We start from the raw sequence: 115,343 nt of genomic DNA, 5'->3' as shown, positions 1-115,343 counted from the left end.
GTAAACGCCGATTCATACAAATTCTTGAGGGAGACAAGAGTGTCGTCGAGGATTTGGTGGCTGAACTGCGCAAGGATCAACGACACGGCGATTTCAGGGTATTGGCCAGTCAGGAGAATGATCACCGCGAGTTCGCCAGCTGGAACATGAAACTGTACAACCCGGATTTGTGTGACGAGGTATCACGACAGGCCCTGGAGTCCTGGTTCGATAAGGCAGAACATGGGGAGGCTGTCGACTGCGATGACATCGGCCTTTTTCTTCACCATGCAACCCGCTCAGCCTCTGGCAGCGCAGCACGCCGATAAGCGTATGGGCATGGCGCAGGCCATGCCCTGCCTCGGCCAGCGTACTGACTACCGACGTTTCTTGAGGCTGCCCCCCCTGCCCACCACAGCGGCCAGATTACCCCCTTTTTCCACGCCAATCGTCTCTCCGGTTGATCCCGAACGTCAAGAATTCCGTCCGTTATGATCAATGCGGGCAAAGGAGTGATGTTGTTACTGTTGATCCAATTCAAACTGACAGGATAACCCCATGATTCAGTGGTCAGAACAACAACAGATGATTCAGCGGATGGTCCGCGATTTCGTGGAAAAAGAGGTGGTACCACAGCTGGACGATATCGAATACAACGGCGTACCGCCCTATGACATCTTGCGCAAATTGATCAAGACGTTTGGCATGGACGTCATGGCCGCACAAAACTTCGAGAAGCAACTGGCCCGGGAAAAAGCAATCGCCGCTGGCGAGAAAGTGGAGGAAAAGAAAAAGGATGGCCCCTCGGCCATGGCCGGTGAGGAAGCCGCCATGCGCATGATCCCGATCATCGAGATCTGCCGCCATGCCCAGGGACTGGTAACCGCCATGGGCGTTTCCATGGGTCTGGCCGGCGGCGCCATCATGAGCAAGGGTACCATCGAGCAGAAAGAGCGCTGGGCGCTGCCGCTGCTGACCCTGGAAAAAGTGGGTGCATGGGCCATTTCCGAACCCAATGCCGGTTCCGACGCTTTCGGCCAGATGAAGACCGTGGCACGACGCGATGGTAACGGCGGGTACGTCATCAACGGCAGCAAGACCTGGATTACCAATGGCCCCTTCGCCGACACCATCATTCTGATCTGCAAACTGGATGAAGAAGGCGTTGCTCCAGAACAACGCAAGATCATCTCCTTCATTCTCGACAGCGGCATGGAAGGGCTGGAGCAGTCCAAGCCGTTCAAGAAAATGGGCATCGGCTCTTCACCCACTGGCGAGTTGTTCCTCAGCGATGTCAAAGTGGGAGCCGACCGCCTGCTTGGCGGCAGCGAAGACAGCTATGGCCGCAGTGGAGCCAAGGGCACCTTCATGCAGGAGCGGGCTGGCGTCGCAGCCATGGCGCTGGGCATGGTGGAACGTGCCATGGAGTTGTCCGTGCAGTATGCCAACGACCGTAGCCAGTTTGGACGCCCCATCGGTCAGAACCAGCTAATCCAGCTCAAGCTGGCCAAGATGGAAGTGGCCCGCAGCAATCTCCAAAATATGGTATTCCGCTACATCGAGATGACCGCCGAGGGCAAGCCGATGACCCTGGCAGAGGCCTCCGCAATGAAGCTTTATGCCGCCCAGGCCGCCATGGAAGTGGCCACCGAAGCGGTACAGATCCATGGCGGCTATGGCTATATGCGTGAATCCCGCGTGGAACAGCTCATGCGCGACGCCAAGATTTTGCAGATTTATGCCGGCACAGATGAAATGCAAATTATTGCTATTGCTCGAGACCTGTTGTCGCGGGTCTGACTCCACTCTCCACTCGAGGCAGAATTCACGCTCGCCACCGCACATTGACCAAGGCGCTGACGCCTTTGGTCAATGTGGTCTTATCTAGACCAAGGCATAACGATTAGACTCACCGCTTATTCGTAGTCAGGGCTATCGCTTAGCCCGGGTGGATGAGATGTTAGTACGCTATAGGGCTGATCTTGCCGCTGTTGCCCTGGTGTTGGCGGTGTTTTCCATTCAACTTGCGCTGTTTTTTTTCAGTTCAGGAATAACCACATGGATAGCCATGCTGGCCTTGCTGCCAGTACAAGTATCCTGTGGCGCCATCTGCCACAATCATCACCATGTGAACACCTTCCGAAAGCGGCCTCTGAACCGACTGTTCGAGTGCATCCTGTATTTGCAGACCGGCACCAGTCCACTGAGCTGGACCCTGCATCACAATATCGGGCACCACAAACTCTATCTGGACCCGGCAAAGGATCCATCCCCATGGCAACTGCCTGACGGCTCGCTGATGCCCCGCTGGCGGTATGTGCTGGTCAATACCTTGATGATTTACCCGGAAATTCACCGGATCGGGCAACAGCATCCCAGGCTCTACCGTCGCTTCCTGCGCCTATTAGTGATCGCTAACATACCCCTTGTCGCCTTGCTGGCATACGATCCGCGCAACGCGCTGATTCTGTTTGTGCTCCCCATGGTGGCCATGCTGTTCATGCTGCTGGACAACACCTATGGCCAACATGCCGATACCGGGTTCGAAGATCATTTCCATGCCTCAAGAAATGTAGAACTGAAACGCTACAACCTGCCTTCCTGGAATCTGGGCTACCATACCGCTCACCATATGCTGCCAGGCTTGCACTGGAGCAAGTTGCCAGCACTGCACGATCAGATTCGTCATCGCATCCCGGAACACCTGATCGCCGACCACATTTTCCTGCAATGGGAGCCAGGCCGGCAGCAGCAGGAGGCATCATCATGATCCGCCTGATCATCTGCACCCTGCTCATGGCATCAGCCACCATGGCCCGGGCTGGAGACTGCTACTATTACTGGACTCATCAATGTGTGGAGGTGATTGACGCCAGCCAGCGGCAACTGCAGCAAAACATATTGATCTCCCCTTCCATCAATTATCTGCAAAGTGACGGGCAGAGCTGCGAAGCTGCCGCCGAAGCCCGACAGCAACCACTGATGGAACGAGTGCTGTCCGCGTTTAACGAACGGGCCCAGAAGATCCGAGCCTGTGACGCCCCTCTGGCCTCTGTGACACTGCGAGTGTTTGACTCGCCCCGGAAAGCCACCTGGTACTTCGATCGCACGATCCGCCCATCCGAGAACAAGAATGTGGTGACAGTGGACAATCTGCCGCCACTTTAAGTCATCGCGGCCAGCAGCCCGACTGGCGGCAATATGCACCGGTTATGCTATGATCGTTTGGCATCTTTTCACCCGGCCAACCGGTGGCCTCTGTGCCAGCCTTGACCCAGGTGCCTTGCAGCTTTTTCCAAATTCGGGGCGAATAATGAAAATAACCAAAACTGCCGCGTTGCTCTTCATGGCATCAACCCTTTCTCTGCTGGCTGGATGCCAGGGATTACAGGGAGAGCGTGAAGGGGACTACTACTTTTCACCTGCCGGCGCCTACATTCTCGATCTAAGCATCAACACCTTTCGTGGCGAGGTGGTTCTGGACGAGCGCTGTGACCGCAATGGAGGCTCCACCACCTTCTGGGATGGTAGCGGCCGCCTGTTTCGTGCCGACTACCTGAATGTGCAGACGCATCCCATGATTGAAGCGCCGCGGTTTGCTTCCGATCTGACCCTGCTCAACCTCACCCTGAACAGCTATCTGCGCGAAGTGGTCGCCAAGGCACCGATGATTACCAGCGCCGAAGCCTCCTACCGGGAATTTCTTGAAGACTCCGACCCCAAGGCCCTGTTTGCCATCATTGGTATTAACGTGGATGCGGCCCAGGTGAAGGACATGGAAGCAGAAAGCGGTACTTACTATTACGGCTTCCTGCTGTTCAAGCGCGGTGACTTGATCTACGTATTGCAGCACCGCCAGCCGGTGCTGATGCCGGAGAAGATGAAGGCGGTTCTGCTGAATCTGGCTGAAGGCATGGAAATTCCGGGTCGGGTACGTGACGACACAGACCTGGAAAAGCTGCGCCGCATTCTCAAGAAAATGGCGCCCGGTGGCACCGATGGAGATCCGGTTCGTCTTTGCGAACCTGAGACACCGTAAATTGCCAACCCCAAATGGATCCCTGACAATGGAGACATATTCCCATTGTCAGCGCGAGACGGGTAATCACCATGAGTACGCTCAATAACCAAGCCTGCGAGGCTTGCCGGGCGGATGCACCGGAAGTCACTGAACAGGAAAAGGAATCTCTCTTTCCCCAGATACCCAAGTGGATCCAGGTGGAAGAGGACGGCGTGGAGAAGCTGCAACGCCATTATAGCTTTCGCAATTTTGAACAGGCACTGGCCTTCACCAACCAGGTGGGCCAGCTGGCTGAGCGCGAGGGCCATCACCCGGCCATTCTGACCGAATACGGCAAGGTCACTGTTACCTGGTGGACCCACAAAATCGGCGGTCTGCACCGCAACGACTTCATTTGCGCAGCCAAGACGGACCTCCTGCTCGACCAGTAACCTTCGTGCGGCCCCGACTGACCGTTTACGCCAGCCAACTGAACTAAACGGCTTCACGGGGTGCCAAGGGCCTTTGTTAGCATTCTCCCAACTTAAGGAGAACTCTCATGGCCCTGACCGAAGAACAAAAGAACCTCATCAAGCTTGCCAGTGACAAGACGTTCCCGTTCGTGGAGCGTTGTGAAGTGCAGACTCTGGACGTGGATCGGGGTTACTGCAAAATGCTGATGCCATTCAAACCCAACATCAATCATGTAGGCATCATGTACGCTGGCGCGCTATACACCATTGCCGAACTCCCCGGCGGCACCATCTACCTGGCGTCCTTTGATACCAGGAAGTTCTATCCCATCGTCAAGGACATGTCGATTCGCTTCCGTCGTCCTGCCACCACCGACGTAACCGTTGAGGTAACCCTGAGCGAAGAAGAAATCCAGCGCATCGAGAGCACCACGGAAGAAGTGGGCAAGTGCGATTTCGAATGGGATGTGGAGCTGAAAGACGCCAACGGCGAGGTGGTTGCCATCTCCCACAACGTTTATCAGATGCGCAAAATCGGCGCGTAAAGTGTCGCATCACGCTTCACGCAACAATGCGGATGATAGCGTGAGCCACTCAAACGAAAGAGGCCGCGCCCAAACCAGGGGCGCGGCCTCTTTTTTCGCTTTTCGCAACTCGCAACTCGAAGCTAATTACTCCACCTGCTCACAGAAGTTATTCGGCCCCATATTCACCGTGGTGGTGCACTGCCACTCCACACCACGCACCCCCACATCGGTGGGCCAGGTGCTCAGTGAATGGCCGGCAAGCCGCCCGGCAAGCTCGAACTTCAACAATCCATCCTTAAGCAGGTAGGCCCGCTTGATACGCTTGCTCACCAGCTGCTCCGGCGCCACACCGATACTGGCCAAATCTTCCGGCCAGCCGCCCGTCATAGCGTAGTATTCGACAATCTGCACGCGCAGGGCTGCCACGGTGCTGAAGACCTGAGACAGCTCTGCGCGGTCACGACTGCTACTGAAAAGCTCCCAGGTTTTTTCATCTACTCCGGGAGGAGGAGGATTATCACTATTGGCAGCAGGCGCAGGAGTTGCCATGGGCAGGGGAACGCGCACAGCAAGGGCATCAATATCGGCCTCATAACGGGCCCTTACCGAACAGCGCGAGCCAGTCCAGCGGCGCCCTTTCACCTCCGGCTTCTCCGAAAAAAGCTGACTCAAATAGGCGTCATCGAGCAGGCTTTCCTCAAGCCCCTGATCCCGATAGGCCAACCTGCGCTGTTCATAGGCATCCGTGGCGGCAATCACGCTGAGTAGACTCCCGTGCAGTTCCTCGGTCATCCGGGCCAATGCCCGGTCACAGACCTGCTGCTCGGTTTCCCCCTCCTCGGCACGCTCCACCTTGGCCAGCGCCAGCGACATCGCCATCGCTGGCGCCGTTAGCACCAACAACAAGCTAACGATTAATCCCCGCATATCCACCCCCCCCCTCTGATTACGCGCTCTGCATTCCCTGCTGCGCGCTCTTATATTTATTCATTCCAGGCGTAACGCGTAGCGCGTCCCGCCAGCTTCAGCGTTGACTGAATTCGTGTACCGCCTCAATGAAGACCCGGGCGTGTTCCGGGTCGACCTGCGGCGTGATGCCATGCCCCAGATTAAAGATATGACCAGGGTAATCACCAAAATCTTCCAGGATGCGCTTCACTTCAGCCCGAATCGCATCCGGAGCAGCGTACAGCACCGCCGGATCCATATTGCCCTGCAACGCCACCTTGTTCCCCACCCGGCGACGGGCATCACCGATATTGATGGTCCAGTCCAGACCCAGAGCATCGCAGCCGGTGTCTGCCATGGACTCCAGCCACAGCCCGCCATTCTTGGTGAACAGGATCACCGGCACCTTGCGACCGTCATGGTCACGAATCAGGCCATCTACGATCTGCTTCATGTATTTCAGCGAGAACTGCTGATAGGCCTCAGCAGACAGGGCGCCGCCCCAGGTATCAAAGATCTGTACCGCCTGGGCACCATGGCGAATCTGGGCGTTGAGGTAACTGGTTACAGACTGCGCCAGCTTGTCGAGCAGCGCATGGGCCAGTTCCGGCTGGCTGTAGACCATGGCCTTGAGATGGCGAAAGTCCTTGCTGGAGCCGCCTTCCACCATGTAAGTGGCCAGGGTCCACGGACTACCAGAGAAACCAATCAGCGGCACACGACCATTAAGCGCCCCACGAATGGTGCTGACCGCCTTCATCACATAGCCCAGATCTGACTCTGCATCCGGAATCGGCAGAGCGGCAACGTCGGCTTCCGTGCGCACCACCTTCTTGAACTTGGGCCCCTCGCCAGTCTCAAAGTACAGCCCCAGCCCCATGGCATCCGGAATGGTGAGAATGTCAGAGAACAGGATGGCAGCATCCAGCGGATAACGCTCAAGCGGTTGCAGGGTCACCTCACAGGCCAGATCCGCATTCATGCAAAGGTCCATGAACGAACCAGCCTTCTCGCGGCTGGCGCGGTATTCCGGCAGGTAACGACCCGCCTGACGCATCATCCAGATTGGCGTGCGTTCGACAGATTCCCGGTTAAGGGCTCGGAGAAACAGGTCGTTCTGGAGAGGGGCAAAAGTCATTAATAAGTCCTAAAGTCCTGGCTGGACGCCTGAGGCCTGACGCCTGACGCTCAACCCGCTTCTGATAGCATTGCGGCTCCGCAAAGAATCTCTGCGGAGCCGCAACATTTCTGGCACTACTGTTTTAAAGCGTCTGGCGTCAGGCGTCCAGCGTCCAGCGCTTATACATCCAGGTAATCCAGAATACCCTTGGCAGCTTCACGGCCTTCCCAGATGGCGGTTACCACCAGGTCGGAGCCACGAACCATGTCACCACCGGCAAAGATTTTCTCGTTGCTGGTCTGGAACGGGAATTCCTGCTTCTCGGCAGCGGTTACGCGGCCGGAGTCGTCAGTGTTCACGTTCTTGTCAGCAAACCAGTCTGCCGGGCTGGGACGGAAACCGAAGGCAATGATTACCGCATCCGCTGGCAGAATTTCTTCGCTTCCCGGGATCGGCTCGGGACGACGACGACCATTGTTGTCGGCCTCGCCCAGCTTGGTTTCCACCACCTTCACGCCAACCACCTTGCCATTCTCGCCAACCACTTCGATGGGCTGACGATTGAAGAGGAACTGCACGCCCTCTTCTTTGGCATTGGCCACTTCCTTGCGGGAGCCTGGCATGTTTTCTTCATCACGACGGTAGGCACAGGTTACCGCCTCGGCACCCTGACGGATGGAGGTACGGTTACAATCCATGGCGGTATCACCACCACCCAGCACCACCACACGCTTGCCGGCCATGCCGATGAAGTCGGCTTCGTCTTTCTCAAAGCCGAGGTTACGGTTGGCGTTGGAGATCAGGAACGGCAGCGCCTCGAACACACCGTCCAGGTCTTCACCGGGGAAACCACCCTTCATGTAAGTGTAGGTCCCCATGCCCATGAACACGGCATCGTAGTCAGCCAGCAGTTCGTCGATGGTCACATCAGTGCCCACATCCACGCCCAGGCGGAATTCCACACCCATGCCTTCAAAGACTTCACGGCGCTTGGCCATGACCGGTTTTTCCAGCTTGAATTCCGGAATGCCGAAGGTCAGTAGACCACCAATCTCTTCGTACCGATCGAAGACCACCGGCTTGACGCCATTACGCACCAGTACATCGGCACAACCCAGACCTGCAGGACCGGCACCAATGACCGCCACTTTCTTGTCGGTCCATACCACCTTGGACATATCCGGACGCCAGCCCATGGCCAGCGCGGTGTCGGTGATGTACTTCTCGGTGGCACCAATGGTGACTGCACCAAAGCCGTCGTTCAGGGTACAGGCCCCTTCACAAAGACGGTCTTGCGGACACACACGACCACAGACTTCCGGCAGGGAGTTGGTCTGGTGACTCAGCTCCACAGCTTCCATCAGGTTCCCTTCACTGATCAGTTTCAGCCAGTTGGGGATGTAGTTGTGTACCGGGCACTTCCATTCGCAGTACGGGTTACCACAGTGCAGACAACGATGCGCCTGATTCTCCACTTCCCGAGTTTCGAACGGGTAGTAGATTTCCTCGTACTTGTGCTTGCGGTCTTCAATATCCTTTTTCTTCGGGTCGTGCCGGGGCACGTCGAGAAACTGGAAATTATTGTTCAAACGCTCAGCCATGTTCTCTCCAACCTCTGTTATGCCGGATTGGCACGCGTGGAGTTCAGCAGGCTGTCCAGGCTCGCGGCCTTGGGCTTCACCAGCCAGAACTTGCGGCTCATGGCATCAAAGTTATCCAGAATATACTGGCCCCACTCGCTGCCGGTCTCTTCAACGTATTCGCTGATCACGCCGCGCAGGTGGCTGCGGTGAGACTCGGTGGCTTCAGAGCTGATGCGATGCAGTTCGATCAGTTCCGGGTTGATGCGGTCGAAGAAGTCGTTATCTTCGTCCAGTACAAAGGCAAAACCACCGGTCATGCCCGCACCGAAGTTGTGGCCGGTGCGGCCCAGTACGGTGATGCAACCACCCGTCATGTATTCGCAGCAGTGGTCGCCTGCGCCTTCCACAACGGAGTGGGCGCCGGAGTTACGCACCCCGAAACGCTCACCGGCGGTACCCGCGGCAAACAGCTTGCCGCCAGTGGCACCGTAAAGACAGGTGTTACCAATAATGGCGGTTTCCTGACTCTTGAACGGGCTGCCCACGGGCGGACGAATGACCAGCTTGCCGCCAGCCATGCCCTTGCCCACGTAGTCGTTGGCATCGCCTTCGATATACATGTGCAGGCCGCCGGCATTGAACACGCCGAAGCTCTGGCCAGCAGTACCGGTAAAGCGCACCTTGATGGGAGCACTTTCCATGTCCAGGTTGCCGTATTTCTTGGCGATCTCACCGGAAATACGAGCCCCCACGGAGCGATCACAGTTGGTGATCTCGTAGTGGAAGGAGCCACCGGACTTGCTGTCGATGGCGACCTGCATGTCTTCGACCATCTTCTGGCTGAGCAGTGCCTTGTCGAACGGCTCGTTGCGGCTCACCTGACAGTGAGTCGGCTTGTCGGCCGGCACCAGGTCGTTGCGCAGGATCGGTGTCAGATCCAGCTTGGCCTGACGCGCGGTTTCACCTTCCAGCACTTTCAGCAGGTCGGTACGTCCGATCAGCTCGGGAATGCTCTTCACCCCCAGCACGGCCAACAGCTCACGCACTTCCTGAGCCACGAAAGTGAAGTAGTTGATCAGCAGCTCGGGAGCACCGATGTAGTGTTCCTTGCGCAGGTCATCACGCTGGGTGGCAACACCGGTGGCGCAATTGTTCAGGTGACAGATACGCAGGTACTTACAGCCCAGCACGATCATCGGCACGGTACCGAATCCGAAGGACTCGGCGCCCAGGATAGCCGCCTTGATCACGTCCAGCCCCGTCTTCAGACCACCATCGGTCTGCAGACGGATCTTGTCACGCAGATCGTTACCGCGCAGGGCCTGATGCGCTTCCGCCAGACCCAGTTCCCACGGTGAACCCGCGTAACGGATGGACGTCAGCGGACTGGCCGCGGTACCACCGTCGTATCCGGAAATAGTGATCAGATCGGCATAGGCCTTGGCCACACCAGAGGCAACGGTACCCACACCCGGCTCGGAGACCAGCTTAACGGATACCTGGGCATCCGGGTTGACCTGCTTGAGGTCAAAGATCAGCTGAGCCAGATCCTCAATGGAATAGATGTCGTGGTGCGGCGGCGGTGAAATCAGGGTCACGCCAGGCACAGAGTGACGCAAACGGGCGATCAAGGTATTCACCTTGCCCCCCGGCAGCTGACCACCCTCACCGGGCTTGGCACCCTGGGCCACCTTGATCTGCAGCACTTCAGCATTCACCAGGTAGTGAGGTGTCACACCGAAACGGCCTGAGGCGATCTGCTTGATCTTGGACACGCGCTCGGTACCGTAACGGGCAGGATCTTCACCACCCTCACCGGAGTTGGAGCGACCACCCAGGCGGTTCATGGCCGTGGCAATGGCTTCGTGGGCCTCAGGGCTCAAGGCACCGAGAGACATACCGGCAGAGTCAAAGCGCAGCAGGATATCCTGCAGCGGTTCCACCTCGTCCACACTGATCGCGTCCACGTCATCACGCAGGGCGAACAGGTCACGCAGGGTGGCCACAGGACGATTGTTGACCAGCTCGGCATACTCACGGTAGGCGTCGTAGTCATTGTCCTGGGTGGCACGGTGCAGGGCATGGATCACGTCTGGATTGAAGGCGTGATATTCCTTGCCGTGGATGAACTTGAGGATACCGCCAGCGTCGATAGGCTTGCGCTGCTTCCAGGCATCCTTGGCCAGGCTCAGCTGGTCCGCTTCGAAATCTTCAAAGCCGGCCCCCTGAATACGACTGGCCACACCACGGAAACACAGATCCACGACTTCGCTGTTGATACCTACCGCTTCGAACAACTGGGCGCCCCGATAGGAGGTAATGGTGGAGATCCCCATTTTGGAGAGGATCTTCATCAGGCCCTTGTTGATGCCCTTGCGGAAGTTCTTCTGCAGCTCAACGGCATCACCCAGCAGCTCGCCAGAACGAACCATGTCGGCGATCACGTCATAGGCCAGGTACGGATAAACCGCGGTGGCACCGAAACCAAACAGCACAGCAAAGTGATGGGAATCACGAGCCGTGGCCGTTTCAACAATAATGTTGGCATCGGAACGCAGACCGGTTGAGGTCAAAGAGTGATGCACCGCACCGGTAGCCATCAGAGCCGGTACCGTCAGGGTATCCTGGCTGATGCCATGGTCCGTCAGCACCAGAATCACCTTGCCATCGCGCACCGCCTGCTCGGCTTCGGCGCAGATGTTCAGCACCGCCTGCTTGAGGCCCACCTGTGGATCGTAGTGCAGGCTGATCTTGGCCACATCGTAGCCAGGACGATCGATGTTCAACAGGTTGGTGAACTTGGAGTGCGACAATACCGGTGTGGACAGGATCGCGCGATCAGCATGATCGGCGGTTTCCTCGAACACATTGCGCTCGGCACCCACACAGGTTTCCAGGCTCATGACGATCGCTTCACGCAGCGGATCGATGGGCGGGTTGGTCACCTGGGCAAATTGCTGACGGAAGTAGTCAGACAGCTGGCGCTCACGGCGGGACAGTACCGCCATGGGGGTATCGTCGCCCATGGAGCCGGTGGCTTCCTGGCCGGACTCGGCCAGCGGGCGCAGCACCTGATCACGCTCTTCAAAGCTGATCTGGAAGAATTTCTGGTAGCTGAGCAGATCCTGCGGGTCCACCTCGTCGGTACGGCCCACTTCGTGGTCGTAGTCCGCCTCGATACGCAGGGCATTGCTCTTCAGCCAGTCACGATAGGGGTGACGCACTTTCAGACGGTTATCGATGTCCCTGGTGTGCAGCACTTCACCGGTTTCGGTATCCACGGCCAGAATCTGACCCGGTCCGACACGGCCCTTCGCCACCACGTCTTCCGGCTTGTAGCCGTAGACACCAATTTCTGACGCCAGAGTGATGAAACCGTTCTTGGTCACGACCCAGCGCGCCGGGCGCAAACCGTTACGGTCAAGCATACAAACAGCGTAGCGCCCGTCGGTCAGCACCAGGCCAGCCGGACCATCCCACGGCTCCATGTGCATGGAGTTATATTCGTAGAAGGCACGCAGATCGGCATCCATGGTGTCCACGTTCTGCCAGGCAGGCGGGATCATCATGCGCACCGCACGGAACAGATCCATGCCCCCGGACAGCAGCACTTCCAGCATATTGTCCATGCTGGAAGAATCAGAGCCGGTACGGTTTACCAGCGGGCTCAGCTCTTCCAGGCCAGGCAACAACTCATTCTGGAACTTGTTTTCACGTGCCAGCGCCCAGTTACGGTTACCTTGAACAGTGTTGATTTCACCATTGTGTGCCAGGTAACGGAACGGCTGAGCCAGCGGCCACTGCGGCAGGGTGTTGGTGGAGAAGCGCTGATGGAACACCACAATGGCGGTTTCCATGGCGCTGTCACCCAGGTCCGGGAAGAAGGTCGGCAAGTCCACCGGCATCATCAACCCTTTATAGGAGATGACCGAGGCAGACAGGGAGCAGACATAAAAGTAGCCATCGCTTTCGACAGCCTTCTCGGCATGCCGGCGGGCAAAGAACAGGCGACGGTTCAGTTCCTGCTCGGAGTTACCGTCCGCAGCCACCAGCACTTGCCAGAAACCTGGCAGAGAGGCACGCGCCAGCTCACCGAGACACGCGTCGTCAGTGGGCACTTCACGCCAGCCCAGTACCTGCACGTCCTGCGCTTCCAGGGCGGCATTGATGGCGGCTTTCTGCTTGTCGGCTTCAGCGCTGTCAGGGTGAGTGAACACCATGCCTACGCCGTAGTTATCCGGCAGACTGATGGACTGCTCTTTCGCAACCTTGCGGAAGAAAGAGTCGGGTTTCTTGAGCAACAGACCGCAGCCATCACCGGTTTTTCCGTCGGCATTAATGCCGCCCCGGTGGGTCATACATGTCAGTGCTTCAATGGCGGTTTGCAAAAGCTCGTGGCTGGCGTTGCCCTCCATATGGGCAATCAGACCAAAACCACAGTTGTCCCGGAATTCTCCGGGCTCAGTGAGCCCCCGCACCAGCGTTGAGTTCTGCTGCATCAAAACCTTTTCCTCTTGAAATTCAGAGACTTACAGAAGGCAAATGGCGTCAGGCCAGTGGTGACGGCAAAAAAGGGATATGCATTCTACACATTGCGGGGTTGGGCGACAAATTGAACACGTGCCCAACCCGCATTTTTTGTTATCAAGACGTCGCGAAACTTCTAAAGTTCGCCGCGAATGTCGGCCATCTTGCGGGGAAATGGGCCAGCTTCCCTCAACTTTGCCGGTAACGAAGACTTTGCATCCAGCGCGGCCTGACGGCTGGAATAATCCCCCGCCAGCACCAGCCAGACCGTCTTTCCGTTGCGCTGCGCCTCATAATAGGCCCCTTTGCGATCGATCTGGTCCAGCACCCGGCGAGCCCCCTCCTGCTGACTTGTCGCAGTGATCTGCAGGAACCAGTCAGCATCATCCTGAGTCGCCAGCCATCCAGCATGACGATAACCTTCGGCATCCACAAGCGGCTTCGGCTGTGGTGAAGACTCAGCGACAGCAGGCTCAGGCGCCTCTGCAGGCTTAGGGTCCCCAGGGGCTTGCGATAACGTCATGACCGTATCCTTTTGTGGCGGATCCGACTGCATCACGGGATCGGAGACAGGCTCGAGTATCACCTCTCCGTCCTCACGCACCTTCAGATCTTCCAACCGCGCCACCGGCTCCATGGTCGGCGTCATCGGCTGCACCTCATCACTGCCGGTCGCATCGATTGGCAACTCATTGGCAGCAGGCTCTGCTGGCACCGGCAAGGCGATGACCCGGGTAGACGGGTCTTCCTGTGAATTAGAAGAAAGCCCGAACCATAGCAACGCCACGACCACCAACAAACCTGCCACCGCAGTTATATGCCGCCAGGGTGGCTCAGCACGATCGTCAGACGACTCCTCGCCCTCGTCCTCCCAACCTGAATCATCCTCCAGGTCCGCCTCGGATTCCTCATCCTGATGACGGGCACCAAAACTCAGTGACGCTTCATCCTCATCCGTCGATATCGAGGAAGCCAATGGACTTTCCGGCGCCAGCGACGCCAGTACCTGCCCCAGATTCCCTTCGCAGCGGTCGCAAAGAGAGGCCGATTCTCCGTCATCCAGCTCCAGCCCCAGTACAAACCAGGCACAATCCTGAATATCTTCTGCAGTCAGCGCGGGCAAGCTCAAGCGGTCATCAACAACAAAACCCGCCGCCTTGACCTGCTCCAGACAAGCTGACTGGCCACCGAAGAAGTACCCAAGCCTTCCACCCAGCTTCTGCTTGAGAGAAGCCATGGTCGCCAGCGCGTCTTCAGACAACGCCTCGCTGTTGTCGACCACCACCACAATGCGTCCATCCACGAGTGTCCGGCGCAGCGTTTCCGGCAGCTCCGGGCGCTCGATATTAAAATGGCGCAACAGTGCTTCCACCACCACATTACCATCGTGAGGGTCGTGGCCATCAATCCGCACCACCTCCAGATCGTCCAGCAGCGCCATCACCGCCTGTCCTAGCAGCGTCGAAACACCACTACCGGAATCGCCATCCACCACGACGACCGAGCCCAGCCCGGCATGAGCCGTTAGCGCCTCAAGGTAGTCGCCACGTGAGGCACCACTGAAAAAACGATCTTCATCAAACTCCACAAAACGTCTCCAGTGTCCTGTCCAGCGCACCCTTGTCGTAGTCCGCCGTCACCACAGCCTCTCCCAATGCCTTGAGCAGCACCAGCCTCAGCTGTCCGTTGTGCACCTTCTTGTCCATGGCCATCAGATCCAGAAACTGCGCCGGCGTCATGCTTGCGGGAACCGTAACCGGCAGATTCCAGGTTGCCAGCAGCGCCGTCAGATCCGCCTCCAGACCCGGCTCCACCCAGCCCAGCTCACATGACATACGCACCGCCATAATCATGCCCATGGCCACCGCTTCACCGTGCAGCCAATCGGTATAGCCGGTCGCCGTTTCAATGGCATGACCAAAAGTATGGCCCAAATTCAGCAGGGCACGATTGCCCTGCTCGGTTTCGTCATCGGCAACCACCTGCGCCTTGTTTTCACAGCTGCGAAAGATTGCCTCTGCAATCGCATCTGCTTCTCTGGACAACAACTTGTCGTTATTGGTTTCCAGCCAGCGGTAAAAAGGCAAATCACGAATCAGACCGTACTTCACCACTTCGGCATAACCTGCCGCCAGCTCTCGGGCAGGCAGCGTCTCAAGCACCTCGGTATCAATCAGCACCAGTCGAGGCTGATAGAACGCACCAATCATGTTTTTGCCACGAGGATGGTTAACCGCTGTTTTCCCTCCTACGGAGGAGTCCACCTGCGCCAGCAGAGTGGTCGGCACCTGGATAAAATCCACGCCACGCTGATAACAGGCCGCAGCAAATCCGACCATATCGCCAATCACGCCACCACCCAGCGCCACCAGCGTGGTGGTGCGGGAGTGGCGCTTGCTCATCAGCGCATCAAAAATAATTTCCAGGGTATCCAGTGTCTTGAACTTTTCCCCGTCAGGAAGAATCAGGGTGTCGCACTGTAGATGGCCAAACTGACTGACCAGCCTGTCCAGATAGAGGGGAGCGATGGTTTCGTTGGTGATAATCATCACCTGGTTGCCGCGGACCTGCTCCGCCAGCGGGAAGCTGTCGAGCAACCCTTCACCGATGTGAATAGGGTAACTGCGCTCGGCCAGAGCCACCTGAAGTGTGCGCATCATCTCTCCGCATTTGAATGGTTGCCAAAGCCTGGCAGGCGGGTCGCACCTGCGAGTTTGCGGACATTATCCTTGTCGGTGAGAAGCCAAACAAGCCAGCACGTCATCAGCCACCTTCTTGAGGTTGCCGGAGGCGGTAGACACCACGTGATGAGCCACCTCCCGATAGAGAGGGTCCCGCTCGGCAAACAAGGCCTCCAGCCGCGCCTGGGGATCTGCGGTCTGCAGCAGAGGACGGTTGCGGTCATTTCGGGTCCGGGACAGCTGCACTTCTACCGGTGTCCACAGATAGACCACGCAACCCCGCTCATGCAGCAAGCGACGATTTTCCGGTGTGACCACCACGCCGCCGCCGGTAGCAAGGACGATGCCATCCAGCGCAGACAGCTCTTCAATCACCTCATGCTCGCGACGACGGAAGCCGGCCTCTCCCTCCATATCAAATATCCAGGGGATATCCGCACCGGTTTTTTCTTCGATGACCCGGTCTGAGTCGTAGAAAGGGTAATCCAGAATCTGGGAAAGGTGTCGGCCCAGGGTGCTTTTACCTGCACCCATCGGGCCGACCAATATCAAGGAAGGGTTACTTGCTTCTATCACCGATTCGCCAACGCATCCTTCATCAAGCGCGGCGTGATAAAGATAAGCAGTTCCTGCTTGTTGTCACGCTTGACAGTCTTCTTGAACAGGTTTCCGATCCACGGCAGATCACCCAGGAAAGGTGTCTTGGTTACCGAGTTGATCTTTGACTGCTGGAAGATACCACCAAGCACGACAGTTTCGCCATCATTAACCAATACAGAGGTTTCCACCCTGTTTGTATCAATGGCCGCAGTTGCACCACTGAAAGAGTCATTATTCACTTTCAGGCTCATAATAATATTGCCATCGGGCGTGATATGAGGCGTTACCTCAAGGCGCAGCTCAGCTTCTTTGTACTCAATTGAAGTAGCGCCGGAGGAAGTAGCAACCTCAAACGGAACCTGCTGGCCTGACGCGATCACCGCTGGCTGCTGATCGGCAGTCAACACCTTCGGTGTCGCCACCAACTCACCATGCCCCTCAGCCTCAAGGGCAGAAAGCTCCAGCTCTATCAACCCTGATGCGATGTCAGTAAAGCCAACCGCAAAGCGGGAAGCACTCGCTGACTCCACGCCCAAGTCGACTAAAAGGTCATCAGTGTTATCTCCGTCTGGAATAATAAATTCCTGTGAGATCGTTCCGTCTTCCTCAAACTCTGTCTCGAGATTGGTCCCATGGAGGTCTCGCAGCGGCTGAATCCGGCCGGAATAGACAAATGAACTACCTTTGTTAATGATAGAGTTATTGTCATAACCAATACCCCCCCAACGAACGCCAAACTCATCACTGAGATCATTCGTTGCGATAACAACCCGCGCCTCAATCAGCACCTGCTGTACGGGTATATCCAGCTGCTCAATCAATTCACGGATATCCTCGAGCTTGGCTGCGGTGTCTTGAACAATCAGGGTATTCGTACGCTGGTCCACAACAACCGAACCACGCTCAGAAACAAGAGCCTCGCCCTCACCACCAGCATGCCCAATCAGCTTCTTGAGATCGCTTGCATTGGCATAATTGATATTGATGTATTGCGTACGCAACGGTGCTAGCGCTTCGATTTTTTTCTGGCTTTCCAGTTCCAGCTGTTCACGTGCCGCAATTTCATCCGCTGGCGCCACTAGCAGAACATTACCCACCTGACGCTTGTCCAGGCCCTTAGTCTTCAGAATCAACTCAAGCGCCTGATCCCAGGGCACATTCTGCAGTCGCAGTGTAATACGCCCATCAACAGTATCAGAAGCTACAAGGTTCAAACCGGTGAAATCAGCAATCAGCTGCAGAACTGAACGCACCTCAATATCCTGAAAGTTTAACGACAACTTTTCGCCGGTGTACTCGAATGCATCTTTCTTCTTTCGTTCAGCTTCGGCTCGCGTAATTGGCTTCACATTGATGCTGAACTGGTTATCCGCCTGGTAGGCAAGATATTCCCAAACACCCGTGGGCTCAATTTCGACGATGGTACTTCCATCAGACACTTTCACATCGACCATTTTTACGGGAGTCGCAAAATCAGTCACATCCAGCTTTCGAATCAATTCATCAGAAATACCTGCACCGACAAAACGCGCCACGATCCGTCCACCCTCTTCCTGCACATCAACAGGAATTGACGCCTTTGACAGATTGATAATTACACGCCCTTCACCTTCATCACCGCGCCGAAAGTCGACGGCTTTGATGGCGGACTCACCTGCGGACTCTTGCACAGTGCTGCTGGATGTTTGATCCCCCCCGAGCATCACAACCAAAGAGTCACCATCGACACTGGTCGAGTAACCTGTCAACGAGTCCAGGTTAAAGATCAACCGTGTCCTGTCTTTTGCTTCAACAATAGTGACACTGCGTGCATTACCAGTACCAAGGTTCTGCCGCTTACCCGTAATCGAGCTATCAGCCCCGAGCAAATCCAATGCAATGCGGGCGGGCTGCTCAATACTGTAGCCCTTGGACTCCGGAACACCGCCTTCGAATTTAAGGCGAATCTCCATTGAATCACCCGACAACGCATTGGCCTCGATAGATTTCAGGGTCGCAGCCATGGACAAAGAGCTTGCGCCCCCAAGAACCCCTATCAACACCAGCCGCGCCAGACGCAGGGATGCGTTCATTTTCTTACTCATAATTGTAGTTTTCATAACTGGATCCCCAGCGACTGTTATTCGGCGATTGTGACGTTACTGGCGCGCTCCACCCAACCATCACGACCATCCGGAACGATTTCAACAAGACTAACATTCACATCAGACACTTCTGCTACACGCCCAAAGTTCTTACCCATGTAGCTCCCTGGGCGCACCCGGGTCACTGCTCCGGAAGGATCAGCAATCAAAGCCTGAAGCGGCTCTCCAGGGCGAGAGATGGTGCCCACCATTTTCAGGGCATCCAGAGAGAAGCGCTCAAGGTATTCCTTGGGCCGCCCCATATCGGGTTCCACCTTACGGCCATCCGGCACAGCAATCACTTGCTGGTCCACAGGGGGACTAAATGGCGACCGCAACTGATGAGCTCCATAAGTGTACGACGCCACTGGCTTGAACTCTGGCGGCGGCTCGATACGCCCACGTGGGCGTGCCTTGATTTCCTCAAGCTGTGCATCCAGCTGCGCCAAATTAGCACCAGAACCACACCCTGTTAACGTCGAAAGAGCGAGCAACATGACGGGCAGAAATAATATTTTTTTCATCATGCCCCTCTCCCCCTGGCTGCACCGGGCTTGGCACCAGGTGCCGTATCTTTATTAGAGTAACGATACGTTCTTGCCGTAACATCCAAATAGAGCAAACCAAGAGCCGCCAACGGGCCATCTTTATTATCGGGCCTTGAAACCATGAAGTCATGAAGGGTTACAATTCGAGGCAGTGCAGCAACTCCCGACACAAACGATCCGAAGCTGTGATAATCCCCGATCACTCGAATCTGGATCGGCAGCTCCACATAGAACTCTTTTGCGACCTCATCACGAAGTTCAATTTTTTCAAATTCGAGACCACTACCCAAGCCCGTATGCGTTATATCTTCAAGCAAGCCCGGGACTTCGGTATCTTTCGGCAACTGTTTGAGAAGCGCCCCGAAAGTCTGCTCCATTTCAGCAAGCTGTTTGCGAAACTGGTCAAGATTGTGAGCTTCAAAGGCTTTTTTCTCAAAAGACTGCAGCAGTGACTGCTCTTCCACTCGTTGCTGGTCAAGAGTTACATACAAATCTTTGATAGAAACGAAATATCCTAGACCGAGCACTAATGCCAGAATCAATACAGCAGCCAGAATTTTTACAGGCGTTGGCCACCCACCGACATTTTCGAAGTCCAGTCCATTAAGCTGCTCGACCAGCTCACTGAGATCCATGTTTTTCAACTCAGAGGCGCCCATTTTTTTCTTCCTCCTTGCCGCTTCCTGATGACTGCTTAACCGTTAACACGAAGCTGTTCAGCCCCGAACCGTCATCCATGGATGTCACATTTAGCAGGTTCGCTTCCTGGAACCAGTCAGATTCATCCAAGCTACGCATCAATCGAGAAATCCTGTTATTGCTTTCCGCCATCCCCTCAATCGTGAACAGCATCCCCTTTCTCGATATTTCGTTGTAATACACGCCATCAGGAAGGGTTTTAACCAACTGGTCAAACACATACACGATGGATGGCCGGTTACCTTGCAGGCTTTGAATGACCTCCATTCGCGCAACCAGTTCATCCCGGCGCGCCTTGAGCTCTTTGATCTCTTTGATTTTCTCATCAAGCTCTGAGGTCTTAGCCTGGATATGGCTATTTCTTGCCCGCTGATCGTTAATCTGTTGGTCTACATTCCCCTGCCACAACCAGAAGAGCAGGCCCCCGATCAGGGCAGCCACAACCAGCATGACGACGAATTCCTGCTGCTGCTGCTTACGACGCTCTTCACGCCAAGGCAACAAGTTAATTGTTGTTGTCATTACTCGAAGCTCCTCAGCGCCAAACCGCAGGCAATCATCAATGCCGGCGCGTCATTGGCAATAGCAGAGGCACTAACCTTGCTCGCCAAAGCCATATCACTGAACGGATTGGCCACAGAACAGCTGGCCCCCACCTTTTCCTCCACCAGATCATCCAGCCCGCCAATCGATGCCGACCCCCCCGCCAGAAGGATGTAATCCACTTCATTGAATTGGGTAGAACCATAGAAGAATTGCAGTGACCGATTCACTTGCTGCACCACAGCATCCTTGAAGGGCTGAAGCACTTCGCTTTCATAATCGTCAGGAAGCTCACCGGTCTTTTTGGCGAGCCCTGCTTCTTCCATGGAAATGCCATAACGGCGCTGAATTTCTTCGGTCAGCTGCTTTCCGCCAAAGAGCTGCTCACGGGTATAAACGCTACGCCCCTGGTGAAATACATTGAGGGTAGTCATTGTGGCGCCGATATCGAAAACAGCCACTGTCTCCAGCTCATCACTGTTCGGCAACCCCGGGAGAACCAACTGGAAAGCCCGCTCCATCGCATAGGCCTCCACATCAACAACCTTTGTCTGAAGCCCCCCGATTTCCACAGCGTCGGTTCGCATCTCCACGTTTTCGGTTCTCGAGGCTGCAACCAGCACCTCTACCCGGTCTTCGTTCCCCTCTACCGGACCGACCACCTGAAAATCCATTCGGACTTCGTCCATCGGATAAGGAATGTATTGATCAGCCTCTGCCTTGAGCTGAGCCTCAAGATCATCCTCGCTCAGCGAGGCATCCTGTTCGATCAATTTGGTGATCACCGCAGAGCCGGAAACCGCTACCGCAGCCACCTTGACCCCGGGACGGGCGCGACTGACCAAGCGGGCGATGGCATCGCCAACCCCTTCCACATCGGTGATATTCTTCTCGACAACCGCATTGGCCGGAAGGGGCTCAACCCCGTAGCTTTCGACCTTGTAACGGTTTCCGGATTTGGACAGTTCCAGCAGCTTGACTGCGGTAGAACTGATGTCGATCCCCAGTAGTGTCTGGGCCTTTTTTCTGAGGAAAGGCAGCACTGTCGTCGTCCCGTCTGGTTATTATTGAAGTGTTTTTTCTTGCTAAAGATACACTTACAGGTTTTTTATGTCGAATTACTTTAGGTGTAAGTAATAGCAGAACAGATATTAGATCACAACAACCTTTCCACCATATAATGATCCACTTCACGGGCCGGCTAGGCCTTTCTACCGATCCCAGCCAGTAGTTGCCGAAAACATGCGTTTACCCACCTGGACCCGATTCCTCCTCCTCCTTGCCACCGCCGGCGCAGGCGGCGGCCTGCTTGTACTTGCTGCCAGCTACCTCTATCTGGCGCCGCAGCTCCCTCCTGCCAGCCAGATCCGCGAGGTGGAATATCAAATCCCGTTGCGCATTTATAGTCGGGATATGAAGCTTATTTCAGAATATGGCGAGAAGCGACGCCAGCCTGTTTCCTATGATCAGCTGCCGCAGCCGCTGGTGCAGGCCATCCTTGCTGCCGAGGACGAGCGCTTCTTCAGCCACAACGGGGTTGACCTGAAAGGCCTGCTCCGTGCTGCCGTGGAGCTGGCCCGCTATCGGGAGATCCGTTCCGGCGGCTCCACCATTACCATGCAGGTAGCTCGGAACTTTTTCCTAGGCCGGGAACAGCGTTTTCTGCGCAAGTTCAACGAAATTGTGCTCGCCATCCAGATCGAAAGGGTGCTCAGCAAGGAAGAAATCCTCGAGCTATACCTCAACAAGATTTATCTGGGGCACCGGGCCTATGGGGCAGAAGCCGCAGCGCAGGTCTACTATGGTAAATCCATCAGTGACCTGAGTGTGGCCCAACTGGCCATGATCGCAGGTCTGCCCAAGGCCCCCTCCGCCTATAACCCGATCACCAATCCGGAGCGGGCCCTGTTAAGACGAAACTGGATTCTTTTCCGCATGGAAGAGACTGGCGCACTCACCCACGAGGAACGCCTTTCAGCCCAGGAAGCCCCGGTGACTGCCCGTTTCCATGCTGCCCAGCCTGAAGTGGATGGCGCCTACTTCGCAGAAATGGTGCGCCTGCAGGCCATGGAACTGATTGATGACGACCTCTACACCGCGGGGATTCGTATCGTCACCACTCTGGACAGTGAACGTCAGTCCAACGCAGTGAAGGCGCTCCGTGATGGGCTGCACGACTATGACGAACGCCATGGCTACCGTGGACCACTGGACAAGCTCGATATCAGCGAGCTGCCTGCTCTGCCGGGTATCACCTCTGCCAGCACCGAGGCCGCCCCGGACCTGGACACCGCTCCCGACACAGCCGAAGTCGATACCGAACTGAGTGAGACCATGATGGGGCTCGACCCCGACATTGCCTCCTGGGCTGCCCTGATCAAGGATCGCTCCCGCATCGGCCCACTGAACCCGGCCATTGTGACCGCCATCGGCGACCAGGAAGCTGACATCCTGTTCAGGGACGGCAAACGTGCGCAACTGGCCTGGGACGATATCCGCTGGGCCCGTCGCCATATCAATGACAAGTACGTCGGCGATGAACCCAGCAAGGCAAGCCAGGTGCTGGCGCCCGGCCACGTGATCTATGTACGCCCGACGGGCAGCGGCGACAATCGACGCTGGCGACTGGCCGAGCTGCCACGTGCCCAGTCCGCACTGGTATCACTTGACCCGCATACCGGCGCCATTGAGGCCATGCAAGGCGGATACAGCTTCTCCGTGTCCAACTTCAACCGCGCCGTGCAAAGCAAGCGCCAGGCCGGCTCGGTGTTCAAGCCGTTCATCTACACTTCAGCCCTGGAGAACGGCTTTACCCCCGCCTCCATCATCAATGACGCTCCGGTGGTATTTGATGACGAAAAGCTGGAAACCGCCTGGCGCCCCACTGGCGCCAGCGGCAAATTTTACGGCCCTGTTCGCATGCGCGAAGCGCTCTATCGCTCTCTCAACCTGGTCTCCATACGCATTCTTCGCCAGATTGGTATCAGCCAGGCCATGGGCACCCTGGAACGCTTTGGCCTGCCCATCGACACCTTCCAGCGTGACCTTTCACTGGCACTGGGGAGCGCCAGCGTGACCCCCATGGAAATTGCCACCGCCTACAGCATCTTTGCCAATGGCGGCTACCGTGTGTCTCCCTGGGGCATTCTACGCATCGAAAAAGAAAACGGTGACGTGCTCTGGAAAGCACCGGAAATCGAGTTCTGCGACGAAGGCTGCCAGCAACCGGAAACAACAACCGTCGAACTGGAACCCGTTGCCGAACCGCCCTCCCTGGCCGAAGTACTGCACAAGGACGAGATGGCAAGCAGCACTGATGAAGACCAGGAAGTAGTGACGATTCAGCCCGATCCCGTGGTTGCACCCCGGGTGCTGGATGCCCGCGTCGCCTGGCTGATGTACTCCATGATGCAGGACGTCGTCCGCCGCGGCACAGGCCACATGGCCAACACTCTCGGCCGTCGTGACCTGGCAGGAAAAACCGGCACCACCAATGACCAGGTGGATGCCTGGTTCTCTGGCTACTCGCCTGAGCTGGTGGCCACCGTCTGGGTGGGCTTTGACAACCCCAGCACCCTTGGCTGGGGCGAATACGGCGGCAAGGCAGCCCTGCCCATCTGGATGGACTATATGGGGCCCGCCCTGAAAGGCGTCCCGGACAGCCAGCTGGAACAACCCAGAGGCATTACCACGGTACGTATCAATCCGGAGAACGGTCTCCTGGCCCGCCCACAGAATCCCGACAGCGTCACGGAGTATTTTGTTGAGGACCAGCTTCCGGATCTGGAGCCGCCGCTGGGTCTGGCTGGCGGGAACAATGCACCAGAGCAAATTTTCTGACGCCCGGCACCGGACGCAGAAGCATAAAAAAACCGCCCTGAAGGGCGGTTTTTTTTCGTCTGGCCTCAAGCGTCCAGCGCGATCTCAAAGCTCCGGGAAGATTTCATCCAGGGAGTTGAGCGGGTAGTGGGACGGGTAGCCCTTGCGCGCCACACCACAATCCACTGCGGCCTTGGCCACTGCTGCAGAGACCTTGCCCAGCAAGCGCGGATCATTGGGCTTGGGAATGATGTACTCAGGCCCAAACGTCAGCGGCTCACCACCGTAGGCATCCAGCACTTCCTGGGGCGGCGCCGTGCGCACCAGCTCCGCAATGGCATGCACCGCCGCGATCTTCATTTCCTCAGTGATGGAGGTGGAACGCACATCCAGGGCACCGCGGAACATGTAAGGGAAGCACAGTACATTGTTTACCTGGTTCGGGAAGTCGGAGCGACCCGTCGCCACGATGGCATCGGGGCGCGCCGCACGGGCCACTTCCGGGCGAATCTCCGGATCCGGGTTGGCCAGCGCAAAGATGACCGGCTTGTCGGCCATCTTCTTGACCATTTCCGGCGTCAGCGTATCCGGGCCGGATACGCCGATAAACACATCCGCGCCTTCGATGGCATCGTTCAGGGTACGCTTGTCCGTATCATTGGCCAGCGCAGCCTTGTACTGATTCAGATCATCACGACGGCTGTGAATTACCCCCTTGCGATCCAACACCAGAATATTTTCCTTGCGCGCCCCCATCTCGATCAGCAAACGCACAGAGGCAACACCCGCCGCCCCCGCGCCTACGCACACAACCTTGATATCTTCGATGCGCTTGTGCTGGATCTCCAGCGCGTTGATCAGGCCAGCACACACCACAATCGCCGTACCGTGCTGGTCATCATGGAATACCGGCACATCGCACTGCTCCTTGAGGATCCGCTCAATCTCGAAGCATTCCGGGGCACGAATATCTTCCAGGTTGATACCGCCGAAAGTGCGATGGATACGCACCACAGTATCAATAAAGGCCTGGGAGCTCTCGGAATCCACCTCGATATCGAACACATCGATGCCCGCAAACAGCTTGAACAGAATGCCCTTGCCTTCCATCACCGGCTTGGAGGCCAGCGCGCCAAGGTTACCTAACCCGAGGATCGCAGTGCCGTCACTGATCACGGCCACCAGGTTGCCCTTGGAGGTAAAGCGGTAGGCCAGCTCCGGCTCCCGCGCGATCTCGCGTACCGGCTCCGCTACGCCCGGGCTGTAGGCCAAACTCAGGTCACGACTGGTCGCCGCAGGCTTGGTCACTTCAACACTGATTTTTCCGGGGCGTGGCTTGGCGTGATATTCCAAAGCCGCCGTTTTCAAATCCTCGGACATGGTGGTCTCCGCTGGTCCCGTTAAGGGATATACACTGTGTACGCAAGGTCAGAATGCAAAAAGCACCCGGAGGGTGCTTTTGGCAGGACATGATAACGAGAAGAGAGGCGAAGATTAGCCTTTCTTGCTGCGCATCACGCCGAAACGCTGCTTGAACTTGTCGATCTGGCCGCCGCTGTCAGCCTGCTTCTGCTTGCCGGTGTAGAAAGGATGACAGGCAGAACATACGTCCAGAGACATGTCGCCACCACGGGTGGAACGGCTCTCGATCACGTTGCCACAGCTACAGGAATAGGTAGCTGCCTGGTATTCGGGATGGATCTCTGCTTTCATGGTCTTGCTCCGGTATGTGTCGCTACCTGCCTCTCCGACAGGCACCACACGGCTTGCGTCTGAAAAAAAGAAGGCGAATCATAGCAGCTTGGCTCCAATCCGCAAGCGCCGCAGCGAAGTGGCCCTCAGGACCACCCGATACCAGGAAACCTCGTGCCAACCCGACCCACACTGCAAATTGCCCTGCCTGTGCCCCTGCCAGGCCTGTTCGACTACATGTACCAAGGGCATGAGCCACCTGAACAGGGTTGCAGAGTACAGGTGCCGTTCGGGCAACGAACCCTTATTGGCGTCGTCCACGGTCACGGCCACAGCGACTACCCCAAACTGAAGGCAATCAAGTCAGTCCTCGACAGTACCCCGGTTATACCCGCTGAACTGTATGCATTGTGTGAAAGAGCCGCGCGCTACTATCACTACCCCTTGGGCGAAGTCCTCAATGATGCCTTACCCAGCCTGTTGCGCCAGGGCGGAGATCCGCAAGCCAGCCAGGAAAAACGCTGGAAGCTGACCGAGCGCGGCCAGCATGTCCATGACGACCAAGTCCAGCGCGCCCCACGCCAACTTCAAGCACTGCAGGTGCTGCGCGAACACCCCAAAGGGCTGAGCAGTGCCATGCTTGGCGCCCTCGACGTGAGCAGCCAGATCCTCGCCGCCTTGCGGGACAAGGGCTGGGCCGAGCAGATCCTGATCGATACCCCTATGCACACGCCCAAGGAGGTGCTCGCCGAACCGCCCCTGCCCGCCAATGGTGAACAGCGCACAGCCATTCACGCTATCCAGGACGCCACCGGCTTTACGCCCTTTCTGCTCGACGGGGTCACCGGCAGCGGCAAGACGGAAGTGTATCTTCAGGCCATGTCCCCGGTACTTGCCGCGGGCAAACAAGTACTGGTGCTGGTACCCGAAATCGGCCTGACGCCGCAAACCGTGCAGCGTTTCCGGCAGCGCTTCAGCGTACCTGTGGTGACCTTGCACTCAGGCCTCACCGACCGCGAACGACTGGACAACTGGCTGGCTGCCGGAGAGGGCAAGGCGCGCATTGTCCTTGGCACCCGCTCTGCCATCTTTACCCCGCTGAACAACCCTGGCCTGATCATCGTCGATGAAGCCCATGACAACTCACTGAAACAGCAGGACGGCTTTCGCTACCACGCCCGGGACCTGGCAACCTGGCGGGCCCAGAGTCTGGATATCCCGGTGGTACTGGGCAGCGCCACACCATCGCTGGAAACCCTGCAACTGGCCCGGGATGGCCGCTTCAGCTGGTTGAAACTGTCCCGCCGCGCCACCGAACAATCGCGACCACACATTGAAATCATGGACGCCACTTTGGCGCCGCCCAATCAGCCACTGCTGCCTACCTCACTACAAGCCATCAAGCAGTGCGTTGCTGAGGGCAACCAGGCCCTGGTGTTCATCAACCGCCGCGGCTATGCCCCCATGATCCTCTGTCAGGACTGCGGCTGGCAGGCTGAATGCAAACGCTGCGACAGCTTCCTGACCTGGCATCGCAGTGAGAACAGCCTGCGCTGCCACCACTGTGACAGCCAGCAAAGGGTGCCTGCCCGCTGCCCGGAATGTGGCTCCGGGGCGATTCACGAAGCCGGCAGCGGCACAGAGAAGCTGACGGAACTGCTGGAGCAGTCCCTGCCGGTGCCCGTCATCCGGGTAGACCGGGATGCTACCCGGCGCAAGGGCGAACTGGACAACAAGCTGGCAACGATCCGCAAGGGAGACCCCGCAGTGCTGGTGGGCACCCAGATGCTGGCCAAGGGACACCATTTCCCGAAGCTGGCCCTCGTCGTCATTCTTGATATGGATGCGGGCTTCCTCAGCGCCGACTTTCGCGGCCCCGAACAGGCCGCACAGCTGCTCTTGCAAGTGGCAGGACGCAGTGGGCGGGAGGGCAAGGGCCGGGTGCTGCTGCAAACCCGGCATCCGGATCATCATCTACTGCAGTTGGCCGCCAGCGGCGACTACCCGGCGCTGGCCAGCGCCCTGCTGGAAGAACGCCGCATGGCCGCCCTGCCTCCATTTGGTTATCTAGCCCTGTTTCGCTGCGAGGCCATGACCCTGGGCAAGGCCATGACCTTCCTCCAGGAGCTGGCCGTGCAGCCGGTTGCGGAAGGCGTCAGCGTGCTGGGCCCCGTCCCCGCCCCCATGGAAAAACGCGCTGGCCGCTACCGCGCCCAGCTACTGCTGCAAAGCCCCCAGCGCGCCCCACTCCACCAGACTCTGGAGCTGCTGCTCGGTGTGGCCCGCAGCCTGCCCCAGGCCCGCCAATGCCGCTGGCACGTGGATGTGGACCCCATTGATATGCTGTAAAACGCTGGACGCCTGATGCCGAACGCATGACGCCTTGCCGGGCCAGCTGCAAGCCCTTCGCAGCATGGGCGTCCGTGGTGTTACTGGATGTTTTAGCGTCAGGCGTCAAGCATCTGGCGTCAGGCTGGCTGCAGCGAATGCGCGCCTCTCCCTTTTCCCGTACAATCGCCGGCCAGTCAAACGGCCCCGACGGACCCCATGAAAGAACGCCTGATTACCCTGATTGAAAGCGCCCTCGATACCCTGATTGCCGACGGCATCCTGCCTGCCGATGCCAAGCGCCCGGTACAGATCGATCGCACCAAGGACAAAAGCCACGGTGATTTCGCCACCAATATCGCCCTGATGCTGGCCAAACCTGCCGGCATGAAGCCCCGCGACCTGGCCGAGAAGCTGATTGCGGCTTTGCCAGAAGATGACGCCGTGGCCAAGGTCGACATCGCTGGCCCCGGCTTCATCAACTTCTTTCAGGCCAGTGACTGGCTGAACAGCTTACTGGATCAGGCCCTGACCAATGAGCGCCTGTCCGTTGCCCTTCCCGAGCAACCCCAGACCGTGGTGGTGGATTATTCCTCCCCCAACCTGGCCAAGGAAATGCACGTGGGGCATCTGCGCTCCTCCATCATTGGCGATGCGGTGGTCCGCACTCTGGAATTTCTGGGTCACAAGGTGATTCGCCAGAACCACGTGGGCGACTGGGGCACCCAGTTCGGCATGCTGCTGGCCTACCTGGGCGAGCAGAAAGGCGAAGAAAGCGCAGCCGAACTGAGCCGCGAACTGAGCGACCTGGAAGGCTTCTACCGGGCCGCCAAACAGCGCTTCGACGAATCCGAAGAATTCGCCACCCGGGCCCGTGGTCTGGTGGTGAAACTGCAAGCCGGGGACGAGGACTGCCTGAAGCTGTGGCGAGAGTTCAACAATGTCTCCCTGAGCCACTGCCAGGCGGTATATGACCGGCTTGGCGTGAGCCTCACCGCCGACGATGTCCGTGGTGAAAGCGCCTACAACAATGACCTGCCCCAGGTGGTGGCCGACCTGAACGCCAAGGGCCTGCTCAGCGAGGACCAGGGCGCCCAGTGCGTATTCATGGACGAGTACAAGAACAAGGAAGGCGACCCGCTGCCGGTGATCGTACAGAAAGCCGACGGAGGCTACCTGTATGCCACTACCGACCTGGCCGCCCTGCGCTACCGCGCCGGCACCCTGGGGGCCGACCGCATGCTGTACTTCGTGGATCAGCGCCAGGCCCTGCACTTCCAGCAGATGTTCACCCTGGCCAAACAGGCGGGCTTTGTGCCGGCAAATACCGATCTGGCCCACATGGGCTTCGGCACCATGAATGGTCCCGACGGCCGTCCATTCAAGACCCGCGACGGCGGCACGGTCAAACTCATCGACCTGCTCAACGAAGCGGAAGAGCGCGCCTATGCGCTGGTGAAAGACAAGAACCCGGAGCTGGCTGAAGACGAGCTGCGCACCATTGCCCGCGCCGTTGGCATTGGCGCGGTAAAATATGCCGATTTATCCAAGAACCGCACCAGCGACTACATTTTCAACTTCGACCAGATGCTCAGCTTCGAAGGCAACACCGCCCCTTACCTGCTCTATGCCTACACCCGGGTAGCCAGCATCTTCCGCAAGGCCGGGCTTGGGATGGATCAGGTAAGCGGCGAATTCCAGTTACAGGAAGACGCGGAACAGGCTCTGGCCGCCCGACTGGTGCAATTCGGCGAAGTCCTGCAAAGTGTGGCAGACAAGGGCCTGCCCAATCTGCTGTGTCTGTACCTGTATGAGCTGGCAGGCTTGTTCTCCAGCTTCTACGAGCACTGCCCAATCCTCAACATCGAGGACGAAGCCCTCAAGCAGAGCCGACTGAAACTGGCCGCACTGACCGCCCGCACCCTGAAACAGGGCATGGAACTGCTGGGCCTGACGCCACTCGAACGGATGTAACTGACGACCTCCGACGCAATCCCAGGAAGGACCATGGCGAAAAAGACCCGACGGGGCGCAAGCCGCAGCCCCGTCAGAAAGAAGACAGCACAACGGCAGGTACCCGGCTGGGTCTGGCTTTTCACCGGGCTGATGGTCGGCCTGTTTGTGGCGTTTCTGTTCCATCTGGGTAATACCCAGCTGCAACGGGGGGGCAAGCAGACCGCCAGCACCGCCAAGCCAAAGCCTCAGACAGAAAAGCCGGCCCCAAAAAAAGACGAACCCAAAAGCGGGGACGACTCCCCCCAATTCGACTTTTATGCGGTGCTGCCAAAGATGGAAGTGATCGTGCCGCAGACGGAAACCGACAGTGGCACCCGGCAAACCACGACCAGCAAACCGAAAGAAAGCACACGCCAGCCCAGCACCGAAACCAGCACCCGCAGCAGTGACGAGAAATACCTGCTGCAGGCCGGTAGCTTCCGCCGCAACGAAGACGCGGATCGCCGCCGCGCCGAGCTGATTCTGAAAGGGTTCGAAGCCTCTATTCAGTCGGTGAATCTGGAGAATGGAGACAGCTGGCACCGGGTCATGATCGGCCCTTACAACAATCTCAATGCCATGCACCGCGCCCAGGACCAACTGGCCAGCAGCGGCATCGAGACCCTGCCTATCAAGATGAAAAAATAGGACGCCTGACACTGGATGCCTGACCCCCGACGCAAAGCCGCGACGGTCATCAAGGCAGCAGCAGCGAGTCGCGAGTAACGAGTTTCGAAAACCGGAAATATTTTGCTTTTCATGACTCGCAACTCACCTGCCTGCCTCGGATACATACCCGACCACAGCCCCGCCCTGTTCCGCCCCCAGCGCCATGGCGCGGCCATCAGCCTTTCAGCCGCTACGACACCAACCCGCACAGCTATCAACTATCCATGATTAACTATTAATTGCCTCCAACCGCCTCTTGAATCCCCAGCCCCAAGCCCCACATCAGCAGAATCACAATGAAAGGAGCAGAATGTGACCACTATCGTATCCGTGCGCCGCGGCAATAATGTTGTTATTGGCGGTGACGGCCAGGTGTCACTGGGCAATACCGTCATGAAAGGCAATGCCCGCAAGGTTCGCCGCCTCTATCACGGCAAGGTGATTGCCGGTTTCGCCGGTGGCACCGCCGACGCCTTTACCCTGTTCGAACGTTTTGAAGCCCAACTGGAAAAGCACCAGGGCCATCTGGTACGTGCCGCTGTCGAGCTCGCCAAGGACTGGCGCACCGATCGTGCCCTGCGTCGACTGGAAGCCCTGCTGGCTGTTGCCGACAAGGAAGCCTCGCTGATCATCACCGGCAACGGCGATGTGATCGAACCGGAAGACGACCTGATCGCCATCGGCTCTGGCGGCCCCTTCGCTCAGGCCGCAGCCACCGCGCTGCTGCATAACACCGAGTTGAGTGCCCAGGATATTGTCGCGAAGAGTCTCACCATTGCTGGCGATATCTGTGTGTTCACCAACCAACAGCAAACCATTGAAGAATTGAGCTGGTAATACGATGCCTAACCTGACCCCGCGCGAAATCGTTCAGGAACTGAACAAGCACATTGTCGGCCAGGAGCCGGCAAAGAAATCCGTCGCCCTTGCCCTGCGCAACCGCTGGCGCCGCATGCAATTGCCCACCGAAATGCGTGCCGAAGTCGCCCCCAAAAACATCCTCATGATCGGCCCCACCGGGGTCGGCAAGACCGAAATCGCCCGCCGTCTGGCCAAGCTGGCTGACGCGCCCTTCCTGAAGGTGGAAGCCACCAAGTTCACCGAGGTGGGCTATGTGGGTCGTGATGTGGAATCCATTATTCGCGATCTGGTTGAAATGGCCATCAAGATGCTGCGCGAGAAAGCCATTGCCCGGGTGGGCAGCCAGGCTGACGACGCGGCGGAGGAGCGCATCCTTGACGCCCTGCTGCCCAGCGCACGGGGTGACGAAGAGAGCAAGACGGATAACAGCACTCGCCAGATCTTTCGCAAGAAATTACGTGAAGGCGAGCTGGACGATAAGGAAATCGATATCGACGTGGCCAGTCACCCGGCCGGTGTAGAAATCATGGCGCCGCCCGGCATGGAAGAAATGACCAGCCAGTTGCAGCAGATGTTTTCTCGCATGGGAAGCGGCGGCCGTCGGAAATCCCAAAAACTGAAAGTCCGTGAAGCCTACCGCCTGATCCGCGATGAAGAAGCTGCCCGCTTCGTCAACGAGGACGAGCTCAAGGTGCAAGCAGTGGATGCTGTTGAGAATAACGGCATCGTCTTTCTCGATGAGATCGACAAGGTCGCCAAACGCGGCGAAACCGGTGGCACCGATGTGTCCCGGGAAGGGGTACAGCGCGATCTGCTACCACTGATTGAGGGCTGCACCGTGACGACCAAGTACGGCATGGTGAAGACAGACCACATCCTGTTCATCGCCTCCGGCGCTTTCCATCTTGCCAAGCCCAGCGACCTCATTCCGGAACTGCAGGGCCGCCTGCCGATCCGCGTGGAACTGAGCGCACTGAGCCCGGAAGACTTCCAGCGCATTCTCACTGAGCCACGTTGCTCCCTGACCGAGCAGTACAAGGCCCTGCTGGAAACGGAAGGCCTCAACCTGGAAATCACCGACGACTGCATCCGCCGCATTGCGGAAGTGGCCTGGCAGGTCAACGAGCGCACCGAAAACATCGGCGCCCGCCGCCTGCACACAGTGCTGGAAAAGCTGCTGGAAGAGATCAGCTACGATGCCGACTCCCTGGCCACCCAGTACCACGACAAACCACTGGTGCTGGATGCCGAGGCGGTGGATCGCTATCTCGGCGAATTGGCCGATGACGAAGACCTGAGCCGGTATATTCTTTAACGCTCGACGCCGGACGCCCGACGCCTGACGCCCTCCTGCTTCAGGCGTCGGGCATCAGGCATCTGGCGTGCTTTCTGCTATCATCCACGCCGGAGGAAAATCCATGACTGCCGGCGAACAGCTTCAACACTACCTCGAACGCTTCTTCTCCCTGCGCCAGCACGGTGACGATGCCGTGTTTCTGGCCCGTTTGCATCGCCTGCAGGACTGGCAGGGCCAGCGTCTGCAAAACACCCATGCACACCTGCTGGATGACCCAGCCACCGCGGCAGGCATCCGCTTCCTGCTGGAAGAGGTCTACGGCGGGCGCGAATTGCTGCCGGTGGCCCGGGAAATCCGCCGTGCCCTGCCCAAGGCCATGAAGTTGCTCCCTGACAAGGTCATGCTCACCTCCGCCGCCGCACTGGAAGCCGCCATACTGACGCAGGAGCTGGATGAGGCTGTCACCGAACTGCTGGATGACGAGCTGGATCAACCACTCACGGAACTGATCTATCTCAAGGGTTTCCGTCAAGACAGCCACCGCAATGAGCGCCAGCGTCAGTTACAATTGGTCGCTGAGCTGGGACATCGACTGGATCGTTACATCCGCTCGCGTATGCTGCTGACCACCTTCCGTATGGTTCGCAAGCCAGTTCATGCGGCGGGCTTTTCGAACCTGTATGATTTCATGGATCGCAGCTTCCGGGTCATGAAGCCGGTGCCCAGCGTGGGTCTGTTGCTGGAGCAACTGGCCGCCACCGAATCCGTCATCATGGATCGGGTTTACGATCACCACCCTTCACCGTTTGAGAATCATCATGTCTGACAACGATAAGGTCACACACTTCGGCTACCAACAGGTGCCGTGGCAGGAAAAACAGCAGAAAGTGGCCGGCGTATTCCGCTCTGTAGCAGGCAAGTACGACGTGATGAACGACCTGATTTCCATGGGTAGCCATCGCATTCTCAAGCGGATGACCATTGAACTGGCCGGCATTCGCCCCGGTCACAAGGTACTGGATCTGGCCGGTGGCACCGGCGATCTGGCCATCAAGTTTTCCCGTTTGGTCGGCGAGACCGGCCAGGTGGTGCTGGCAGACATCAACGATGCCATGCTGGAAGTCGGTCGCGACCGCCTCATCGACGCAGGCTGCAGTCACAACACCCAGGTGGCCCAGGTGAACGGAGAATGCCTGCCATTTGAAGACAACACCTTCCACTGCATCACCATCGCCTTCGGCCTGCGCAACATCACCGACAAGGACGCAGCGCTGCGCTCCATGCTGCGGGTACTCAAGCCCGGCGGCCGACTGCTGGTGCTGGAATTCTCTACTCCCACCAACAAGGCACTGGCCAAAGCCTACGATACCTATTCCTTTGCTGTATGGCCTCGCCTGGGCAAGCTGATCGTCAACGACGCCGACAGCTACCAGTATCTGGCCGAGTCCATTCGCATGCACCCGGACCAAGACACCCTGCAAGGGATGATGGACGATGCCGGCTTTGCCCGTACCGAATACTTCAACATGCTCGGTGGCATCGTTGCCCTGCATAGAGGATTCAAGTTCTGATGAGCCTCAAAGACCAATCCCGCTCACCGGGGCTGATTTCCACCACTGCCCTCGCCACTGTGGAGCGCGCCATCAACACGGCGCTGCGCACCGATCCGGCTACCGCTACCAGACTGGCTGTTCACTCCGGTCGCCTGGTCGCCATTGAGGTCACACTGCCGCCGATGGAGGTGTACGCCCTGATTGTGGAAGACGGCGTCGAGTTGTATCACCGCAGCGATGCCACCCCCGATGTGGCCGTGACAGGCAACCCCATGGACCTGGCTGCCCAACTGCTGGACTGGAACACCCGATCCGGCGTTATCGGTGGTCCGGTACAGATCTCCGGCAACAGTGATCTTCTGCAGGAACTGCAGGACCTGGCCCGTGAACTTCAGATCGACTGGGGGGCGCTGCTGGAACCCATTACCGGCTCGGAACTGGCCCAACAGATTGACTTCGGCGCCCGCCAGTTTTTTGGCTGGGCCAAACAGGCCGCCAGCCGTCTGGTCGACCAGATCGGCGACTATGTGGGCAACGAATCCGGCCTGACTCCCAGCCGCCGCGAAGTCTACGAATTCGGTCAGGACGTGGACGATATCCGTATGGACGTGGATCGTCTGGACGCCCGCATCCAGCGTTTGCGTGCCGCCCGGTCAGGTGAAGGGAGCAACCCGAACTGATGCTGCCCATTACCCGTATTCTGGTGGTCCTTCATGTGGTCTGCCGCTACCGCCTGATCGCCCTGTTGCCATCCCATCCCCTCCGCAACCTGCTCCTGATATTGTCCTTCCTGATGCCCTCCAGCTGGCTGGGCACAGGCAAGCTGAGCGAAGGTGAACGGCTGCAGAAGGCCCTTGAGCGACTGGGGCCGATCTTTATCAAATTCGGCCAGCTGCTGGCCACACGCCAGGACATGCTGCCCCCGGAATGGACTGCTGCCCTGGCCCAGCTACAGGATCAGGTTGCCCCGTTCGACGGCGAGCAGGCAAAAGCCCTGGTCAAGGCCAGCCTCAAGCAACCTTTCGATGAGGTCTTCGCTGATTTTGATACCTCTCCGCTGGCTGCCGCCTCGGTGGCACAGGTTCACCCCGCCACCCTGAAGAATGGTCAGCAGGTGGTGGCCAAGGTGCTGCGCCCCACCATTCGTCCTGTGGTGGAACGGGACCTCAGGGTCATGGCCTTCGGTGCCCGCTGGCTGGAAAGGCTGTGGCGTGACGCCCGCTACTTCCGCCCGGTGCAAGTGGTAGAAGATTACCGCGACATCATTCTCGGCGAGCTGGACCTGAGCGCCGAGGCCCGCAACAGCGAAGCCATGCGCCGTCATTTCCTGTTCAGCCCGCTGCTGTATATCCCTGCCATCCATCTAGAATATTCCAGTAGCAGCGTGATCATCATGGATCGCATCCATGGCATCCCGGTGAATGACATTGAACGCATCAAGGCCGCGGGCATTGATCCCAAACTGCTGGCCGAACGCGGGGTGGAAATCTTCTTTTCCCAGGTCTTCCGCTTCAACCTGTTCCATGCAGACATGCACCCGGGCAACATCTTCGTTAATCCCGAACACCCGGAGTCCCCGCAGTATATGGCTGTGGATGCGGCCATCGCCGGGCGCCTGTCGAAGGAAGACCTGAATGTGCTGGGCCGCATGGTTCTGGCAGTGATGCGCGAAGATTACAGCGGACTGGTGGATGCGGTGATCCGCGCCGGCTGGAACCGCGCCCCCATTGACCGTCCGCGCTTCGAGCGAGCCGTCATCGATCTGGTGGAACCGGTACGCTCGGCGCAGCTCGATCAGCTGGAGTTTGCCCCGCTGGTGATGAAGCTGTTTGATCTGGCGCGCCGTTATCACATCGAAATGCCAGTGCAGTACATCCTGCTGATGAAAACACTGGTGCATATTGAAGGGCTGGGTCGCAGCATCTACCCGCAACTGGATATCTGGAATACTGGCCGACCGCTGCTGGAAGCCTGGATGATGGCCGAATACGGCCCCAGTGCTACCCTCAAGAAGCTGCAGAACCGCCTGCCCGAATGGACCGCCCAACTGCCGGACATGCCGGACCTGCTGCGCGATGGACTGGAAACCCTGCGCGACCTGCCCTATCAGCAGGACCGCCTGGAAGCCCGTCTGGAGCAGCAACTGGTACGCCATCGCCACAAGCTGCTGGCCGGCTTTGCCGGATTCGGCTGCGCGGGCGCGGCCTTGTGGCTGGCCAATCCTTACAGCTGGCCGCTATCAGCAGCCGCGCTGGTACTGGTGAGCTGGGGCTGGCGGCGCTAGACTGTGAAACCCTATGGGACATAGCCTTTGTTTATCGGCTTGCGCAGGCTGAAAGCGGCCATTCGCAGTGCCACCCTACTGAAATCAAGCAGAAATACGTCAATTATGTCAGATATTCTTAGCCAGCTTTTTCAGGTACTGGAATCCCGCAAGGGCGCAGATCCGGACAGCTCCTATGTGGCCAGCCTGTATGCCAAGGGTCTTAACAAGATTCTGGAAAAGGTTGGCGAAGAAGCGGTTGAAACCATCCTTGCCGCCCGCGATGCGGAAGTCAGCGGCGACAGCCAGGCATTAATCAGTGAAACAGCTGATTTGTGGTTCCATAGCCTGGTTATGTTGGCCAAACTGGGAGAGCATCCGGACAAGGTACTGGCGGAGCTGGAGCGCCGTTTCGGTCTGTCCGGCCATGACGAAAAAGCCTCGCGCAGTCACAAACACTGATGCAAGCACCCAACCCATAAACGCGGAGAGTACCCATGTTATCCGGTATCAGCATTTGGCAGTTACTGATCCTTCTGGCCATCGTCGTTCTGCTTTTTGGAACGAAGAAACTACGCAATATCGGTGGTGACCTGGGTGGTGCCGTCAAGGGCTTCAAGAACGCCATGAAAGACGGTGAAGCCGAGCAGGACCAGAAGCGTCTTGCCGAAGATGACAAGCAGCCTGCCGAGAAGACTGAATCCAAAGACAAGGATCAGGCATAACACCCCGCCTGCCCCGACGCCGAGGCTGCCATGTTTGATATCGGTTTTGCCGAACTCACACTGATCTTCATCATCGGACTGGTGGTGCTGGGCCCGGAGCGCTTACCTACCGTGGCCCGCACGATTGGGCACTGGCTTGGCCGTGCCCGCTCCACCTTCAACAACCTGAAGAATGAGCTGGAACGGGAAGCCGTTACCAAAGACATGCGTGAGCGCATGGAGAAACAGATGCGCGAAATGGGGCTGGACGAAGACAGCATCCGCGAAGCCCGGGAAAGCCTGCTCAGCCCGGAGCAGATTGCCAAAGCCCGGCAGCCTGCGGAACAGGTAGAAAACCGTATCAAACCGGATTCGCCCCAGGACCAGACCCGCAATGACTGATGCCAGCACCGACACCGGCCAGCCGCTGATTGCCCACCTGCTTGAATTACGCAACCGGCTACTCAAGGCCATGGTGGCCATCTTTATCGTCTTCCTGTGCCTGTTCTACTTTTCAAGGGAACTGTACACCCTTGTGGCCAAGCCACTGATGGATGCCATGCCGGAAGGCACCAACATGATTGCCACAGGCGTGGCATCGCCTTTTCTTGCCCCCTTCAAGCTGACCCTCTACCTCAGTGTCTTTGTGGCCATGCCATTCATTCTTCATCAGGCCTGGGCCTTCGTGGCACCGGGCCTCTATAAGCATGAGAAAAAGTTGGCGATTCCCTTGCTGGCCAGCAGCGTGCTGCTGTTCTATGCCGGCGCCGCCTTCGCCTACTTCGTCGTGTTTCCGCTGATGTTCCAGTTCTTCACCGCCATTGCCCCGGAAGGGGTGGCCGTCACCACGGATATCAGCAGCTATCTGGATTTTGTGCTCGCCCTTTTCCTGGCCTTTGGACTGGCCTTTGAGCTTCCCATCGCCATTGTACTGCTGGTCAGCACCGGCGCCGTCACTGTCGCCAAACTTAGCGGCGCCCGTGCCTATGTGGTGGTGGGATGTTTTGTGGTGGGTATGCTGCTCACCCCACCGGACGTGATCAGCCAGACGCTGCTGGCCCTGCCGATGTGGTTCCTGTTTGAAATGGGGCTATTGGCCGCCCGCCTGGTCGAGAAGAAACCCGACCAGAGCAAAAGCGAAGGATAACGCAGAACTCAGAAGGTATAGCCCCGCTCCGGCCCCTTGGTCGGGGCGGCGGGTTCCATCGGCGGCAGCAGCGGCGTCATGGGCTCTGCAGGGACTGGCTTACCGAGGGGAGCCACACTCGCGGCACAATCATTCTCGCTGAGAAAATCCACAATCCGCTGCTGCACTGCAGGGTCCCGAGTGCTCTGGCCATGGGCGCCATGCAGGGGCTGGAAGGTTTTCGGAGCCAGGGCAGACGCATAAAGCCGCTCGCCATGGGAGTAGGGAACAATTTCATCCTCGTCGCTGTGCATGACCAGAACGGGCGTGGGTGAGATGGCGGCAATACGCTGCTCCGGATCCTGCGCCTGCGCTGGCATGCCCGGCACCACCATCCATCTCAGTGGCCAGAGTAACCAGCTGGTCTTCATGATGTCGCTGGTAATTCCCCGATAACTGGCAAACGCCGCTTCCAGCACCACACAATCCACCGCTTGGGCATTTCGTTCTTCGCCCAGCACCGTGGTCACCAGCGCGCCGCCCAAGCTCTGGCCGAACACCACCAGCGGCCCCTCCGTACGGCGCGCCGTGCGCAGCCAGTCCAGGCCCAACTGCACGTCCGCATACACATCCGGCAAGCGCGGCTTGCCCTCGGACAGACCATAGCCACGGTAATCAAGCAGGAAAACGTTATAGCCCCGCCCCGGCAACCACTGCACATTGGCCAGATGAGTACTGATATTCTGGGCATTACCATGCAGGTAATACACGGTGCCTTTGACAGGCACTTCCGCGGCGGCGGGCAACCACCAGCCATGAATCCGCAGGCCGCGCGGGTGAATCAGCACGATATCTTCGTACTTGAGCCCCTGGTTCTCCGGGTTTTGTACCCAAGGCTCCATGGGATAGAAGAACAGCTTGCTACAGCCCGCCAACATTATTGTGGCCAGCGCAACCCACCCTAGTCGTAATACCATCGCCATTGCAGTCTGAACTCGTTGTCGCCATCGCCACGCCAGCCTTCCCGTTCAAGGGAAGCGCGCAGCCCGTGCTGTCGGGTAACCGCCCACTGCACCGCAAAGGTGGAGGTATGGCGATACACATCATTGGTAAAGTAGTGGCCAACGCTGCCCAGCTGCCACTGCCAGCGCCCACGTCGGTAAAGCATACCCGCATCCAGCCCCGCACCCGGGGTCATCAGGTCGTCGAAGGCACTGTTGTTCTCCAGGCGCACGCTGGATAACACGTAAGGCTGCCAGTTACCCCAATGCCAACTGGCACCGGCGCCGCCTTGTACATACCTGACCAGCCGGCGGCGTTCCGCCCAGGCCCGTTCCAGACCGCCCTCCACATACCAGCTCAGCGGCTTGATAAAGCGGTTTCGGGGCGCCATGGACCGTATGCTCACAACGCCCAGCTCTTCCAGCCTCGGATCACCGGATTCAGTGCTGCGCAGGGTCATGTCGATCCCTTCGATCTGGGCACCGCGCAGGAAGCCATAAGGGTTATCCAGCAAATCATGGTACGTGAGGCGGTAACTCAACTCACCAAAATCCTGGTTTGCTTCGCGTTGCCCACCACTCACCGCCAGCATCTGGGTGCCGTGCCCCCCTTCTGGCGGCTGGGCGTTCCTGCTTTCCGGCACCTCCACGGCGGGCAACCGGTTCATGGCAGACAGCAACGCAAAAGAATCACTGGCCACCTTGTCAGTGCGATTCTCCTTGCGGTATTTCAACCTCAGGAACCGATAGGCTACGGTCACCATCAGCGCCTGCTCCTGCTCGCTACTGGCCAGGAAAGCCTCACTGTCCAGCAGGGCAGGATCGTCTGCAAGACGGCGAGCCAGGGCCTGTTGGCGATCACTCAGCTGGTGGCGCAAATTATCCAGCTCTACCGCCTTGGAAGGGCGATAGTGACGCTCACTGATAAAGCCCCCTTCATCCAGCGCGCGCACGGTGTTAACCGGCACTTCGGCAAATCGCAGCTCATCCAGCAAATGAGAACCGGGACGAGCCACTTCCATCAGCTCGAGCAGCCGGAAAGAACAATTCTCATCAAAGAAGTAGTAATCGAAATTAATATCCTTGAGTTCCCAGAGGTGATCAATCAGCCAGTCCATTTCCTGCTGATCAAGGTCCAGGGTGTACTCCCACATGTCCCGGTTTTCCATATGAGAGTATTCCTGGATCTTCTGTACATAGGGCACCAGGGCGAAGCGTCCCGGATACCCACCGGCCAGGCCCCGGTAGATATAGAAGAAGGAATTATCATCGGCCATGGCCACGGCGCCGAAATTCACCGCCCAGGACAGCCACACCGCCGAGTCCTCTCCCTGATCCAGCCGCAACAGGGTATGACCAAACATGGATGACGGGCTGTTCAGATACGCGGCGGGAAAAACCAGCACAGCACGCTTGGCGGTAACAGCCTGGCGCCATTCCTGATATTCATCGCAATGGGCAAAAGGCGACGCCTCTTGCCAGCCCAGTTGCTCCGCCAGAAAACGGTAGCGTGCAGGAAAGCGGCAGCGCGCCTCGCCACCTGCCGGAGTCAGCGCTACACGGCTGGCAATCAGTTCAGCAAGCAGATCATCCTTGCCGCTTTCAGATAAAAAAAACTGCTCATCATCCACATAGCTGCGGTGACGATCGCGCAAGGTTGCGCCGGGGTTGATATGCAATAACGCACGCCAGCGTGGCTGTGCAGCGAGTTCCTTGTCAGAGGGAAAAGCAGAAACTGCCGAGCACAAGCACAGCAGAAAACTCAGGAATACCGCTCGCATTGAAAAGTCCGTTAAACCGGCAAATATAATTCACAACTATCTAAAAAAAAGTAAAACCCAGACAAACAAAGCCCCGCCTGTAGCGGGGCTTTGTTCAAACCTGAAAGCAAACCTTAGGCAAGGTACTTGGACAGGCTTTCGTCTTTCTTCATCACGTCGGTGATGCTGGCCATCACTTCATCAGCAGTCACGTCCTGATGCGGGAAGATTGCAGCGAAGTTCTCGTGCATTACCGCATTGAAGCGAGCGCGATCAGACGCTTCGATACCCATGGAAACAGACAGCGCGGTCAGGGCTTCGCCTTCACCGGTCGCCATATCCTGGGCCACTTCTTCCATTACGCCGGTCATGCCCAGCAGGCTGGAGCCGCTGTAGGACAAAGCACCGCTGGTATCACAACCGTTGGTACCAGTAGTCATACCGAAGGTAGCGTTACCGGAAGTACCATTCACGATGGTTGCCAGCAGGTGCATTGGCATACCAGACTGGCCTTCAAACAGCATGTTACCCCAGCCACAGCCCGGACCACCCGGAGCCACAGCCATTGCAGAAGTAGATGCGCCCAGCATGGCAGCAGCGATCAAAGTCTTTTTCATCCTGAATACCTCCAAGTTTTTATAAAATCATCCCTGGGGATGCAGAACAGGATAGTCCGCATCGCACTGAAGTTGTAGCAAGCATGTCAGTGCTGTCCCCGTCACCCTTCAAGGCAACTGATCTCATCATAAACAAGGTAACCACCTTTGCAACACGTATGTCGCACCTGATCAAAGTTCCAGCAAAAATGTGACTGGCCCATCATTTATCAAGCTTACCTGCATATCGGCGGCAAAGATGCCGGTGGCCACGGCAACACCTTCGCTCCGTAAACACTCTACGCAGTACTCATAAAGCCTTCGCCCTGTTTCCGGTTCAGCCGCTCCAGAAAAACTGGGTCGTCGCCCCTTGCGGGTGTCGGCGGCCAGAGTAAATTGCGACACCGCCAGCAACGCGCCTCCCACATCACGCACATCAAGATTCATCTTGTCTGCGTCATCAGCAAAGACACGGTAGCCGACGATGCGCCGGGCCATGCGTTCCACCAGCGGTTCATCGTCGTGTGCCTCAATGCCGATAAGGAGCAGCAACCCCTGGCCAATCTCGCCCACCATGCTGCCATCAACCCTGACGCAGGCCTCAGAGACTCGTTGAATCAGTACTTTCACTTACCAATCCTTTCACGCAAACGTTTTACTGCCTCCACCAGCGCATTCGCAATTGCCGGATGAGAGGCCGAGTGCGAACCACCGGATACCCGGGTCAGCACACTGTTAGGCAAGACCTGGTGGAGCGCCTCCGCCTGATCCAGTGGACAGACAAAATCGCGATCGCCATGCACAATCTCCACCGGCAGTACACTCCCGGCACAGGCCTCCAGCAACGGGACATCCAGAAAGCCCTGGTTGAGGAAGTAGTGGACCTCCTGCATTGCCATGCATAACTCGTCATCATCTCCCGGCCCTGCAGGCAACGGCGCCATGCCCGCCAGTACCGCCTCCCAGTTACACCAGTGGCGGGCAAATTCCCTCGCCCGGTCTCCGGCCAGCATGGTGGCATAACGATCCAGGAGTGTGCCGGCCTGATCCGCTACAGCCGCGTTGACGGAATGCCATTCCCGCGGGAACAGGCGGGCGGCCCCGTGCTCGGTGTAGAGCCAGTCCATATCTCTTTGCCTGCACAGGAATACGCCGCGCAATACCATCCCCAACACCCGGGCAGGGTGGGACACAGCGTAGGCCAGCGCCAGGGTTACCCCCCAGGAGCCCCCAAACAGCATCCACTGGTCAATATTCAAATAGTCACGCACCTTTTCCAGATCCGCGACAAGATGGGAGGTCGAATTGTTCTGTGTGGACGCCAGAGGGCGGCTTTGACCGGCACCACGCTGATCCAGCAAGATAATGCGAAACTGCTCCGGATCGAAAAAACGACGCTGCATGGGAGAGCTTCCCCCACCGGGGCCACCATGCAATACCACCACAGGCATCCCCTTCGGGTTGCCACTTTCTTCCACATACAACTGATGATCATCACCCACCGGCAGGTAAAACTGGTGACGACAATCCAGATAAGGGAACAGGGCCATGAGCGTATCGTTATCCCGTCCAAAAACAGCAGCATACCTGCTGTTCGTGGTGCTGCAACTGCTGATCAGTGGCTGTCAGGAGTCGCCACCGGAAGAAGCCATCCGCGCAGCCCTCAGCGAACTGGAAGAAGCGGTGGAGGCAGGGGACACCGGCACTATCATGGACCGGCTTTCCGGTTCAGCGGTGATCCACCGCGGTCAGGCCATGGATCGCAAAACCCTGCAGCGAACCCTGATGGGCCTGTTTTTTCGTTATCCCAAGCGGCAGATCACACTGGCCGGCATTCGTATCGAGCTGAGCCCCGACGGCAGGACCGCGCGGGCGCGTTTTACTGCATTGGTTTGGGGCGGCAGGAATGTGCTACCGGATAAGGCGGACAGCTATCAGGTCGACAGCCACTGGGTGCTGGAGAGCGACTGGAAGATTGAGAGCCTGGAAAGCGAGCGGGTTTATGATTAATTAATAGCTTCGCGTTTTTGGTTAGTCTTTTCAAAAACGCAAGAGGCCGCGCCCAACATCGGGCGCGGCCTCTTGCGTTTCAGATCAAAGCAATACGCTTCCGCGCAGTTATTCATTATTCATTATTAACTATTCATTACTCCAATCAGTCGTCATCCCCACTGAGCTCGCTCTCCATATCAAGCTCCTTGATCTTGCGGGTCAGGGTATTGCGCCCCCACCCCAGCAGCGCCGCAGCATCGCGCTTACGACCACCGGTGTGTTGCAGGGCCACTTCTATCATGGTCCGCTCAAAACCCGGAACAGCCTGCTCGAGTATGCCCCGCTCCCCCTGGGAAAGTGCACGATCAGCCCAGTTCCGCAGCGACTTGAGCCAGTCACCGCTGACATCCCCACCCTTGCTGGCAACAACCTCTTTCAGCTCCGGCGGGAGGTCATCCACCAACACTTCCCGGCCTGATGCCATCACGGTCAGCCAGCGACAGGTGTTCTCAAGCTGGCGAACATTCCCCTGCCAGGACTGGGCAGCAAGATACTTCTCGGTGTCCTTGTGCAACACCTTGGGCTCCACACCCAACTCGCTGGCCGCGCGCTGCAGGAAGTAATTTGCCAGGCGAGGAATATCTTCTCTACGCTCGGACAGACGCGGGATGTGGATACGGATTACGTTTAGGCGATGGAACAAATCCTCTCGGAAATCGCCTTCTTTAACCAGTTTTTCCAGGTCCTGGTGCGTGGCCGCTATGATACGCACATCCACATGAATCGGTGTGGTGCCACCAACACGATAGAATTCGTTTTCCTGCAGAACACGCAACAAGCGAGTCTGCGCCTCCAGCGGCATATCCCCGATTTCATCCAGGAAGAGGGTGCCTCCGTTAGCCTGCTCGAAGCGGCCTACCCGCTGGTTGTTGGCACCGGTAAAGGCCCCTTTTTCATGACCAAACAGCTCGGATTCGATCAGGTCTTTGGGGATGGCTGCCATGTTCAACGCCACAAAATTTTTCTCGCGACGCATGGAGTGACGGTGCAGCGCCCGCGCCACCAGCTCCTTCCCCGTACCGGACTGGCCATTGATCAAGACTGTGACATTGGAATGGCTAAGGCGGCCGATTGCACGAAACACCTCCTGCATGGCAGGCGCTTCACCAATAATTTCGGTGGGCGCCTCTTCGACTGCAGCAGGGAAACCTTCCTGGGTTTCCTCGCGATGCTTGATCGCACGACGCACCAGCGCCACAGCTTCATCCACATCAAAGGGCTTGGGCAGGTATTCAAATGCCCCGCCCTGATAGGACGCGACCGCAGAATCCAGATCAGAGTGTGCCGTCATGATGATAACGGGGAGATCCGGATTCTTGCGCTGAAGGATCTTGAGCATGCGCAGACCATCCGTACCAGGCATGCGCACATCGCTGATCAAAACCTCAGGTTCATTGCCCCCTTCCTCCAGGGTATTGAGCGCCTCATCCCCATCTTCAAAACAGGTCACCGCATAGCCTTCCTGGCTCAGTGCCTTTTCCAACACCCAGCGAATGGAGCGGTCATCGTCTACAACCCAAATACTTACACTCATGACCTGCCTCTCCGTGGAATTCCTGTTGTCTCACTCATAACGCGCTGATCTCTTTTTCTACTTCATCCGGCTGCTCCATCGGCAGCAGGATACTGAAAACGGTTTCGCCCGGTACGCTTTCGCATTCAATCAGGCCGTGGTGCTGGCTGATGATCGACTGGGCAATAGAGAGTCCCAGCCCCGTGCCTGCAGCGCGGCCACTGACCATGGGGTAAAACAGGGTTTCCTGCACATGGGGGTCGATGCCCGGGCCGTTATCTATCACGTCAACCCGCAACACCAGCCGGTGGCGTAAGGAGCCGATAGTGAATTGTCGCAACACCCGGGTTCGCATGATGATTCGCGCGTTCTCGGTAGAGGACTCCAGTAACGCCTGGGTCGCATTGCGAATCAGGTTAAGCAGCACCTGTATTAACTGATCCCTGTCGGCCACCACATCCGGCAAACTGATGTCGTAATCCCGCCAGATCGCCACTCCACTGGGATGCTCTGCCAGCAACAGCTGACGGACATGTTCCAGGCATTCATGGACATTGACTGGGCGGAACTGGGGCGGCTTGCGCGGCCCAAGCATGCGGTCAGCCACATTCCTCAGACGATCCGCCTCGTCGATAATGACCTTGGTGTATTCGGTCAGCTCAGGGTCTGGCAGGGCCCGCTCCAGCAGCTGGGCCGCACCACGGATGCCTCCCAACGGATTCTTGATTTCATGGGCCACCCCACGCACCAGGGCCCTCGTCGCCTGATGGGCATGCAGCAGCGCCTCTTCTCGAGTAATACGCAGCAATCGATCCAGCGCCTGCAACTCCAGCAACAGACAAAGCGGCTGCCCAGGTTCATTGATCGGGCTTACCGAGTAATCCACCGTCACTTCGTAACCGGGAGCGACTGACAGCTTCGCCTCTCGACGAGTAAAGGGGTGCTCATCACGTATGCACTCCCGCAACGCCGCACCGGCATCTTCATCGTCGTAGAAATATTCAGGGAGCGGCTGACCGACGGCCCGCACAGCACTGGTCGCAAGCAGCATTTCTGCTGCAGGATTCAGGTATCGCACAAGCAGCTCGCTATCGAGCATCACCACCGCTGTGCGCAGGTTATCCAGTAACCGTTTGTGCAAAATGCCACCACCCATCGAATCTTGGCCCATAACAGGGCATAAGCAATTATCAGGCCATCTTGCGCGCACCGATAAATCGCCCGCTTTCAGGAGAGATGATGCGTTTTAAAACACATCCTGATGGGAGTGTATCGAGAAGGAGTCTTTGGTTGCACCACAAAGGTGCAAATTAGTTGCGAGGCGTGGGGCGCGGCAGTGCAGGACGAGCCGGAGAACCCCGATCAGCCGCTCCGCCAACAGTGGCTGCGCCACCTACCGTTGCCGCACCGCCCACGCTGGCAGGCCCTCCCCGTTTTGCTGCGCCACCCACATTAGCTGCCGCTCCATTGGCATCCGGGCGACGCCGGAAATCCGATACGCTACTGCGATGGATATAAAACTCGACAGCAGGAGAGCTGATTTTCACCTCGCCATCCTCATCAAGAATCTTGACAATCAGTGTGTGAACGCCTCGCTCAGGCGCCTCGAGCTCCATACCAGGCTGGGCGACACCATTGTCATACAACACCATGGTATCCCCGGGCTTGAGCGCTGGCTCAAGCTCCACGGCCACCTGCACAGCGGACTCAGGGTTGCGAACCGTCGCTTCCTCGCCAGGAGAAGTAATGACCAAACGGGTATACCCCTCGCCGGCAGCCTCCTCCGGCTCCTCGTTCCCACTATCAAGGATGGTACGCATTTTATCCGTGGGAACCGTATTCAGCTCACGCAGCTTCACCTCTTCTGACTCACCGCTCTCCGGCGGCTGATCGGTAAACACCACATTCCCGTTGGCATCCACGCTCCGGTAAATGCCACTGGCCGGCTTGTCCGCAGCCTCTTCAGCAATCACCGTGGACGACAGTACGGCCAGCCCCAGCAGTAACCCCCATTGCCTTTTCATAAACGTCTCCATGACTCACTTTCCTGATTCTGTCTTCTGATTCGACAACAGGAAAGGGGTAATTACTCAATTTGCACAACAGGCAAAAAAAAGCCCCCGACAAGCGGGGGCTTTTTTCCACTGATTTTCCCGAAGGGAAATTAGCAGGAGTAGTACATGTCGAACTCAACCGGGTGCGGAGTCATGTTCAGACGCTCGATCTCACCACGCTTCAGGGAGATGTAGCCTTCGATCATGTCCTTGGTGAACACGTCACCTTCGGTCAGGAAGTCCATGTCGGCTTCCAGGCAATCCAGCGCCATGGTCAGAGTATGAGCCACGGTCGGGATGTCCTTGGCTTCTTCAGCCGGCAGATCGTACAGATCCTTGTCCATTGCATCGCCAGGGTGCAGCTTGTTCTTGATACCGTCCAGGCCAGCCATCAGCAGTGCCGCGAAGCACAGGTAGGGGTTGGCAGACGGATCAGGGAAGCGAGCTTCGATACGACGAGCCTTGGCGCTGCTCACGAACGGAATACGGATGGAAGCAGAACGGTTGCGAGCAGAGTAAGCCAGCATTACCGGAGCTTCGAAACCGGGCACCAGACGCTTGTAGGAGTTGGTGGAACCGTTGGTGAAGGCGTTCAGGGCGCGAGCGTGCTTGATGATACCGCCGATGAAGTACAGGGCTTCGTCGGACAGACCAGCATAGCCATCGCCAGCGAACAGGTTCTTGCCGTCTTTGGCCAGGGACACGTGAACGTGCATACCGGAACCGTTATCACCGATCAGCGGCTTGGGCATGAAGGTAGCAGTCTTGCCGTAGGCGTGAGCCACGTTGTGTACGCAGTACTTGAGGATCTGTACTTCGTCAGCCTTGGCGGTCAGAGTGTTGGCACCAACACCGATCTCACACTGGCCAGCGGTGCCCACTTCGTGGTGGTGTACTTCGATCTTCAGGCCCATGGACTCCATGGCAGAACACATGGCGCCACGCAGATCGTGCAGGCTGTCTACCGGCGGAACCGGGAAGTAGCCGCCTTTCACGCCCGGACGGTGACCGATGTTGCCACCTTCGAAGTCTTCGTGGGAAACCCACGCGGCTTCTTCAGAGTGGATGTTGTACATGGAACCCTGCATGTCGGATTTCCACTGTACGGAATCGAATACGAAGAACTCCGGCTCCGGACCGAACAGGGCGGAATCCGCAATACCGGTGGACTTCAGGTACTCTTCAGCACGACGGGCAACGGAACGCGGGTCGCGCTCGTAACCGGTCATGGTGTTCGGCTCGAGAATGTCGCAACGCAGGTTTACAGTGGCCACGTCAGTGAAGGGATCCAGAACGGCGCTTGCGTCGTCAGGCATCATCACCATGTCGGACTCATTGATGCCCTTCCAGCCAGCGATGGAGGAACCATCGAACATCTTGCCATCGGTGAAGAAATCTTCGTCGATTTCACCCACTGGGAGGGTTACGTGCTGCTCCTTACCACGGCTATCGGTGAAGCGCAGGTCCACCCATTTCACATCGTTTTCTTTAATCAGCTTGAGGGTCTTTTCAGACATTGTCGTGCGTCCTCCTAAGGAACAGCGGGTTTGTCTCTGACTTTCTCTACTGCACCGGCATGGAGCAATACAGAGAGCCGGTATTCTCGGCCAGTCGGCCAGCTTTGCCAATAGGGAGGCAAATACCATGCCAGCCCTTTTTTAGCGCATCAAGCGTTATAACAGGGAGTTAAGCACCTTCGCACCGGCGGCGCGCACCACAACAGGGCATCATTATGGTGCATCGCACTAGAACAGTGCACCATTGTCTTCGCCGACCCGCAGCAGCACATAAACCTCATGCCCCTGCTCGCCGGTTTCCAGCACCTCATGACCATTGATGCGGCACCAGGCCGGGATATCGTTCAACGAGCCAGGATCCGTACTGATCACCCGCAGACAATCACCAGTGGCAAGGGTTCTCACCTTGTTCTGGGTCTTGATCACGGGCATCGGACAGAGCAGACGGCGGGTATCCAGCTCATGAATAACATCTGTCATCAGTATCTCACCCCACATTCCAGGCCAGCGGCACATCATCCGGCTGCGCCGGCTTGACCGTCACCTGACGCGCCACACCATCCGCCTGACGAACCTCCAGTGTGACTTCGTCAAGCACGCGCCCCTTCGAATAGCGCGCCACAATGGCGGCGGCCTGAGACACTTCCTCTTCGCTTTCAAGGTTACCGTCGACCAGAGCCAGTGGCCCCGGACAGCTGACCGTGGTGATACTGGTGAACATGTAGCGATAACCTTCCAGAAAGCGATTCTCCCCTTCCTCGCGACTGATGATCAGCTTGTAATGGGGCTCAGGTCGCAGGTGACGCCCCACCTTCAACAGCATGATGTCATCCAGCTCGTAACGACGCTCATTGCGGGCCTTCCACAGATCCGCCAGCTTGTTGGAGTAGGATTCATCCGTCAGGAAGCAGCAACCTCCAGCCGGCTGGGCAAAATCATCCAGCCCGAAATGCTTGGCGAGCGCCATTTGCGGTTTGCGGTTGCGCCCGGAAAAATCGAACAGCGCCTCACGATTTACCCAGCCCTCACGCTCGGGCAGGGTTGGCGGCAAATTCCTGGCACACAGTGGGCGCAGCAGTCGATCATCAGCGCCCGACTCCTGGCTGATGATCGGCATGGTTTCCTTGCGCTGACTCTTGGGGCGCTGGCCGATCACCTCACCTGTCACAATGAAGTCAAAACCACGATCCCCGGCAAATTCCCGGGCCTTGTTGATCATCAGGGTGGCCTGGTTGACCATGAAAATCTTGCAGTCCAGGCAGGGGTTCAGATTGGCGCCGTAGCCATGCTTGGGGTTGAGCACCACATCCTTGTACTCCTCGGAGATATCAATGATGTGCATCTTGATGCCAAGCTGCTCGGCCACCCACAAGGCATTGTTACGCTTGTCCTTGTCCTTGTCCTTCTTGCGAATCGCGTGGGTGTGGCCTTCCACACAGAAACCGGTGAAGAAATTCACCCCTTCCACCTCGATCCCCTGCTCCTGCATTACCTTCACAGCCAGCATGGAATCCAGTCCGCCGGACACCAGCGCGATGGCACGACGCTGGATGGGTTGGGTTGCCTCAGTCATGAAATAAACCTGCCTGTCAGTGGCGCAAGCTGCTTGTAAACAAGAACGCCCTGAGCCTGAAAATTGGCGGCGAAGTATATCAATCGACCGGTTTTCACGCATCCTCCACGGACACCGTCTGTCACTTGCCGGCCGCCGGAAGCGGAAACACTGTCAATTCCCTCACTATTTCGCGCGGAAAACATGTGCACCAGGCTTCGCCAGACCGTTTCATCCGGCTTGTTATCACTGGTAATTCCCCCTCCTGCGTTAACAGGGGAGGAAAAAGGAAAAGGGGTCCGGCGGGAAAGGCGCTAACGGTCAGGATTTTCGGTAGAACCGAGAGATATCCTTGAGCACCGACGCCAGCGCATTGCTCAACCGCCCCAGCACAACTGCATCATCATCGGGCGGCTGATCGTCGACTGTGCTGATGGTCATTTCCGAAAGCCCTCCGGCTTTCAATGGCATGGCCACCTTGTAGCCACTACCGACATACGCCAACGCATCCCAGCTGGCCACCAGACGGTAGGGCTGGTCACGACGGGCCGCAAACAGGGAGGTCCCGATGGAATAGTCTGTGGCGGGATTGATCACCCCAAGCAGCGGCAGCAGGGTGGGCATGACATCCAAATGGCTGGTGGGGCGTGTTACTACCGCTGGTTCACGACCCGGCACCGCCACCACCAGCGGCACATGAATCTGCTCGTGATGGAATTCGGAGTTGTGCCCCCAACGACCATTTTCCATGAACTCTTCTCCATGGTCCCCAGTGATGACCACCACCGTATTGTCGAGCGTTCCGCTTTCCTCCAAAACATTGAGCACTCGCCCCAGCTGCTGATCCAGATGGTGAGAAGCATTGATATAGCGGTTAAAGATGCCCTCCATGTCCTCTTCCAGATCCATGGTGGCGTAATTGAGGTCCGGCAGGTAATCCTCCCGAATAACACTTTCTTCCGGGAAGTAATAACGGGCATGGGCCGACTCGAAGAACATGAACCCCATGAAAGGCTGATCCGCTGGATTCGCATCCATCCAGTCCAGCAGGCGAGCTACATTTCGGCGATCACGTTTCCAGCCCTCATCCTTGTCGTCACTGACCATACTTTCTTCAGGCACATTCACAAACACCGTACGATCAAATTCCGGGTAGCTGAAATTGGCGCTGGTAAACAGGCCAAAACGGTAATTCTCCGCCTGCAGCTGATCCATCAGTACTGGCGACTTGCGCTCATCCAGAATGCTGAACCAGTAGTTGCCAGGCAGGCCGTAGAACAGGCTGAAGATACCCATCCGGGTGCCGTTGCCACCACTGAGATGATTGGTAAACCGGGTACCATGCTGCTCCGCGAACGCCCACAGGTGCGGCATGATTTCCGGGGTTAACATGTCCCAGCGCAAGGACTCCGCCACCAAAATCATGACATTGGGCCGGCCAGCATCGGCACCCTCCTGAACGGGGTTGAGCGGATAATGCAGTCGCCCCTTCACTTCGGCCTGCAGCTCGGTGCTGCGGGCCATCTCGATACCCCAATGTTCTGCCAGGCGACGGAAGGTGGTGGGCTGATAGAACGGTACCGATTGGGCCGCCATCAGCACCGGACGGTAACCCTTTAGATGGCTGAAACCATACACCGCACGCTCACCCACCATGCACAGCATCAGCAGCAGCACCGCATAGCCTAGACCTGGCACAGACCGAGAGCGCGTCAGCAGCAACAAGCCGCCCTGCAGAGCCACCACCAGCAGACATATGGCCACCACGACCAGAGATGTGGACTTACTGCCACCCATGGACTCAATGCCACCCGGCGTCGTCACCAGATTCCAGACGAAACCATTAAGATGAAAGCCATACATGCCATAGATCTGGCTATCGACCAGCAGAAGGATAGTGAGCAGGGAAAGCAGCAGTGCAGCCAGCACCTGCTCGATACGCCGCCCCAGCATCAGGCTGAACAGTCGGCAAACACCGGCCAGCAGCCCCACATAAAGTGCCGCATATCCTGCCGCTGCAGCCAGAAGAAACAGCCCCCCCTCCACAGGCAGGCCTATCAGGGCCGACCGACCGGTGTACAGCTGGAGAACAAACAGGAAAACCAGATTAGTCAGGTAAAAGGCCTGTAGCCGGCCCCCGGAAGAAGTTGCGCCGCTCATGACTCGCACCCAGAAGATTGTCGATAAATCCTGGCTGAGCCGGCTTAAGGAAAAATTAATTCAGGGTTGTTGTTCGGCGGCAACAGGTACAACGCCGGCTACCGCAAATTGTTGTTTCGAAAATTCCACTCTCTCAGCCGCCGGGCGATCTTCCCCCTTCAACGCCTCAAGCCGCTTTTCGACAATACTGCAACGACGCAACAAGCCATCATCCATGGCGATCTGGATGTTCAGCCCCGGGCGTGCATTCAGCTCCAGCATCATTGGGCCATGATCCCGGTCCATCACCAGATCCACACCCAGGTAACCCAGACCGGTAAGGTCATAGCAACGGGCCGCCAACGCCAGACAATCCTCCCAGTCCGGCACCGTCAGCCCGGCCACCGCATTGGCAGTATCCGGATGACGCTCAATGCGCTGATTATGCCAGGTACCCCCAAGGGTCACACCGGTAGACAGATCCAGCCCCACCCCAATGGCGCCTTGATGGAGATTCGCCTTGCCCTGTGACTGTCGTGTGGGCAAACGCAGCATGGCTGCCACCGGATAGCCCTTGAGGACGATGATGCGAATATCCGGAACGCCCTCGTAGCTGATGCGATTAAACAGCTCGGTGGAACGCACCCGGTATTCGATCAGGGCCTCATCCCGGTGCCCACCCAGAGAGTAGATGCCGGAAAGGATGCCAGAGATATGATGCTCCAGCTCATCCTGGGTAATGATTCGACCAGAGGCAGAACGGAAGTAATGCTCAAATCGGTCGGCGATCACCATGATGCCGTCACCGCCCGCCCCCTGGGCCGGCTTGATGACAAAGTCCCTGTGCGTGTCGACCACCTTGCGCAAGGTACTGATGCCCTGTTCGGTGCGGATAGAGCCGTACAGTTCCGGCACGCGAATGCCAGCCTCAATGGCCATTTTCTTGGTCTTGAGCTTGTCATCCACCAATGGATACAGACTGCGTTTGTTGTAGCGCAGGATGTAGTCGCCGTTACGCTGGTTGATGCCCATCACCCCACGGGCACGCAACGCCTTGCGGGTCTTTGACCAAAGCATCAGTGCTTGTCTCCATCCACCATGGCCCGGAAACGAACCAGCTCAGTGAGACGATAGCCCCGATAGTGACCCATCATTACCATGAACGACGCTACGCACAGCAGTACACCCGGGAAGGTAAAGACGAAGTAGGTCAGCGGCTGCCAAACCATCAGCAAATGGCTGAGCACAGCCACAAACAAGGTGCTCAAGCCCACTTTAAGGGACTGGCTACCCCCGCGCTCTTCCCAGACGATGGACGTGCGCTCGATTACCATGGTCAATACCACCATGGGGAACAGGCCTACGGACAGGCCCGAGCCAATACCCAGTTTGTAGCCGAGCAGACTCATCAGCGCCATCACGATGACCACGAACGTGAGCACCACCGAAAGTCTGGGCAATAGCTGTAATTTAAGATGCTCAAGATAGGATCGTAACGACAACCCCAGAGCGGTAATGAAGATAAACAGCATCACGCCGTAAATCACCTGGGTCTCGCGAAACGCCAGTGCAATCAATACCGGGGTAAAGGTGCCCAGAGTTTCCATGCCCACCAGCGAACGCATCAGGAGCACCAGGATGACACCGATGGGAATCATGATCAGGGTGCGATAGAGCTGCTGGGCCGGGAGCGGCAATTCGTAAAGGGAAAAATCAATGAAGCTGCTGGCGTCTTTCAGACGCAGCGTCTGGGCCAGCTGCAGCGCACTCATCTCATTGCGATGCACGCTGAAGACCATGTCAGCAGATTTGCCGCCATCCACCTTCATCAGCGGCTCCCAGCCGCGCCACCAGACCAGGCGGTCATCGGGCAATCCCTGCTGTCCATTCACCGGGTTGTAGTACAACCATTCGCGGCCGTTGTAGCTGCGCAGCCACAGTTCAGGCTCCTGCTCCTGGGATTCCATCAGACGGAGGGTGTGCACTGGTTCTACCGGTATATGGGAGAGACCGAGCAACAGGTCCACTACCCGGGCGCGATTCAGCGCAGACACATCACTCCCCAGCAGCAGCTGGGCATTGTCGTTTTCAAGCTCATTGACCCGCTTGATGGTCTCACTGATGAAGGTTTCCACGTCAGCGGAATGCTGGCGGATCGGCTCAAGCAGCGCTTCGGCAGCAAGACGCTCCGGCCCTTCCAGATTGGGGGCCTGACGAAACTGCGGGCCGGGCTCCACTTCCCGCGTGGGCGCATAGCGATGCGTCAACATCAGGCGGTAGTAGAGAAACTGACGTCCTTCGGCACGGCGTGAGGACCAGGTCACCTGACGGTTACCCTTTTCCTCGTTGACGTTCACGCCGTAATTATTGGAGATGAAACTCTCATTGAGGGTGGTAAAACCACTGCCCAGCGGCGGCACGAACATGCGTACCTTGACCGGCTTGTTGGGCTTGGCGGAAAAACCTACCTGAGCATCAATAACCCAGACAGGATCCTTTTCATCCTGACTGAGGGGAACATGCTGGACAACTACCTGATACAGAATGCTGCCCACACCCAGCAGCAACAAAACCAGCGCCAGAAGGCGAGCCTGAAATTTCACGGAACCCATTATTGCGCCTCGGCAGCCTCCGTCGTATTGTCGAGTTGTTCATCCAATTCCAGCGTACAGCGGGGCCGGCCAGCCGTCATTTGCAGTGAAGGATCCACTACCGCCCCCAAATGTTTCAGCGCCTCCGCCCCGATCAGCAACGGGTAGCTGAAATCACTGCGATCAGTCAGATTGACCTCAATCTGCTCTGCCCGCCGCCCCATGCATACGGTGAGCATGACCATGGGCCGACGATTGTAACCTCTTTCTTCCTCTACGAGACTCTCTGCAAGTCGTTTGATACGAACATGCCCCACCAGAGGCAACTGAATATCGTCCCACTGCTCCCGTGTGATCCCCAGGTTCTCGCGATCCTGAGGGGTCAGCGCAAGGTCAAATTCGACCATATCAACGCCATCTTTCTCAAAAATCTTGATATGGCGAGCACTCAAAGAGGCAGATTCTGCCCCGGTATCCAGCTTGGCCGGCACCGTCACCCCCAGTTCGCGCAGCTGAACATGCTCGTTCAAGCCATAAATCACCTTGCTGGCAGGGGTCTCGGCCCGGGCCACAAGAGAACATCCGGCCAACAGCAGCCAAAGAGGAAATCGCATCATAACAACCTGAAAGTAAAAGCGTTACTGTCCGGAAAACCGGTCAATGGGACATGTCTGTGACTAAACCGGGACAAAAAGGTTGCGCCATTCTAGGTCATCCCACCGTTCTTCGCAGAGACATCCGCAAAACCATGAAGTCGGTCACAAAGAAGAAAGCTGACCGATGGGCTATCGCCTGTCACCAGCGCTGCTATAATGCGCGCCCCTGCGAGCCTCAGAACGGGTTCGCCCATTCTTCACTGGAGCTACACTCGTGATTGAACGCCTGCGCAATATTGCCATTATCGCCCACGTTGACCACGGCAAAACCACCCTGGTGGACAAGCTGCTGCAACAGTCCGGCACCCTGGGAGATCGCGCTGGCGACATCGAGCGGGTGATGGACTCCAATGACCTGGAGAAGGAGCGTGGCATTACCATCCTCTCCAAGAACACCGCGATTCAGTGGAACGACTACCGTATCAACATCGTGGACACCCCCGGACACGCCGACTTCGGTGGCGAAGTAGAGCGCGTCATGTCCATGGTGGATTCCGTGCTGCTGCTGGTGGACGCGGTGGACGGCCCCATGCCGCAGACCCGCTTCGTGACCCAGAAAGCCTTTGCTGCCGGCCTCAAGCCCATCGTGGTCATCAACAAGATCGACCGTCCCGGCGCCCGTCCTGACTGGGTGATGGACCAGGTATTCGACCTGTTCGACAACCTGGGCGCCACTGATGAGCAGCTGGACTTCCCGGTCATCTATGCCTCTGCCCTGAACGGCATTGCCGGTCTGGAAGCCGACAACATGGCTGACGACATGACCCCGCTGCTGCAAGCCATCGTCGACAAGGTTGCCTACCCGGACGTGGATGCCGAAGGCCCGTTCCAGATGCAGATCTCTTCCCTGGACTACAACAGCTACCTGGGCATTATCGGAATTGGTCGCGTGAAGCGTGGTCAGATCAAGGCAAACAGCCCGGTCAAGGTAATCGGCGCTGACGGCAACGTCCGTAGCGGCAAGATCCTCACCATCATGGGCTACCACGGTCTGGAGCGTGTGGATGCACCGACCGCCTCAGCTGGCGAGATCGTTTGTATCACCGGCCTGGATCCGCTGAACATTTCCGACACCCTGTGCGACCCGCTCAACGTGGAAGCCCTGACTCCGCTTAGCGTGGACGAACCTACCGTGAGCATGTTCTTCCACGTGAACACCTCTCCGTTCGCGGGCCAGGAAGGCAAATTCGTGACCAGCCGCCAGATTCGTGAGCGTCTGGAAGCCGAGCTCAAGCACAACGTCGCCCTGCGCGTTGAAGAAACCGGCAGCGCCGACCAGTTCCGCGTCTCCGGCCGAGGGGAACTGCACCTGTCGGTACTCATCGAAAACATGCGCCGTGAAGGCTTCGAGCTGGCAGTGGGCCGCCCGCAGGTCATCATCCGCGAAGAAGACGGCGTCAAGCAGGAACCCTACGAAACCGTGGTGGCCGATGTGGAAGAGCAGCACCAGGGCTCTATCATGGAGCACCTGGGTCTGCGCAAGGCCGAGATGACCAACATGGAGCCGGATGGCAAGGGCCGTGTACGCCTGGAGTTCATCGTTCCCAGCCGTGGCCTGATTGGCTTCCGCAGCCAGTTCCTGACCCTCACCTCCGGCACCGGCATCCTTAACAGCACCTTCAGCCACTACGGCGAGTTCAAGGCCGGCGACATGGCCAAGCGCATCAATGGTGTGCTGGTGTCCATGGTCAAGGGCAAGGCGCTGGGCTTCGCCCTGTTCAACCTGCAGGAACGCGGCCGCTTGCTGATCGATCCGAACGTGGAAGTCTATGAAGGACAGGTCATCGGCATTCACAGCCGTGGCAACGATCTGGCAGTGAACCCCACCAAGGGCAAGCAGCTGACCAACATGCGCGCGTCCGGCACCGATGAGAACATTGTGCTGACCCCGCCGATCCGCTTCAGCCTCGAGCAGGCACTGGACTTCATCGAAGATGACGAGCTGGTGGAAGTTACCCCGGAGAGCCTGCGCATCCGCAAGAAGCTGCTCACCGAAACCGAGCGCAAGCGCGCCGGCCGGGCGTAACAGAAAGCTGCAGCAATAAAAAAGCCGGGTTGATACCCGGCTTTTTTATTGCTGCAGCTCCTTCATGCTTCACGGAACAGGCTTCACGCAAAGACCCTGCCCACCGATAGAACTTGCCAACGGCTAATCTCTTCCTCGCTATCGCTCGACTCGCACCCACAGTGGCGTTATTCGCTGCGCTCACCCTGTGGGGCGCACTGCGTTCGTTACTTCGCTACGCCACGTTCCTACAGCTGATTTGCAGAAAGCCTTTCGAAACTCGTTACTCGCAACTCGACACTCATCTTAAAAGCATCAGCATCACCAGCACACCAGCAAAAAAGCCCACCATCACGCCGGCCAAAAAACCAGCTGAAGAAACCGGCGCAGAAACAGGCCTCGGGGCAGAGATGTCCGGCTGCTCACGCTGATAGCTTTCCACCAGCTCTCGGGCACGCGCCTCTTCCTCGTTATCCACCCACACTGACACCAGCCCAGCTGCCGGCAACTCGCCTATTCCGCCCTGCAACAGGTCCCCTTGCACCCGGGCCGCAATACCCAGCTGCTGCAGCATGTCCGCCACCATATGGGCTTCCAGCCCGTCCCGTGCCTGATAAACGCAGCGCAAGACTTACTCCTGCTGGTTCACCGGGCTCTTCTCCACTACCTTCAGCAGCGAGTAGCGCTCGGAGCTGGCGTCCGCTGGCGCATTTTCCACTGGCGTCACCTTTACCCTCAGGACGTACTGATAACCGGACTCAAATTCGAAACCCTCGATCTTGCTGTAGAACAGCGAGTAGTTCTCCTCACCCTCACGGCGCACCTGGAGGCACTCCATGGGACCGACGCCAATACAGGCTGTCCGGTACGGAGCCACCTCAAGCAACTGCCCTTCAGTGGAAGACTCTCCACAGCCGCCCAGCAGGATCATTACCACGAATCCAGACCATACTCTCTTCATTGCCAATCCCTGTTATCCTTGCCTGTACTTCCATGAGTACCACGGCTCCGCTCTGACGGCAAAACACAATGCTGCATATCGCTCTGTTTGAACCCGAAATCCCGCCCAATACAGGCAATATTATTCGTCTCGCCGCCAACACCGGTGCGAGCCTGCACCTGATTGAGCCGCTGGGCTTTTCGCTGGACGAGAAAAAACTGCGCCGTGCCGGTCTTGATTACCGGGAATTCGCCAACCTGGAGCTTCACCCCAGCTTTGCGCACTTTCTCGAGAAGATTCATGGGCAGCGCCTGTTCGCATTGACTACCAAAGCCAGCCGCCCTCACAGTGAGGCAAGCTTCCAGGATGGCGATGTCCTGCTGTTCGGCCCCGAGACCCGCGGCCTCCCTCTTTCCATCATTGAATCCCTGCCTGAGACACAACGACTGCGCCTGCCCATGGTCCCCGACAGCCGCAGCCTGAATCTCAGCAATGCGGTAGCCGTGACGCTGTATGAGGCGTGGCGACAGCTGGGATACGCAGGGGCAATTAATAGTTAATAATGAATAATTAATAACGTCGCGGGATAGATTTTGTCCGCATTGAAACGCAAGAGGCCGCGCCCAGAGTATGAACGCGGCCTCTTGCTTTCCTGAATAACAAACGGCTGCTCGCGCAGCTATTAATTATTCATTATTAACTATTAATTGCCCTTCACTGCACCGTTTCGCCCTTCGCCTCAGCCTGGGCTTGCGCCTGCTGCTGACGCTGTTGCTGGTAGAGCGCATCGAAGTTGATTGGCTGCAGCAGCATCTGCGGGAAAGAGCCCTTGGCGACCAGGTCGGAAATCACTTCACGCACATAGGGGAACAGCAGATTCGGACAGTAGGCGCCCAGCAGCTGGCCCAGCTCTTCGCCTTCGATTCCTTTCACCGTAAAGATACCTGCCTGCTTCACCTCTGCCAGATAGAAGGTTTTTTCTTCCTTCTCATCCTTGGCCGTCACGGTAACCGTCAGCTCGACTTCATACTCGGCACTCTCGCCGACACGACGGGCACCGTTGTTGATCTGTACGTTGACCTTGGGTTTCCACTCCTGCAAGAACACTTCCGGGGCGCCCGGGCACTCGAAAGACGCATCCTTGAGGTATACACGCTGCAGTTGGAAAACCTGTTGTTGTTCGTCAGCCATTATTCTCTCCAGTTACTAATCCGCTCCGAGCAGGGCATCCAGTTCCCCCGCCCGCTCAAGAGCATAAAGTTCATCACACCCGCCAATGGGGTGATCATTGATAAAGATCTGTGGCACCGTGTGAGCCCCACCGCGCTGCATCATCACCTGACGCTGTGCGGGTTCCTGCCCCACGTCGGTGTCCTCATAGGACACATTCTTGCTGTCCAGCAAGCGCTTCGCGCGGACACAGAAAGGGCACCACGGGGTTGTATACAGTTCCACTTTCGCCATGGGCTTACCCTCCTGATCTGGCGTTCAGCCCTTCACAACTGGCAGGGAAGCACCACGCCAGGCGTTGATACCGCCCTGAATACGATGCAGGTCTTCAAAGCCCTTGGTACGCAGCTGCCTGCCAAGATGTGAGGCCTTGCTGCCCATTTCGCAAGTCAGAATCAGCGGTTTACCCTTGTATTTTTCCAGTTCTGCAATACGCTCTAGGGCCTGGCTGGCAGGAATATTGAGACTACCGGCAATGTGGCCGGCACGAAACTCATCACTGTCTCGCAGATCAACGATGACAGCCTCGTCCCGGTTTACCATATTGGTAGCCATCTGCGGCGTGACCGGCTTGCCCCCCCGACGGGACTCGAGCACGAAAAATACAGCCCAAAGCAGGAAAAAGGCGGACACCAGAAGATAATGGTTGCTGGCGAATTCAAACAGTTGGCTCATGGGAACCCCGAATCAGTGGCGTTAATCCATCCCGCAGGGCAATACCACCGCAGCCGGATCGATGAAAAATCGGCGCCAAGTATACACACCCCCAGGGGGGTAAGGTAAAACCATGCCGGCTACATTCTTGTCATTCCGCCCACTGGCGGCCACCTTCAGCCTGTTGCTGATCACCCTGCTATGCAACGTTGCACAGGCAGGCCCCACACCCTCAAAGGCAGAACTGGAAGCGCTCAAGAGCCGCATCAGCGAACTTAGCAAGGCCCAGGCAAAGGAGTTGCGTGAGCGTGACTCCCTGCAGGCTGACTTGCGGGAAGCCGAACTACGCATTAGCCGACTGGCACGGGAACAACGCGACCTTGAAAAACGCGAAGCAGATGCCAGGGCGCGACTGAACACCCTGGAAAAAGAACAGGCGGCCCTGGCCAAAGACAAGCGCACCCAGGTGGAGTGGCTGGCTCGTACCGTTCGCGCCAGCTACCAGAGTGGCCGACAGGAACGACTGAAATTACTGCTCAATCAGGAGCAGCCCGACCAGATTGCCCGCCTGATGCGCTACCAGGAGTACTATCAGCGTGCCCGCACCGACCGGCTGGAAGCGGTAAAGACCGAGCTGACCGAGCTGCAGGCCGTGAGCCAAAAGGTCGCTGCTGCCCGTGAGGTCCTGCTGGAGAAACGCAGCGAAATACAACGTCATGCCAGCAAACTTGAAGACGCCCAGCAGCAGCGCCAGCAGAGCCTGGCCATACTCAATCGCTCTCTGGACAACCGTGGCAGTGATATCAACCAGCTGAAGAGCGACCAGCAACGTCTTAGCAAACTGCTGGATGAAATGCGCCGCAGCTTTGACGATATCCCCGTTGACCTGGGTGGCAAACCCTTTGGCAAACTGGCAGGCAAGTTACCCTGGCCGCTGCCAGGACGCATCACCACCAGCTATAACAGCCGCCGGGAAGGAGCGCTGCGTTGGCAGGGTGTGATTCTTGGCGCCCCTGGCGGCACCCCGGTAAGGGCCATCCATCCAGGCCGGGTCGTGTTCGCTGACTGGCTGCGTGGCTACGGCCTGCTCACCATTGTCGACCATGGCGACGGCTACCTCAGCCTGTACGGTTATAACCAGGCTCTGCTGCGAGAGGTGGGCGAATGGGTCGCCGCCGGCGACAGCCTGGCGCTGGCTGGCAACTCTGGGGGAAACATGGCCAGCGGTCTGTATTTCGAGATACGCCATCGCGGCAAGGCAGTGAACCCGACACGCTGGTGCGACCGCCGTGTTACACTGCCCCCCATAGCCAGTAACCAATAACACGCACGGACCGCACCGTGCTTCGGGGACACCTGATGCCAATACTGCTTTCCCGGCACTTCCGCTCGGCGGCGGCTGCCAGCCTGCTTTTCATGGCCTCTTTCTCTGCCCAGGCAGCCGACCCGGCACTGGACCAGCAGGCCGCAAAACAGGGCGTTCCAGTTGAGGAACTACGCGCCTTCGCGGAAGTCATGGAGCGCATCCGCGCTTCCTATGTGGAAGAAATCAGCGACCGCGACCTGCTGGAATCGGCCATCCGCGGCATGCTGTACGAGCTGGATCCCCACTCCAACTACCTGACCCCAGACCAGTTCGAAGATCTGCAGGTTACCACTAGCGGTGAGTTCGGCGGCCTGGGTATCGAAGTCACCATGGAAGACGGCTTTGTCAAAGTCGTCACCCCCGTGGATGACTCCCCCGCCAGCAAGGCCGGCATCAAGGCGGGCGACCTGATTCTGAAAATTGACGACACCTTCGTGAAAGGGCTCACGCTGAACGAAGCCGTGGAACTGATGCGCGGCGAAATTGGTTCCGAGATCGAATTGATGGTGCTCAGTCAGGGCGAAGAGAATCCTCGTCAGGTCACCGTCAAGCGCGACAAGATCCAGCTGCACAGTGTGCGCTCCAAATTACTTGAGCCAGGCCTCGGCTACATCCGCATCTCCCAGTTCCAGAACAACACCGGCACCGATACGGCCAAGGCGCTGGGCAAACTGGGCAAGGAACACGCCCTCAAAGGCCTGGTACTGGACCTGCGCAACAACCCCGGCGGCGTTCTGGGTGGCGCCGTGGAAGTGGCGGACCTGTTCCTCGACAGCGGCCTGATTGTTTACACCCAGGGCCGCAGCCCCGACAGCCGCAGCGAGTTCAAGGCCTCCATCGGTGATCGCCTGGCCGGTGTTCCACTGGTCGTGCTGGTCAACGGAGGCAGCGCCTCCGCCTCCGAAATCGTGGCTGGTGCCCTGCAGGATCAACATCGCGCCCTGGTCGTGGGGACCCGTACCTTCGGCAAGGGTTCCGTGCAAACGGTCCTGCCGTTGAGCAAGGACAAGGCCCTCAAGCTGACCACCGCCCGGTACTACACCCCATCCGGTCGGTCCATTCAGGCCGAAGGCATTGTTCCGGATATCACCGTGGATCAAGTCACCCACCTGGAAGTGATCGAAGACCAGCAATTGCGGGAAGCAGACCTGCCTCGCCACCTGGACAATGAGCACGCCCAGAGTGACAGTGCACGCCAGACACCGTCTCTGGCCCAGGAGGATTATTCTCTGGCTCAGGCACTGGCGATTCTCAAAGGGGTGGTCCTGTCCCGTACCAGCACACCCCAGGCCAGTAGCGACACTCTCTAATGGGGCTGCGTCTCTGGGCACTTACTCTGCTGATGCTGGCCGAGCTGGCCAGCGCTGAGGGGCAGCCACGCATTGCCATCATCATTGATGATCTGGGTTATAGCAGCCGCCACGGCCAGGCCATCGTCGACCTGCCCGCGGCGGTCACCTGTGCGGTGATCCCCTTTTCCCCCCACGGACAACGACTGGCCAGACGCGCCAGCCAGGCTGGCAAGGAAGTCATTGTGCACATGCCCATGGCAGCCAAGCAGCATGAAAAGCTGGATCGTGGCGGCCTTACTGCCGACATGTCTGAGCAGGAACTGCTGACCCAGGTGCGCAAGTCCCTAAGCCAATTACCCGAGGCCCGCGGACTCAACAACCACATGGGCAGCGAACTGACCGAACAACGTCAGGCCATGGGCTGGCTGATGAAGGAACTCAAGGCCCATCAGCTGTTCTTTGTGGACAGCCGCACCAGCGGCCGCTCAGTTGCCCAGCGCCAAGCCATGCAGGTCGGGCTGGCGAACGCAGGCAGGGATATCTTTCTGGATAACGACCGCAGCCTGGTCAGGATCAACGAGCAGTTCAACAAGCTGATCAAACTGGCGCGCCAGCGCGGCCACGCCATCGCTATTGGCCACCCATACCCGGAGACAGTGCACTACTTGCAGCAGGTACTGCCCCTGCTGAAACAGGCCGGCATCCGGGTAGTACCCGTTTCCGAACTACTCAGCACGCCGGTCATGAATACCGCGTCCACTCAGGCGTCGGATCACGGCGAAACCTGAGCACTGTTGCGACCAATTCCGGTCAGGCGCGCATAGCCAATCAACAGGAAACCGAAAGCAAACATCAGTACACCGTACACTGCCGACGGCACAGACATGGCTTCGGAGTGCAACAGCGTCAGGGTCACCATCAGTCCGAGGGTACCATTCTTGATACCCAGCTCGATGGCCACAGTAAAAGCCTGATCACGGCTAAGCCCAATCAGGCGGCCACCCACCATGCCGAGAATGATCCCGGCCACGTTGAGAATAATCGCCGACACACCAGCCTTACGGAACAGTTCAAACGCTTCGTCACCCAGTTTGACCAGCAGCATGGCAATCACCGCGATCAGCACAAACAACCCCAGCAGACCCACCGCTTTTTCGCCCTTGGCGGCCAATACTGGCTTGAAATGTTTGATCGTCATGCCAATGGCCACAGGCAGCAGCACAATCACGATCAGCGTGATCACGGTGCGCAGCACCGGCAACTCGATAGTTCTGGCTGCATCATGGAAATGGGCGAGCGCCCAACCGGTGAAGGCAGGCAAGGTGACAATGGTGATCAGGCTGGCAATCACCGTTAGTACAATGGACAGCGCCACGTCTCCGCGCCCCAGATACACAAACAGGTTGGAGGTCGTCCCCCCCGGGCAAGCGGCCACCACGATCAGACCCACCGCCAGCGCAGGGGAGAGGTCCAGCGCCACCGCCACACCAAAGGCCACCATCGGCAAGAGCAGGATCTGGCAAATCAGCCCATAAGTTGTTCCCTTTGGCGCAATCACCACCTCACGGAAGTCCTTGGGCGTCAGCGTCATGCCCATACCGACCATGATCAGAAACAGGGATATTGGCAAACCGATGTCGATCAGCGCACTCGAACCCATTGCGTACTCTCCCGATTATAATTATTCGCAAAAGTTCGAGAGTAAATCAGGAACGAGGCCGGGACTATAGGCCCGGGGTAAACGGCAGCAGAAGTTCGACAGACTACGCAGCCTGTTACGGGCCTTGTTCACACCCTCAAAAGACACAAAAAACCCCGGATAAAACCGGGGTTTTCCAACAGGCAAACACGACATGGATGCGGTCAATCCAGACGCATTTCGATACCTGCGTTCTGCATGAAACGTTTGGCTTCTTCCACTGAATATTCACCAAAATGAAAAATGGAGGCCGCCAGCACCGCATCCGCTCCACCCTGGATCACACCGTCAGCAAGGTGCTGCAGGTTGCCTACCCCACCGCTGGCGATCACCGGCACTGGCACCGCTTCGGAAATCGCCCGGGTCAGTGCGATATCAAAACCATTCTTGGTGCCATCACGATCCATGCTGGTCAGCAGGATCTCCCCAGCGCCGTAGTCGGTCATGCGCCTGGCCCATTCCACCGCATCCAGGCCGGTGGGCTTACGACCACCATGGGTAAAGATTTCCCAACGGTTAGGCTCGCTTTCGGCACTGACTTTCTTGGCATCAATGGCCACCACAATGCACTGGGAACCAAAACGTTCCGCAGCCTCACGGACAAATTCCGGGTTATGGACTGCGGCCGAATTGATGCCGACCTTGTCGGCACCGGCATTCAGCAGGTTGCGGATATCTTCCAGAGTGCGGACACCGCCGCCCACGGTCAGGGGAATAAACACCTGACTGGCAATCTGCTCCACCGTATGGAGGGTGGTATCGCGACCTTCATGGCTGGCGGTGATATCCAGAAAAGTAATCTCGTCGGCACCGGCATCGTTATAGCGCTTGGCCACTTCCACCGGGTCACCGGCATCACGGATATCCACGAACTGAACACCCTTGACCACACGGCCGTCATCCACATCCAGACAGGGGATAATGCGTTTGGCGAGTCCCATGATTGTCTCCGCCTCAGCCCTTGATCAGTTCGTCAGACAAAGCCTGACCTTCTGCGAAGTTCAAGGTATTTTCGTAAATGGCCCGGCCAGTGATGGCACCGCTGATGCCCTGATCCGCCACTTCACAAAGATTGCGTACATCTTCCAGGTCAGTAATGCCGCCGGAAGCGATCACCGGAATGGACATGGACTGGGCCAGACGCACGGTGGCTTCCACATTGACACCCTGCAGCATGCCGTCACGGCTGATGTCGGTATAAACGATGGCGGACACACCATCATTTTCGAACTGTTTGGCCAGGTCGATCACATTCACATCCGTCACGTTGGCCCAGCCATCAGTGGCCACCATACCGTCTTTGGCGTCCAGTCCAACGATAATGTGACCCGGGAACTGCTTGCACATTTCACGTACAAACTCAGGCTCGTTCACGGCCTTGGTACCGATGATTACCCACTGCACACCCGCATCCAGATAGGCCTGAATGATTTCCGGGCTACGGATACCCCCACCAATCTGGATTGGCAGATCCGGATACTTTTGGGCAATGGCCTTGACGATCTCGCCGTTGACCGGCTCACCAGCAAAAGCACCATTGAGATCCACCAGGTGCAGGCGACGGGCACCCTGCTCGACCCAATGGGTAGCCACGGCCACCGGATCCTCGGAAAACACCGTATCGTCTTCCATCCGCCCCTGCTTGAGGCGAACACATTTTCCGTCTTTCAGGTCGATGGCAGGAATCAGTAGCATCAGAGTCTCGTCGCGTTATGCGTTTTTCAGTCGATCAAACAGGGAATTGCGTAGCGGCCGTTATGGCCGCCAGCGCAGAAAGTTTTCCAGCAGGGTCAGGCCAGCATCTGCACTCTTTTCCGGATGGAATTGCACCGCGAAAACATTATTGCGGGTGGCAGCTGCAGCAAAACGGCGACCGTAATCGCAATAACCGGCCACCTCTTCATCGGCCAGGCCGGTGACGCAGTAGCTGTGCACAAAATAAAAACGGGCATTGTCGGCAATGCCCGCCCACATGGGATGCGCCATGCCCTGCTGCACCTGGTTCCAGCCCATGTGCGGCACTTTCAGCTTGCCACCGGTTTCGTCGAGCATTTCGCCAAAGAAGGTCACTTCCCCGTCGAATATGCCCAGGCAATCCACGCCGTTGTTCTCTTCACTGTGCGCCATCAGTGCCTGCATGCCGACACAGATACCCAGCACCGGCTTGCCCGCCGCAATCACATCACGGATGGCCTGATCCAGGCCTGTTTCCTTCAGCACCGCGATGCAGTCACGAATGGCGCCAACGCCGGGAAAGACCACTCTGTCCGCGGCGCGAATCGCGTCAGGATCCCCGGTAATCAGGATTTGCTGGCCGTTAGCCACTTTTTCCAGAGCTTTGCCCGCAGAGTGCAGGTTGCCCATGCCGTAATCGATAACGGCAACTACTTCGCTCATGGCTGCAGTTACTCTTTTTCGCTCAGGGTGCCCTTGGTGGACGGGGTAATACCGGTCATGCGCGGATCAGGCTCAACGGCCATACGCAGGGCGCGGCCAAACGCCTTGAACACCGTCTCGGCCTGATGGTGAGCATTCTTGCCACGCAAATTATCGATGTGCAGGCTAATCATGGCGTGGTTGACCAACCCCTGGAAAAATTCATAGAACAGATCCACGTCGAAGCCGCCAATGCTGCCCCGGGTGAAATCCACGAACATTTCCAGACCAGGACGGCCAGACAGGTCCACCACCACGCGGGACAGGGCTTCATCCAGCGGCACATAGGCATGGCCATAGCGGCGAACGCCCTTCTTGTCGCTAACGGCTTTGGCGAACGCCTGTCCCAGGGTAATACCGATATCTTCGACGGTATGGTGAGCGTCGATGTGCAAATCACCCTTGGCGGTAATATCCAGATCCACCAGACCGTGGCGGGCTACCTGGTCCAGCATGTGCTCCAGAAACGGCAGACCGGTGTCCAGTTTGCACTGACCAGTACCATCCAGATTGATGGAAACCTGAATCTGGGTTTCCAGGGTGTTGCGCTCAACAGTCGCGCTTCGCTTGCTCATCTATACCTCCCGGGCATTGGGCCGGCTATTATACGCAGCCTGACGGCCTGTTGACACCATTGTGGCAGAGCCACCCATTCCCCCAACCAGCGGAGTCGACCCCATGCCCATCAGTGTTCAGGCCCACCCCCTCTCTCCGGAAGAATGCCAGACCTTTGATCAGGTGCTGCGCGATGACCCGGAATACCGGCAAAAACTCCAGGAGGCTCTGGCATCAGGGGATCACCGCCTGTTCGCCGCCCACTTCAATGGCAAGCGCGTGGCTATCGCCCTGATCGAGAAAAACCAGCCTGCAATGGACTGGATGGTAGTGCATCCGGCCACCCGCGGACGGGGTGTCGGCAAGGATTTCCTGCGCCTGATCAGCCAGGCACTGGGGGAGGCTGTGAGCCTGCCAGCACATTGCCAGCAGGCCAGCGCCTGATTCAGCAGGGTCAGGGTGCGTTAGCGGTATCGATTTCGGCCAGCGCCAGCCGCAAATGCAGACTGAAGCCCCGGCCGGGCCCGGGGCTTTCTGCCCACAACTGCCCCCCCACTTGCTCCACCATGACCCTTGCCATGGCCAGCGACAGACCAAACCCTTCCTCATGGTGCCGTGAGCCCATCACAAAGAACGGTTCCATAATTTTCTCAAGCTGATCCGCCGTGGCCCCCTTGCCCTCATCGCGTACCACGATATGCGCAAAGCCGCCCGCCACATCCACTTCGCTGGATACGTCCACATTGCCACCCTCCGCGCTGAAACGGAGTGCGTTGTCCAGCACCATGGCAAAGACTTCTTTCAGCTCGCTCTCACTGGCCCTTACCCGCAGGTTAGGGGATACCCGGTTGCGAAAGCTGATGCCGGATTTTTCAATGCGGTCTGACTGCTCGCGCACCAGGGCATCAATCAGCCACATGGGCTGACACGCCCCCACCAGTGGCGGCTGATTACGATCAGACAAGTCAAAATATCGCAGCGAGGTACCCACAATACCGATCAACCGTTTCTGGCCTTTGCGCACCATGGCCCAGACATCCACGTCACTGTCTTCGCTGTTGCTGCCACCCAGCGAATCCGCAGCACCAATCCAGTTGATCGGTGTATTCAGTTCGTGACTGATGTACTGCAGGAACATGGACTTGTCCTGGTTCATCTGCTCGATATCCGACAGATGCCGTTCCAGGTTCTGCTGGGCTTCCAGCGCCAACTGCTTGCGTTCGTTCTCGAGGAAACGGATGCGGTCACCGAGCGCCAGGGAGAGCATCACGACCACCCAGAGCGCACCAATATGCGGCAAATAGGGGATTATCGGATGGAAAGGGATCAACCCAAGGTTGCCAATGGCGAACAGGAAAATGGTCAACAGGAACACTGACCAGGCCAGCACATAAAGACGCGCAACCCGGAAGCCCTGTCGCCAAACTGTCCAGCCAAGCCAGCTGAACAGCACCACGGTCAACAGCGATACGAAAGTCGACAGGTGGTATGAGTACGGGGGCTGCAACACCCACTGCAGCAGGAAGGCCATGCCGATCATGATCAGGTAATGGCGAAGCAGACGATCATAGCGGGGGAAACGCTGCGCAAGCTGGAGGAACTGCCGCGAGTAAAGCGCCAGCGCTGTCGCAATCACATAGGTCGCCAGCCAAAAATACTCATTGATCTTGGGTGACTCCGGCCACAAGAATTGCAGGCCGTAACCGCTCACCGCGATATTGAAGTAAAGCACCCCGGCCAGAAACATCACAAAGTGAAGGTGCACGTTGTCACGCAGTGACAGATAAAGCATCAGGTTGTACACCAGCATGATCGCCAGCGAACCGTAAAACAGGCCCTGGATCAGCTGTTCGATATAGGTGTACTCCACCAACCCCTTGGCACTGTAGAGCATGGGCATCATGTTCAGCGCCCCCTTGCCCTTCACCTTCACGTAATACTCGGTTTCCCCTCCCGATTCGGTATTGAGCGGAAACACAAAAGAGCGCAAATCCATCGGGCGCAGGGAAAACGGGCGCGTATCACCCACGGGGAATTCCTTGTATGCACCGCTGCTGTCGGGCACGAACAACGTCAGCTCATCCAGAATAGGATAGCGCTCCACCAGGAACCAGCTGCCCTCGGCCGCAGTGGCATCCACCGCGAATCGCAACCAGATGGTGCTGTCCGTAAAACCAAAACTCAGCGCCGAAGCCTCGCTGTTACGGAACCGGCTGGCAAACTGGTTGCGCACCTGATCCAGAGACCAGTGACTTTCCGGGTCCTCCAGAATTTGCATCCTGTCGCCCAGCACAACAGCCTCCCCGATTCCCTTCAGGACAACAGGCTCAGGTTTGATCGCCTGCGCCGCAGTACTCAGCAACGCAAAAAAAGCAAACACAACCAAATGGAACTTTTGCAAAGGTCCTTCCCCTAACTATTGCTAAACCAATTCAACGGTTATGGTACGTTATTCACGGCTGCTATAATCCCGGTCAACTGGCAAACACGCAAGGAGAGCTCCATGGGACGCCTGTTAAAAATTTTGCTGATCACCGTAGTTGCCATCATTTTGCTATTGGCGATAGCCGTTTTTGTGATCACACAGGTAATTGATCCCAATGAGTTCAAGCCGGAAATCGAGAAACAGGCCCGCGAACAGGCCAACCTGACCCTGAATATCGAGGGCGACCTCGCATGGCAGTTCTGGCCCTCACTGGGTGTGAGCATCGGCCGCACCGAAGCGCGCATCGCCGACCAGGAAGCGCTGTTTGCGGCCCTCAACGAAGCCTCTCTCAGCGTAGCGGTCCTGCCGTTGCTGTATGGGCAGGTAGAAATGGACGGCATCCGCCTGGCCGGCGTGGAAGTCAATCTGGTGGATGCGCCTGACGGAGCCAACTGGGAGCTAATCGGCCCGCAATCCACGGCCGAAGCGGAAACCCCGGAAGAGGCCACCAGCACGGAAAGCGCCGAGAGCGGAAGCCTGGATATCCCGTTGACCATTCCCGAGGTGATCGTCTCTGATGGCAAGGTGCGCTACCGTAACACGGTCGACGGCACCGACATCGTGGTTGAGCACTTCAACCTGAGCGCCCAGGACGTAAACCTGAATGAGCCCTTCCCGCTGCAGATGTCCCTGCGCTATCAGGACCAGAGCGACATGCGGGTAGATATGAGCCTGGACACCGTACTGGCTGCGGATATCGACAATACTCATTTCGTGCTCAATCCCATGACGCTGGATGCCAATATCGCCGGCGCCACCACCATGCCGGTCGATGTTCACCTTGAACAGAATCTGGACGTCAACCTCACCGACGACACCCTCAGCATCAAGGACCTGCTGCTCACCGCCGCTGGCACCGAAACCCGCGGCAACGTGGATGTGAAAGCCCTCACCAGCGACCTGCAGGTCAGCGGCAAGCTTGCCACCCAGCCCTTTGATGCCAACAAGGTGCTGCAATCCATCGGCGAGGCCCCCATTGAAACCACTGACAGCAACGCGCTCAGCAAGATATCCCTGGATGCCACCCTCGGGGGTGAGCCCGGCAGCGTAATGGTCAAACCCCTCACTCTCAAACTGGACAACAGCACTCTCAGCGGCAGCGCCGGGCTGGCGAGTCTGGCAAGCGGCAAAATTGTCTTTGACCTGCTGCTCGACACGATCAATCTGGATGGCTATATGCCACCGAGCACAGAAGAAGACAGCAGCGACGCCGCTGCCGGCACCGGCAAAACGGGCGGCACGGCCAGCCTGTCCACCGACGAACTGATCCCGGTTGAAACCCTGCGCCCGCTGTTGATCGACGGGAAATTTGCCATTGGCAGCCTCAGCTATGACGGCATCAGCGCCAGTGACCTGAAATTCGCTGTGACCGCCCAAAACGGGGTCATCAAGCTGACCCAGGCCACCGGCAAAACGCTGGACGGCAGCTTCAGCGCCCAGGCCACGCTGGATGCCTCTGGCAAGACACCGAAAATGACTGCCAGCAACACGGTCACCAGTGTGCAGATCCAGCCCATCGCGCAAATGGCTCTGGACGATGATCTGGCCAAAGGCCTGTTCTCCATGACCGGTAACTACAGCGCCAGTGGCAATAGCGAAAAGGCGCTGATGGATTCTGCCAAGGGCACCCTGGACCTGAACCTGTCCGATGCCACCGTACGCGGACTGAACCTCTACAACACCTTGGTTGGCGGTGTTAACGACATGCTTGGCCAATTCCAGGGCCTGGCCGCCGCCATGATCCCCGGCCAGGAATCAGGCAAACTGCCTTCCGCCCTGTCCGAAGATACCAAGATCCTCGACCTGAACTCCAAGGCGCGCCTGGACAAGAACGTGGCCTACCTGGACAGCCTGGATGCGGTACTCAGCAAGGGCAAGATCAGCGGCAATGGCTGGATGAACATCCTCAACCAGGATTTTGACTTGAAGATCGGCATGCAGTCACCGGAACTGGGCACCTCCAAGTACCTGACGGACACCACCTGGCCACTGCGCTGTGAGGGTAATCTGGAAGGTGATCCAGCCAAGTGGTGCGGTCCGGACAAATCCGGTTTCAAGGACATTGGCAAACAGGTTGCCGCCAAAGCCACCCAGGACAAGCTGAAAGACAAACTGGGTATTGAAGGCGAAGGCGACACCGCCGAGGAAGTCATCAAGGACGCAGCCAAGAAAAAGGCCAAGGAAGAAGTGGACAAGCAGATCCAGGACGGCCTGAAAAAGCTGTTTAATTAGGAGACGCTGCACGCTTCACGCAACATGCAGCACGCCAAATGATAAGGCGGAAACGGGCAAAGCCCGTATCCGCTTTTTTAACCGGACAATCATGGCCCACCGAACACTTTCGCCAAGCCGTTTCAGCCAGGCCCTGCTCGACTGGTACGACCAGTACGGACGTCAGGACTTGCCCTGGCAGCATCCGCGCACGCCCTACCGGGTGTGGATCTCGGAGATCATGCTGCAGCAGACCCAGGTGACCACGGTCATCCCCTACTTCGAACGCTTCATGGAGCGTTTCCCGGATGTGCAGACCCTGGCGCTGGCGGAGCAGGATGAAGTCCTGCACCTGTGGACAGGACTGGGCTACTACGCCCGCGCCCGCAATCTGCACAAGTGCGCCAGGCAGCTGCTGGAAAACTACCGCGGCGATTTCCCGGATACCGTAGATGAAGTGGCCACCCTGCCCGGCATCGGCCGCTCTACCGCCGGCGCCATCCTTGCCCAGAGCCGTGGCATACGCGCGCCTATTCTTGATGGCAACGTGAAACGGGTGTTGTCACGACTGCATTCCGTGGAGGGCTGGCCCGGCAAGAAGCAGATAGAGACGCGCCTCTGGGAGCTGGCCGAACACTACACCCCCGATGAGCGACTGGCCGATTACACCCAGGCCATCATGGACCTGGGCGCAACCCTGTGCCGCCGCAGTAAACCAGACTGCCTGGCCTGCCCGCTAAGCCAGGGCTGCAGCGCGTTTGCCAATGGCAATCCGGAAGCCTTCCCCGGCAAAAAGCCGAAGAAAACGGTTCCCGTGCGCACCACCACCATGCTGATCCTCCGTGATGATCAAGGCCGTGTGTGGCTGGAGCAGCGCCCCTCACAGGGCATCTGGGGCGGCCTTTGGTGCTTCCCCCAGACAGAAACGGCGGACGAGTCGGCCAGCGCCCTGCAAGCCCGCGCCATGCGCGCCAAGGCGGACGCCCAACCCCTGGACGGCTTTCGCCACACCTTCAGCCACTTTCACCTGGACATCACGCCGCTGGAAATTGCGGTAAAGATACAGGGCACCTGCGACAGTGAAGGCAAATGGGTCGACCCCGCCGCGCCCGGCGAACTCGGCCTCGCAGCGCCCGTCAAGAAACTGTTGGCGGGACTGGCAGCCCCTCGCCAGACCCGCATGTTATAGTCTCTCCCACTGTAATCAGCTTACGGAGTCGCCATGAGCCGCACGGTAATGTGCCGCAAGTACCAGACCGAACTGGAAGGCCTGGATCGCGCCCCCTTCCCCGGCCCCAAGGGGCAGGACATTTTTGAGCATGTGTCGAAGAAGGCCTGGCAGGAATGGCTTCACGAGCAGACTATGCTGATCAATGAAAAGCATCTCAACGTGATGGATCCACAAGCCAAAGTCTTCCTGGATGAGCAGCGCGACCGTTTTCTGAACAATGAAAACTATGAAAAAGCAGAGGGATATACCCCGGTTGCTCACGATGCGAACAAATGAACGCCAGATGGGTTGACGCGCCCCGTTTCAGAGGCTTTAATACGCGCCCTGATTGCCCGGATAGCTCAGTCGGTAGAGCAGGGGATTGAAAATCCCCGTGTCGGTGGTTCGATTCCGCCTCCGGGCACCATCTTCGAAAAGGCCTCGCTACGCGAGGCCTTTTTCGTTTCCGGAAAACCTGAGTCTTCTTGACTACACACCGCCGCCCGTCTCCGCTACCTTGATAACACCCATGGCTCCCCGGACACGCTTGTGCAACGCAATTGTTTTCTGATGCTTCTCATTTTCGCCCTTTCAGGCTGCGATCAGACACCCACTGGCCGGGAGCAACTGGCGCTGATACCTGACAGCATGATGGCGGACTTTGGCCGAGAGACCTTCCTGCAGATTCAGCAGCAGATTCCCGTGAGCTCGGACGATCAAGCCAGGCAGCAGGTGCAATGTGTGGCCAACCAACTGCTCAGCCGCATTGAAGCCCGCTTTCCCGGGAGCCCGTTGCCGCAAACCTGGGAAGTCGTAGTGTTTGCCAACGACACACCCAATGCCTTCGCCGTAGCGGGCGGCAAGATTGGCGTCCATCAGGGCTTACTGGCCGTGGCGGAAAGTGATGACCAGCTGGCCGCCGTGATCGGCCATGAGATAGCCCACGTCCTTGCCCGCCATGGCAACGAGAGGCTGACTCAGGAACTGGGCATCAAAGCCACCCTGATGCTGATCGGGTTGTTCAGTGAGGGGGATACCGATATGGAAAGTGTTATTCAGGCACTGGGCCTGGGTGCCCATCTGGGGATTGCGCTGCCGTTCAGCCGCGCCCACGAAGAGGAAGCCGACCTGATGGGACTGGAACTCATGGCCAGCGCCGGGTTTGATCCTCGGGAAAGCATCGCCCTGTGGCGAAATATGGCCGCGGCAGGTGGCGGCCAGCCACTGGAGTTTCTCTCCACCCATCCGAACCATGACAGCAGGATCGAGGCTCTGCAGGAAAGGATGGAAGTGGCGCTACCGATTTACCAGCAGGCCAACAGAGCCGATTGCGAAACGCCGGATCAGGCAAGCAGGGAACGGGTTTCGAGTAGCGGAAAGCGGGGCTGGTGATCCCCGCTTCTGCCTTTCGAAACTCGTTACTCGCAACTCGTCACTGCTTGTTAGCTGGCAGCAGCTTCTTTCACTGACACCTTCTCAATCGCCGGTTGCCAGTTGTAGTCCTTCATGTTCACGGTCCAGGTCCGCGCCATGAACTGGAAAGTAGCGTGGGGCCAAAGGGCGGTGTTGCGACCATCCGCCTGCTGATACCAGCTCATGCAACCGCCGTTCTGCCACACGGTGCCTTTCAGCGAATCCTGCAGCTTGTCGTTAAAGCGATCCTGCACATCATGCTTCACATCCAGCCAGGCATCGCCCCGCTTATCCAGCTTGGTGATGGCATCCATGATGTAGCGCACCTGACTCTCGATCATGAAGATGATGGAGTTATGACCCAGACCAGTATTGGGACCCACCAGCTGGAACATGTTCGGATAGCCACTCACCGTGGTACCCAGATACGCCTGGGCCGCATCTTTCCAGTCATCCTGCAAACGGCGACCGGGCAGACCCGTGATCTCGAAATCCTTCATGTAGATACGCGGATCAACAATGAAACCGGTACCCAACACGATGCAATCCGCCTGTTGCTCGGTGCCATCACTGAACACGATGCTGTTCTCGCGGATTTCCTTCACTCCTTCCGTCACCAGCGCCACATTGTCACGGTTGAAGGTGGGGTAGTAGTTATTGGAAATCAGGATGCGCTTGCAACCCAGCGTGTAATTGGGCACCAGCTTGCGCGCAGTCTCCTTGTCCTTCACCTGATGGTTGATGAAGGCTTTCAGCGCCGGTTCGGCCAATTTGGCCAGGCGCGGATTGAAGATCGGCAGCACCCGCGCTTCGTTGCTCAGGTAAAGACGCAGGCGATGCAGCTTGCGCAGCGCCGGGAAGCGACCAAATACCCACTTGCTCAAACCTGAATAGGCGCGTTCGTCACGGGGAATGATCCACGGCGGCGTGCGCTGCACCACGGTCAGGTGGCCTGCCGTTTTGGCCACCTGTGGAACATACTGAATGGCGCTGGCACCGGTGCCGATGGACACCACTTTCTTGCCAGCCATGTCGTAGTCGTGGTCCCACTGGGCAGAGTGGATGATCTTGCCCTTGAACGTGTCCATGCCCTTGAAGTTGGGGAAGGAAGGCACGTGCAGGGGGCCACTGGCTAGCACCCAGTGCTGACAGATCACCTGGGAGCCGTCGGCCAGATCCAGAGTCCACAGTGCCACCTTGTCGTCAAAGTGGGCACCGGTCACTTCCGCGTTGAAGCGAGTGTACTGGCGCAGGTTATGCTTCTGGCTGACGCCTTCGATGTAGTTGTGGATTTCCTGCTGGCCACTGTAGCGATGGCTCCAGTCCGGGTTACCTTCGAAGGAAAAGGAATACATGTGAGACTGCACATCACAGGCCGCGCCCGGATAGCTGTTGTGGTACCAGGTACCCCCCATGCCATTGCCTTTCTCGAGCAGCAAGAAGTCCTCGATACCCGCTTCACGCAGCTTGATGGCCATGCACATGCCGCCAAAGCCACCACCGACGATGGCAACCTTGACGCGACGGGTTTTCACATTGATCTGGGCCTGACTTGTCATTATTCGTCTCCTCCGGTAATCCGGTATGTAGGCATGACGACACTCTATCCTTGCCTTTGCCCTGTGAATACGTGTTAACCTGACTGAAAAATTGATAATTCCGGCCATGTCTGCACGCTCGATTCTCGCATTGATCTACACCATCGACCTGCTCGAGAGGGAAAAGGGCATCGACTGTGCCCCCGTGCTGGCACGGCATGGGCTGGACCGGAACAAGCTGGATCCCAATAGCGAAATTGGCCGCGACCGCGAGTTGCTGATTTTCACTGAGCTGCTGCCACAGGTAGACGACCCGCTGCTGGGCTTTGAAATGGGAAGCAGTTTTGGCTTCGCCGGTTACGGCCAGCTGGCCATGCTGTTCATGACCAGCGAAACCGCCTTCCAGGGATTTCAGTTCGGAGTGAAATACCAGGCGCTGACCTACCTGTATGGCGAACTGGCGCTGGTTCCGGGGGAAAAGACCACCGCTCTGGAGCTCCACCCCATCCCCTTGCCCCCGGAAGTCAGCCGCACGTTGATCGACCGCGATATGATCGGCACCTTCAAACTGGTCAACGACATCCAGACCCAACTCAATCTGAGCCTGAAACCAATGGAAGTCTGGATGCCCTACCCCCGCCCTGATGAAGCTCAGGTGTTTGAAGACTACTTCGGCTGCCCTGTCCGCTACGAGCAACCTTATTGCAAGGCGGTGATCAGTAATGAGGACATGGCGGTCCGCCTGCCCGGCTACAACAGGATGGCCCAGGACATGTATCGTGATCAGTGTGACGCCATGCTGGCCCGCCGCGAAACGCCCACCGACCACCTGGGCGATCGCGTCAGCGCCTACCTGAAACTGTTTGCCCGCACCTTCCCCACCGCAGAGCAGGTGGCTCAGGCCTTCAGTATCCCCGAGCGCAGCTTCCGTCGACAGCTTAGCAAGGAAGGCCGTCCCTTCCAGGGCATTATGGATCAGGCCAGGGAAGAAAAGGCCAAGCGTTATCTGGCCGACTCTGATCGCAGCGTGGCCGAGATCGCCGAGCTGCTGGGCTACAGTGAATCCGCCGCATTTGTGCGTGCGTTTGAAAGATGGACGGGAGTGACGCCGGCCCGCCACCGTAAAGGAATTAATAGTTAATAATGAATAATTAATAACGTCGAGAGCCGGTTTTTCATGTTTTGTAACGCATGAGGCCGCGCCCAGATTTTGGGCGCGGCCTCATTGCTTGGTATGAAAACAATCGCTGCTCGCGCAGCTATTAATTATTCATTATTAACTATTAATTATCTTTCTTGATTCGCTCCACGATCTTCGTCGTCGAGATATCGTCAATAAAGTCGAGTACCTTCACGTCGCCGCCGTAGCCTTTCACGAACTCGTGACCCACCACTTCATCCACACTGTAATCACCGCCTTTCACCAGCACGTCCGGCTTGATGGCTTCCAACAGCGGCTCCGGGGTGTCGGTGTCGAAGGGTACGACCCAGTCCACCGCTTCCAACGCGGCGAGCACAGCCATGCGGCGCTCAAGGGGGTTGATGGGGCGGCCCGGTCCTTTCAGGCGACGTATGGAATCATCACCGTTGACCGCCAGCACCAGACGATCACCCTGACGGCGGGCAGAATCCAGATAGCCCACATGGCCGGCATGAATGATGTCAAAGCAACCATTGGTAAAGACAATCCTCTCGCCCTGGGCGCGGGCATCCTCGATGGCGATGAGCAGCTGCTCCTCGGTCATGACGCCCCGGCCAAAGCCACCTTCCTGATGCACCGCGCGGCGCAGTTCCGGCGCGGAGACCACCGCCGTACCCAGCTTGCCCACCACAATGCCAGCGGCGATATTGGCAAGGGCCACGGCATCCTCCATGGCCGCACCGGCAGCAATGCACGCAGCCAACACAGAGATCACGGTATCGCCAGCCCCGGTCACATCAAAGACTTCGCGTGCGCGGGCAGGCAGGTGCAGCTCCGGCTTTCCGTCGCGCAGCAAGGTCATGCCTTTTTCGCTTCGGGTCACCAGCAATGCCTGCAGATCAAAATCCCGAATCAGCTGCTGGCCCTTGGTGATCAGGTCCTGCTCATCTTTTACCGCGCCAACCACCGCTTCAAACTCGCTCAGATTGGGCGTCAGCAGGGTGGCACCCCGATAGCGAGCGAAATCCGAGCCCTTGGGATCCACCAACACCGGCACCCCGGACTGTCTGGCCAGCGCAATCAAGCCCTGACAGTCACGCAGCGCCCCCTTGGCATAGTCAGAGAGGACCAGAGCCCCACAATGCTCCAGCTGCTCCGCCACCTTATCGGCGAAGGGCTGCGGATCCTGGTCGTGGAAGGCTTCCTCGAAATCCAGACGCAACAATTGCTGCTGGCGGCTAATGACCCGTAGCTTGGTAATCGTGGGCAGGCCGGACACCTTCTGGAAATGGCAGCCGACCTGGGCGGCATTGAGGCGCTCCTCCAGGATCCGCGCCGCCTCATCATCACCGGTGACGCCCACCAGCTCCGCGCTGGCACCCAGTGCCGCCATGTTCAGGGCCACGTTGGCAGCGCCGCCTGGGCGGTCTTCCAGATCCGTGACCCTCACCACCGGTACGGGTGCCTCCGGCGAAATCCGCCCCGTGGGACCATGCCAGTAGCGATCAAGCATGACATCGCCGGCCACCAGTACGCGGGCCTTGGCCAGAACGGGAATCTGCGGATTGTGCATAGCGTCTCCAAAACACAACAGTGCCAAATTGGGGCGAAGTGTAGCATAGGCAAAGCGCCAAACACGCCGGCGAAGACATCTTGGGTGGATGCAAACAGGCGCGGACAGTACACTTTGCCGCTGCTGCCACTCACAGCGTACGCTGACAAGGGTATGATGCCCGTCAGGAACAGTCAGGAGCTTCAGGAACCCTATGCCACCTCTTCCTCCCAACATCATGCAAGGACGCTGGCTTCGTTGGTGGTTGACCCTCTCTTTCGCGGTCATGTTCACCGGCACCTTCCTGTTTCATTCCCGCATCGGGCTGTTGAACGTGCTGGATGTATTGTTTTTCCTGCCCTCCCTGACCCTGCTCACCCGGGCCATGGTCAGCGGTGACCACCGCCTGCTGACCTCGCCGCTGCTGGTGCCGTTCTATCTGCTGCTGGGCTGGGCCTTACTCAGCATGGCCTGGGCTGAAGACCCCAACACTTCCCGGACTGTGCGGGGCGTAGTGCAGCTGTTGGTGATGGTAGGCATCTTCCGCTGGCTGCACCTCTATTTCCGCAATACCTTCAAGGAAGCGCTGGCCAATGGCGCCCTCTGCGCCATAATCGCCGCCGCAGTCGTGACCGTCAGTTACTACACCACGCAACCCCTTGCCAGCCCGCTTTTCAGTGAACCCGCCAACCTGATTTTCCGCCTGCCGTCCCTGGATCCTTCTCTGGCGCTAATGGCCATGGTTGCCCCTACTTTCATTCTGCTGTCCCAGGGGCTCGAAGAAGGCCCTGGTGGCAAAGGCGCGCGGCGTTTTGCCGGTGCCATCATGGGGCTGCTGTTTATCGGGCTGGTGTCTCTGCCACTGGGGCTGATGAGCCTGATGCTGGTCATCGCCTGGCTGGCCAGCCGTTCATCCCGCCCATGGCTGGCGGTCATTCCCTTCCTGGCCGCCCTCTATCTGATGGTGCAAGGCGGCACCGATGTCACCGCCAGCCGTTACTTCCTGCATCCCCTGATCGGCAATGGCCTGAATCAGGAAAGCCTGAACGGTATCCTGGGGCACGAGGGAAACCAGCTCATCCAGCTGGCCCACCCCCGCAATCTGTTCCTGCTGCTGGTACACAGCCTGGGCCTGGTGGGTCTGGTTCTGTTCATCGCCAGCTGGGGGAGCCCTCTGGCTGCCCTCTTGCAGCGCGAAGATGTGCAAGGCACCCGTGGCACCTACACCATCGCAGTGGTCCCCGGCCTGTGTATGGCATTTGCCGCCGGCAGCTACCTGCTGGTGCCCTTCCATGCCAGCTGGATGAGCCTTTGGGTGCCGCTTGCACTGCTCATGGCGCGCTTGTGCGAGCGCCCTTCCGCCCAGCCCTCCATACGATAAGCCATTGAGTTGATATGGGAAAAAGACGCAGCCGCCCCACCCGCCTCTACGATCCGAGGCTGATTCCAAGCTGGATTGCCGTTGGTCTGTTCTGGCTTGTGGGGCAATTACCCTGGGAAACACTCCAGGCAATGGGGAGAGGTTTTGGCAAACTTGCCTGGCGATTCGCCAAGTCGCGACGGCATATTGCCGAAACCAATATACGTCTCTGCTTTCCCGAGCTGTCTGAGGAACAGCAACTGGACCTCGCCCGCAAGACGGTGATCAGCACCGGGGAAGCCATACTGGAAATGGCGGGAAGCTATACCAACCACCGGGTAGATCTGAATAAGAGGTCTATTTTCAAGGGTGTGGAATATATTTCCCAGGCCCAGAAGGAAGGGAAAGGGATCCTGCTTCTCGGCATGCACTTCAACAGCATCGATACCTGTGCACGCATGCTGTCAGCCAAACTGGACCTTTATGCGGTCTACCGCCCCAATGACAATCCTGTTATCGATCGACTAATCAACCAGGGGCGGCAGCGCTACGTCAAAGGCATCATTGATCGCGCGGATATTCGCCAGATGATACGTCGACTCCGTAAAGGCGAGGTGGTGTGGTACGCCCCGGATCAGGACTACGGCACCGCCCACGCGGTGTTTGCCCCCTTCTTCGGCGTCCCGGCAGCGACCATTACCGCCACCTCACGGCTGGCACGCATGGGCAAGGCAGCCGTCATCCCCTGCGCCCATTACCGCCTGCCCCACGGCCAGTTTGTGATCGAATTCGGCCCGGCACTGAAGAACTTCCCCGGTGACGACGACATGCAGGATACGATCTGCATCAACCAGACCATTGAGCACTATGTGCGCAAACAGCCGGAGCAGTACCTGTGGGTTCACAAGCGTTTCAAACACCAGCCTGATGGGGTCAAACCTTACCGTTAACCCGGTGAGAGGCAGACAAACCTAACGCCAAACCAACGGGAAGCACGAACACCATCCACTCTGGACCGGGGTAGCCAAGCAGCAAGTTCCCATCGGTCACCATGGCTGCGAGCCCAAAACAGATCAACATCAGCCCAAACACAGACAACGGCCAACTGTTCGTCCTGAAGAAGATCCACGTAGCCCGAGCATAAACTAACGCCAGCAGGAGCACTCCCACTACCCCTCCCCAGTAAAAGTGGCCAAGCCAGATATTGTGGGCATGCTGCCAGCCGTAAACTTTACTGAAGTAAACGTAATTTTCATCAGTCAAGCCGTGCCCAAACCAGAGCGCCTCCGGCAAACGAACCAGCACGGCTTCCCATATCAACAATCTTCCCGTATCCAGTCGGGCCAGCCACTGCTCGTCTTGCGCAAGAACAAAAACAGTAGCCATAAGAAATACAATCATGGGAACAGCCCAGCGCTTCCACCCATGAGCTGCAAAAAAAGCAGCGGCCATTGCCGTAACGAGCAAACCCAAAAAAGGGCCTCGGCTTCGCGACATGAGAAAAACCGCCAAAATCACAACTACAGAGCCCATAAGAGCCATTCGATCTCTTTTCCTCAGCCCCTTTTCCAACATCAAAACGCAGCCTAGCAACAAAGGGAATGCGTAATAGTACATACCAATGATAGGGTGCTTCGCCTCTCCCAAAGGCCTAATTCTCACACTAAGCTCATGCCCCGAGATCAAGTAAAATGCCAAAATCGATGAACAAGCAACCACCGCTCCAGCCAACACAAAAACTATAAGGTATCTGCTTGTCAGCTCACTTCTTGCTATACCCCACGCAAGCAGAGCGACAAGCATGTAAGCCTGCATCACAGGCCTGAACATATCGACAGACCCATCAACAGCTCCATTCCAGTCCGACCATCGCGCCATGTAGTAAAAGCCGTAGGCTAAGAACGTGATCAGCAGAAACGGGTCAACACGAATATTCGATGCTTTCCCCCTGACAAGTATATAAATGGCAAACAGACCCAATAGCGGCTCGAATACAGAAGATATCTTACCCCCGCCCCTCTCAAGGCCAATCAGGCAGAAAAGAATCAACAGGGCAGCATAAAGGAATTTTTCAGCACTGGCTGAGCGCATCAAAAAGCTCGACATGACGATACCGCTACTTAAAGAAGAAGGTAGTTTTTCAAAATTTCATCGAAATCATAACGTTCAGGCATAGCTGGCCTCCCTTTTCCATCGGATAAAAGGGTTTGATCAATCAGTCTCGCCAGCTCCTCAACATTTCCTGCCTCAAACATACATTCCGGATAGGCTTCCATTATCTCCTCAAAACCACTAACTCTTGAGGCGACTACAGGGAGACCAAGGCACATAGCCTCAAGCAAAGCCAGACCAAACCCTTCATGGAACGAAGCGCCGACGTAGAGAGTAGCCTCACGGACAATGCCAAAAGGTGGTTTTACATAGCCGGCAAGGTGAACCCGATCATCCACACCCAGTTCTTTGCTTAGGCAACAGAGGGCCCCTCTCTCCTTCCCCTCACCAACAATCACCAAGTCGTGGGTATGGCGGGCATTGGATTTCGCAAAGGCGCGAATCAGCACATCGAACCCCTTAACCTCAACTAATCGACCCACCGAAACAATATAAGGCCGGGAAATATTCATGGACGGCGCAGTCATGGAAGCCTCAACTAATGCTGACACATTCACACCGTTCCCGATCACTGTAACAGCCCCGTGACCACCCACCTCTTTGACATAGTCATCCTTAACAGCTCTTGAAACAGCAACCCTTTTACCCTGTTCATAACAAGCCGCGATTAGCCTGTAGCGTATCCGTCTTACCCAACCCACACTTTTCCCGGCATGCTTACTCTGTATCTCATGCATCACCTTAACAAGGTTTGGGTGGCGAAGTTCCCTGAGGGCTGCAGTGACCTTAAAACCATGAATAACAATCATGTCCTCGTTATTCACCCCCAGCTCTAACATTAAATTTTCGAAAAGGGCACGATTCTTTTGAGCCGCAAAAAGGTTTCCAATACCTTTTAAAAAAGTCCTAAATACCGCATATAGAAGCCGCACTACAAGGCCGGACTCTGCATTTTCCAAATCAAGATAATGAATCTTATCCTGTAGATCCTCAGGCAACTCCCCTTTCCTGCTGGTCAGGATGATACGCACATCGTATCCAGCAGAGAGAAACATTCTGGCATGCTCGACGATTACGGAGTTCAGCCCCCCTATTTTCATGCTGCCAGTTACAAGCAAAACTTTTTTCATCGCTTTATCCGTCTGCGCTCAGGAATGACCTGCTACCCAAGTCCGACCTCTTTCTGTAGCATTACACTTTTATGGTTGAGCTATCCTCAAATGCACAATTCACACTTAACCATCGATTTCCACTGCGAGCTTGGATTTCATACAGCCATTGCAGAGGCAGTTCAACGCCTCTTGTCCGGCCACGATGACTGGGTTTCGATCAAGAAAAATGATCGCAACACCATCGCGTATCACCCCGAGTTAGGAGTCTACTTCAAGAGTTTTTACCGAAATTCAGTGACCGAACGGTTAAAGAGCATTTTTTCAGGAGGCAGAGCCCACCGCACACTCAAGGGCACCCGATTACTTCAAGCCGCGAACTGTCTGGCACCAGACATTCTGGCGACCGGGCGATACTCCAACAATGATTTCATCATAATGGAAGCCCTCAACGGCCCCCCCCTTCTTAATACCCTAGAAAGCTACCTCAAAGACAAACCTGACAGCCAGTGGCGAAACGATCTGTTTAGGGAGCTCGGCTTCACCATAGGAAAAATGCACGCGCAGGGCGTTATCCATGGCGATTTACGAGGCAACAATGTGGTGATTGTACCCGATCATGACTGCTACCGCCTCGCCATGATCGATAATGAAAGGACTCGCAAGGCATTTCGTTTCAAACGTGAACAACGTCGAAACCTTAAACAAATCATGCTGTTCGGCCCCCACTACATCACATCTTCTGAACGAGATATGTTCTTTGACTGCTACTTTCAGGCATTTCCACATTCATCATCCCGTGCGAAACTCCTTGTAAAATGCACCTTCGACGAAGTTGAAGAGCATTTTCAGCGCAAGGGGATCGTGCAAGGGACGCCTCTTGAGCCAATAGATTACTGGCCTACTATCAGATCATTACAACCGCTGGAGGTCAGCCAGCACAATATTGGCTAACCGTTCTCATCACTTGATCGGCATTTGCTCCGCTCAACCCTGCCTCACCGCAATAGCCTTTGACCCAGGCGCTAGCCAGAGGCGGACTCAGTCGCAATCCGCTTCGCTGGTTCCTGAACCAGGCTCTCTCCAGCGATGTCATGGCTCGTGTCTCACGCCACCCTGGGGCTAACAGTGGCTTCTCCCTGTCCAGCAAAATCAGTTCTTCGTTGTTAACCATAAAATCCTTGGCTCTGAGCGGCTCATAGCCCCCCAGCTTGTGCAACATGGCAGCTATCCGACCATAGCGCTCCGCCATCTCCGCACGACAGGGAACGTCCGACATCAACACATCTTCAAGACTAATACCCGCCACCGCCGCAGATAGCATAACTCCATACGCAGGCACCCCAAGGGTATAGCGAGTGCCATGCCCCAGAATTGGAATCACTTTGATTCCCGCGTCCCGCAAGCGCAGCAAGTTCCTGGCCTCCAGTTCTACCGATGAGCACCATGCTCGCGCCAAACAGAGCCGGGGGATCAATACCTTCCATCGTTCCCGACTGCTCACCTTCAGGAAGACGTCGCGGCCCTGATATTGCCCACTATAGACCTGCGTCATCGTTCCCTTTCCGGAAACCACTTCAGGCTCCGAATCAAACAGTGCCAGTTCATTTACCAGATCATCCGCTGCCACTCCCCGGGTTACCCAGCTCAAAATTGATCCCCTCGCAGAATCTCGTCCAAGCGCTTTCGCATCCTCGCAGGATATTCCGGTGTGTAATCAGGCCAACGGCCGGGCACCAAATAAGCCTCCCCCAACCAGGCAACGAAGTGCCGGATCAGCTCGTCATCAAAGGATAGCCCCTCAGGGTCTTGCAGCAGCTCCATCAATTCCTTCTCGTTGTCGGCATGGGACACCAGACCATCTATGTTGTAGCAGGCATTCCCCAGAGTGATCACAGGCCTTCCCAGCAACAGGCTTTCGATGCCAACGGTAGAGTTAATGGTGATCACTGCGAGCGACTGCTCTATCAACTCCTGGGTGTCGTTGGCATTAGCATAAATAATACGTGGATGGCGGCCATGAAGTTCCGGATAACTTCGCTTGGACGTAGGATGCTCTTTGACGACAAAAACGGTGTCGGAACGTAAACTATCGACTGTCTTTTCAAGCACCTCGTGCAACCGCTCCATCGACTTGATCCAGGGCGAATGAATCAAAATCTGGGTATCATCATAAACTTGGAACGGAACAAATATATATCGCTCAGGCAAGCTGATCGGCTGACCTACCGGAGTGCGAGGCGGACGCCTAACTAGATTACTGTCCACCTTCATACCTTGAGGCTGATAGGATCGATAAAACCCTGACTTACGCGGCATTCCGTTGGCAAAGTTAATCCCTTTTCCATCAAGCACCATCGTGTTTGGCAGATAGCCTAGCTCAAGATAGGCCACTTTAATCCCTTCACCTTTAGCCCAGGCAATAACTGCTTTCTGCTTGTAATGCTCCCCATTGAGCACGAAAAGAATATTTGGTCTACGCCGCTCAGATTCACGAAATATTCCTGCCATGAGATGTGCTATTCGTAGCGCCAACCCTAACTGGAACCAGCGGCCATGGGCGCCATTATTGAGCTTTCCCTTGTCCACACGAAAGCTGAGCCACTCAGGCAAATTACTACGATTCCTCCAAACCCAATACAGGGCTCGCGCAGTCTTGCCCCAGCCAGGGTGTTTGGCATTTATAACAACCCCATCAACAGGCATTTCTGCTTTCAGCGCGTGAAAGTGCTTCTCTTGATTCCGACTCATTGCGAGAAACAGCACGTAAGGCAACGTTTCGCTCATCATCAGCCTCCGGTTTTCTGTCGAGGAGAAAAGGCGCTATCACTAATCAGGCCACGCTTCTCCAGTGCTGCGTAAAGTAATGTTTCCTGATAGTCGGCATCAGCTGTGGACAGCTTATCGATAATGTGATCTTCCGCATCCAGTCGATAGCGATAACCATAGATGAGATCGATCATGATCTTGCTATCATCATCCAGCAGACTTGCATTCGAGGGCGCATTACCTTTCCGTGTTTGCGAGTACAGGAGCAGAGGCCGGTGATTTGCGCCATGCAGGAGGGAGCGGCCAAAAATGCTTGATTCGCAATGCACGCCCAGCAAATCCAGTATCGTTGGCATTACGTCGAAATGAGTGGAGCGGGCAACCTCTCCAGCAGGCAAGGCAGGATGACTCATCATCAAAGGCGTGCGCACTTGCCCGTTAACACTGGAGCTTGAATGGGAAACATAGCCAAACTCGCCAAAACTCTGCCCATGGTCTCCAGTATAAATGATAAGAGTATTACTCAAATCCCGGAGCTCACCCAAGGCGCCAAGAAACTTGGCCAGCACGGAATCAGCCTCCTCGGCAGCATTACGAAAACAAATCTCTCTTCCCTCTCCCTCATGCCGATCAAACTGCTCCTTGTTCACTACCTGATAAGGGGAGTGGGTTTGCTCGTTCTTCAGGTGGAGGAAAAACGGCCCTTCGCCCAATGACTCATTAACCGCATCAACACTATCAAGGAATGCATAGTCGCCACGATCGGGATCCAGTCCCAATGAATCGCGATCGAGAACCTCGTCAAATCCTGCATCCATGAGAATATCGCAAAGATTAAAAAAACGGGTACGAGAGATCATCATATAAACGGCGCGATAACCCTGCGATTTAAGCAATGGAAGGAACGGATACTCACCATTTACGGGGTAATTGCCTTGGTAGATATGCTGTATTGCACGGTTAGTGTTTGGACAGCAGGCATAATGCATCTTGGAGACCAAGGATTTATTCGCGAAACTCTCCATGAATTTCAGTCTCGCCCCATCTTTCTTGAATGGATAGATAGAGTCTCGAGCCAATGATTCCATGGTAATCAAAATTACGTTAGCCCCACGGCACAGACCGAAACTTTTACTGGGCGACGGGGGCGCCATCGGCAACACTACATGACGCTGAATATCCTCATCCTTCAGCGCAACCGCAGAAACAGGGCCCAATCTCGCGCCACGAATAAAGTCTCTCACTGGTGAGCGCACACTAAAAAAAGGTGTATTAAAGAGTTGCGCCAAAAGCTTCAGCACAACCACACCGATGAGCAGCCCCCCTCCTGCTGCCGCCTGCCACCAAGGCCAATCCACCCCGGAATCCCTCAGATAAGCCATCAAAACAGCAAGGCCAGCCAACAAACCCATCCAGACAGGCGCGCTAATCAGACCAAAACGGCTCTTGGTGATTCCCATCAGAAACAATACAGAGACGGAGGCAAGCGCCACATCCCTAACACCGGGACTACCTGCCATCTGGGCATAGATAGCAACCAGAAAAGCCACAATAGCCAATGGCGTTGCCAAAAACCAAGAGCGCTTCACGAGAGCATCCACTATCTCCTTGGAGTCGCCAGAAAAACTCTCTGCTCCTTGAAGAAAGATCTTTAGATTGTTGAGGTTGACTTCGAAACCAAACAGATGCACTAGCACCACATCCAACCACATGATCATCAATGACAATCCGATCAGAGCGACCAGAGAACCGTAAAGCATGGGCCAGGGGTGGGCCAGCGCAACCACCCCAGAAATCAAAAATAACACCCAAACGTCATCCAGCCTGGGGCGTGTATCTACATAGTTACGCAACGCATAAATCTTGCGTTGCATATATACAATCGCCAGTCCACACCAGAAGAGGAGTGTCAGCGACAAGCCAAAGAGTGACCATTGAAACATCACAACTGCGATCCATATTTCTGACGATGACGCTTTGCCAGCTTGTCATAGGCTGGCCCCAGATCGCGGCAGACCTGTGTCACGGAACGCCCCCGTTGCTTAGCATAATTCGCCAACATAGCCTCAATAATGTACTCGTGAATGCGCAGCTCCCGAGCATTGATCAAAAAGCGGGCCAGATCTCTACCAAAGTGTTTATTACGAAACCAGAAAGGCCGAAAGACACCATCAAGATCAATCAACACAAGTTGAGAATCAGAACGCCGTACCATCCAGTTCGCCCATTTGGTATCGCCATGTGCATAGCCGGCCTGATGCAGGCCCACCAAGAGCTCCACGACATCAGCAAACACGCGCTCAACGCCGCCAATCGCCTCCAGGCCGCTGTTAACCGCAATGGATTTGAGGTCCTCAGCATCCAGACCTTCGCACACGAAGAATGATGACGAGCAATCCCGCCGCTTTTCCATCAGATAGGCCATCGGCTCAGGGACCCGGACACCGATACGGCGTAATTCAAGAGAGAGCCGAAAAATACGTCTTGCACGAAACACACCAAGCCAGGAGATTACACGCCGAAACAAGTTCTTCGCCCTGTAATGTTTGACAAAAACAACGCCAGCAGGAGTCTTAAGCAGCCGAGCCTCTACTTTCCCGCCCTGCTTCAGGATCTGGTGCTCAGCACTAAACCATGCCTGCACAGATTCACCCGCCAAGAGAGAAGCCACGGCTTCTTGGTCACGATAGATCAACCGAAAGTCGTCACTGTCATGGGCCCTCAAATCCACCGGGGCGCCTCCTGTTGCTTGTCCTTGCGGTACAGCTTTTCGGCCCGTCCGCGAACAGCAAGCCAGAAGCGCTGGTCTTCTTGCAAGGTCTGACGCCAGGGCTTACCGCTATAGTTCGCCATCGCTCGCAGCAGGTCTGCCTTGGTCAGTCCAATATCCATAGCTGAATAAAACAGACCACTCATATCCTTGACCAGCCAACGCCATGGTACACGCTCGCGAACTTGCGCCCGGTGCAAGTCAATCAGATAGAGAGGCACATCACCTTCATTCGCCAGCCAATTAGTGCGGCTCATCAGGAAGTGACACAAGTAGAAATCCCGGTGATTGATGCCTGCCGCATGCATGACCTTAGCCATCCGCACTACATTGTCCAACAAGGTTCGTTTGAACACCGGCTCCGGCGGGTCTTGCTGCCACAGCAACCCAGCCTCTTCCAGGCTCAGGGTGTCGGCGAGATCATCCGTGATCACAAAAGAGTGGATCTTCGCCGGATTGATACCCTTCTCGCCATACCCGGCCACCGTCATGGTATGCAAACCCGCAGCAGTCACAGCCTCAATGGCACGAACCTCCGCCAAAGCACTGACTATTGGCAAGCGCAGCTGGCAGAGATTCTTAAGCACCTCACCCCAACCAACACCACGGTGGTGTTTGAGAAAATAGCTCCGACCGTTCAAGGAAAAACGCAGGGTACGGCGCCCCTCTCTGGCACGAAACACCTCACCTTCCAGCGCCACTACACAGTCAAAAGGGTCTTTCTGTTGCCAGGCCCGCGCAAGTTCGTCTCGAAGGAATAGCTCTGTCATGAGTTCAGCAGCGCCTCGATTTCCGCCAGAACCTGTTGATGCATGCCAAACAGATCCACCCGGTCAGCATAATGTAGAGCGGCGTTCCGGTAACCCGAGCGATCACCACGAAGCATGTCCGCCAGCGCCTGATCCAGCTCAGACTGCGCAAACGGAGACGCAACGACCTGCCCAGCACCAGACTCTCTTACATAACTGGCATAACCACAGGCAGCCGTCGTCAAAATCGGCAACCCGGCCACCAGCGATTCCACCAACACCATTCCCGCAGCTTCATGGAAAGCAGGATGTATCAAGAGGTCCGCCCCCTGTAGTAAAGCCGGTACGTCATCACGGGCACCGGCAAAGATCACGCTGCCAACCAGGCCCAGCTTGTCGAGCTCAGCAAGGAAGGGGGCGCTGTCATCTTCACCCACCACCAACAACTTAACCGACCGTAACGCCTCCGGCAGGCTGGCCATCGCCCTCAGTACCCGCCCAAGCCCCTTGCGACGAAAATCCGACCCAAGAAACAACAGCAGACACTCCCTGTCTGCGACTGCAAACTCTTTGCGAACCTTCTCCCTCAGAGACGCTGCATTTTCGCCGGGGCGTCGATCATCACGCACCCCTGGGGGTAGAACCCGGTAGCGACGCTGGTCCAATGCATATTCACCGAGATAATCATCACGCTGACTGTTATTGAGAAACAAGATCCGGGTATGGCTGGCCGGTGAAAATAGCTGCTGTTCAAGATTCAGGTACGTCCGGTATCGCGGCAACAGCCTAGTAAAAGCATTTTTTTCCTTGACCCGCATAGCGAAACAATCATCAGCAGCAAAGTACAAGTCTCCCCCTGGTAAGCGGTTAAAGACCACCAAGACCTTTGCTTCCACCTCTTGCTTGAACTTAAGTGCCCTACTGCCAAAAGCCACCATAGCAGCATGATTAGTACGGGGACCAACCTGCTCAATAGTAACCTTGAGCCAATCAGGGCGATCCCCCTCCCAGCCTGTCGTTAGAACCTCAACCAGATACCCCGCTTGCACACATAATTCTGCCACCCGAAGAAAGTCACGCTGCAAACCGCCATAAGGGAAATAACGGAACAATGCGAAAGCCACGGTAAAAGGCTGCTGCGTCATATGCATAACTCCCGTAGTCGCTGCCAGACAAAATGAGGTTTCAGAGTACTGAAGCAGGGCGGCGAGACCCCCTTGCCCAACTCCCCCCGATAGGTACACCTTTCCTGGACACAAGGCGCACAAGGAAAATCTGCGGCAAGGGATTTAGCACGCAACCCGAGCACACCGGTGAGCACTGGATCCGTCGGCCCATACAGGGCAATTCCCGGCAGGCCCGCCGCTGCGGCCAGATGAGCCAGACCGGTATCGACGGCCACAAAGGCATCCCAGCTGAGTAATTTGTCGGTGAGCGCATCCAGATCCATCTTCGGCAATACCTCAGCCGAAGCAAAGTCCGCAGCCAGCCGGTCCGCCCGGGCCTTCTCGTCGTCATTGCCCCAGGGCAGGTACACGCGATGCCCGTCTGCACAGGCCAGCCCCACCAATTGTTGCCAGAACACCTCCGGGTAATGCTTGGTGCCCCAAGTTGTGCCGTGACAAAACACCAGGGTTGCAGGTTGGGACAACGAAGCGGGCACATGCTCACGCGGCAGCCCCGCATCCGGGGCCCCGGCAGGCAATGCATAACCCAGGGATTGTGCAAACAGCTGCCTCACCCGGAGAATCGCATGCTGCCCTTTGGCGACGGCCTGGGGATGGTCAAGCACCCTGGCGGAGAGACCTTCACGGGCAGAGTACTTGTCGAGGCCAAACTTGGGGCCACGGGCCAGCCGGGCAATGAACGCGCTCTTGATCAAACCCTGGGCATCAATGACCGCATCGTATTGTGTTGCCTGAAGGGCAGATTTGAACGCGTCCCACTCGCCAGAGCGACGGGCCTTGAACGGATGCTTGCGCCAGCGACGCAGCGCGCAGGGGAAGACCTGGTTGACCGCCGGGTGACGGCGAGCCAGATCGGCAAAACCTTCTTCGACAACCCAATCTACCTGCAAACCAGGAATCGCTGCTTTCGCATCGGTCAGCGCAGGCAAGGTATGAATCACGTCCCCCATGGAGGAGGTCTTGATCAGCAGCACGCGCATGGCAACTCCGCCTCAGGCATCAGCTGTTTCAAGCTGCTGCAGGGCATCAATCACTTGACTCGGGGGCAGCTGCTTGAGGCAGTTCAGATGCCCAAGCGGGCACTCCCGCTCGAAACAGGGGCTGCACTCCAGCCCCAGACGTACCACCGCCACCCGATCACCCAGTGGTGGCGTAAAGCCGGGCGAGGTAGAGCCATACACCGCCACCAGCGGCCGCTTGAGCGCAGCAGCAATATGCATCAAGCCTGAATCATTGCTGACAACCGCATTGGTCGCAGAGAGCAGATCCACCGCTTCTTCCAGCGATGTCTTGCCCGCCAGCACGGTGGCATGCTCCCGGGCACTATCATCCAGTGCAGCCACAATATCGTTGGCCACAGGCTGATCCTTTCCAGACCCGAAGATCCACACCTGACCTCCGTGATCAATCCAGTGCTGGGCCACCGCCGCGTAGTGCTGCTCCGGCCAGCGCTTGGCCGGACCGAACTCAGCACCAGGACACAACCCCAACACGGGCCGCGTGAAGGCAAGCCCGTGTGCCGCCATGGCCTGGGCACGGGACGCGTCATCCACTTCCAGATGCGGCGCAGTAATTTCATCCAGCAATGGCACCGGCGCATCCACCGGCAAAGCCAGCGCCACAAAGCGCTGCACCATCAACGGATAGCGGGCCTTGTCCAGAGTACGCACATCATTGAGCAGGCCATAGCGCATTTCTCCACGCCAGCCGATACGGGTCGGGATCTTCGCCGCCCAGGGCACCAAGGCTGACTTGAGGGAGTTGGGCAGCACATAGCAGTGCTGGTACTGGCCGCGCAGAGACTTGCCCAGCGCACGACGCTCCCCCAGCTTCAAATCGCCATGATCAAAAGGTAGCGCGAGAGCTTCACGGACTTCCGGCATGCGCGACAACAGCGGCCGACACCAGGCCGGCGCCAGCACATCAATGGCACAGTCGGGGTATTGGCGACGCAATTCGGAAAACAGGGTCTGCGCCATCACCATGTCGCCGACCCAGGACGGGCCGACGACAAGGATGGCGGACGGAGTCTGGGACATCCGGGAATCAGCTCACGTAAGTGAGCCACTCTCCGTATTGGTCATCCAGTTTACCGGTCACCAGATCAAAGTAGGTGCTCTGCAGCAGCTCGGTGATCGGTCCACGCTTGCCCTCACCAATGATGCGGCCATCCAGCTCACGGATGGGGGTGACTTCTGCCGCCGTACCGGTGAAGAAGGCTTCGTCAGCCACATAGATTTCATCACGGGTGATACGCTTCTCACGCACCGTGTAGCCACGCTCTTCGGCCAGCTGGATGATGGTCTTGCGGGTGATGCCATCCAGGCAGGAGGTCAGTTCCGGCGTAAACAGCACACCGTTCTTGATCACGAAGATGTTCTCGCCGGAACCTTCTGCCACATAGCCTTCGTTATCCAGCAGCAGGGCTTCATCCGCACCACCAGACAGCGCTTCGTTCAGCGCCAGCATGGAGTTGATGTAGTTGCCGTTAGCCTTCGCCTTGCACATGGTGATGTTCACGTGGTGGCGAGTGTAGCTGGAAGTGCGCACCTTGATACCCAGTTCCAGCGCTTCCGGAGACATGTAGGCGGGCCACTCCCAGGCGGCAACCATCACGTGCACCTTCAGGTTATGGGCGCGCAGCCCCATCCCTTCACTTCCGTAGAACACCATCGGACGCAGGTAGGCGTGGGGCAGGTTATTTGCCTTTACGGCTTCCACCTGCGCAGCGTTGATCTCGTCCTTGGTGAACGGCATCTTCATATTCATGATGTGAGCACTGCCAAACAGACGGTCGGTGTGCTCTTTCAGGCGAAAAATCGCCGGACCCTTTGCGGTTTCGTAGGCTCGCACCCCTTCAAAGACACCCATACCGTAGTGAAGAGTGTGAGTGAGGACGTGAACCTTGGCTTCTTCCCAGGGAACCAGCTCGCCGTCCAGCCAGATAAAACCGTCTCTAACAGCCATCGACATGGCAATGTGTCTCCAACGCTAAGGACCTTCGAGCACCCGCTCTACAGGTCGAACCAATGCTTCCAGATCGCTCGAACGCCTTCCCGCAAATCACGGAACTGGGTGTCGTCGACAATGGATTTCTCTTTGCGCAATGAAGCGCGATGGGCCGCGGACCGGTAAGCGAGGTACGCTTCCCGTAACAGGCCGGCGTCCTGCGCCGACATAATGTCCAGTGCAGCCAGGGTTTCCAGCAGCCGCACATTATCGGTGAAGCGGGTCAGTTCACCGTGGGAGGAGGCCCATCTCAGAACCCCGTATTGCACCATAAATTCGATATCAACGATACCACCGGGATCCTGCTTCAGGTGGAATTGCTCACCTGTTTTGTCACCCAGATGCTCTACCATCTTGCTGCGCATGGCCAGCACGTCATCGCGCAGCTTCTGCTGGTCACGCTCGGCACACAGAACCTTGTGGCGGATCTCGTCAAAGCGTTGACGTGAACGACTGCAACCGGCCACCACTCGGGCACGCACCAGAGCCTGGTGTTCCCAGGTCCAGGCATCATTGAGCTGGTATTTCTCGAACGCATCCATGGAGCTCACCAGCAAACCGGCACTGCCGGACGGACGCAGGCGGGTGTCCACCTCGTACAACTGGCCGCTCATGGTGCGGGTAGAAAGAATATGAACAATGCGCTGGCCAAGACGGGCATAGAACTGCTCGTTGGACACCGATTTCTCACCATCGGTCATGCCACCGCTGGCGGCGTCGTGCAGGAACACCAGATCCAGATCGGAGTTGTGTCCCAGCTCAATGCCCCCCAGCTTGCCGTAGCCCACCACCACAAAGTCCGGGTTGCAGGGCTGGCCATTATCTCGCGACGGACGCCCATGGCGTTCCACCAGTGGCTCCCAGGCCAGCATGACCACCTGATGCAGAATGCTTTCTGCCAGCCAGGTCAGGTAATCGCTCACTTTCATCAGCGGCAGCACCTCGGTCACTTCCGAGGCCGCCACCCGCAACAGATGCGCCTGCTTGAAATTCCGCAGCACCTCCATTTGTTGCTCCAGGTCGTCTTCCGCGACCCGCAGCAACTGCTGGCGCAACTCATCATCCAGCTCCGCCAGCTCTGGCGGCGAATACAGCGTGCGCACATCCAGCAGCTCATCCAGCAGCACCGGATGCAGCGCCAGGCGTTCAGCGATCCAGGGGCTGGCACCGGATAACTTGACCAGCTGGGTCAGCGCACCCGGGTTTTCCACCAACAACGCGATATAAGCACTGCGGCGCAGCACGGCTTCGACAAAATTGAGCAGCCGCACGGCCGTGGTTTCGCCATGCCCCTGGTAACCCAGCGCTTCCAGCATCAGCGGCATCAACCGGTCCAGCCGCTCACGGCCAATGGCCTGCATGTTTTCGACGGCACGACTTTCACGGAAGGCATTCAGCCGGGCATAAACCGAATCCGCATCCTGCACACCGATGGCCTGCAGCTGCGCGGCGGCCGCGCTGTCGTCCAACTCGCCCAGCCACAGATCCAGCAGTTCCTGATCGGCGCCCTGGGCCGCATCCGTTTCCTGCTCGGGATCGGCAATGACCTGACTAAAATGATGGCGGACATTTTCCCGGTAACGGCGCAACTTGCGTTCGAAAGCGGCCCGTTCGGAAAAGCCCATGGCGAAGGTCAGTCGCTGCCAGCCCAGCTGGTCGTCTGGTAGACGCTGGGTTTGGCGATCCCCCACGCCCTGCAAGCGGTGTTCGACATCACGCAGGAACAGATAGGCATCAGTGAGTTCATCGGCCACATCTTCAGGAAGCAGCTCCTGCTCCACCAACAAGGGCAAGACCTTGATCAGGTTCGGTTCGCGCAGCGCCGGCAGCTGGCCGCCACGAATCAGCTGGAACGCCTGAACGATAAATTCCACTTCACGGATGCCGCCAGCGCCCAGCTTCACGTCGGCCTGCATGCCCTTGCGGTTCACTTCGCGTTCAATCAGGGCCTTCATTTCCCGCAGGGACTGGAAGGCGCCGTAATCAATATAACGGCGATACACAAACGGATTGAGCCGCTTGAGCAGGCGCGCCCCCGCCTTCAAGTCACCGGCCACCGGGCGCATCTTGATCAGCGCATAGCGCTCCCACTCGCGCCCCTGAGTCTCGTAATACCCTTCCATGGCATCAAAGCCGATGGCCAGCACGCCGCTCTTGCCCCAGGGCCGCAGACGCATGTCCACCCGGAACACAAAGCCGTCAGCGGTAGTCTGGTCCAGCACCTTGATCAACTGCTGGCCAAGGCGGACGAAAAACTGGTGATAGGTCAGCGCGCGACGATCTCCTTCCAGCTCCCCTTCATGCTCGTAGGCAAAGATCAGATCGATGTCTGACGACAGGTTCAATTCCCCCGCCCCCAGCTTGCCCATGGCCAGCACAACCAGGTGTACCGGCTTGCCATCCGGTCCGATGGGGGTGCCGCTACGTTCGCACGCCCAGCGATACAGCAGCGACAGGGATTCGTCGATCAGGGTGTCAGCCAGCAGGGAAAGATCCGCCACGGTACTGTGATAATCCCCCATACCGGCCAGATCCCGCCAGATGATCCGCACCATGTGACGATGGCGCAGGCGGCGTACTCGACGCTTCAGCTCATCCTCGCTGTCGCAATCCACCAGCCGCTCTCGCACTTGTTGATGCAGCGACTGCGCCTCGAGAGGCTGGCTCAGATCACTGTCGACCAGCCACTGCCCCAGCTCCGGATCACGCTGAAACTGCACGGCCACATAATCCGACCCAGCCCAGACACGGGGCAGGTCATCATGGAGCGCGGCAGGCATGGCATTGCCAGATTCAACGAAATGCTGCCAGTGCTGGCTGACCAGCACCGAAAGTTCGTCAGGGAGGGCGTGATATTGGGGTTCATTCATGGGGGGCTATTGTCGTATGCGACGGGACAAGCTACAAGCGGGAATAACAGGGGCCAGCCCCGATTCAAAGGGGCAGAGGGTGGAACACCCCTGCCCGAACCGGGCCATCCATTGACAGCGAGTCACGAGTAACGAGTTTCGAAAGGCAAAATCCCATCATGTTTCCCGGGACTCCTGGTTTTCGAAACTCGCTCCTCGCAACTCGCCCCTGGCCCCTGGCCCTACCCCAGCAGCAAATCCTGCGACGGCGTCACCCGCATCACTTCCTCGATGGTCGTCAGCCCCTTGGCCACTTTCATGGCACCACTGATACGCAGTGGCTTCATGCCGTTTTTGAGGGACTGCCGTGTCAGCACCTCCAGGTCCGCCCCTCGGGTAATCTGGTTCTTCAGGGCGCTGTTCAGCGGCATGGTTTCATACACCCCCATCCGGCCCAGGTAGCCGGTGCCACGGCACTCAAGGCATCCCACCGGCCGACAAATTTTCTCCGGCACCTTCATCTTGAAAGGGCGCACCAGCTCTTCCCAGGCATCCACATCCGGCGTCACCTCTTCCTTACAGCTGGGGCACAGGGTGCGCACCAGTCGCTGGGCCATCACTCCGATCACGGTGGCAGAAATCATGTAGGGCGCCACCCCCAAATCCACCAGGCGGGTAATAGAAGACGGCGCATCATTGGTATGCAGGGTAGAGAGCACAAGGTGACCTGTCAGGGCCGCCTGGATGGCCATTTCGGCGGTCTGCAGATCACGGATCTCACCAATCATGATGATGTCCGGATCCTGACGCAGCATCGCCTTCACCCCCTGGGCAAAGCTCACATCAATGTTGGCCTGCACCTGCATCTGGTTGAAGCTGGGCTCCACCATTTCAATGGGGTCTTCGATGGTGCAGACATTGACCTCGCTGGTGGCCAGCTGCTTGAGCGTGGAATACAGGGTAGTGGTCTTACCGGAACCGGTGGGGCCCGTCACAAAGATGATCCCGTGGGGGTTCTGGGTCATCTTCTGCCAGGCCTCATAGTCTTCCCGGGTGAAGCCCATCTGCTCGAAACTGCGCACCAGCACGTCCGGATCGAACACCCGCATCACCATCTTCTCACCGAAAGCGGTAGGCAGGGTGGAGATCCGCAACTCGATCTCATTCCCCTCCGGGGACTTGGTCTTGAGACGGCCATCCTGAGGCTTGCGCTTTTCTGCCACATTCAGGCGGCTGAGAATCTTCAAACGGCTGGTCACTGCCGCCATGATCGCCGCCGGCAGTTCGTACACATCATGCAAGACACCATCAATGCGGAAACGCATCTTGCCTGCGTCCCGCCGGGGTTCCAGATGAATATCACTGGCCCGCTGGGTGAAGGCGTACTGCAGAATCCAGTCCACAATGTTGACGATGTGCTGATCATCCGCATCGTGATGCCCCTTACCCACCTCCAGCAACTGCTCGAAGTTGGTGATCCCGGACATCTCCTGCCCGGTTTTGCCGGTGGCACCGGCAATGGAGCGGCTCAGGTTATAGAACTCGATGCGGTAGCGGCGCAGGTGCTCCGGGTTAGTGAGCACCACCTCCAGATCGCGGTCCCGCAACGTCTGCCGAAGGTGATCCATCCAGTCGTTAATGAACGGCTGATCGCACGCCACCACCACCCGGTCGCGATGCACCTCCACCGCCACAATGCCGTGGCGCTCGGCGAAGGCGTAGCTCATGACATTGGTCACTTGATCCACCTGCACCTTGAGGGGATCAATGTGATAAACCCGCATGTTCGCCCGCTGGCCCAACCAGTCGGTGAGGAACTCCACATCCAGAATCTGACGAGTATCGGAGCGATCGGCGAGCCGATATTTGGCCAGCACCTGAATGGGGTGCCAACTCAGCTCCTTCTTTTCCCTCGGCGTGGTGGAGATGACATTGAAATCTTCCTGACTGACCCGCCCCTCATCCAGCAGTTCGCGCATCAGCCAGCGCACATCAATCTGTAATCCATTGGGAATGGCGGGTTTGGCAGTGGCGTTCACTCTGACTCTCCGAATTCTGTTCAGGCCTGTTTCAATTGATTCCGGCCCTTATCGTTATATGGGGTTACTGTAACCCGAAGATCAAAACCCTGACAGCCCCGTCCGGTTTCACTATACTCGCGACCAATTTCATGACGCGCGTGTGACAAAGGTCCGCCGTGTCAGCGGATGGCACGCCATAGGCGTACCGGAAGCAACGTGGGAAACTAACAAGACCCTAACCTGGATCCGAGGCGCTTATGTCCTTAGGAAGCTCCATCGCTGGCCTGTTTGGCCGCTCCCCGATCAGACCCCTCCAGCAACACTACGATACCGTGCACGAGTGCGCCTGCAGTCTGGCCCAGTTCTTTGATGCCGTCATTGCCGGCGACTGGGACAAGGCTCGCACCCTGCGCAAACAGGTGGCCGAGCTGGAAAACCAGGCGGATGAACTCAAGAAAGAGTTCCGTCTCAACCTACCCAAGAGCCTGTTCCTGCCCATGCCCCGCACCGATCTGCTTGAGCTGATCAGTGTGCAGGACAAGGTAGCCAACAAGGCCAAGGACATCTCCGGCCTGATGCTGGGCCGCGAAATGTCGATCCCGGACCCCATCGCCGACGCCATGCGCAGTTATGTTCAAGGCGCCATCGATACTTCCGCCCAGGCCCAGAAAGCCATCAATGAGCTGGACGAATTAATCGAAACCGGCTTCAGCGGTCGCGAGATCCGCCTGGTGGAAGAGCTGATTGAAGAACTCGATCGCCTGGAGAGAGCCAATGACGAACAGCAGATCGCCATTCGCTCCACCCTTTTCAAACTGGAAAAAGACCTGTCCCCGGTGGACGTCATCTTCCTCTACAAGATCATCGAATGGGTAGGCGATCTGGCTGATCGCGCCCAGAAAGTAGGCGGCCGCCTGCAGATGTTGGTCGCACGCTAGGAGAGTTCTTATGGAGTGGATGCTAGAGCATACCTACTTGATGCTGCTGTTGGCCGGCGCCTTCGGCTTTCTGATGGCCTGGGGTGTTGGCGCCAACGACGTGGCCAATGCCATGGGCACCTCGGTGGGCGCCAAGGCCCTGACCGTGAAGCAGGCAGTCATCATCGCCATCATCTTTGAATTCTGCGGGGCCTACCTGGCCGGGGGCGAAGTGACCGCCACCATCCGTAAGGGCATCATCGATGCCGAAACCTTCTCCCATGCCCCCCAGTACTTGATCTACGGCATGATGTCCGCGCTGCTGGCAGCCGGCATCTGGCTGATGATCGCCTCCTGGTTCGGCTGGCCGGTGTCCACCACCCACTCCATCGTCGGTGCCATTGTCGGCTTTGCTGCCGTGGGCCTGGGTATGGAAGCGGTGCACTGGGACAAGGTCGGCTCCATCGTGGCCAGCTGGGTTACCTCTCCCTTATTGGCCGGCTTTATTTCCTTCGCGCTGATACGCAGCGTGCAGAAGCTGGTGCTCAACCACGACGACCCCTTCGAACGCGCCAAGAAGGTGGTGCCCTTCTACATGTTCCTGGTGGGCTTCGTGATCTCCATGGTCACCATGATCAAGGGCCTCAAGCACGTGGGCCTGCATCTCACCTTCATGCAGAGCTTTCTGCTCGCACTGGTGGGCGGCGCCATCGTCATGGCCGTGGGCACCGTTTTCCTCAGCCGCATCAAGCCGGATCCGGAAGCCGACAAGGACTTCCGCTTCAGCTCCGTGGAGCGCGTGTTCGCGGTACTGATGATCTTCACCGCCTGTGCCATGGCCTTCGCCCACGGCTCCAACGACGTGGCTAACGCCGTTGGCCCACTGGCCGCCATCAACAGCGTGCTGGTGTCCGGTGGTCAGGTTGGCGCCAAGGCAGCCATGCCCAGCTGGATCCTGCTGGTCGGCGCCATGGGTATCGTCTTTGGTCTCGCCATCTTCGGTGCCCGGGTGATGGCCACCGTCGGCAAGAAAATCACCGAGCTGACCCCGTCCCGAGGTTTCGCTGCCGAATTGGGCGCCGCCACCACCGTGGTACTGGCTTCCGGCACCGGCCTGCCGATCTCCACCACCCACACCCTGGTGGGCGCCATCCTTGGTGTGGGCATGGCGCGCGGCATCGGCTCACTGAACCTGCGCGTGATCGGCACCATCTTCACCTCCTGGATCGTCACCCTGCCCGCTGGGGCGCTGCTGTCCATCCTGTTCTTCTACTTCTTCAAGGGCCTGTTTGGCGCTTAAGGAGAGGTTGCACGCATCACGCAGCAAGCAACACGCTAACGCCGCCCTCCGGGCGGCGTTTTTGTTTGACGTAACTTCCGTCATCGCCATTGTGGGAGCTCTCTGTGCCCTTCAGGGTATGCCTGCAAGCGAAAAGACCAGTGACGAGGTACGAGTTTCGAGTTGCGAAAACCTGAAAGACAAAGCGAGGTTTTGCCTTTCGAAACTCGTTACTCGCAACTCGAAACTTGACTCCGGCCTTCTTGCGCCCATTCGCCTCCAGGCAGGTTCCACAGCGACTCCGTAGCCGACCGCTAGCGCACGCACGCCCCCACTGGCTATACTGGCCAATCAATCACTTACCCCGCACCTTCAGGGAAAACACCGTGTCCAGCACCACACCCGACAATCAGGTTCATTGGTTCCGTCACTCCTCGCCATATATCAATGCGCATCGTGGCCGAACCTTTGTGGTCATGCTGGCCGGTGAACTGCTGGATGGCCCTGCCCTGGCCACCCTGATTCATGACCTGGCCCTGCTCAACAGCCTTGGCATCAAGCTGGTGCTGGTCCATGGTGCGCGTCCGCAAATCAGCGCGCGGCTGGCCGAATCCGGCATTGAATCCACCTTCGAGCAGCACATGCGCATCACCGATGCCGCCGCGCTGGATGGTGTCATGGCCGCGGTGGGCGCCCTGCGTCTGAAGCTGGAAGGTCTGTTCTCCATGGGGCTGGCCAACTCCCCCATGCACAACGCCAGCATCCGGCTGGTGAGTGGCAACTTTGTGGTCGCCAAGCCGGTGGGCGTGCGTAATGGCTTTGATTACCAGCACACAGGCGAAGTACGGCGCATTGATGTGGACGCCATTCGCCAGCAGCATACCGCCGGCAACGTGGTCCTGCTCTCCCCCGTGGGCTGCTCGCCCACCGGGGAGCTGTTCAATGTCAACGCCGAAGAAGTGGCCTCCACCGCCGCTATCGCCCTCGGGGCCGACAAGTTGATCCTGATGGGGAACCGCTTGCGCCTCGCTGATGGCAACGACAACCTGCTGCGCGAGCTGTCTCCCCAGGATGCAGGCAAACTGCTGGCCGAGGACCTGTTCCAGGACAGCGACATCGACCGCCAGCTCACCGCCGCCTGCCACGCCGCCAGCAATGGCGTGGGCCGTGCCCATTTGCTGGACGCCAGTGTGGATGGTGCCCTGATCAAGGAGCTATTCACCCGCGACGGCTGCGGCACCCTGGTCACCCGGGAAACCTATGAAACCGTGCGCGGAGCGCGCATCGAAGACGTGGGCGGCATTCTCGAACTGATCGAACCACTGGAAGCCGACGGCACCTTGGTACGCCGTTCGCGGGAACTGCTGGAAACCGAAATCCACCGCTTCGCCATCACCGAACGGGACGGCATGGTCATCGCCTGCGCCGCCCTCTACCCGTTCCCGGACGACAAAACCGGCGAACTGGCCTGCGTGGCCGTGCATCCCAGCTATCGCAAAGGCGAACGCGGCGCACAACTGCTTGGCTATGTGGAGCGGCGCGCACGGGAACAAGGCCTGCAAAGCCTGTTCGTGCTCACCACCCTCACCGCCCACTGGTTCCAGCAGCAAGGGTTTGAGTCAGCTGGAGTCGAAGCTCTGCCGGGAGCTCGGCAGTCGCTGTATAACTGGCAGCGGAATTCGAAGGTGTTTGTTAAGTTGCTGTGAGATATTAAGGTAATGGAATATTTAAAGAATAACGCCCTAGGAGTCCTTGGAACCATAGTAGGCCTTCTTGGGATAATTCTGTCAGTATATTTCTATACAGCCTCGAAACAGTCGAGGGAACTCGCGTTCATCGCAGGACCAAATCATACTATTTTTTCAGGGAACACAAGTTTTTTCGACCCCGGCATAAAAATAGTTTCCAGCAGCACAGGAAAAGAAATAGAAAGCAATATTTATCTCAACGAAATAACCATATGGAACAATGGAAACAGTTCCATTAGGAAAAACAACATACTAAAACCACTAAAAATCAATTACCCTCACTCGACCAGAGTTATCGGCGCTTTCGTTATAGAGCAGACCAGACAAGACATTCTAAATGCAGATGTCATTTTCACTGAAAACAGCAACTCCTTAATAGTTTCCGCAGATATTATGGAGCCTGGCGACGGCTTCAAGACTCAAGTTGTTTATGCCAGCAACGAACCCAAGCAAGCCTCGCTAGAAGGAACAATTGAGGGGTTAAAAAACTTCGACAATGAAGAAAACATTACTAATGCCAACTTGGCATATGGCATTGGAAAACTCATCATTATAATTTTCTTAATTTTGGCCGTTTTTCTTGCTATCGCTTTGCTCATATCAGGTTTTGAGTGGTTAATTCAGAAGTTTTTCCCAAAAAAATCAGAAGAAATCATTCGTAAGCTAGGGTCGTTAATCTCCTATTCGTGGATTTTTTTCGTAATTGTCATAGTTATAGCGTTCATGGCTTCCCTCGCATACAGCTTTGCAGATAAATCAGCAAAAGAGTCTCTACCCAGAATGAAAACCGTTCGTGCAGAGCTTGCTCCCTCGGATCAAACAGATCTTGATTAACGCTCAAATTGAACTTTTGACATTCTTGGCACCAGCAGCACGACGTCTTCCTCGTTAGAGTGAGTCGAGGAACGGAGCCCTGTGACGGCGTAGAGCAAAAAACCTGTCTGAGCGGAACGAGTCTTTTTTGCGTCTGTCACAGGGCGAGTACCGGAGTGTGCCCATGGAGCGGGTCGAACGGAGTCGGGGTGGCGGGGAGTCCAAAGGGGGAGCCCGCTCCCCCTTTGGGACTTTATGCTCGTCTGGGTACGTTGCGGCGAGGACAAGCACGGCTGTCAGCGTGAAAAATTTCAACTCGACTGGCAGGTATACAGGCAGGATGCCAAAGCCTACTCAGCATTCCTCCAGCAAGCTGGATCTCCCACACATCAGCCCGCTCCCAATAGGTGCCCGGCGCCTGTGAGAACCCCCCTCTGTGGGTTACAATGTCTCCCCTTTGCACAGTTATCGATCATAACGAGGTTCCCATGCCGCAATATCGCTCCCGTACCACCACCCATGGCCGCAACATGGCCGGTGCCCGCGCCCTGTGGCGTGCCACGGGCATGAAGGACGGTGATTTCGGCAAGCCGATTATTGCCATCGCCAATTCCTTCACCCAGTTTGTGCCCGGTCACGTGCACCTGAAGGATCTGGGCCAGCTGGTCGCGGAAGAAGTCCAGAAAGCCGGCGGGATTGCCAAGGAGTTCAACACCATTGCGGTGGACGACGGCATCGCCATGGGCCATGACGGCATGCTCTATTCCCTGCCGAGCCGCGACATCATTGCCGATTCCGTGGAATACATGGTGAACGCCCACTGTGCCGATGCCATTGTCTGCATCTCCAACTGTGACAAGATCACCCCCGGCATGCTGATGGCCTCCATGCGCCTGAATATCCCCGTGATCTTTGTGTCCGGCGGCCCCATGGAAGCGGGCAAGACCAAGGTGGGCGAGCACAAGCTGGACCTGGTGGACGCCATGGTCATGGCCGCCGACGACAGCGTGGACGACGAAACCGTGAACGAGGTGGAGCGTTCTGCGTGCCCCACCTGTGGTTCCTGCTCCGGCATGTTCACCGCCAACTCCATGAACTGCCTGACTGAGGCCCTGGGCCTGTCCCTGCCGGGTAACGGCTCCCTGCTGGCCACCCATGCGGATCGCCGTGAACTGTTCCTGGAAGCGGGCCGTCGCATCGTTGACATCACTCGCAAGTACTATGAACAGGATGACGAATCCGTGCTGCCCCGTAACGTGGCCTCGTTCAAGGCGTTCGAGAATGCCATGAGCCTGGACATCGCCATGGGCGGTTCCACCAACACGGTATTGCACCTGTTGGCTGCCGCCCAGGAAGGCGAGATCGGCTTCACCATGGAAGATATCGACCGCCTGAGCCGCAAGGTGCCTTGCCTGTCCAAGGTGGCCCCTGCCACCCAGAAATACCACATGGAAGACGTGCACCGTGCTGGTGGCGTGATGGGTATTCTCGGCGAGCTGGATCGTGCCGGCCTGCTGCACCGCGACTGCCCCACTGTGCACTCCGCTACCATGGGCGATGCGCTGGAGCATTACGACATCGTACGCACCAGCGATGAGGCGGTGAAGAAAATGTACACCGCTGGCCCCGCCGGCATCCCCACCCAGACTGCCTTCAGCCAGGACACCCGCTGGGACAGCCTCGATGATGACCGCGAAAATGGCTGTATCCGCAATTACGAGCATGCCTACAGCAAAGATGGCGGCCTCGCCGTACTGTACGGCAACATCGCCGAGCGCGGCTGCATCGTAAAAACCGCGGGTGTGGATGATTCCATCCTCACCTTCACGGGTCGTGCCCGTGTGTTCGAATCCCAGGATTCCGCGGTGCGCGCCATCCTCGGTGACCAGATCGTGGCCGGCGATGTGGTGGTGATCCGCTACGAAGGCCCGAAAGGGGGCCCCGGTATGCAGGAAATGCTCTACCCCACCAGCTACCTGAAATCCAAAGGTCTGGGCAAGAGCTGCGCCCTGCTCACCGATGGCCGTTTCTCCGGTGGCACCTCCGGGCTGTCCATTGGCCATGCCTCTCCGGAAGCCGCTGAAGGCGGCGCGATTGCACTGGTAGAAGAAGGCGACACCATTGCCATCGATATCCCCAACCGCACCATCAAGCTGGATATCAGTGACGAGGAGATGGCCCACCGCCGGACCCACATGGAAAATCGTGGCAAGCTGGCATTCAAGCCCAAGGAGATCCGCCCCCGCCGCATCTCCGCCGCCCTGAAAGCCTATGCGGCCCTGACGACCAGCGCCGACCGAGGCGCAGTGCGCGATCTGAGCCAGATCGGGGAGTAATTCCCTGAGCACAAAAAAGGCGGGCCCATTTTTATGGCCCGCCTTTTTTTGTGCCTCGGGAATGCTTGACCCCGGACGCCCGATGCCAGACGCAGAAAGATCAACGTGAGGGGCAGAGCGGGATTTCGCCTTTACCGTCCAGCGTCCGGCGTCGAGCGTTTTACGCCTTTTCACGGAACCACATGGAAGCCTTGGGGTATAGTCTTCAGTCTGGCCATAAACGTGCCCCATGCCAAAGGAGCTTCCGATCGCATGAGCCTCAAACACAAGTTGATGCCCCTGTTCGCGGGCCTGATTACCAGCGAAAGCCTGCAACAGTTTCGTCGCCGCTTGCTGGAATGGCGTCGGGTTCTGCGCCGCCAGCCCCACCAGGCCACCTTTTATTTCCGCATTGATGACCCCTACTCGGTGCTCATGGCTCAGGTGCTGCCGCGCTTTGCCCGTCACTTTGGCATCCAGATTACCCCGCGGGTCATGCTGTATCTGGATCAGCAGATGTACCCGGCCGCCGACATGTTGGCTGAGCTGGCACCCCGCGACGCTCGCCAACTGGCCGCACTGCACGGTCTGGATTTTCCCGCCGACTGGCAGCTGCCCCAGCGGGAAGTGAGCCTGGCCGCTACCCGCTGCCTGTTGCACCACGAAAAAGATGAGCGGTTCTGGAGCTTGGCCGCGGCACTGGCCGATGCTCTCTGGCGGCATGATCTGAAAAAGCTGGAAATGCTGCTCAGCGAGTATGGCCAGATGCCCTCCGATCAAGCCCAACTGGCCCTGGAGGCGCGCCGCGATCAATTTCTCAGCGATGGTCACTATCTCACTGGCACCCTGTTCTATGAAGGCGAGTGGTACTGGAGCGTGGAGCGCCTCGATCATCTCGGGCATCGTCTCAATGAACTCGGCCTGGGCACCCAGGACTGGCCGCTGCCCTATGGCCGAGCCAAGCGTGCCCAGCTGACCCGCAGCGAGCCCGCCCTGAAAGGCAAACCGCTGGTGCTGTTTTTTTCGTTCCGCAGCCCCTATTCCTATATCGCCCTGTCACGGGCCTATGCCCTGGCGGATCACTACGGGTTGAACCTGAAGATTCGTCCGGTGTTGCCCATGGTGATGCGAGGCTTGAGCGTGCCGAAGGAAAAACGCTTCTACATTCTCAAGGACGCGGCCCGGGAAGCGCGCCTGCATCAGGTTCCGTTTGGCCGGGTGTGCGATCCAGTGGGGGCCGGTGTAGAACGCTGCATGGCCATCTGGCCTTTCGCGGAAAAGGAGGGCCGACTGCGCGAGTGGCTCCGCGCTGCCGCCACCGGCATCTGGAGCAAGGGCATCAACGCGGCCAGCGACAATGGCCTGAAGTTTCTGGTGGAAACCGCCGGACTGGACTGGAAACGGGCCCGTCGCTGGCTGGATGACGACAGCTGGCGTGACCGCGCCGAAGACAACCGCAACGCCATGATGGCGGCCGGCAGCTGGGGCGTACCCACCTTTTTGACTCAGGATGACATGATCTGGGGACAAGATCGCTTTGCGATCATCGAGCATAGCCTGTTAGCCTCAACCTCACGTCAGAACGACGACGCCTGAGCCAGCATCCGGCGTCTATGTAGGAGCCCATGCGGGCATGGCGACCACCGCTCTTGTGAGCCAGTCGCCATGCTCTCATGGGCTTCTGTTATTCCAATAATCCCCAGGAGAACGCCATGACCATTGCTTACTGGTGCGTGCTTGCCGCCATCTTTCTGCCTTACCTGTCCACCGGGATCGCCAAATTCCAGGGTGGCTTTGGGCCCAAACAAAACCACAACCCGCGTGAATTTCTGGAAACCCTGGAAGGCAGCCGCAAGCGTGCTCACTGGGCGCAGCAAAATGGTTTTGAAGTCACGCCGGCTTTTGCTGCTGCCGTGATCATCGCCCACCTGGCCGCAACCTCTCCCCAGGGCACCATCGATGGTATTGCGTTGGCATTTGTCCTCAGCAGGGTCATGTTCACCATCTGCTACGTGGCCGACTGGGCCAGCGCTCGCACACTGGTCTGGGCCTTCGGCATGGGCTGTATCGTGGCGCTATTCGTGGGCGTTGGTGGTTAAAGACCGTTTCGAGTTGCGAGGAACGAGTTTCGAAGGGCAAAACCCTGAAGTCACACTAACCTTTTTGCTTTTCGCGACTCGTAACTCGAAACTCGCGTCTCTCCCCTGATGACGACCTACACCATCACCGTCAACGGCAAGGGCACTTTCCCCTGCCGTGAAGACCAGAAGATTATTGACGCCGGCCAGCTGGCCGGCTTCAGCTTTCCCATGGCCTGCCGTAACGGCAATTGCCTGCGCTGCACAGGCGCACTGACAACCGGTCACGTTCAGCAAAAAAACCACACCATTCATGCGGGCGAAGCCGGCAGTGGCCAGGTGCTATACTGCATTGCCCAGCCCTTGAGCGATTGCGAGATTAGCGTGTCCGATGTGACGGCTCCCGGCGAATTACCGGTGCACACCCTGAACTGCCAGATTGGCAAAATTGAATCCCTCAACCACGACGTCAGTCGTGTGTGGCTGACCCTGCCCGCAGGCAAGCGCATCCGTTGGCATGCAGGCCAGTATCTGATGCTCAACCTGCATGGCGAGTGCTATCCGTTCTCCATTGCCAATGCCTGCCAGGGCAGGCAAATGGAGCTGCATGTCCGTCATGGCGACGATAACAGTGCCGCCCAGGACATCATGGCCAGCCTGACCACCGACAGCACCATCAGCGTGACGCTCCCCGCCGGCATTCGTTTTATCGATGAAGCACCGGCGCAACCGGTGTGGTTCATCTGTGGCTCCACCGGCTTTGCCCCGGTGAAGGCCATGATCGAGCGCTTGATAGAGCTGGATTTTCAGCAGCCAACTCGCCTGTTCTGGGGAGCCCGTGTCGCCGAAGACCTCTATCTGACTGATCCATTGCGTGACTGGACCCGCCAGCTGAAGGATTTCGAAGCCACCACCGCGCTGTCCGATATGCAGCACCCTGATCATCAGCAAGGCCTCGTACACGAAGCCGCCCTCGCCGCCCTGAGCGAACCGGCGCTCCCTCTGTTCTTCCTTGGCGGCTCTCCACCCATGGCCTGGGCGGTGTTCGATGCGCTGGTGGAAGAAGGCGTGCCTGCGGAAAATATCCACTCCGACGTATTCGATTACGCGCCGCGGGATTGATCCACCGAAGTTCTCTCCCTCTTATGCCGCAGGAGCCTGCCTGCAGGCGATAAAAGCGAGTGACGAGGTACGAGTTTCGAAAGGCAAAAGCACCGGGATTGAAAGGTTTTCACAACTCGAAACTCGTTACTCGCCTCTTGCCTGCCTCGCCTGGACTCGGATCGCCTGCAGGCAGGCTCCTACGGAGAAAGCTGACACAAAAAAGCCGCGCCAATGGGCGCGGCTTTTGCGTGTAGCGTGTTGCGTGCAGCGTTAATTAAACCGCTTTGTCAGGCAGCGGCAGCGCAGGCAGCTCCCCCTGCAGGCTGTCCAGGCGTTTCTCGAACGCCTTCATGGCCTTGGTGGTATCACCCAGCGCCTGATAGAGACGGGACAATTCAGCCAATGCAGTTGCACTCTGGCTGGAATTGGCCGCGGCTTCAAAGAAACCCTGGGCCTTGCCCCACAGGCGGGCTTTCAGCGCAACACGGCCAGCAGTGATCAACACCGCAGCATTACCCGGGCGCTGTTCCAGCCAGCGCTCAAGAATCTGCAGCAGGTCGTCCGGAGGCACATCATCAATGGCTTCCAGTACCGGCGGCAACCGGTCATCCCATTGCACGTCGAGCTGTTCGCGCACCAGGTTGAGCGCGCCCTTGCCACCGCCAAGCTGAGCCAGAAAACCGGTATAGCGGGCGACCATGGCCGGATCGTTCTTGAGCTGAATCGGCACCTCCTTCCAGAGCTTGCGCAATTCTTCACGACGGCTGTCAGCATCATTAAAGCCGGGCTTGCGAGCCGTTTCCTGCAACAGGGCAAGCCAGGCGCGCCGTTCACGACGCGCTTCTCCATCGCCAAACGCACGCTTGAGGCGCGGCATGAGATCACACAACGCCACCCAGTCACGCTGGCTTTCCAGCACCTGGGCATAGGTGCGCAGGATGCGTTTGTTTCGCGGAGCAATGTCGGCCAGCACCTTGAGCTCCTGGCGAGCCTGGTCAGGGTAACCGTCATCCAGTGCAAAGCGGGCTTTCATCAGACCGGCGACCAAGCGCCCGCGCTGATCACTACCCGCCTTTTCCAAATAGCGCTGCGTAGCTTCGATGTTGTCTTGCTCCTGGGCCGCTTCCGCTGCCAACAACCAGGCCAGCAGCGGCCATTCGCCATCCTCACCAGCAGCCACCAGCAGCCGCTCGGATTTCTCCAGCTCACCATCCACCAATTGCAGGAACCCCGCACGCAGCCGACGGGCAGCCACGGCTTTTTTCCAGCGACGCGTGGCGCGCACCGGTTCAAACATGTTCCAGGCCGCATTGCCCAGCAGCGTCAGCACCACCAGGGCCACCGCCGCCACGATCCCCATCAACACCACAAACCCCAGCGTGGTATCCATGGAAAAATCATCCCGGATGACCAGCACATAACCGGAGTCAGCAGCCATCCAGCGCCCCATCACCAGGGCAGCAATCAGCGCAGCGACAACCAGCAGGACGACTTTCTTCATGCGTCACCTTCCTTGCGCTTGAGAGCTTCGATGGCGGTCAGGCCAGCGCCGATCTCGGGCAACACATAAGCCACCTGCTGGCCACCCATTTCGGAGAGCACCTCACGCATGTGGGAGGCTCGCGGGTCATCCTTGCGGAACCACTGCTTGAGGGTCAGGTCCGCATTGGTGAGCGCCTGCTGGTAGGCTTCACCGCGGCCCTGCATCAATGCCAGCTGGGCCTGCTGCAGGCTGCCATCCAGCGTCAGGCGAACCAGTGAGGCCTGCTCGGCAGACAGGGGCAGCGGCACCCGGCCGTCGTGATGACGCACGGTTACCGGCATGCGATCAAGCACATCTTTCCACCAGGGCTGGCTGACGTCCGGGGTATCACGCTCCGGCGGCGCTTCTTCCACCGGCACCGCCAGCTCGGCCACCGTCTGACGCAAAGCCCCCAACTGCAGCACCATGCCCTGGACATCCACCTTGTTGGCACGGCTCAGCTTGTCCATATCCACCGCCAGGGCCTGACGCGCAACCAATACAGAAGGATCATCAATGCGTGCCAGCACACCATCGGCGGCTTCCAGCAAGCGACGCGCCGCCATGGCATCCTGGGTGAGCAACAATCGCTGGCTGGCGAGGCTGGCCAAAGCACGGGCTTCATTGATCAGCCACAGCTTTTGGCCACCGGTTTTCATGTCGGTGAGGATCGCCTGGTCTTTTACCCTCTGGGCAGCCTGCTCAGCCTGTTTCTTCTCAAACGCAGCCAGGGCTCCCTGCACTTCGCTGCGCTGGGCAGCCATGTCGGACTTGAGCTTTTCCATCTGCCCGACCACATCCGACTTGTCAGCCTGCAGACGCTGATATTCCTGCCAGCCCAACCAGCCACCGGCACCAATGACGCCAGCCAGAATCAGAATGACGAGTACAAGCCAACGGGTCATACCAGTCTGGCGGGAATAAAGGCGGTCCTGCGTCATGACAGCTCCATGATCTGGTTGTTTTAATTCGCAATTAAACGACACCTGAAAAACCTTAATGGGGGCAAGGCACGGTGTCCATTAAACAATGTAATGTCGCCGCACGCGCAATCAGGTCAATTCGGGTAACGCGGCCAGCATATCTTCATCGTGGGCACTGGCTGCCACCCGGATCTCACCATTGAAATCTTCCGCGACAGCGCTTGCTACACGGTCTCCGGCTGCAATAACACCACAGCGAGCCGGCACATGTTCTGAAATCGCATGCCAGCTTTCTACACTGGTGACCATGAGCCAGTCACACCTTGAGGGCACCTGAAACTGCAGATTGGGTGAGCGTTGATAGAAAGAGAGTGAAGTAACTGTGGCACCTCGGGCTGACAGGGTATCGGCCAGCAGCTCCCTGCCGCTGTTACCACGGCAGATCAGCACTTTTTTCTCGGCGAGATCCTGCAGACAAGACAAACCCAGCACGGCTTCGCTGTTGAAGCCCCGGTCGGGCAACTCCGGCTCCAGATGCCATGACACCAGCTCCGCGGCCGTAGCCCGGCCCACGGCGAGCCAGTGAACACCCACCGGCCACTGTGGCCAGAGATCCGCCATGGCAGAAAGGGCGAGACGTGCAGCATTGGCGCTGGCAAAAAAAACGGCATGAAACTGATCCAGTTCCATCAGAACACGGCCAGTATCTCCACTCACTGGCTCGGGCTCAATCAGCAGGGCAGGACAATGGTCCGCACCATAGCCCGCCTGAATCAGCGCATCCAATAATGGCTGTTGCTGACCTTCAGGGCGGGTCACCAGCACATTCATGACTTAGTGCTTCTGGTACAGCGCCTGAAGAATGGCATCGGCGCCCTTGCCCAGCAGCTCTTCTGCCAGACGCACGCCCAACTCGGCGCCGTCAGCCCGATGAGCACGCCCTTCGACCCGCAATACCCGACTGCCATCTTCTTCGGCCACCAGCGCCCGCATCCACAGCTCGTCCCCTTCCAGCAGGGCGAAACCGGCAATCGGCACCTGACACCCCCCTTCCAGACGGCGGTTCATGGCGCGCTCCGCCACCACACGGTCCCAGGTGTCCTTGTCGCTCAGCGGGCTGAGCAATGCGATGGTGCGGGCATCTCCCTCACGACATTCGATGCCAACCGCACCCTGCCCCACGGCGGGAAGAGACTCCTCCGGGGGCATTTCGTAACGAATGCGCTCGTGCATTTCGAGGCGCTTGAGGCCCGCAGCGGCCAGAATGATGGCATCAAACTCGCCGGCATCCAGCTTGCCGAGTCGGGTCTGCACGTTGCCACGCAGGCTTTTTACCACCAGATCGGGACGGTTGGCTTTCAGCTGGGCCTGACGGCGCAGACTGGAGGTGCCCACGCAGGCACCCTGAGGCAAGGAAGAAAGGCTGTCGTAGGTATTGGACACAAACGCGTCCCGGGGATCTTCCCGTTCGCAGATTACCGGCAGCTCAAACCCCGGTGGCAACTCCATGGGCACATCCTTCATGGAATGCACGGCAATGTCCGCGCGGCCGTCCATCATCGCCTCTTCCAGCTCCTTGACGAACAGGCCCTTGCCGCCGATCTTGGCCAGCGGGGTATCGAGGATCTTGTCCCCCTGCGTCTTGATCCGCACCAGCTCCACGCTCAACCCTTCGTGCAGGCTTTCCAGACGCGCCTGTACATACTCTGCCTGCCAGATGGCCAGCGGACTGGAACGGGTGGCGATACGCAAGATTTCGCGGGACATGGGGCATCCTGAAGGCTGTGAATTTAGGCCGACAGTCTATCAGTTTAAGCAGCAATTAGGAGAGATTCAGCGCGAAGGGAAGTGGAGTTACGAGAAGCGAGTTACGAAAAGCAAAACCTGGGAAGTAAAACAGGTTTTCGCAACTCGTCACTCGCTGCTCGCGGCTGGATCAGTTGCCGTACACAACCACCGTATATTCCGCCAGCACCCCGAAGAAGTTCTGCGCTTCGTAATCCACGTGGTGGATCTCGGTGATGCCACCGTTGCGGGCAGCGGTCTGGATGGTGGCATCGCCGGAGGCGATCAGGCCAAGGATGGAACGGGTGGAAGCACGGCCAACGCGAGTCGGCTTCTCGGTAGAAGCGGTGGCGGTCAGCGGCGCCTTCACGTTGGCATAGAGCAGGCCGGATACCGGCATGGTGGCAGTGGCACAGCCGCTCAGCAGCACGGCGCTGGCCAGCAGCATAAGGAATTTCTTCATGACGTTTTTCCTGTTGTTGTTATTTGAGGCATACCCCCAGCAGAGCCAAGGCTAGCATGACCGGGTAATCGTGTTAATTACCCGATCTGCCATGGCCTAGAGACTCTGCAGCACCTTGCGCAAGCCAGCCACATGGCGGCGGCTCACGGTCAATCGTTCCTCAATGCCGCGTAGACGTACCTGATGATGTCCGGCCGTGGCCAGCTCCATCCCTTCGATGTATTTCAGGGCCACCAGCGCATTGCGGTGAATACGCACGAATTGCTCGCCAAACTCGGTTTCCAGATCCTTGAGGGTCTCGTCGATGAGGACTTCCCCCTCACTGAAGCACACCGTCACGTATTTCTGGTCGGCCAGGAAGTAACGCACATCGTCCACCGGCACCAGTTCCAGACCACGGTGAGTGCGGGCGCTGATATGGCCCCGGCGACGGGGTTTCTCCTCGCTGACCTCCCGGCCCAGCTCTGCCAGCTGTACCCGGTTGAGGGTGCGGGCCTTGGCCAGCGCCACCTCAAGGTCGCTGAGGCTGACCGGCTTGAGCAGGTAGTCCACCGCATGCACCTTGAACGCCTGGAGAGCATGCTCATCGTAGGCGGTACAGAAGATGATAGCCGGGGGGTTGTCGATCTTGCTGAGGTGCTCGGC

At 57.6% G+C, this 115,343-nt stretch carries 105 protein-coding genes and 1 tRNA gene (2 of these 106 only partly in view); 45 read left to right on the top strand and 61 right to left on the bottom strand.

The window, feature by feature from the left end; all coding sequences use genetic code 11:
- The 7 genes from GFN93_RS05930 to GFN93_RS05900 form a co-directional block, all read left to right on the top strand.
- On the top strand, positions 1-308 hold the 3' portion of the coding sequence (locus tag GFN93_RS05930) for a BLUF domain-containing protein (RefSeq protein WP_153499746.1). 127 nt of this gene lie to the left of the window's left edge; 308 of the gene's 435 nt are visible here — the last part of the coding sequence; the start codon falls outside the window, past its left edge; its stop codon occupies positions 306-308.
- 229 nt (positions 309-537) lie between these two features.
- The gene (locus GFN93_RS05925; RefSeq protein ID WP_153499744.1) at positions 538-1,779 is read left to right on the top strand and encodes an acyl-CoA dehydrogenase family protein; all 1,242 of its coding nucleotides are present in this window, start codon (positions 538-540) and stop codon (positions 1,777-1,779) included.
- Between the two features lie 157 nt (positions 1,780-1,936).
- Positions 1,937-2,749 (top strand): fatty acid desaturase family protein, encoded by an 813-nt coding sequence (locus tag GFN93_RS05920; RefSeq protein WP_153499742.1) that lies wholly within the window; start codon positions 1,937-1,939, stop codon positions 2,747-2,749.
- The gene (locus tag GFN93_RS05915; RefSeq protein ID WP_153499740.1) at positions 2,746-3,147 is read left to right on the top strand and encodes a hypothetical protein; all 402 of its coding nucleotides are present in this window, start codon (positions 2,746-2,748) and stop codon (positions 3,145-3,147) included. The genes GFN93_RS05920 and GFN93_RS05915 overlap by 4 nt, the downstream gene beginning before the upstream one ends.
- Positions 3,148-3,292: 145 nt before the next feature.
- Positions 3,293-4,018, top strand: a complete 726-nt coding sequence (locus tag GFN93_RS05910) for a hypothetical protein (RefSeq protein ID WP_153499738.1) — start codon at positions 3,293-3,295, stop codon at positions 4,016-4,018.
- Between the two features lie 71 nt (positions 4,019-4,089).
- Positions 4,090-4,431: a 4a-hydroxytetrahydrobiopterin dehydratase gene (locus GFN93_RS05905; RefSeq protein WP_153499737.1), complete on the top strand. Its 342-nt coding sequence runs from the start codon at positions 4,090-4,092 to the stop codon at positions 4,429-4,431.
- Positions 4,432-4,538: 107 nt separating this feature from the next.
- Entirely contained in the window at positions 4,539-4,997 is a 459-nt protein-coding gene (locus tag GFN93_RS05900) for a YiiD C-terminal domain-containing protein (RefSeq protein WP_153499736.1), read from the top strand.
- A 126-nt stretch (positions 4,998-5,123) separates the two neighbouring features.
- Here the strand turns inward: GFN93_RS05900 and GFN93_RS05895 are convergent, their stop codons facing one another.
- The 12 genes from GFN93_RS05895 to GFN93_RS05840 form a co-directional block, all read right to left on the bottom strand.
- Positions 5,124-5,906: a pilin gene (locus GFN93_RS05895; protein WP_153499735.1), complete on the bottom strand. Its 783-nt coding sequence runs from the start codon at positions 5,904-5,906 to the stop codon at positions 5,124-5,126.
- Positions 5,907-6,003: 97 nt separating this feature from the next.
- On the bottom strand, positions 6,004-7,065 hold the full coding sequence (hemE, locus tag GFN93_RS05890) for a uroporphyrinogen decarboxylase (protein WP_153499734.1): 1,062 nt from the start codon (positions 7,063-7,065) through the stop codon (positions 6,004-6,006).
- A gap of 161 nt (positions 7,066-7,226) precedes the next feature.
- Complete coding sequence (locus GFN93_RS05885) at positions 7,227-8,648, bottom strand: FAD-dependent oxidoreductase (RefSeq protein WP_153499732.1); 1,422 nt, start codon at positions 8,646-8,648, stop codon at positions 7,227-7,229.
- 17 nt (positions 8,649-8,665) lie between these two features.
- Entirely contained in the window at positions 8,666-13,129 is a 4,464-nt protein-coding gene (gene gltB, locus GFN93_RS05880; RefSeq protein WP_153499730.1) for a glutamate synthase large subunit, read from the bottom strand.
- Positions 13,130-13,293: 164 nt separating this feature from the next.
- A complete protein-coding gene (locus GFN93_RS17540) occupies positions 13,294-14,745 on the bottom strand; it encodes an SPOR domain-containing protein (RefSeq protein ID WP_328594307.1) in 1,452 nt (483 codons plus the stop codon).
- A complete protein-coding gene (gene aroB / locus GFN93_RS05870) occupies positions 14,735-15,814 on the bottom strand; it encodes a 3-dehydroquinate synthase (protein ID WP_153499728.1) in 1,080 nt (359 codons plus the stop codon). Before aroB ends, GFN93_RS17540 begins: the two co-directional genes overlap by 11 nt.
- Positions 15,815-15,880: 66 nt before the next feature.
- A complete protein-coding gene (gene aroK, locus GFN93_RS05865) occupies positions 15,881-16,414 on the bottom strand; it encodes a shikimate kinase AroK (RefSeq protein ID WP_328594306.1) in 534 nt (177 codons plus the stop codon).
- Positions 16,411-18,537 (bottom strand): type IV pilus secretin PilQ family protein, encoded by a 2,127-nt coding sequence (gene pilQ, locus GFN93_RS05860; protein ID WP_194285751.1) that lies wholly within the window; start codon positions 18,535-18,537, stop codon positions 16,411-16,413. Before pilQ ends, aroK begins: the two co-directional genes overlap by 4 nt.
- 20 nt (positions 18,538-18,557) lie before the next feature.
- Positions 18,558-19,088 (bottom strand): pilus assembly protein PilP, encoded by a 531-nt coding sequence (locus GFN93_RS05855; protein WP_235901687.1) that lies wholly within the window; start codon positions 19,086-19,088, stop codon positions 18,558-18,560.
- Positions 19,085-19,768 (bottom strand): type IV pilus inner membrane component PilO, encoded by a 684-nt coding sequence (locus GFN93_RS05850; protein ID WP_407921787.1) that lies wholly within the window; start codon positions 19,766-19,768, stop codon positions 19,085-19,087. Before GFN93_RS05850 ends, GFN93_RS05855 begins: the two co-directional genes overlap by 4 nt.
- Positions 19,755-20,330, bottom strand: coding sequence for a PilN domain-containing protein (locus GFN93_RS05845; protein ID WP_153499724.1), 576 nt, complete (start codon positions 20,328-20,330; stop codon positions 19,755-19,757). Before GFN93_RS05845 ends, GFN93_RS05850 begins: the two co-directional genes overlap by 14 nt.
- Positions 20,330-21,394 (bottom strand): pilus assembly protein PilM, encoded by a 1,065-nt coding sequence (locus GFN93_RS05840; RefSeq protein ID WP_328594305.1) that lies wholly within the window; start codon positions 21,392-21,394, stop codon positions 20,330-20,332. The genes GFN93_RS05845 and GFN93_RS05840 overlap by 1 nt, the downstream gene beginning before the upstream one ends.
- Before the next feature lie 199 nt (positions 21,395-21,593).
- On the opposite strand from GFN93_RS05840, the gene GFN93_RS05835 reads away from it, so the two are divergent.
- A complete protein-coding gene (locus GFN93_RS05835) occupies positions 21,594-24,191 on the top strand; it encodes a penicillin-binding protein 1A (protein WP_153499723.1) in 2,598 nt (865 codons plus the stop codon).
- Positions 24,192-24,275: 84 nt separating this feature from the next.
- Here GFN93_RS05835 and GFN93_RS05830 read toward each other — a convergent pair whose 3' ends face one another.
- Together GFN93_RS05830 and rpmE are read right to left on the bottom strand one after the other, a co-directional pair.
- Positions 24,276-25,550 carry a malic enzyme-like NAD(P)-binding protein gene (locus GFN93_RS05830; protein WP_153499721.1) on the bottom strand — a complete coding sequence of 425 codons (1,275 nt, stop codon included), beginning with the start codon at positions 25,548-25,550 and terminating at the stop codon, positions 24,276-24,278.
- A 114-nt stretch (positions 25,551-25,664) separates the two neighbouring features.
- Positions 25,665-25,883, bottom strand: a complete 219-nt coding sequence (rpmE, locus tag GFN93_RS05825) for a 50S ribosomal protein L31 (protein WP_153499719.1) — start codon at positions 25,881-25,883, stop codon at positions 25,665-25,667.
- A 153-nt stretch (positions 25,884-26,036) separates the two neighbouring features.
- Between rpmE and GFN93_RS05820 the strand changes: the two genes are divergently transcribed.
- The 13 genes from GFN93_RS05820 (at position 26,037) to tatC (ending at position 38,679) form a co-directional block, all read left to right on the top strand.
- Positions 26,037-28,211: a primosomal protein N' gene (locus tag GFN93_RS05820; RefSeq protein ID WP_328594303.1), complete on the top strand. Its 2,175-nt coding sequence runs from the start codon at positions 26,037-26,039 to the stop codon at positions 28,209-28,211.
- 198 nt (positions 28,212-28,409) lie between these two features.
- Positions 28,410-30,164 (top strand): arginine--tRNA ligase, encoded by a 1,755-nt coding sequence (gene argS, locus GFN93_RS05815; protein WP_153499717.1) that lies wholly within the window; start codon positions 28,410-28,412, stop codon positions 30,162-30,164.
- A 33-nt stretch (positions 30,165-30,197) separates the two neighbouring features.
- On the top strand, positions 30,198-30,833 hold the full coding sequence (locus tag GFN93_RS05810) for an SPOR domain-containing protein (RefSeq protein WP_153499715.1): 636 nt from the start codon (positions 30,198-30,200) through the stop codon (positions 30,831-30,833).
- Positions 30,834-31,166: 333 nt separating this feature from the next.
- Positions 31,167-31,691: an ATP-dependent protease subunit HslV gene (gene hslV / locus GFN93_RS05805; RefSeq protein WP_328594300.1), complete on the top strand. Its 525-nt coding sequence runs from the start codon at positions 31,167-31,169 to the stop codon at positions 31,689-31,691.
- Between the two features lie 4 nt (positions 31,692-31,695).
- Positions 31,696-33,030, top strand: coding sequence for an ATP-dependent protease ATPase subunit HslU (gene hslU, locus GFN93_RS05800; RefSeq protein ID WP_153499713.1), 1,335 nt, complete (start codon positions 31,696-31,698; stop codon positions 33,028-33,030).
- Between the two features lie 103 nt (positions 33,031-33,133).
- The gene (locus tag GFN93_RS05795) at positions 33,134-33,838 is read left to right on the top strand and encodes an FFLEELY motif protein (RefSeq protein ID WP_153499711.1); all 705 of its coding nucleotides are present in this window, start codon (positions 33,134-33,136) and stop codon (positions 33,836-33,838) included.
- Entirely contained in the window at positions 33,831-34,583 is a 753-nt protein-coding gene (gene ubiE / locus GFN93_RS05790; RefSeq protein WP_153499709.1) for a bifunctional demethylmenaquinone methyltransferase/2-methoxy-6-polyprenyl-1,4-benzoquinol methylase UbiE, read from the top strand. The genes GFN93_RS05795 and ubiE overlap by 8 nt, the downstream gene beginning before the upstream one ends.
- A complete protein-coding gene (locus tag GFN93_RS05785) occupies positions 34,583-35,245 on the top strand; it encodes a ubiquinone biosynthesis accessory factor UbiJ (protein WP_153499707.1) in 663 nt (220 codons plus the stop codon). Before ubiE ends, GFN93_RS05785 begins: the two co-directional genes overlap by 1 nt.
- Positions 35,245-36,849: an AarF/UbiB family protein gene (locus GFN93_RS05780; protein ID WP_153499705.1), complete on the top strand. Its 1,605-nt coding sequence runs from the start codon at positions 35,245-35,247 to the stop codon at positions 36,847-36,849. The genes GFN93_RS05785 and GFN93_RS05780 overlap by 1 nt, the downstream gene beginning before the upstream one ends.
- A 105-nt stretch (positions 36,850-36,954) precedes the next feature.
- A complete protein-coding gene (locus GFN93_RS05775) occupies positions 36,955-37,290 on the top strand; it encodes a phosphoribosyl-ATP diphosphatase (RefSeq protein ID WP_153499703.1) in 336 nt (111 codons plus the stop codon).
- A gap of 35 nt (positions 37,291-37,325) precedes the next feature.
- Complete coding sequence (gene tatA / locus GFN93_RS05770; protein WP_153499701.1) at positions 37,326-37,553, top strand: Sec-independent protein translocase subunit TatA; 228 nt, start codon at positions 37,326-37,328, stop codon at positions 37,551-37,553.
- A 30-nt stretch (positions 37,554-37,583) separates the two neighbouring features.
- Complete coding sequence (gene tatB / locus GFN93_RS05765; protein ID WP_153499699.1) at positions 37,584-37,934, top strand: Sec-independent protein translocase protein TatB; 351 nt, start codon at positions 37,584-37,586, stop codon at positions 37,932-37,934.
- Positions 37,927-38,679 carry a twin-arginine translocase subunit TatC gene (tatC, locus tag GFN93_RS05760; protein ID WP_153499697.1) on the top strand — a complete coding sequence of 251 codons (753 nt, stop codon included), beginning with the start codon at positions 37,927-37,929 and terminating at the stop codon, positions 38,677-38,679. The genes tatB and tatC overlap by 8 nt, the downstream gene beginning before the upstream one ends.
- Before the next feature lie 8 nt (positions 38,680-38,687).
- Here tatC and GFN93_RS05755 read toward each other — a convergent pair whose 3' ends face one another.
- The 5 genes from GFN93_RS05755 to pip all read right to left on the bottom strand — a co-directional run bounded on the left by GFN93_RS05755 (position 38,688) and on the right by pip (position 43,565).
- Entirely contained in the window at positions 38,688-39,641 is a 954-nt protein-coding gene (locus GFN93_RS05755) for an alpha/beta hydrolase (protein WP_235901685.1), read from the bottom strand.
- Entirely contained in the window at positions 39,620-41,440 is a 1,821-nt protein-coding gene (locus GFN93_RS05750; protein ID WP_153499695.1) for an Lnb N-terminal periplasmic domain-containing protein, read from the bottom strand. The genes GFN93_RS05755 and GFN93_RS05750 overlap by 22 nt, the downstream gene beginning before the upstream one ends.
- Positions 41,441-41,553: 113 nt before the next feature.
- Positions 41,554-42,036, bottom strand: coding sequence for a DUF3015 domain-containing protein (locus GFN93_RS05745; protein ID WP_153499693.1), 483 nt, complete (start codon positions 42,034-42,036; stop codon positions 41,554-41,556).
- A 171-nt stretch (positions 42,037-42,207) separates the two neighbouring features.
- Positions 42,208-42,645, bottom strand: a complete 438-nt coding sequence (dtd, locus tag GFN93_RS05740; RefSeq protein ID WP_328594295.1) for a D-aminoacyl-tRNA deacylase — start codon at positions 42,643-42,645, stop codon at positions 42,208-42,210.
- A complete protein-coding gene (gene pip / locus GFN93_RS05735) occupies positions 42,642-43,565 on the bottom strand; it encodes a prolyl aminopeptidase (protein WP_153499691.1) in 924 nt (307 codons plus the stop codon). Before pip ends, dtd begins: the two co-directional genes overlap by 4 nt.
- Here pip and GFN93_RS05730 point away from each other — a divergent pair.
- Positions 43,564-44,025, top strand: coding sequence for a nuclear transport factor 2 family protein (locus GFN93_RS05730; RefSeq protein ID WP_153499690.1), 462 nt, complete (start codon positions 43,564-43,566; stop codon positions 44,023-44,025). The two genes, pip and GFN93_RS05730, sit on opposite strands and share 2 nt — an antisense overlap.
- Positions 44,026-44,170: 145 nt before the next feature.
- On the opposite strand, the gene glnG is transcribed toward GFN93_RS05730, so the two are convergent.
- The 10 genes from glnG to GFN93_RS05680 form a co-directional block, all read right to left on the bottom strand.
- Entirely contained in the window at positions 44,171-45,601 is a 1,431-nt protein-coding gene (gene glnG / locus GFN93_RS05725; protein WP_153499688.1) for a nitrogen regulation protein NR(I), read from the bottom strand.
- A 34-nt stretch (positions 45,602-45,635) separates the two neighbouring features.
- Positions 45,636-46,751 carry a nitrogen regulation protein NR(II) gene (glnL, locus tag GFN93_RS05720; RefSeq protein ID WP_153499686.1) on the bottom strand — a complete coding sequence of 372 codons (1,116 nt, stop codon included), beginning with the start codon at positions 46,749-46,751 and terminating at the stop codon, positions 45,636-45,638.
- A 139-nt stretch (positions 46,752-46,890) separates the two neighbouring features.
- Entirely contained in the window at positions 46,891-47,604 is a 714-nt protein-coding gene (locus tag GFN93_RS05715) for a DUF4124 domain-containing protein (RefSeq protein WP_235901684.1), read from the bottom strand.
- Positions 47,605-47,744: 140 nt separating this feature from the next.
- On the bottom strand, positions 47,745-49,151 hold the full coding sequence (glnA, locus tag GFN93_RS05710) for a glutamate--ammonia ligase (RefSeq protein ID WP_153499682.1): 1,407 nt from the start codon (positions 49,149-49,151) through the stop codon (positions 47,745-47,747).
- Between the two features lie 228 nt (positions 49,152-49,379).
- Positions 49,380-49,631, bottom strand: coding sequence for a sulfurtransferase TusA family protein (locus GFN93_RS05705; RefSeq protein WP_153499680.1), 252 nt, complete (start codon positions 49,629-49,631; stop codon positions 49,380-49,382).
- A 7-nt stretch (positions 49,632-49,638) separates the two neighbouring features.
- A complete protein-coding gene (locus tag GFN93_RS05700; protein ID WP_153499678.1) occupies positions 49,639-50,724 on the bottom strand; it encodes a tRNA (5-methylaminomethyl-2-thiouridylate)-methyltransferase in 1,086 nt (361 codons plus the stop codon).
- Between the two features lie 300 nt (positions 50,725-51,024).
- Positions 51,025-52,863, bottom strand: coding sequence for a DUF3413 domain-containing protein (locus GFN93_RS05695; RefSeq protein WP_153499676.1), 1,839 nt, complete (start codon positions 52,861-52,863; stop codon positions 51,025-51,027).
- A 60-nt stretch (positions 52,864-52,923) separates the two neighbouring features.
- Positions 52,924-53,919, bottom strand: coding sequence for an alpha-L-glutamate ligase-like protein (locus tag GFN93_RS05690; RefSeq protein WP_153499674.1), 996 nt, complete (start codon positions 53,917-53,919; stop codon positions 52,924-52,926).
- Positions 53,919-55,454 (bottom strand): inactive transglutaminase family protein, encoded by a 1,536-nt coding sequence (locus GFN93_RS05685; RefSeq protein ID WP_153499672.1) that lies wholly within the window; start codon positions 55,452-55,454, stop codon positions 53,919-53,921. Before GFN93_RS05685 ends, GFN93_RS05690 begins: the two co-directional genes overlap by 1 nt.
- Positions 55,454-56,047: an ATP-dependent zinc protease family protein gene (locus tag GFN93_RS05680; protein WP_235901683.1), complete on the bottom strand. Its 594-nt coding sequence runs from the start codon at positions 56,045-56,047 to the stop codon at positions 55,454-55,456. The genes GFN93_RS05685 and GFN93_RS05680 overlap by 1 nt, the downstream gene beginning before the upstream one ends.
- 256 nt (positions 56,048-56,303) lie before the next feature.
- On the opposite strand from GFN93_RS05680, the gene typA reads away from it, so the two are divergent.
- A complete protein-coding gene (gene typA / locus GFN93_RS05675; protein WP_328594291.1) occupies positions 56,304-58,115 on the top strand; it encodes a translational GTPase TypA in 1,812 nt (603 codons plus the stop codon).
- 280 nt (positions 58,116-58,395) lie between these two features.
- Here typA and GFN93_RS05670 read toward each other — a convergent pair whose 3' ends face one another.
- Entirely contained in the window at positions 58,396-58,722 is a 327-nt protein-coding gene (locus tag GFN93_RS05670; RefSeq protein WP_153499666.1) for a putative signal transducing protein, read from the bottom strand.
- 3 nt (positions 58,723-58,725) lie between these two features.
- Positions 58,726-59,055 carry a DUF4377 domain-containing protein gene (locus GFN93_RS05665; RefSeq protein WP_153499664.1) on the bottom strand — a complete coding sequence of 110 codons (330 nt, stop codon included), beginning with the start codon at positions 59,053-59,055 and terminating at the stop codon, positions 58,726-58,728.
- Between the two features lie 68 nt (positions 59,056-59,123).
- Between GFN93_RS05665 and trmL the strand changes: the two genes are divergently transcribed.
- Positions 59,124-59,594, top strand: coding sequence for a tRNA (uridine(34)/cytosine(34)/5-carboxymethylaminomethyluridine(34)-2'-O)-methyltransferase TrmL (gene trmL / locus GFN93_RS05660; protein WP_153499662.1), 471 nt, complete (start codon positions 59,124-59,126; stop codon positions 59,592-59,594).
- A 154-nt stretch (positions 59,595-59,748) separates the two neighbouring features.
- Here the strand turns inward: trmL and secB are convergent, their stop codons facing one another.
- Genes secB through GFN93_RS05645 form a run of 3 tightly spaced genes read right to left on the bottom strand, consistent with a single transcriptional unit; the run spans position 59,749 to position 60,939 of the window.
- Complete coding sequence (gene secB, locus GFN93_RS05655) at positions 59,749-60,225, bottom strand: protein-export chaperone SecB (RefSeq protein WP_153499660.1); 477 nt, start codon at positions 60,223-60,225, stop codon at positions 59,749-59,751.
- A gap of 15 nt (positions 60,226-60,240) precedes the next feature.
- The gene (gene grxC, locus GFN93_RS05650; RefSeq protein WP_153499658.1) at positions 60,241-60,498 is read right to left on the bottom strand and encodes a glutaredoxin 3; all 258 of its coding nucleotides are present in this window, start codon (positions 60,496-60,498) and stop codon (positions 60,241-60,243) included.
- Between the two features lie 24 nt (positions 60,499-60,522).
- Complete coding sequence (locus GFN93_RS05645) at positions 60,523-60,939, bottom strand: rhodanese-like domain-containing protein (protein WP_153499657.1); 417 nt, start codon at positions 60,937-60,939, stop codon at positions 60,523-60,525.
- A gap of 112 nt (positions 60,940-61,051) precedes the next feature.
- Between GFN93_RS05645 and GFN93_RS05640 the strand changes: the two genes are divergently transcribed.
- The 3 genes from GFN93_RS05640 to GFN93_RS05630 are packed head-to-tail and all read left to right on the top strand — an operon-like array spanning position 61,052 to position 64,364.
- Complete coding sequence (locus GFN93_RS05640) at positions 61,052-62,242, top strand: murein hydrolase activator EnvC family protein (protein ID WP_153499655.1); 1,191 nt, start codon at positions 61,052-61,054, stop codon at positions 62,240-62,242.
- Between the two features lie 35 nt (positions 62,243-62,277).
- Positions 62,278-63,594, top strand: a complete 1,317-nt coding sequence (locus tag GFN93_RS05635; protein ID WP_153499653.1) for a S41 family peptidase — start codon at positions 62,278-62,280, stop codon at positions 63,592-63,594.
- Entirely contained in the window at positions 63,594-64,364 is a 771-nt protein-coding gene (locus tag GFN93_RS05630; protein ID WP_153499651.1) for a divergent polysaccharide deacetylase family protein, read from the top strand. Before GFN93_RS05635 ends, GFN93_RS05630 begins: the two co-directional genes overlap by 1 nt.
- Here the strand turns inward: GFN93_RS05630 and GFN93_RS05625 are convergent.
- From GFN93_RS05625 to hisB, 5 genes are all read right to left on the bottom strand, one after another.
- Positions 64,349-65,236, bottom strand: a complete 888-nt coding sequence (locus GFN93_RS05625) for a bile acid:sodium symporter family protein (RefSeq protein ID WP_153499649.1) — start codon at positions 65,234-65,236, stop codon at positions 64,349-64,351. The genes GFN93_RS05630 and GFN93_RS05625 overlap by 16 nt on opposite strands.
- A 203-nt stretch (positions 65,237-65,439) precedes the next feature.
- Positions 65,440-66,216 carry an imidazole glycerol phosphate synthase subunit HisF gene (gene hisF, locus GFN93_RS05620; protein ID WP_153499647.1) on the bottom strand — a complete coding sequence of 259 codons (777 nt, stop codon included), beginning with the start codon at positions 66,214-66,216 and terminating at the stop codon, positions 65,440-65,442.
- Between the two features lie 13 nt (positions 66,217-66,229).
- The gene (hisA, locus tag GFN93_RS05615; protein ID WP_153499645.1) at positions 66,230-66,970 is read right to left on the bottom strand and encodes a 1-(5-phosphoribosyl)-5-[(5-phosphoribosylamino)methylideneamino]imidazole-4-carboxamide isomerase; all 741 of its coding nucleotides are present in this window, start codon (positions 66,968-66,970) and stop codon (positions 66,230-66,232) included.
- A 60-nt stretch (positions 66,971-67,030) separates the two neighbouring features.
- Positions 67,031-67,672: an imidazole glycerol phosphate synthase subunit HisH gene (gene hisH / locus GFN93_RS05610; RefSeq protein WP_153499643.1), complete on the bottom strand. Its 642-nt coding sequence runs from the start codon at positions 67,670-67,672 to the stop codon at positions 67,031-67,033.
- An 8-nt stretch (positions 67,673-67,680) separates the two neighbouring features.
- Positions 67,681-68,286: an imidazoleglycerol-phosphate dehydratase HisB gene (gene hisB, locus GFN93_RS05605; protein ID WP_153499642.1), complete on the bottom strand. Its 606-nt coding sequence runs from the start codon at positions 68,284-68,286 to the stop codon at positions 67,681-67,683.
- Positions 68,287-68,389: 103 nt separating this feature from the next.
- On the opposite strand from hisB, the gene GFN93_RS05600 reads away from it, so the two are divergent.
- Entirely contained in the window at positions 68,390-68,710 is a 321-nt protein-coding gene (locus GFN93_RS05600; protein ID WP_153499640.1) for a GNAT family N-acetyltransferase, read from the top strand.
- A 10-nt stretch (positions 68,711-68,720) separates the two neighbouring features.
- Here the strand turns inward: GFN93_RS05600 and GFN93_RS05595 are convergent, their stop codons facing one another.
- Positions 68,721-70,544 carry a sensor histidine kinase gene (locus GFN93_RS05595; RefSeq protein ID WP_235901681.1) on the bottom strand — a complete coding sequence of 608 codons (1,824 nt, stop codon included), beginning with the start codon at positions 70,542-70,544 and terminating at the stop codon, positions 68,721-68,723.
- Positions 70,545-70,769: 225 nt separating this feature from the next.
- Between GFN93_RS05595 and GFN93_RS05590 the strand changes: the two genes are divergently transcribed.
- The 5 genes from GFN93_RS05590 to GFN93_RS05570 all read left to right on the top strand — a co-directional run bounded on the left by GFN93_RS05590 (position 70,770) and on the right by GFN93_RS05570 (position 75,564).
- Positions 70,770-72,983 (top strand): AsmA family protein, encoded by a 2,214-nt coding sequence (locus GFN93_RS05590; RefSeq protein ID WP_153499636.1) that lies wholly within the window; start codon positions 70,770-70,772, stop codon positions 72,981-72,983.
- 91 nt (positions 72,984-73,074) lie between these two features.
- On the top strand, positions 73,075-74,151 hold the full coding sequence (gene mutY, locus GFN93_RS05585; RefSeq protein WP_153499634.1) for an A/G-specific adenine glycosylase: 1,077 nt from the start codon (positions 73,075-73,077) through the stop codon (positions 74,149-74,151).
- 33 nt (positions 74,152-74,184) lie between these two features.
- Positions 74,185-74,469: an oxidative damage protection protein gene (locus tag GFN93_RS05580; RefSeq protein ID WP_153499632.1), complete on the top strand. Its 285-nt coding sequence runs from the start codon at positions 74,185-74,187 to the stop codon at positions 74,467-74,469.
- 54 nt (positions 74,470-74,523) lie between these two features.
- Positions 74,524-74,599, top strand: a tRNA-Phe gene (locus tag GFN93_RS05575).
- 143 nt (positions 74,600-74,742) lie between these two features.
- Complete coding sequence (locus GFN93_RS05570; protein ID WP_153499630.1) at positions 74,743-75,564, top strand: M48 family metallopeptidase; 822 nt, start codon at positions 74,743-74,745, stop codon at positions 75,562-75,564.
- Positions 75,565-75,614: 50 nt separating this feature from the next.
- Here GFN93_RS05570 and GFN93_RS05565 read toward each other — a convergent pair whose 3' ends face one another.
- Entirely contained in the window at positions 75,615-77,144 is a 1,530-nt protein-coding gene (locus GFN93_RS05565) for a flavin-containing monooxygenase (protein WP_153499628.1), read from the bottom strand.
- Between the two features lie 106 nt (positions 77,145-77,250).
- Between GFN93_RS05565 and GFN93_RS05560 the strand changes: the two genes are divergently transcribed.
- Positions 77,251-78,264, top strand: a complete 1,014-nt coding sequence (locus GFN93_RS05560; RefSeq protein WP_153499626.1) for an AraC family transcriptional regulator — start codon at positions 77,251-77,253, stop codon at positions 78,262-78,264.
- Between the two features lie 142 nt (positions 78,265-78,406).
- Here the strand turns inward: GFN93_RS05560 and hldE are convergent, their stop codons facing one another.
- Entirely contained in the window at positions 78,407-79,837 is a 1,431-nt protein-coding gene (hldE, locus tag GFN93_RS05555) for a bifunctional D-glycero-beta-D-manno-heptose-7-phosphate kinase/D-glycero-beta-D-manno-heptose 1-phosphate adenylyltransferase HldE (protein WP_153499625.1), read from the bottom strand.
- A gap of 193 nt (positions 79,838-80,030) precedes the next feature.
- Between hldE and GFN93_RS05550 the strand changes: the two genes are divergently transcribed.
- Entirely contained in the window at positions 80,031-81,197 is a 1,167-nt protein-coding gene (locus GFN93_RS05550; protein WP_153499623.1) for a hypothetical protein, read from the top strand.
- Between the two features lie 14 nt (positions 81,198-81,211).
- The gene (gene lpxL, locus GFN93_RS05545) at positions 81,212-82,126 is read left to right on the top strand and encodes an LpxL/LpxP family Kdo(2)-lipid IV(A) lauroyl/palmitoleoyl acyltransferase (protein ID WP_153499621.1); all 915 of its coding nucleotides are present in this window, start codon (positions 81,212-81,214) and stop codon (positions 82,124-82,126) included.
- Here the strand turns inward: lpxL and GFN93_RS05540 are convergent.
- Positions 82,110-83,282, bottom strand: coding sequence for an O-antigen ligase family protein (locus tag GFN93_RS05540; protein WP_153499619.1), 1,173 nt, complete (start codon positions 83,280-83,282; stop codon positions 82,110-82,112). The genes lpxL and GFN93_RS05540 overlap by 17 nt on opposite strands.
- 14 nt (positions 83,283-83,296) lie before the next feature.
- On the bottom strand, positions 83,297-84,418 hold the full coding sequence (locus GFN93_RS05535) for a glycosyltransferase (protein ID WP_153499617.1): 1,122 nt from the start codon (positions 84,416-84,418) through the stop codon (positions 83,297-83,299).
- Between the two features lie 90 nt (positions 84,419-84,508).
- Between GFN93_RS05535 and GFN93_RS05530 the strand changes: the two genes are divergently transcribed.
- Entirely contained in the window at positions 84,509-85,351 is an 843-nt protein-coding gene (locus GFN93_RS05530; protein ID WP_153499615.1) for a lipopolysaccharide kinase InaA family protein, read from the top strand.
- On the opposite strand, the gene GFN93_RS05525 is transcribed toward GFN93_RS05530, so the two are convergent.
- The 11 genes from GFN93_RS05525 to GFN93_RS05475 all read right to left on the bottom strand — a co-directional run bounded on the left by GFN93_RS05525 (position 85,329) and on the right by GFN93_RS05475 (position 99,709).
- A complete protein-coding gene (locus GFN93_RS05525) occupies positions 85,329-86,048 on the bottom strand; it encodes a BUD32 family EKC/KEOPS complex subunit (protein ID WP_153499613.1) in 720 nt (239 codons plus the stop codon). The two genes, GFN93_RS05530 and GFN93_RS05525, sit on opposite strands and share 23 nt — an antisense overlap.
- A complete protein-coding gene (locus tag GFN93_RS05520) occupies positions 86,045-87,187 on the bottom strand; it encodes a capsular polysaccharide export protein, LipB/KpsS family (RefSeq protein WP_235901678.1) in 1,143 nt (380 codons plus the stop codon). The genes GFN93_RS05525 and GFN93_RS05520 overlap by 4 nt, the downstream gene beginning before the upstream one ends.
- The gene (locus GFN93_RS05515) at positions 87,187-89,109 is read right to left on the bottom strand and encodes a sulfatase-like hydrolase/transferase (RefSeq protein WP_235901955.1); all 1,923 of its coding nucleotides are present in this window, start codon (positions 89,107-89,109) and stop codon (positions 87,187-87,189) included. Before GFN93_RS05515 ends, GFN93_RS05520 begins: the two co-directional genes overlap by 1 nt.
- Entirely contained in the window at positions 89,109-89,861 is a 753-nt protein-coding gene (locus GFN93_RS05510; protein ID WP_194285750.1) for a lipopolysaccharide kinase InaA family protein, read from the bottom strand. The genes GFN93_RS05515 and GFN93_RS05510 overlap by 1 nt, the downstream gene beginning before the upstream one ends.
- A 26-nt stretch (positions 89,862-89,887) precedes the next feature.
- A complete protein-coding gene (gene rfaP / locus GFN93_RS05505; RefSeq protein ID WP_153499608.1) occupies positions 89,888-90,706 on the bottom strand; it encodes a lipopolysaccharide core heptose(I) kinase RfaP in 819 nt (272 codons plus the stop codon).
- On the bottom strand, positions 90,703-91,830 hold the full coding sequence (locus GFN93_RS05500; protein ID WP_194285749.1) for a glycosyltransferase family 4 protein: 1,128 nt from the start codon (positions 91,828-91,830) through the stop codon (positions 90,703-90,705). Before GFN93_RS05500 ends, rfaP begins: the two co-directional genes overlap by 4 nt.
- The gene (gene waaC, locus GFN93_RS05495) at positions 91,827-92,852 is read right to left on the bottom strand and encodes a lipopolysaccharide heptosyltransferase I (RefSeq protein ID WP_153499604.1); all 1,026 of its coding nucleotides are present in this window, start codon (positions 92,850-92,852) and stop codon (positions 91,827-91,829) included. Before waaC ends, GFN93_RS05500 begins: the two co-directional genes overlap by 4 nt.
- 12 nt (positions 92,853-92,864) lie before the next feature.
- Positions 92,865-93,911 carry a lipopolysaccharide heptosyltransferase II gene (waaF, locus tag GFN93_RS05490; protein WP_153499602.1) on the bottom strand — a complete coding sequence of 349 codons (1,047 nt, stop codon included), beginning with the start codon at positions 93,909-93,911 and terminating at the stop codon, positions 92,865-92,867.
- A gap of 7 nt (positions 93,912-93,918) precedes the next feature.
- Entirely contained in the window at positions 93,919-94,845 is a 927-nt protein-coding gene (locus GFN93_RS05485) for a branched-chain amino acid transaminase (RefSeq protein WP_153499600.1), read from the bottom strand.
- A gap of 41 nt (positions 94,846-94,886) precedes the next feature.
- Positions 94,887-97,751, bottom strand: a complete 2,865-nt coding sequence (gene glnE / locus GFN93_RS05480; protein ID WP_153499598.1) for a bifunctional [glutamate--ammonia ligase]-adenylyl-L-tyrosine phosphorylase/[glutamate--ammonia-ligase] adenylyltransferase — start codon at positions 97,749-97,751, stop codon at positions 94,887-94,889.
- Positions 97,752-97,972: 221 nt separating this feature from the next.
- Positions 97,973-99,709, bottom strand: a complete 1,737-nt coding sequence (locus GFN93_RS05475) for a GspE/PulE family protein (protein WP_153501841.1) — start codon at positions 99,707-99,709, stop codon at positions 97,973-97,975.
- A gap of 299 nt (positions 99,710-100,008) precedes the next feature.
- Between GFN93_RS05475 and GFN93_RS05470 the strand changes: the two genes are divergently transcribed.
- From GFN93_RS05470 to GFN93_RS05435, 8 genes are all read left to right on the top strand, one after another.
- On the top strand, positions 100,009-100,689 hold the full coding sequence (locus GFN93_RS05470; RefSeq protein ID WP_153499596.1) for a TIGR00153 family protein: 681 nt from the start codon (positions 100,009-100,011) through the stop codon (positions 100,687-100,689).
- A gap of 10 nt (positions 100,690-100,699) precedes the next feature.
- Positions 100,700-101,968, top strand: a complete 1,269-nt coding sequence (locus GFN93_RS05465; protein WP_153499594.1) for an inorganic phosphate transporter — start codon at positions 100,700-100,702, stop codon at positions 101,966-101,968.
- 365 nt (positions 101,969-102,333) lie between these two features.
- Complete coding sequence (argA, locus tag GFN93_RS05460; RefSeq protein WP_328594285.1) at positions 102,334-103,653, top strand: amino-acid N-acetyltransferase; 1,320 nt, start codon at positions 102,334-102,336, stop codon at positions 103,651-103,653.
- A 12-nt stretch (positions 103,654-103,665) separates the two neighbouring features.
- Positions 103,666-104,529, top strand: coding sequence for a hypothetical protein (locus GFN93_RS05455; RefSeq protein ID WP_153499590.1), 864 nt, complete (start codon positions 103,666-103,668; stop codon positions 104,527-104,529).
- A 467-nt stretch (positions 104,530-104,996) separates the two neighbouring features.
- On the top strand, positions 104,997-106,844 hold the full coding sequence (gene ilvD, locus GFN93_RS05450) for a dihydroxy-acid dehydratase (protein ID WP_153499588.1): 1,848 nt from the start codon (positions 104,997-104,999) through the stop codon (positions 106,842-106,844).
- Between the two features lie 252 nt (positions 106,845-107,096).
- The gene (locus GFN93_RS05445; RefSeq protein ID WP_153499586.1) at positions 107,097-108,419 is read left to right on the top strand and encodes a DsbA family protein; all 1,323 of its coding nucleotides are present in this window, start codon (positions 107,097-107,099) and stop codon (positions 108,417-108,419) included.
- Positions 108,420-108,535: 116 nt separating this feature from the next.
- Positions 108,536-108,922: an MAPEG family protein gene (locus tag GFN93_RS05440; protein ID WP_153499584.1), complete on the top strand. Its 387-nt coding sequence runs from the start codon at positions 108,536-108,538 to the stop codon at positions 108,920-108,922.
- A gap of 108 nt (positions 108,923-109,030) precedes the next feature.
- Positions 109,031-110,023 (top strand): 2Fe-2S iron-sulfur cluster-binding protein, encoded by a 993-nt coding sequence (locus GFN93_RS05435; RefSeq protein ID WP_153499582.1) that lies wholly within the window; start codon positions 109,031-109,033, stop codon positions 110,021-110,023.
- Positions 110,024-110,279: 256 nt separating this feature from the next.
- Here the strand turns inward: GFN93_RS05435 and GFN93_RS05430 are convergent, their stop codons facing one another.
- The 6 genes from GFN93_RS05430 to GFN93_RS05405 all read right to left on the bottom strand — a co-directional run.
- Positions 110,280-111,506 (bottom strand): heme biosynthesis HemY N-terminal domain-containing protein, encoded by a 1,227-nt coding sequence (locus GFN93_RS05430; RefSeq protein ID WP_153499581.1) that lies wholly within the window; start codon positions 111,504-111,506, stop codon positions 110,280-110,282.
- Positions 111,503-112,468: a uroporphyrinogen-III C-methyltransferase gene (locus GFN93_RS05425; protein ID WP_153499579.1), complete on the bottom strand. Its 966-nt coding sequence runs from the start codon at positions 112,466-112,468 to the stop codon at positions 111,503-111,505. The genes GFN93_RS05430 and GFN93_RS05425 overlap by 4 nt, the downstream gene beginning before the upstream one ends.
- A gap of 111 nt (positions 112,469-112,579) precedes the next feature.
- The gene (locus GFN93_RS05420) at positions 112,580-113,281 is read right to left on the bottom strand and encodes a uroporphyrinogen-III synthase (RefSeq protein WP_153499577.1); all 702 of its coding nucleotides are present in this window, start codon (positions 113,279-113,281) and stop codon (positions 112,580-112,582) included.
- Between the two features lie 3 nt (positions 113,282-113,284).
- On the bottom strand, positions 113,285-114,217 hold the full coding sequence (gene hemC, locus GFN93_RS05415) for a hydroxymethylbilane synthase (protein ID WP_153499575.1): 933 nt from the start codon (positions 114,215-114,217) through the stop codon (positions 113,285-113,287).
- 169 nt (positions 114,218-114,386) lie between these two features.
- On the bottom strand, positions 114,387-114,698 hold the full coding sequence (locus GFN93_RS05410) for a TRL-like family protein (protein WP_153499574.1): 312 nt from the start codon (positions 114,696-114,698) through the stop codon (positions 114,387-114,389).
- Positions 114,699-114,794: 96 nt separating this feature from the next.
- Positions 114,795-115,343, bottom strand: the 3' portion of a protein-coding gene (locus GFN93_RS05405; RefSeq protein WP_153499572.1) for a LytR/AlgR family response regulator transcription factor. 192 nt of this gene lie beyond the right edge of the window; 549 of the gene's 741 nt are visible here — the last part of the coding sequence; its start codon lies beyond the right edge, outside the window — the gene reads right to left on this strand; it ends in the stop codon at positions 114,795-114,797.

Origin of the sequence: Alcanivorax sediminis (genome assembly GCF_009601165.1) — a bacterium.
Classification (GTDB): Bacteria; Pseudomonadota; Gammaproteobacteria; order Pseudomonadales; family Alcanivoracaceae; genus Alcanivorax; species Alcanivorax sediminis.
This window is presented reverse-complemented; position numbering and strand designations above follow the sequence as displayed.

Bases quoted from the DNA above. Each gene is read 5' to 3' on its own strand.
- GFN93_RS05925 (WP_153499744.1), top strand. From the start codon at position 538: ATGATTCAGTGGTCAGAACAACAACAGATGATTCAGCGGATGGTCCGC.
- GFN93_RS05920 (WP_153499742.1), top strand. From the start codon at position 1,937: ATGTTAGTACGCTATAGGGCTGATCTTGCCGCTGTTGCCCTGGTGTTG.
- GFN93_RS05915 (WP_153499740.1), top strand. From the start codon at position 2,746: ATGATCCGCCTGATCATCTGCACCCTGCTCATGGCATCAGCCACCATG.
- GFN93_RS05910 (WP_153499738.1), top strand. From the start codon at position 3,293: ATGAAAATAACCAAAACTGCCGCGTTGCTCTTCATGGCATCAACCCTT.
- GFN93_RS05905 (WP_153499737.1), top strand. From the start codon at position 4,090: ATGAGTACGCTCAATAACCAAGCCTGCGAGGCTTGCCGGGCGGATGCA.
- GFN93_RS05900 (WP_153499736.1), top strand. From the start codon at position 4,539: ATGGCCCTGACCGAAGAACAAAAGAACCTCATCAAGCTTGCCAGTGAC.
- GFN93_RS05895 (WP_153499735.1), bottom strand. From the start codon at position 5,906: ATGCGGGGATTAATCGTTAGCTTGTTGTTGGTGCTAACGGCGCCAGCG.
- hemE (WP_153499734.1), bottom strand. From the start codon at position 7,065: ATGACTTTTGCCCCTCTCCAGAACGACCTGTTTCTCCGAGCCCTTAAC.
- GFN93_RS05885 (WP_153499732.1), bottom strand. From the start codon at position 8,648: ATGGCTGAGCGTTTGAACAATAATTTCCAGTTTCTCGACGTGCCCCGG.
- gltB (WP_153499730.1), bottom strand. From the start codon at position 13,129: ATGCAGCAGAACTCAACGCTGGTGCGGGGGCTCACTGAGCCCGGAGAA.
- aroB (WP_153499728.1), bottom strand. From the start codon at position 15,814: ATGCGCACACTTCAGGTGGCTCTGGCCGAGCGCAGTTACCCTATTCAC.
- pilQ (WP_194285751.1), bottom strand. From the start codon at position 18,537: ATGAAAACTACAATTATGAGTAAGAAAATGAACGCATCCCTGCGTCTG.
- GFN93_RS05855 (WP_235901687.1), bottom strand. From the start codon at position 19,088: ATGATGAAAAAAATATTATTTCTGCCCGTCATGTTGCTCGCTCTTTCG.
- GFN93_RS05850 (WP_407921787.1), bottom strand. From the start codon at position 19,768: ATGGGCGCCTCTGAGTTGAAAAACATGGATCTCAGTGAGCTGGTCGAG.
- GFN93_RS05845 (WP_153499724.1), bottom strand. From the start codon at position 20,330: ATGACAACAACAATTAACTTGTTGCCTTGGCGTGAAGAGCGTCGTAAG.
- GFN93_RS05835 (WP_153499723.1), top strand. From the start codon at position 21,594: ATGCGTTTACCCACCTGGACCCGATTCCTCCTCCTCCTTGCCACCGCC.
- GFN93_RS05830 (WP_153499721.1), bottom strand. From the start codon at position 25,550: ATGTCCGAGGATTTGAAAACGGCGGCTTTGGAATATCACGCCAAGCCA.
- rpmE (WP_153499719.1), bottom strand. From the start codon at position 25,883: ATGAAAGCAGAGATCCATCCCGAATACCAGGCAGCTACCTATTCCTGT.
- argS (WP_153499717.1), top strand. From the start codon at position 28,410: ATGAAAGAACGCCTGATTACCCTGATTGAAAGCGCCCTCGATACCCTG.
- GFN93_RS05810 (WP_153499715.1), top strand. From the start codon at position 30,198: ATGGCGAAAAAGACCCGACGGGGCGCAAGCCGCAGCCCCGTCAGAAAG.
- hslU (WP_153499713.1), top strand. From the start codon at position 31,696: ATGCCTAACCTGACCCCGCGCGAAATCGTTCAGGAACTGAACAAGCAC.
- GFN93_RS05795 (WP_153499711.1), top strand. From the start codon at position 33,134: ATGACTGCCGGCGAACAGCTTCAACACTACCTCGAACGCTTCTTCTCC.
- ubiE (WP_153499709.1), top strand. From the start codon at position 33,831: ATGTCTGACAACGATAAGGTCACACACTTCGGCTACCAACAGGTGCCG.
- GFN93_RS05785 (WP_153499707.1), top strand. From the start codon at position 34,583: ATGAGCCTCAAAGACCAATCCCGCTCACCGGGGCTGATTTCCACCACT.
- GFN93_RS05780 (WP_153499705.1), top strand. From the start codon at position 35,245: ATGCTGCCCATTACCCGTATTCTGGTGGTCCTTCATGTGGTCTGCCGC.
- GFN93_RS05775 (WP_153499703.1), top strand. From the start codon at position 36,955: ATGTCAGATATTCTTAGCCAGCTTTTTCAGGTACTGGAATCCCGCAAG.
- tatA (WP_153499701.1), top strand. From the start codon at position 37,326: ATGTTATCCGGTATCAGCATTTGGCAGTTACTGATCCTTCTGGCCATC.
- tatB (WP_153499699.1), top strand. From the start codon at position 37,584: ATGTTTGATATCGGTTTTGCCGAACTCACACTGATCTTCATCATCGGA.
- tatC (WP_153499697.1), top strand. From the start codon at position 37,927: ATGACTGATGCCAGCACCGACACCGGCCAGCCGCTGATTGCCCACCTG.
- GFN93_RS05755 (WP_235901685.1), bottom strand. From the start codon at position 39,641: ATGGCGATGGTATTACGACTAGGGTGGGTTGCGCTGGCCACAATAATG.
- GFN93_RS05750 (WP_153499695.1), bottom strand. From the start codon at position 41,440: ATGCGAGCGGTATTCCTGAGTTTTCTGCTGTGCTTGTGCTCGGCAGTT.
- GFN93_RS05745 (WP_153499693.1), bottom strand. From the start codon at position 42,036: ATGAAAAAGACTTTGATCGCTGCTGCCATGCTGGGCGCATCTACTTCT.
- GFN93_RS05730 (WP_153499690.1), top strand. From the start codon at position 43,564: ATGAGCGTATCGTTATCCCGTCCAAAAACAGCAGCATACCTGCTGTTC.
- pip (WP_153499691.1), bottom strand. From the start codon at position 43,565: ATGGCCCTGTTCCCTTATCTGGATTGTCGTCACCAGTTTTACCTGCCG.
- glnG (WP_153499688.1), bottom strand. From the start codon at position 45,601: ATGAGTGTAAGTATTTGGGTTGTAGACGATGACCGCTCCATTCGCTGG.
- glnL (WP_153499686.1), bottom strand. From the start codon at position 46,751: ATGGGCCAAGATTCGATGGGTGGTGGCATTTTGCACAAACGGTTACTG.
- GFN93_RS05715 (WP_235901684.1), bottom strand. From the start codon at position 47,604: ATGAAAAGGCAATGGGGGTTACTGCTGGGGCTGGCCGTACTGTCGTCC.
- glnA (WP_153499682.1), bottom strand. From the start codon at position 49,151: ATGTCTGAAAAGACCCTCAAGCTGATTAAAGAAAACGATGTGAAATGG.
- GFN93_RS05705 (WP_153499680.1), bottom strand. From the start codon at position 49,631: ATGACAGATGTTATTCATGAGCTGGATACCCGCCGTCTGCTCTGTCCG.
- GFN93_RS05700 (WP_153499678.1), bottom strand. From the start codon at position 50,724: ATGACTGAGGCAACCCAACCCATCCAGCGTCGTGCCATCGCGCTGGTG.
- GFN93_RS05695 (WP_153499676.1), bottom strand. From the start codon at position 52,863: ATGAGCGGCGCAACTTCTTCCGGGGGCCGGCTACAGGCCTTTTACCTG.
- GFN93_RS05690 (WP_153499674.1), bottom strand. From the start codon at position 53,919: ATGCTTTGGTCAAAGACCCGCAAGGCGTTGCGTGCCCGTGGGGTGATG.
- GFN93_RS05685 (WP_153499672.1), bottom strand. From the start codon at position 55,454: ATGGGTTCCGTGAAATTTCAGGCTCGCCTTCTGGCGCTGGTTTTGTTG.
- GFN93_RS05680 (WP_235901683.1), bottom strand. From the start codon at position 56,047: ATGCGATTTCCTCTTTGGCTGCTGTTGGCCGGATGTTCTCTTGTGGCC.
- GFN93_RS05665 (WP_153499664.1), bottom strand. From the start codon at position 59,055: ATGAAGAGAGTATGGTCTGGATTCGTGGTAATGATCCTGCTGGGCGGC.
- trmL (WP_153499662.1), top strand. From the start codon at position 59,124: ATGCTGCATATCGCTCTGTTTGAACCCGAAATCCCGCCCAATACAGGC.
- secB (WP_153499660.1), bottom strand. From the start codon at position 60,225: ATGGCTGACGAACAACAACAGGTTTTCCAACTGCAGCGTGTATACCTC.
- grxC (WP_153499658.1), bottom strand. From the start codon at position 60,498: ATGGCGAAAGTGGAACTGTATACAACCCCGTGGTGCCCTTTCTGTGTC.
- GFN93_RS05645 (WP_153499657.1), bottom strand. From the start codon at position 60,939: ATGAGCCAACTGTTTGAATTCGCCAGCAACCATTATCTTCTGGTGTCC.
- GFN93_RS05640 (WP_153499655.1), top strand. From the start codon at position 61,052: ATGCCGGCTACATTCTTGTCATTCCGCCCACTGGCGGCCACCTTCAGC.
- GFN93_RS05635 (WP_153499653.1), top strand. From the start codon at position 62,278: ATGCCAATACTGCTTTCCCGGCACTTCCGCTCGGCGGCGGCTGCCAGC.
- GFN93_RS05630 (WP_153499651.1), top strand. From the start codon at position 63,594: ATGGGGCTGCGTCTCTGGGCACTTACTCTGCTGATGCTGGCCGAGCTG.
- GFN93_RS05625 (WP_153499649.1), bottom strand. From the start codon at position 65,236: ATGGGTTCGAGTGCGCTGATCGACATCGGTTTGCCAATATCCCTGTTT.
- hisF (WP_153499647.1), bottom strand. From the start codon at position 66,216: ATGGGACTCGCCAAACGCATTATCCCCTGTCTGGATGTGGATGACGGC.
- hisA (WP_153499645.1), bottom strand. From the start codon at position 66,970: ATGCTACTGATTCCTGCCATCGACCTGAAAGACGGAAAATGTGTTCGC.
- hisH (WP_153499643.1), bottom strand. From the start codon at position 67,672: ATGAGCGAAGTAGTTGCCGTTATCGATTACGGCATGGGCAACCTGCAC.
- hisB (WP_153499642.1), bottom strand. From the start codon at position 68,286: ATGAGCAAGCGAAGCGCGACTGTTGAGCGCAACACCCTGGAAACCCAG.
- GFN93_RS05600 (WP_153499640.1), top strand. From the start codon at position 68,390: ATGCCCATCAGTGTTCAGGCCCACCCCCTCTCTCCGGAAGAATGCCAG.
- GFN93_RS05595 (WP_235901681.1), bottom strand. From the start codon at position 70,544: ATGCAAATTCTGGAGGACCCGGAAAGTCACTGGTCTCTGGATCAGGTG.
- GFN93_RS05590 (WP_153499636.1), top strand. From the start codon at position 70,770: ATGGGACGCCTGTTAAAAATTTTGCTGATCACCGTAGTTGCCATCATT.
- mutY (WP_153499634.1), top strand. From the start codon at position 73,075: ATGGCCCACCGAACACTTTCGCCAAGCCGTTTCAGCCAGGCCCTGCTC.
- GFN93_RS05580 (WP_153499632.1), top strand. From the start codon at position 74,185: ATGAGCCGCACGGTAATGTGCCGCAAGTACCAGACCGAACTGGAAGGC.
- GFN93_RS05570 (WP_153499630.1), top strand. From the start codon at position 74,743: ATGCTTCTCATTTTCGCCCTTTCAGGCTGCGATCAGACACCCACTGGC.
- GFN93_RS05565 (WP_153499628.1), bottom strand. From the start codon at position 77,144: ATGACAAGTCAGGCCCAGATCAATGTGAAAACCCGTCGCGTCAAGGTT.
- GFN93_RS05560 (WP_153499626.1), top strand. From the start codon at position 77,251: ATGTCTGCACGCTCGATTCTCGCATTGATCTACACCATCGACCTGCTC.
- hldE (WP_153499625.1), bottom strand. From the start codon at position 79,837: ATGCACAATCCGCAGATTCCCGTTCTGGCCAAGGCCCGCGTACTGGTG.
- GFN93_RS05550 (WP_153499623.1), top strand. From the start codon at position 80,031: ATGCCACCTCTTCCTCCCAACATCATGCAAGGACGCTGGCTTCGTTGG.
- lpxL (WP_153499621.1), top strand. From the start codon at position 81,212: ATGGGAAAAAGACGCAGCCGCCCCACCCGCCTCTACGATCCGAGGCTG.
- GFN93_RS05540 (WP_153499619.1), bottom strand. From the start codon at position 83,282: ATGTCGAGCTTTTTGATGCGCTCAGCCAGTGCTGAAAAATTCCTTTAT.
- GFN93_RS05535 (WP_153499617.1), bottom strand. From the start codon at position 84,418: ATGAAAAAAGTTTTGCTTGTAACTGGCAGCATGAAAATAGGGGGGCTG.
- GFN93_RS05530 (WP_153499615.1), top strand. From the start codon at position 84,509: ATGCACAATTCACACTTAACCATCGATTTCCACTGCGAGCTTGGATTT.
- GFN93_RS05520 (WP_235901678.1), bottom strand. From the start codon at position 87,187: ATGATGAGCGAAACGTTGCCTTACGTGCTGTTTCTCGCAATGAGTCGG.
- GFN93_RS05515 (WP_235901955.1), bottom strand. From the start codon at position 89,109: ATGTTTCAATGGTCACTCTTTGGCTTGTCGCTGACACTCCTCTTCTGG.
- rfaP (WP_153499608.1), bottom strand. From the start codon at position 90,706: ATGACAGAGCTATTCCTTCGAGACGAACTTGCGCGGGCCTGGCAACAG.
- GFN93_RS05500 (WP_194285749.1), bottom strand. From the start codon at position 91,830: ATGACGCAGCAGCCTTTTACCGTGGCTTTCGCATTGTTCCGTTATTTC.
- waaC (WP_153499604.1), bottom strand. From the start codon at position 92,852: ATGCGCGTGCTGCTGATCAAGACCTCCTCCATGGGGGACGTGATTCAT.
- waaF (WP_153499602.1), bottom strand. From the start codon at position 93,911: ATGTCCCAGACTCCGTCCGCCATCCTTGTCGTCGGCCCGTCCTGGGTC.
- GFN93_RS05485 (WP_153499600.1), bottom strand. From the start codon at position 94,845: ATGTCGATGGCTGTTAGAGACGGTTTTATCTGGCTGGACGGCGAGCTG.
- glnE (WP_153499598.1), bottom strand. From the start codon at position 97,751: ATGAATGAACCCCAATATCACGCCCTCCCTGACGAACTTTCGGTGCTG.
- GFN93_RS05475 (WP_153501841.1), bottom strand. From the start codon at position 99,709: ATGCGCGAACTGCTGGATGAGGGGCGGGTCAGTCAGGAAGATTTCAAT.
- GFN93_RS05470 (WP_153499596.1), top strand. From the start codon at position 100,009: ATGTCCTTAGGAAGCTCCATCGCTGGCCTGTTTGGCCGCTCCCCGATC.
- GFN93_RS05465 (WP_153499594.1), top strand. From the start codon at position 100,700: ATGGAGTGGATGCTAGAGCATACCTACTTGATGCTGCTGTTGGCCGGC.
- GFN93_RS05455 (WP_153499590.1), top strand. From the start codon at position 103,666: ATGGAATATTTAAAGAATAACGCCCTAGGAGTCCTTGGAACCATAGTA.
- ilvD (WP_153499588.1), top strand. From the start codon at position 104,997: ATGCCGCAATATCGCTCCCGTACCACCACCCATGGCCGCAACATGGCC.
- GFN93_RS05445 (WP_153499586.1), top strand. From the start codon at position 107,097: ATGAGCCTCAAACACAAGTTGATGCCCCTGTTCGCGGGCCTGATTACC.
- GFN93_RS05440 (WP_153499584.1), top strand. From the start codon at position 108,536: ATGACCATTGCTTACTGGTGCGTGCTTGCCGCCATCTTTCTGCCTTAC.
- GFN93_RS05435 (WP_153499582.1), top strand. From the start codon at position 109,031: ATGACGACCTACACCATCACCGTCAACGGCAAGGGCACTTTCCCCTGC.
- GFN93_RS05430 (WP_153499581.1), bottom strand. From the start codon at position 111,506: ATGAAGAAAGTCGTCCTGCTGGTTGTCGCTGCGCTGATTGCTGCCCTG.
- GFN93_RS05425 (WP_153499579.1), bottom strand. From the start codon at position 112,468: ATGACGCAGGACCGCCTTTATTCCCGCCAGACTGGTATGACCCGTTGG.
- GFN93_RS05420 (WP_153499577.1), bottom strand. From the start codon at position 113,281: ATGAATGTGCTGGTGACCCGCCCTGAAGGTCAGCAACAGCCATTATTG.
- hemC (WP_153499575.1), bottom strand. From the start codon at position 114,217: ATGTCCCGCGAAATCTTGCGTATCGCCACCCGTTCCAGTCCGCTGGCC.
- GFN93_RS05410 (WP_153499574.1), bottom strand. From the start codon at position 114,698: ATGAAGAAATTCCTTATGCTGCTGGCCAGCGCCGTGCTGCTGAGCGGC.